Raw genomic sequence first — 115,343 nt, 5'->3', positions numbered from 1 at the left:
TACATCTTGATTATTTCGGAGAAGAGTACGATATGGAATCGATTGCTTATAAAAGAAAACATGAAGATGTGTGGGATGTCTTTTTCAACTTTTCATTTTATGGGATTTCGCCAAGCAAGATGCAAGAAAATGCGTATATGGATGAGTATGCAGGTTATCGCGTTTTTTCCGTACATGCCAATGATTTAAGCTGGGAATTTGGCAGTGCGAAGTTTGAAGAATGGCTTTTGGGGCACGGTATATTGGAAAAAGCTGTACAGAAATAGGATGGTTGATTTTTTTGTTTTGTTATTTATATTTGTAGCGGGTTTTATGATTTTGCAGGTTCTTGTTTATCGATTTGCAAAGAAAAATATTCATAAATATAAAAGAATAAAGCTCGTTTATATGTGGCTGGATATGCATGTGAAGAAGGGGCCTACATTAGATTTTGGTGATTATACACTTATATTGGTTATATGCATTCTATGGGGGATTTGGTAGAGTCTAGCGTGTCGGTTAATACAAAAAAGAGGTTATCCTAAAAGTAGTTTTTTAGGATAACCTCTTTTTTTATATCCACTTTGATTTTTCAGCTACAAGTTACGGCCTCTGAAACAAAAGCGAATTCCCCCTCGTTTTCTCCCTCTGTTTTTATGGCATGAGACAAGCCCGTTTCTATCTATGAGCAGACGCTCTCTTTCACCCTAAAAAGGATTTATGCAGGTTTTTTAATTTGTATATTTGAATTTTTATTTATTTATAAAAGAAAGTTTATGCATGAAACTATTTTATGTAGTTAGATAACATGTTAAAATTCTAATTACTGTGCATGCAATTATAAACAGTGAGAGTGTTTGTAATTTGGTTCTGTAATATTTTGACTAGGTTTATATGTTTTTAGAGGATTGATAGCGCTTTATATTACTGTTGTTATTGACGGAATATTTAGATAAATATAGGGAGGTGACTGTGAATGCCTAAACCATTACAGAAAAATAGTCGCTATATGGTTGGATTGGACAGTCTAAGAGGCCTAGCCATACTAGGTGTTATTTTATATCATATCAATTTTAATTGGATGCCTGGGGGGTTCCTAGGGGTTACTGTATTCTTTGTATTGTCGGGTTATTTAATTACGGATATTCTCGCTATAGAATGGAAGAGAAATAAGAGAATTGACTTGAAGAATTTCTGGTTGCGTAGGGCAAGAAGATTGCTTCCAGGAATGTTTGTCATGCTTGTAGTTGTTTTAGCATGGATTACAATTTTTCATAGCTCTTTGCTAGGAAAGATGCGAGGAGATTCACTAGCAGCTTTATTATACTTCAGTAACTGGTGGTATATTTATCACAAATTATCATACTTTGATAGTTTTAACCAACTGTCCCCGTTGAATCATTTTTGGTCGTTAGCAGTTGAAGAACAGTTCTATGTAGTCTGGCCATTTATTATTAGCCTGGCATTTCGTTACATAAAACAGAAATCACGTATCATTTTATTTATTGTTTTAGGGGCAGCTGCTTCTGCATTAGCGATGGCTATTCTGTATGAACCAGGAGTTGATCCAAGCAGAATTTATTACGGTACTGATACGAGGGCTTTCTCCTTATTAATTGGAGCGGCACTTGCTTTAATTTGGCCAAGCAGTAGACTTGCGAATAAAATTATTCCAAAGGCACGTCTTATTCTTGATGTAGTTGGAGGAATTGCTCTTATCGTCATCCTCGTTATGTTTTGGAAAACGAATCAATATGATCCGTTTTTATATCAAGGAGGAATGGTCCTTTTATCAATCGCTACAGCATTGCTAGTAGCGAACCTTGCTCATCCAGCTAGCCGAATCGCTCTATTTTTAAGGTTTAGACCATTACGCTGGATGGGTGTACGATCGTATGGGATATATCTTTGGCATTATCCGATTATCGCATTGACGACTCCGAAGGTACATGCTGGAGAGTTTTCACTTACAAGAGCAATTCTTCAATTTGTACTTATTATAGTTGTGGCACAAATTTCATGGAAGTTTATTGAAAATCCAATCAGACAAGGGGCGCTCCGGAACATTCGATCTAAGAACTGGAAAATAAGAAATTTAGCATTAAGTGGTAAGTTAGCTATAGTAGGTGCATTATTAATTTCTTCGATAGCTGTTTTTGGATTATCAACAGCTAGTAAAGCAAAGGAGAATTCTCAAAAAGATAAGGTAGAGTCGGTACAAGCGGAACCGGCGAAACACCCAGTTGCAGTTCAGGAAAAATCAGCTGAGGAGCCGCCTCAAAATAAAGAACAACAAGAAGCTAATACGCCGCCTAAAGATCCTCTATCAGTTACAGCTGTAGGTGATTCCATTATGATTGATATCGCTCCGTATTTGAAAAATGCATTTCCTAATATTGTAATTGATGCGAAGGTTGGTCGACAGTTGTCTAAAGCAATTCCTGCTGTCGAACAGCTAAAAAATCAGGGGAATTTAGGAAATCATGTTATCGTTGGATTAGGTACAAATGGAGCGTTTACTAAGGATCAATTAGTATCATTAGTACAATTGATTGGGAATGAACGTAAAATTGTATTAATCAATACGAGGGTACCACGTCCATGGGAATCATTAGTGAATGAGAAATTAAAAGAGGTAGCATCTGAGTATAAAAATGTGACGTTAGTCGATTGGTATACAGCAAGTGCTGGAAATAAGGCATATTTTGAACCAGATGGTGTACATTTAACGAAAGCAGGTGCAGAAGCATATGCTGCGCTTGTAGCAAAAGCGGTGAATCAATAATTTGATTTGCATCACATTTTGACATAACTTCAAAGTGTGATGCAATAGATTGATTGAAAACAAAAGAGAACTTGTAGAGATGCTACAAGTTCTCTTTTGACTTATATTTCATAACGGGGTAATCAGACAAAATAGCTCAAACACAAAGAACCGGGGAGTTCTCTTTACAGTTAACCTGACAAGTTCAGTATATAACACATAATAACGTTTTTAAGTACATATTATTGAAAATTATGTGAATTATCAAATTCGTGAATTAGGTTAAAATTTTCTGCATTATTCGATATTATTTTGGTCAAACACTACTATCATTTATTATAATAAATATTGATAATAATATAGTGAAAGTATATGGGATTTGGGGAAGTGTTAAAGTGAAAGAAAACTTTATCTCATTTCAAGAAGAAAAGAAAAATGCTCGACTCTTTTTATGGGTATTGAATATTGTATGGGGTATATATGAAACAGCTTATTCTGTTATGCTAGGAGATTCTGAACTACTAATAAGATTAAAGGTTCAAGTTCCAACGCTTTTGTATGGAGCTTGCTTAATAGCATACAGTATGTATCTAGTAAACAAGGAACAGTCATATCGTATTAAGTATATATATTTATTAGCTTATATACTTTCGGAGATTTTCAATTTGTACTGGTATGCAACTCACAATAAAGTAGCATTTGATGGTGGGAATATACTTGAATTTGTTTTTATTTTATTTGTGCCAATTTTTATGAGTAAACGGTACTTGAAGTGGTTATTTTTAGTCATTATGGGTAAATATAGTGCGCTTTTGATCCTGGGGAAAAAAACAGCATTTATGCAGTTGGTTATGTATAGTCTCTTATTATTTGTAGCATATCTCCTATTGAATCGATTTTTGCAGTACCTTTCTACTGTAAACAGTGTGATGATAGAAAAACGAGAGTCCGAAAAGCTCGCGGTTATTGGGAAAATGGCAGCGTCTGTTGGACATGAAATTAAAAATCCACTTTCCTCATTAAAAGGATTTACACAATTGCAGAAAGAGAAATATGCGGATGATAAGGTGTATGAACATATGATTGATGAGATTGAACACATAAATAATATGATAAGTGAACTGATGGCGATGGCAACTTGTAAGCCTTCTACATATAGTAGTCATTTAATAGAAGAAATTGTATCAAAAGCGATGAAAGAAATGAGTGCAGAAATAAACAAAAAACAGCTGTATCTCACTTATGATGTTGCACCTGATCAAATAAAAATAGAGTGTGATAATCGTAAATTAAAAGGAGTATTTCTATATATAATAAAGAATGCGATTGAAGCGATGGGACATGGGGGAACACTTTGGATAGATATAAAGAAGCGAAACAAGGATGATGTAATAGTAAGTATTGTAGATAATGGGTGTGGCATAGAGGAGGAAGATTTAAATCGTATAACAGAGGCCTTCTATACAACAAAAAAAGATGGCATAGGTTTAGGGCTTACTGTTGCTTGCAAAATTATTGAAGAACATAATGGGGAAATACATATTACGAGTAAAAGAAATGTAGGAACGAAAGTAGACATTATTTTACCTATATAAGAATAAGTTGGAAAATCGACATATAATCTTTCCAAGGAGAGAAAACGAGTACAGGCCATCTTCTGTTCTTTATAGCAGAGACTTATATGTTGAAAAATCAAAATAGATTTATATAGAAGGAAAGATTTGTGAAGTATGTGTATTGTGAATAGAGGAGTTACTACATGGACAGTATTGATAGATTAACAAGGGAACAGGTTCGAACGTTAAGGCTGTTTTTAAGTTTATTCATTGCTACTTTTTTTATTTATGATGTTGCATCTTATTATATTATGCCGAAGCTAGAAGGCGTAAATGAGGCCCCAATTGTAGAACAAGGTTTAGGGGTATGGTTGTATATTCTTACGACTATATTGGTGCTTGTAGGAATATATGTGATGAGGCGAAAGAATCCATATACTGTGAAATATATTATTTTCATAGGATATAATACATTAGATTTTATTCATAATTTTATCATTTACTATGGAACAGATTTAGATTTTGATGCAGGAAATATAGTGGAAGGATTTTTCTTTCTTTTTGCACCATTCTTTTTGAACAAGCGCTATTTTTGGTTAGTAGCAGGAGGAACAATAGTAAAGTATGCCTTAATGGGAGTGGTTGTACATTCTTTTATTGTTCTCGTTCCTATCGTCCTTTGTAGCTTGTTTTCGATTATAGGATGGGTTATTTTATTGAGATTCCAAGCTTATATACGCACAATTGAAATGACACATAAGGAATTGCAACAGTCGGAGAAGATGGCTGTAATTGGCAGGATGGCAACAGTTATCGGTTTTAAAATGCGTAATCCATTAATGCTTTTGAAAAGTTTTATTAGAGGGCAACACGAAAAGTATCCTGATGATAAAGTATATTGTGATATTATGGAGCAAGAAATTGAAAGAATCGATACAATTGCCACCGAACTTGTGGAGCTTGGGAATTCTAGGCCGATGGAATACAAGAATCATGATATAAAGGATATTCTTTCATACGTGGTAAGAATTATGGGACAGCCTGCTTCGGAACGAGGAATTAAAATACATACCATTTATAAAGGTGAATTGCCAAGTATAATATGTAATGAAAAACGTTTAAAACAGGTGTTTTTAAATGTAATAAAAAATGCGATTGAATCCATGCAAGATGGTGGAATAATTATCATTGAAGTTACATTAAAAGATGCAATGGTAATTCGAATCAAGGATGAGGGATGCGGCATACCGAAAGATAAAATTCCTAAACTGAGCGAAGCTTTTTATACAACGAAAGATGAAGGAACTGGTTTAGGATTAATGGTTACATATAAGATTATTGAAGAACATCAGGGCAAGTTACAGTTTGAGAGTGAAGTGGGAGTTGGAACTACGGTTGAGATTGTGCTTCCAATTTCGCAATAAAATAAAAAGAGAAAATCCGTTCAATAAACGAATTTTCTCTTTTTTGATGTCATAAGTTTTACATATTATTTGGGTTCTAGTAGCCCTTAACTTTTCAAGTTAGCGATTTGCATGAAGAAGGATTACTAACAGATTGCCTTAGGATTATATCATATAAAGATATGAAGGAATGATATGCAATATTTCATATTATAGCTTAGGCTAATATAGCCTATTGATAGGTAGATGTTTACATGAATACTCCCCCACTTAACTTCGTTTGAAGTAGGGGTACTCTTTCAGCAAAATCTGATAGAAAAAGGAAGTGATTATTTTTTTAGAAACCGCCAAGCATGAAGAAAAAAGGATTCTTAGTGGTACCTTTTTATAATTAATCTCGCAGACCGAATCCAATGATTTTCTTCGTTTTCATATCAACAAACGCATCTACATTTCCAAGTTTGTAAGAACGATCAGATGGAAACGAAACACGATAGACCTCTTTTCCAATATAAGAGGAATCTTTGACAGAAGATATTCCAGCTTGCAACGTTTCTGTCGTAACTGTAGCATGCTTCCAGCCAGTGCTTATTTCTTCTTTCGCATGCTCAGATAATTGATTCCATACCGTTTTCTTTAATTCGTCCTTAGGAGTACCTTTACATGAGCTTAATAGAAAACAAGCAAGAACGAGGAGTGCGAAAGAAAGTATTCGACCTCTCATTTAATACCACCATTTCTTCTGCGGGAGTAAAACAATATCCACATTAAAGTTTTCTATAAACCAATCACGCATCAAAGTTTTCTTTATTAAGTATTCAGAAGCTGAATGCGATACGCCGATAAGCGACATATTTGTTTCTTTCACATAATCCATAATTAATGAATATTTGTATTTGCCGTATTCATTATCGATATGACAATGAATTTCCCCTGTAATATACGCCTCGGCGCCTTTTTCTTCTGCTTCTTTGAGAAGATCTACTTTATCACCGCAACCAGCGATAATCGCAATTTTTGTGATAGATTCATGGTGTTTACCTTCAAAGTCTATGTACGGAACGTGGAAGAGTTCTTTTAGACGTTGTTCGAGGTTGCTTGTTGTTGTTTCATGTATTTCGCAAATGAGTCCACAGGGTATATCTTTTCCATCATAAGCAAATCCATCTACTATATTGGCCTCTAGAGCTTTAGCAATCGCAATGCTTGTTCCATATGTTTGATGATGATCCATTGGAACGTGGCATGTATAAATAGAGAGTTCTTTTTCTTTGATAGTTTGTAAATCGTGCATTGGAATAGGTACAAATCCTCGTCCAGATTTTCCGAGTGGATCACCACATTCCATCACAAGAGGGTGATGCATAAAAAGTAAATCACCTGGCTTGGATTGTGAGATGAATTTTTCAAGAACATCATCTGTTGGAAAGACAGCTAAAAAGATTGTGTTTACAGTTTCAGCACCTTTTATCATAAGACCGTTAAAGGTATTTACAAAGTCTGCTTCAAAAAATTGTCGCCAAGGAAATTCGATTGGATCGTATACAGCTGGAATAAATCGACTAAAGGCACTGTCTTTTCCGTATTTTTTGATTTGAAATAAAGAATCTAGTGCATGTTGTACTTCTTTTAAGGCTGGCATAATCTCTCCTCCTTTATCACATTCATTGTATAGTAGTTGTAATTTTCTGTATATAACAAGTGGATAGAATTCACAAAAAGAATGGTACAATATAAGAATTATGTATAGAAGTAGGAGGAAAGAGAAATGAACGTGACTGTAACAGATGCAGCATATAAAAAGATTATGGATACGATTCCAAGTGAAACAAAGTTTATAAAATTATTTTATGATAATGAAGGGTGCGGCTGCGTGATGAGCGGGATTATCGACTTAGTGGCTGTATCAGAAAAAGATGAACGTGATGTCGATATTGAATCAAATAAATTACAATTCATTGCAGATCGAACAAAGCTTGTGTTTATGGATGATAAGCTTATTGTTGATTTACATGAATCAGGCGGGCATTTTCAACTGAAAAGTCCGAGCCAATTTTATAATCCAACTATGAAACTGCATATTCGAGTATAATTTATTAAAAAGGGGCAAATTGCATGCTCCTTTTTCTTATGTAATTTTTCATGTAATGAAATGTACATGTAATTGAATTTTCTGTATAATTCTCTGTGCGGAGGGGATACATATGAGAAGATGGGGGATTGAATTATTACTTTTAAGTGTGGTTATGATTTGGGGTATCAATTATACAATTGGAAAATACGGACTTGTAGAACTTACAGCAATTGAGTTTACTGCGCTCCGGATGATTGCAGCAGCACCGCTATTAGTAGTACTTACATTTTATATTGAAAAGTCATTGTACATGGAATTAAGGGATATACCAAGGCTCATTGTAGTTAGTGTTGTGGGAATCGTGCTGTATCAAACATTATTTATGGAAACTATAAAGTATACATCCGCTACGAATGCTTCTTTACTTATTTCTATTTCACCTATTTTTACAACGGTGTTTGCAATTTTTCTTAGACAAGAGAAGTTTTCTTCGCGAAAATTAGTTGGCTCTATTATAGCTTGCATCGGTGCCTCCCTTGTTTTATTAGTAGGACATTCACTTGCTGGGTCTTTTTATGGAAATGGAATTGGACTCATTACATCGATATGCTGGGGGCTATATCCAGTTTTAGCTGGACCACTTATAAAAAAATATTCGGCACTTCGTGTGACTACATGGTCAGCAGTTGTTGGAGCAATTCCGCTTGTTATACTGAGCGGCCCACATGTTTTTTTGCTGCCATTCCAAATTGAACAAGGGATGTCATGGTTTGCACTACTATATTCTATTTTCTTTGTAACGGTATTTGGTTTAGTCATTTGGTATGTCGGGGTTCAAAAAATTGGTGCTTCACATACGATGGTATATATGTACATTACACCACTTGTTGCGGTTGTATTTGCGGCGGTATGGGCGAAAGAGCATATTTCGTTCCAACAGATGATTGGTGGTTGTATTATCTTTCTCGGCTTATGGTTGGTAAAGTCTGAAAAACTTGATGCACAGCATATCGCATCAGAATATATATCAAAATAGGAAAACAGATCAGTCATGATCTGCTTTCCTATTTTTTTATTTTTGGTAAAAACATAAGGAATAAAATTGAAATTATAAGTGGGATAAAGTTGAGAAAAGGTATGCGGAATAGTGCAATAAGAATAATTCCGGAGAGAAGAACACCGAGGACAGCATAGAAGATACTATGTTCTTTTGTGTACCAATATAATGAGAGTCCTATAAGTGCAGGGATAATGAGGTGAATGAGAGCCATTAAAAAATAAATCATTAGACGCCCCCTTTATTTGTGTACTCATTACATACATATAAATTGAAAAACTGACATAAAACCTTTCTTTATAGGTGGGAGAGAGGATTTGGTCGAGCGGAGAAGTGGTAAGAACTTTTTTTGCCGCATGCCATGTGAGAACAGAAGGAGAAAACGAGCGGAGATCTCTTTTTGTTTCCAAGGCCTTGGTTTATATGTTGGAAAATGAAAGTGGATATATCTACATCATATCCATATTTTTGTAGATTGATATCACTTTTTTGTAAATCTATGAGAAATGTTTGAAAAAAAGTCACAAGTTGCGCCTGCTTCCAAACTAAAAATCTTGTATAATATTATTTCCAAAAAATATTTTAACAACATAAGTGTAGTGTTTATGTTGTTTATTTTCGAATGTAACAGATAAAGTCTGATGATATGTAAATAAGATGATAAAGGAGAACTGCATGATTAGTATGTCATTAAGGTCATTTAAAATCCAAATGTATTATTTGCTAGGTGCAATGCTATTAGGTTGGGCGATGACACCTTTTTCTGCACACTTTTTAGGTGTAGGGATTGGTTTACTCGTTAGTATGTATTGCGTTTGGATTTTAGGAAGACGTATTGAAAAGCTTGGAGATAGTATTGTAAAAAAGAGTAAAGCACCGACACTTGGTATGGTTAATCGTTTTGCAGCAGCGATACTCGGCGCAATTATTATGTATGAAATTGAACATCATATGGTTATGTGGGCATTTGCTGTTGGGATTATGGGTGGTTATTTCTTGATCGTTATTAATTTAGGCTATTACAGCATGAAAGATGCGAAGAAATAGGTAAATACAGAACCTTTTCTTTTTTAGGTAAGAGAGAGGATTCGATGGTGAATAGAAGTGGTCAGAGAATTTTTTTACCCTATGTCATGTGAAAACAAATGGAGAAAATGAGTCGAGAATCTGTATTTGTTTGCCAAGCAACGATTTATATGTTAGAAAATCAAGATATATAGAAAGAAGCTTACGTTTTAGCGTAAGCTTCTTTTTTATTGTAAGTATGTGTAACCTATAAAGTCGCATGGGTTTTGTCGGTGAGTACGCGAACTTTTTAGGCTACACTATACTTATTCATATGAGTAAAGGGGTATTCAAACAGTAAAGGTTAAATTAAGCGATTGGACCGCCTAATTTGATAATGCTTTCGGAAACGTTCTCGAACTTTTTGAAGTTTTCTTTGAACTTATCTGCAAGCTCGATTGCTTTTGCTTTGTAAGCTGCTTTATCAGCCCATGTTTGTTCAGGCATTAATACTTCATCAGGTACACCTGGTACATGAAGTGGCACTTCAAGACCGAAGATGTCATGTTTCGCTGTTTCAGCGTTATCAAGCTCGCCGTTTAATGCTGATTGTACCATTGCACGAGTGTAACCTAAGTTCATACGTTTTCCAACGCCGTATTCGCCACCAGTCCAGCCAGTGTTTACTAAGAATACTTTCGCATCATGTTTCTCGATCTTTTCACCAAGCATTTCAGCATAGCGAGATGCATCAAGTGGCAAGAATGGAGAACCGAAGCAAGTTGAGAACGTTGCTTGCGGAGATGTTACACCGCGCTCAGTTCCAGCTAGTTTACTAGTGTAACCGCTTAAGAAATGGTACATAGCTTGCTCTTTATTTAACTTACTGATTGGAGGCAATACTCCAGATGCATCAGCAGTTAAGAAAATAATTGTATTTGGATGTCCTGCAACACTTGGTACTACGATATTATCAATCGCATCAATTGGGTATGCAGCACGTGTATTTTCTGTTAATGTAGTATCATTATAATCTGCAATACGTGTTTGATTATCAATTACAACGTTCTCAAGCACTGATCCAAATGTAATTGCATCAAAAATTTGTGGCTCTTTTTCATGAGAAAGGTTAATACATTTTGCGTAGCAACCGCCTTCAATATTGAATACGCCGTTATCAGACCAACCGTGCTCATCATCACCAATTAATTTACGGTGTGGGTCAGCAGATAATGTTGTTTTACCTGTTCCAGATAAACCGAAGAATAGAGCAACATCACCTTCTTCACCTACGTTTGCAGAACAATGCATAGATAAAATATCTTGTTCCGGAAGTAAGAAGTTCATAATAGAGAAGATTGATTTTTTCATCTCTCCAGCGTATTCAGTACCACCGATTAATACGATGCGTTTTTCAAACGAAACCATAATGAATGCTTCAGAGTTTGTGCCGTCAATCTCTGGATCTGCTTTAAAGCTTGGTGCAGAAACAATTGTGAACTCAGCTTCATGATTTGCTAATTCGTCTTCAGTTGGACGAATAAATAATTGATGTACGAATAAATTGTGCCATGCATATTCATTAACAACTTGTAATGGAAGGCGATAGTTACGATCAGCGCCAGCGAATCCTTTAAATACGAATAATTCTTCTTTTTCTTTTAAGTATTCTAATACTTTTGTATATAATTTATTAAAATGTTCTTCAGAAATCGGTTGATTTACAGATCCCCAAGCGATCTTATCTGCAACCGATGCTTCTTTCACAATAAATTTATCTTTAGGAGAACGTCCTGTATATTTTCCTGTAGAAGCAGATACAGCGCCAGTAGAAGTCAATTTCCCTTCATTTCTCATTAGAACTTTTTCTACTAATTGTGGAACGCTTAGTTGAACCTGTGCATTGCTTCCGTTCAGTAATTCGTGTAATCCAATTTGGACATTCACAGTACTCATATTTATATACCATCCTTTTCATTTTAATGAAATTTTTCTCGTAATCCCCAACAAGAGTATAACACAATCATATAAATAATGTATACTATTTATTTATTTTTGTTTGTGTGAATGTATTATTTTCCTATTTATATTTCGTTCGACAAATAATCCGAAAAACTTGTGGGAATATGTGAATATTAATTGACAAATGAATATCATTTCTTTAGTATAGGTTGGGACGGATACTCTCTTATCCCGAGCTGGCGGAGGGACAGGCCCGATGAAGCCCGGCAACCTCACTTGTAACGGTAAATACAAGTGAATAGGTGCTAAAACCTGTGCGAGGCGAACGGTCTCGAACGATAAGAGCGAAGGGCAAAAAGCAGTATGCAAGTAGCAAATTAAACCTTTCCTCTATGTTAAGTGGGAAAGGTTTTTCTTTTACTTGTTTGGGAGAATATATGAATGTCGCAGTTTGTGGCAAATTAAGGATGAGTTCCGTACAATATATACAATTACTGTAGGGAGGTTTACCACATGACAAAACAACGTCATCTGTTCACATCTGAGTCTGTAACTGAAGGACATCCAGATAAAATTTGTGACCAAATTTCTGATTCAATTTTAGACGCGATCTTAGCAAAAGACGCAAACGCACGTGTAGCTTGTGAAACAACAGTAACAACTGGTTTAGTATTGGTAGCGGGGGAGATTACAACTTCTACTTATGTAGATATTCCAAAAATCGTTCGTGAAACAATTCAAGGTATCGGTTACACTCGTGCAAAGTATGGATTCGATGCAGAAACTTGTGCAGTTTTAACATCTATTGATGAGCAGTCTGCTGACATCGCTATGGGTGTTGACCAAGCGTTAGAAGCGCGTGAAGGTCAAATGACTGACGCTGAGATTGAGGCAATTGGTGCAGGGGACCAAGGTTTAATGTTTGGTTTTGCATGTAATGAAACAAAAGAATTAATGCCACTTCCAATCTCGCTTGCTCACAAATTAGCTCGTCGTTTAACGGAAGTTCGTAAAGATGAAACATTAGAATATTTACGTCCAGACGGTAAAACGCAAGTTACAGTTGAGTATGATGAAAATGGTAAACCAGTACGCATCGATACAATTGTAATTTCTACACAGCATCACCCGGAAGCTACATGGGAACAAATCGATCGCGACTTAAAAGAGCACGTAATCAAAGCTGTAGTACCAGCAGAATTAATGGATGAAGAAACGAAATTCTTCATTAACCCAACTGGTCGTTTCGTAATCGGTGGACCACAAGGGGATGCTGGTTTAACAGGACGTAAAATTATCGTTGATACTTACGGTGGATACGCTCGTCATGGCGGCGGTGCATTCTCTGGTAAAGATGCAACAAAAGTTGACCGTTCTGCAGCATACGCAGCTCGTTATGTTGCGAAAAACATCGTTGCAGCTGGTCTTGCTGAAAAAGCAGAAGTACAACTTGCATACGCAATTGGTGTAGCACAACCAGTATCAATTTCAGTTGATACATTTGGCACTGGTAAAGTATCTGAAGAAGTACTAGTAGAACTAGTTCGTAACAACTTCGATCTTCGCCCAGCTGGTATCATCAAAATGCTAGACTTACGTCGCCCAATTTACAAACAAACAGCAGCTTACGGCCACTTCGGACGTACTGATGTAGATCTTTCATGGGAACGTACAGACAAAGCAGCAACTTTAAAAGAGCAAGCTAGTCTATAATATAAGAATGAAAAGCTTTGCGCGGAGCGCAAGGCTTTTTTTTATTTGTAATTAGACTGTAGCAAGGCAAACGTTTCAATATCATGCCATTTACCATTTCGGAATACAGCCTCCTTACACGTACCTTCATGCTGAAAACCGAGCTTTTTATAAAGGTGAATCGCTCTGTCATTAAATGAAAAAACACGTAAGGATATACGGTGTAAGTTTAATTCTAAAAAGGCGTAATCCAATAATAAAGTTAATGCTTCTTTTCCGTATCCCTGCCCCCAATAATCTTTCCTTCCGATATCGATAATACATTCTGCATTTCGATTATGTGTATCGATGTTAATTAAAGATGTGATGCCAATGGGGAGGCTACTCTTTTTTTGTTCAATGATATAATTTTTAGAAGTAGGGGAGTGAATGATTTGCCTGCAAAATTGCTCTACTTCCTGAAATGAATACGTATCAAGATTGAGACTGGTAGCGCTCATAACTTCTATATCATTTCGCCAATGGTAATAGGTTGGAATATCACTTTCTGAAAACTTTCGTAAACGAATCCGATTTGTTTCGAACAAGTGAAAAACCTCCTTTACTTTACTGTATTATTTTGGCTCTTACATACTCCAGCACACGAACTGCAATATACTTCTCCATCAAGTTCAATATATTTTTTCATATTCGTCATTCCGCTTGGAGGAAAAGGCATATGAACCCAAGCTTTTTCATATGTTTGAATTTCTTTGTCGCATGATCTGCAAAGTGTAGGTTTTTTGCGAAACAATGGTCATCAACCTTTCTTTTGACGTGCTTTTCCGGCGCAAAATGCACTGCATAGTAAAAAGAGTGTCGCAAATCCCCATCCGCCGATTGCTGAGTATGGGACAGCGTCCTTTAATGCCATTCCAGCACTGATGGAAGCGATAAATAGAAGGATAAATACCGTTGTGAGTTTCTTATAAAGTTCCATGAACGAGCCTCCTAATTATGAAAAATTATTTAGTATTTATCAGATCGTTTCGCACGAATTTAAATGCAATGAAATAAATAGCGAGTAAGAGGGGAATCGCTGTACTTGTTAAGTATGTGCGGTTAGAATCATAGGACCTCTTTTTTATGGTTATATATACCAATATTGTATCATAATGTTTTAGCCGTTCACTAGATAATTATGTAAATGTGATGTACTGCACATTTGAGAGAACTTCTATCAGGTATGATAAAATTATGAGTAGTTCATAAGAAGGAGCGAATAAAAATGAGCGTAATAGAACATAAAAAGCAAGCGCCTAAAAAAGTACGCTGTAAAATTATCACAGTTTCTGATACACGCACAGAAGAAACAGATAAGAGTGGTAAGCTATTAAAAGAATTATTAATGGAAGCAGGACATATGGTAACTGCTTATGAAATTGTAAAAGATGATAAAGAAAGTATTAGACAGGCTGTATTAAGTGGATATCATCAAGAAGATGTTGATGTGGTGTTAACAAATGGAGGAACAGGCATTACAAAGCGTGATGTTACGATTGAGGCAGTTTCGGCATTATTAGATAAAGAAATTGTTGGATTTGGTGAATTGTTTCGGATGATTAGTTATTTAGAAGATATCGGAAGCGCTGCAATGTTAAGTAGAGCAATTGGCGGAACAATCGGAAGAAAAGTTGTCTTTTCAATGCCAGGTTCTAGCGGGGCTGTTCGCCTTGCGATGAACAAATTGATTTTGCCAGAGCTTGGGCACATTACATTTGAGCTACATCGACAATGAAAAAACTCGCCGGAATTGTATTAGCAGGTGGTAGGTCGAGACGTTTTGGGGAGCCGAAAGCGTTGGCGATTTGGCAAGGACATACTTTTATTGAACACATCGTTCAGGTGATACAGACTACTGTGCAAGATGTAGTTGTAATTAGTCATCCTGATATAAAAGAGAAAATTGTTACTTTAGTAGATGTTCCTGTTATAGAAGATATTCCTTCCTATAAAGGAGATGGACCGCTTGCAGGGATTGTATCGGGAATGGAGCATATTGAAGCAGAATGGTATATCATTTTGCCTTGTGATACGCCGAACCTTTCAAATGAGTGGATTACCGCATTAGTAAAACAAATCAGTGAAGGCTATGAGGCAATTGTTCCAGTGATTGATGGCAGAAAACAGCCGTTATTAGCGGCATATCATCAGAGTATGAAAGAGAAAATTTATACGCTATTAGAGGAAGAAAAGCGAAGTATGGGACAACTTTTATCACAGTGTAACGTAAAGTATGTGATGGAAGAAGAATGGAACGCGGTTAAGGAATTGTTTGTGAATGTAAATACGAAAGAGGAATATGTCTGGGTACTCAAGGAGAACAAGACCAAAAAGGTATGACGTTATAGAAGTCATACCTTTTTCCTTTATGAATGGAACTTTCCTATTTAAGCAAGTAGTTCGGCATTATTTTGCTGAAGCACCTCTTCATATTGCATGTATAAGCTGTGAAAAATTTCATTCCAACTTTGTGTGGTGGCATAGGATCGAGCCGCTATACTCATTTGTTTACGCGCTTCTTCGCTATTTAACAATTGATAAATGGATGATAAAAATGAGTTCGTATTTTTGGGCTCGCAAAGAAAACCTGTTTTTCCATCTGCAATAATATTTTTTACTCCGCCAGAATTTGCACCAATCACTGGTGTACCACATGCGAGAGATTCAAGCACGACATTACCAAATGTTTCTGTAGCTGATGGAAATATCATAAGGTCAGAGCAGGCATAAGCTTCTGCTAGGTTTTCTCTTTCCAAATATCCAGTAAAGGTTACGTTATTGGTTGGTGTAGTTTCACGTAAATCTTTAGCAAGAGGACCATTTCCAGCAATAAGCCAATGAATCGCATCTTTTCGTTCTTTTATTGTTGTATGAATAAGCCTACGAAGGGTATCAATATCTTTTTCAGGGGCAATGCGTCCGACGTATGAAAGAATGTATGAAGCAGTAATATTATATTTTTTTCGGAATACGTCTTTATTGTAAGCAGGATGGAAGAGAGAACAATCTACTCCTCGTCCCCATATATATAAATTTCGAAATTTCTTTTGAGTTAATTGCTGCAATGTTTCAGAAGAAGGGACAAAGTTTTTTTGCATATGACTGTGGAACCATTTCAAATAATTCCATAACATATTGGAGAAAAATTCAATTTTATAATATTGTAAATAAGCGTCAAAGTCAGTGTGATAAGAACCGACAAGAGGAATACCTAGTTTTTTCGCATAATACATGCCGCAAAGCCCCATGTTAAAAGGAGTAGCAACATGAATGATATCAGGATTAAATGCAAGAAGTTCCCGTCTAATACGCGGGGTTGGAAATGCAAAGCGGCATTCTGGATATAGTATTTTCAGCGGGATGCTTCTCATCTTATTCACATTGGCGACAAAATTATCTTCTGCTGTATGTTGTGGTGCGAATACAGAATAGGCAATATTTTGTTTTTGAAAATAACGAGTTAAACGATCTAAAGTTTTTGCTACACCATTTACTTGCGGTGTGAATGTATCAGTAAATATGGCGACTCTCATCTAATCTCCCCTTTACATAACAAGTGGAATGAATTGATAAAAAGAGATAATGCCAGAACATGTGCCAAGGCACATACCTACAAATACATCAGATGGATAATGAAGTCCAAGATAGATGCGGGAGATTCCCACAATCATTGCTACTGGAAGTAAAAAAAACATTAAGGTTGGATCATAACAAATAAAGGGAACAGCTACTGAAAAAATAGCTGTTGTATGACCGGATGGAAATGAATGATCTTGTAGTGGATGCAATGGGTATTTTGCATCTTGAATCGTTAAGTAAGGTCGTTTACGTGGGTACCATCTTTTTAATATTTGCACAGGAATATGGCTCATTGTTAATGAAAGAGCTGCTGCAATTGCGGCAGTGTGCAGAAGTCCTTTTGAAAAGATAAGAAGGCATAACGTGAGCGAGATAGAAAAGGTTGCACCACCGATATGTGTAATCGTGCGGAAAAAGATATTTAATGTTTTTTGATCAAAGTAACGGTTAATTCCTTTGAAAATGTAACATTCTATTTTGTATAAGGAGTTGACGGATTTAGCTTTCATGAAACCTCTCTCCCCTCATTTATATATGTATTGAGATGATATCTTTTATTTTAATAAGAATTTATTGAGGGAATAATAAGATTTTGTAAAGAGAACGTTAGAGTTTTAATGAAAAAAAGCTGCCACCTTAATGGCAGCAAGCAGAACTATTTTTGAAGTGACTTATAATATTGCCCTTTTTCAACATACTGTTTGCGAATGCGATCCATATCTTTTCGATCTTCATCTGTTAGTTCGCGAATAACCTTTGCAGGACGACCGAAAGCTAGTGTATGAGGAGGGATCTTCTTTCCTTGTGAAACTAAGCTACCGGCACCGATGAATGCACCTTCGCCAATTTCAGCACCATCTAAAATAATTGATCCCATCCCGATTAAAGCATCTTTTTTTAAAGTGCAGCTATGTAAAATCACTTGATGTCCAACTGTAACATCGTCTTCTAAAATAAGGGGATACTGTGGACTTTGATGAAGCGTACATTGATCTTGTACATTTACTCTATTTCCAATGATTGTTGGCGAAACATCACCGCGAATAACAGTATTAAACCAAATGCTTGATTCTTCGCCGATTGTAACATCACCTGTAATCGTAACGTAGTCAGCGATAAAAGCACTACTCGCAATTTTCGGATTTTTATCTTTATAAGGATATATCATGTAAAGCCTTCCTTTCCTAGAAACTAGTTTTAGTGTATCAAATTACAGAAAAGAGTGAAATGGAGGAGTTTCGTATGTGGAATTATGAAGCAGAAACAGCCAAAGCGGTAATCGTGATTGTGCACGGGGCGATGGAATATCACGGACGTTATGAGGCACTAGCAGAAATGTGGACTCATTTTGGGTATCATGTTGTTATGGGAGATCTTCCGGCTCATGGAACAACTTCAAGAAATAGAGGACATATCGACTCATTTGATGAATACATAGAGGAAGTAAAATTATGGGTGAAAGAAGCAAGGAAATATCGGCTTCCTATTTTTTTATTTGGTCATAGTATGGGTGGACTTATTGTCATTCGTATGATGGAAGAAACGAAGAGAGAAGACATAGATGGAATTATATTAAGCTCGCCATGTCTAGGTGTTTTAGCTGCACCTTCTGCTCCGCTTCGAGCTGCTTCAAAGTTGTTAAATATTCTCACACCGAAACTCCAATTCCCCACAAATCTTACAGTAGAAATGTCAACTAGGAATAAAGAAATTCGCGATGCGATGGAGAATGATTCGTTGTTCTTGCGCAAGGTGTCAGTTCGTTGGTATAGTGAATTGATAAAATCAATTGAGATTGCTCATGAAAAAATTGATGAGTTTCCAGATGTTCCGCTCTTGCTAATGCAGGCGTGTGAGGATAAACTTGTAGATAAAACACGTGTCCGTAAATGGTTTGATAACTTAAAGGTTAATGATAAGACGTATAAAGAATGGTCAAATTGTTACCATGAGCTATTAAATGAATATGAGCGAGATGAAATTTTAAGCTATATCAAAGCATTTACTGAAATACATGTAAATAACATAATAGAAACAAATAAATAATGATTTGGACATTTAATAGAGGAGATGAAGGAAGAAGTGAACGTACCGAGTAATCCCATAACGCTCATGGCGAAAGTATACCGTGATGTGTTTCCGGTTGTACACCATGAGCTAGCGATGTGGAAAGAGCGTGCCTACCATATTCCGAATGATGAGCTTCATAATCAGGCTATTGCAAGTATTGAACATAAAACGTTTCATTGTGAAGGTGGTGGTATTTTAGCACTGCTTGCAAATGAACACCGTGAGGACTGTATTCGTTTTATTGTAGCGTATCAGACAATTAGTGATTACTTAGATAACTTATGTGATCGTAGTACATCGCTTGATCCAAATGATTTTGCTGCACTTCATGAATCAATGCTGGCTGCATTAACACCAGAGAGTGAAGGAAGTAATTACTATCGTTATCGTGATGATCAAGATGATGGTGGTTATTTAGATGAGCTTGTTGCAACATGCCAAGATGTTTTGCTAAAAACAAAACACTATGACAGGATAGCGCCAATCCTTCACGAGCTTGCTTGTTACTATTGTGATTTACAAATTCATAAGCATGTGAAACTAGAAGAGAGAGAACCGCGCTTGCGAACATGGTTTGAAGCTCATAAGGAAAATGTACCACCGATGAGCTGGTTTGAATTTTCCGCATGTGCAGGATCTACTCTTGGAATCTTTTGTCTTGTTGCGTATGCGTTTCATGATGAATTACTTGATGAGGATATTGCAAAGATTAAGCAAGGTTATTTCCCTTATGTACAAGGTCTTCATATTTTACTTGATTATTTCATCGATCAAGAAGAAGATCGTATCGGTGGAGACTTAAATTTCTGTAGTTATTATGAAAATGAACAAGTGATATTAGAGCGAATGAAGCATTTTGTGGAAGAAGCGGAAAGAAATATCGGTGACTTACCACATGCGAAGTTTCATCGTCTTATTAGTCGCGGTCTTCTTGGAATGTATTTATCTGACCAAAAGGTATCAGAGCAAAAGAATATGCAGCAAATGGCAAGGCGCATTGTGAAATACGGGGGGTTCACTTCACGATTCTTCTATTGGAACGGGAAGATGTACCGAAAGAAAATGGCACAGTGATGAAAAGACCACTCTTTTTAGGAGTGGTCTTCTTTACTATGTATATTTAAAAGTTGTGATTTACTTAGGAAAAACATATTCTATAAAATGAAAAGTTCGATTCCCTAATCTTTTACATATCCCTCGAGGAGGTCAAGCATGCTATGAAAACAGAGAGGATGTTTTCGATACTTATTTATTTGTTGAAAAAAGATATCGTTCCTGCTGAAGAGTTGGCTAATACATTTGAAGTCAGCAAAAGAACGATTTATCGAGATATAGATGCTTTATCGGCAATTGGTATTCCTATTATTTCTTATTTAGGAAAGAATGGTGGTTTTACGTTAATTGATAACTATCAACTAGATAAATTTACATTTAGTGAAGAGGAAAAGAAATTTTTACTAGAAGGCTTAACCTTAAAAAATGAACTATTTGATAACAATCAATTATCAATGCTACAAAAAAAATTAGAGTTATTGAAAGAAAATAAAGAGGAATATCATTCCAATATCACAATATCATCATCTACATTACATAGAGAAACGATAGAAGAAGAGACAAAACGAAAGGTCAAAAAAATACTGTCTATAATTGATGAGGGAAATAAAATCCATATTTCTTATGTGTCACAAACAGCAAATATATCTAGTCGAATGATTCAGCCTTTAAAACTAAATTTTATGAACGGTAGTTGGTATTTAGAAGCTTTTTGTGAGTCTAGAAAAGCTTTGAGATTATTTAAATTGACTAGAATAAGAAGTATGGAAATTATACATGACAATACTAGAGCGGCCTATACTGAGAAAAATGAATATGTAACGAATAAGGCAGCTAAAGTAGAGAGGATTGTATTATTATTCTCAAAAAGTGAACTTGGAAAATTATACGATTTCTTTACTGATGATGAAATAGAGTTTCTTGAAGATGGAGAGTTAAAAGTAACTTTTCAATATGATAGCAATAAAAATATATTGCCATTTTTCTTGATGTTTGGGAGGCATGTAAAGATACTAGAACCTTTATGGCTTAAAAATAAATATAGAGGTGAAATTGAATATATTTATAAAAGCTGACAGACTGTTGTCATATTATGAATGCTATACTTTCCATATTAACTAGTGGGGGGAATGATCTATGAATACAGCGATTACTGAAAAACATATTTATGGAAAAAGGGTAAGAACAAATAATCAAAATACAGATGCCATACTTAATCTATGGGAAGAATTTCTTCGTTTAGATTTAAAAGGTGATGTATATGGTGTTTATACGAACTATGAAAGTGATTTTACAGGTGATTATGATTTATATATTGGCACGGAAGAGAAACTTGTTGAGGAAAGTAATGTCATCATTCCCGCTGGTAACTACCATGTTGTAGAAGTAGATCATAATGATCCCAAAGGTGTTTTTAACGCTTGGGTGGATATTTGGAACAGTGATATCAAAAGAGCATATAAAACTGATTTTGAATTTTATTCTAAAGATGGAAGTATAAAAATATTTCTGTCGGTTGAATAGTAAATAATTAACCGGTTCCTATACAAGGAACCGGTTGTTTTGCTGCAATATCGGAAAGAATTCGCAAAAAAATCGCATTCGCCTTTTGAAGTCTGTTTCCCAATGATAACCATAAGCGAGGCGGAGTTTATTAATAAAAATCCCTCGGGTATGTTGGAGTTTTTCATAACATTGTATAGCCCATTTCAAAAGGAATATTTTTTGTTTTCATGAAATCTTCCTTCTATCTTTTTTGATAGGATACATATTTGTTTACAACGGCTTTAGCCAGACAAGTAGATGAATCCACAAAACAAAGGTTATGTAGTTCTGTACCCCATATAACATTCAAATCTGTACAAGCGATAATAACGGCATCTACGGATTCACCCAATTCTGTGCAAAGTGTACGCCATAATTCGCTTGCTTCACTTATGTTTCCAGATTTTATTTTCGATATAATTTGAGTGGCATCTCTTTGCCAGTTGTCTTTATGTATGTAGTCCATACCGCGTTTTGAAATTCCATCTTGATATATGCCAGATTGAACAGTCGCATCAGTAGCTAAAAGAGCTACTTTTTTTACGTGATCGGGTATTTCTTTTATTGTTTCATCAACCATATTTAAAATGGGAACTGAAATAGAATTTTGTAATTGATCAAAATACAGATGAGCTGTATTACATGGCATGGCGATAAAATCCACACCTGTACTTTCCAGTTTTTGTGCACCATGTACAATAGCCTGTTTCATATCCTTATGATTAATAGGCCTATCCATATAAAAAGGTGTTGGACAAGAATAAATCATCATATGTGGGAAGTCCATATCGTACTTTGCGCCGTATATCTTTTGGCATTGTTCAACTACTGTATCAACGAATGGCCCTGTTGATTTTGGTCCCATTCCTGCTAGTATTCCAATCATTGTTGTATCTCTCCCTAATTTCATAATCTAAATTTAGAAATTCTTGTTTTCATCTACATGTTCCTTCTTTTTCGTACAAGAGAAAGAAATAATCCTATTAATACAACTGAATATGCAAGTGCCCATGCAGTAAGCCAAAGCACACGGACAGGTAAAGGATGTTCATGTTGACCAAGCATCATAAAATGATTAATAGGAGGGAAGAACCATAATAATTCTGGCATGTCTTTTTTGAGACGAATGGATGCGATTGTAATCAGTAATACAAATGAAAGGCTAAGCCAAGCTGTACTTGCTTTTTGTATGATATTTCGTGTAAATAAAGTTGTGATAGAAGTACCCAGTATAGATAAAGAAAAGTGGACAAGGAAACCAGTTATAAATAATGATACTGTCATTTTTTCGTTAAACATATGAAAGGCAATTGGGTATATAACAGATATAAGGGATAGAACACTACAAATGAGAAGTACTGTTACATATTTACTAAGGTATAAGGCCTGTATGCTTTTGGTATGAGAAAGAGTAATTTGTTCTTGAACAGGGTCTTCCGTATGAAACAGTGTGATGGTGATCCAAGCTGAAAGTAGGTAGAGCATAAGTGCGGTTTCTAAATATGTTGTAACAATCGGATTTGGCGTATAGGCATAGACAAAGAGCAAACTTATGATGTACATCGCGATTGGTGGAACATACTTGTACGACTTTGTATAATCAAGAAAATTGTAGCGAATGAGTGCAATCATAAAGATCCTTCTTTCGGTTTTGGAATTTAGGTTGTAGCAATGTAACGGACGCATTGTTATGTAATAAATAGTGAAGTATGTCATTTGTATAAGCCTTTTCAATTTGTAATTGAATGAGGCTCTGGTTAGATGCGACATGTATGCAGCCAGATTGTTTTTGTAACTTTGTAATAGAAAATGTATACGGTACAGTTGCTTCTATGTAGATATGCTCTTTCGGGATTGCATCAGATGTTAAAAGTCTATCCTCTGCAATCGTACGATTAGCCAGTGTCACAATTCGGTCAGCAAAATTTTCTAATAGCTGTTTCTCATGGCAGGTGAAGAGAACAGTAAGACCTTGTTGTTTTAATGTAAGCAATATTTGCTCGAGTTCTTGTTGTGATTTTAGATCAAGACCTGAAAGTGGCTCATCTAAAATTAAAAGATCTACGTTGCTAAGGAGTGCTTGGATAATACCAGCCTTGTGCTTCATTCCTTTTGAAAAATTCTTTACAATGGAATGATTGACGTGCTCTAAATGAAAAAGCTCTAGTAGGGGTGGGATTTTATTTTGTAAATGCTCTTGAGATAACCCGTGAATACGACCAAGGTGATACAAATAGTCTTCCAGTGTAAAACGAATATCCTCTGGAAAATGTTCAGGTACATATCCGATTTTCATGTCGGGTTGTTTCTTGATTGTTCCAGTTGTAGGAGTAATAAATCCAGTAACTATTTTGAGGAGTGTACTTTTTCCAGTACCATTCCCACCAATAATGGCAGCTGCTTGTCCTTTTGGAATAGATAAGTGAATGTCTTCTAAGATTAGCTGTTTTCCATATCTCTTTGTTAGCCCTTTCAATTCTATCAACAAAATATTTACCTTCCTTCTTTGTAAGATTTACACATCCATTATATGGTAATGTTTGTCGATAGGACAATAAAAAAGCCGTGCAGTGTATGCACGGCTTATCGCTTTTCAATCGCCACGATAAATGGCGGATTATTTTGTTGGTTAATGAATCCGTAACGAAGCACGTGGGCTTGTGTTTGATCCAGTTCTTCAGCGAATTTCAGTACAGCATCACGTTCTATTTGTCCTTCAGGATGTCCGTGATAAATGACAAGAACGATGATTCCTTCTGGTGCCATGATGTCTAATAATTGTTCGATGGCAGCTATCGTTGAATTTGGTTTTGTAACGATATGTTTGTCACCGCCAGGAAGGTAACCTAAGTTAAAAATGGCTCCAGTCACTTTCCCTCTTGCTTCTTCTGGTAATACGGATAACAAAGTGTCGTGGCTGTCATGAATAAGAACAGTTCGTTCTTCTAGGCCTTTTTCTTTTAGACGAGCAGTCGAGTTTTCAATTGCTTCCTGCTGAATATCAAATCCAAATACTCTCCCGCTCTCTCCAATGATTTCCGCTAGAAAGCAAGTATCATGACCGTTTCCAAGTGTTGCATCTACAGCATAATCGCCTTCTTTAACAGCTGTTTGCAAAAGAGTGCGTGCAAACGGCAAGACACGTTCTAATTTCATACTGGTTTCACCTCGTTTGCATATTTCCCTTGCCAGCTTCCGCGGCGTACAAATTCTGCATCTATGGAATTTAATACCTCCCATTTGTTTAAGCTCCACATTGGACCAATCATTAAGTCAGGTGGACCGTCACCTGTGATACGATGCACAATCATATTTGCTGGAATAATCTCAAGTTGATCGACAACGAGACTTACATAATTCTCGAGAGAAAGAAATTCTAATTGTCCTTTTTCATATTGCTTCACCATTGGCGTTCCTTTTAATAAATGGAGCAAATGAATTTTAATTCCTTGCACATCAAGTTTGGCTACTTCACGCGCCGTTTCCATCATCATGTCGTAGTCTTCAAGTGGGAGACCGTTAATAATATGAGAGCATACTCTAATGCCGTGTTTACGAAGCTTGTTTACACCTTCCACATATGACGGATAGTCATGGGCACGGTTAATAAGATTTGCTGTGCGCTCGTGAACAGTTTGTAGTCCAAGTTCGACCCAAAGATATGTCCGTTTATTTAAATCAGCTAAATATTCCACAACATCGTCAGGTAAGCAGTCAGGGCGAGTAGCAATGGAAAGACCAACAACGTCTTTTTCTGCTAAAAGTGGTTCGAATTTTTCTTTTAACACTTCTAATGGAGCGTGTGTGTTTGTGTATGCTTGGAAATAAGCGATACACTTTCCATCCTTCCATTTTGAATGCATTTTTTCTTTCATTTCATGATACTGCGTTATAACATCATCGCGGCGATCACCAGCAAAGTCACCAGAACCGGCAGCGCTGCAAAATGTGCATCCGCCGTATGCAACTGTGCCATCACGGTTTGGACAATCAAATCCAGCGTCTAATGAAACTTTAAAGATTTTTTCGCCGAACTCTTTTCGTAAGTGATAATTCCACGTATGGTAACGTTTATTGTCATTTGTATATGGAAAAGGGTTTTGAGCCTTCATTACATATCCCTCCTAAAACCTAAAATGAAACAAAATCCATTATAACATACTCATAAGGTCAATATGGAAGGGACACACTAAGGGGGAATTAACGGCAAGGAGGAAAAATGTAATGGCAGAGCGTCAATCACTTGAAGAATATATTACGCAAGCAGAGCAAGCGATCGAATATGCAAAAGAACAATTAGATATTGGAAGTAGACAAGAGCATTACAACACAATGGAGTATTCTGATGCGCAGTTAAAATTGGAACAGGCTTATAACGATTTACAAGTAATGCAGCAACACGCAAATGATGAACAGCGTGAACAGTTAAACCGTGCACGTATGGCGGTTCGTCAATTGCAGCATCAAATGATTATTACACCACACTAATAAGGAGTGAATGAAAGTGGCAAAGCGCTCAGATCAAAACAACCCAGAGCAAAAAACACAAAATGGGCATAACGCAGAATTTTCAAATGAACTTGATCCAGTAGTACAAGCAAAACAGCGGAATCGTAAAAAGGGACAACCGCAAAAATCGAAACAATCAGAGTAAGCCAGGTCGCAGTATGACCTGGTTTTATTTTTTGTAATTTTGAGCACCTACATTATAATTAAGTTTCAAGTAAGAATAGTAACGGAGGAATGAATAATGATTGCACATATCGGTACAGTAGCAGTTTACGTAGAGGATTAAGAAAAGGCACTTGAATTTTGGACGGAACAGGCTGGATTTGAAGTATACCGTAATGACCCAATGGGACCAAATGCAAGCTGGATTGAAGTAGGACCAAAAGGAACACGTTCTCACTTAGTTATTTATCCAAAATCAATGATGCCAAATGCAAATGAATTAAAAGCATCGATCGTATTTGTAACAGAAAATATTACAGAAACGTATGAAACAATGAAGAAGAACGGGGTAGAGTTTACGCAAGAGCCGAATGAAATGGCGTGGGGAACGTTCTCTATTTTTAAAGATAATGAAGGAAATGAGTTTGTTTTAAAGGGTTAGTGCTATGAAAAGTTGAGTTTATACAAACTCAACTTTTTTATCATATTTAGCGAGAAGACCCCTACCTCAAGCGCTTAACGGTAGGTGGGGGGAGTTCAATTATATTACAAAAGTGTAAGGTGAATGTAATGTTAAGCAATGGCAGATATCTTCCAAAAGGCGCAAAATAGGAAATGGAAAAACAAGCGTAGGAGGATATATATGAACAAACCAGTTGTAGACGTTAAAAGTGTTCAAAAAGTGTACGGTAAAAAAGGTGAGAGTCAATCACACGCATTAAAAGGTGTATCATTCTCAATTCAAGAAGGTGAATTTGTTGGCATCATGGGGCCATCTGGTTCGGGGAAAACAACGTTACTAAATGTAATTTCAACATTAGATAAAGCAACAGGCGGTGTTGTTGAAATTGCAGGTACGGATATTACAAAGATGAAGCAAGGTGAACTATCTGATTTCCGTTCTCAAAAATTAGGATTTATTTTCCAAGACTTTAATTTATTAGAGAACTTATCAATCTATGAAAACATCGCTTTACCGTTATCACTTCAAGGTGTTCCCTCACGTAAAATTGGACCAAAAGTAGAGAAGGTAGCGGAAATGCTAGGAATTTCAGCAATACTTCAAAAGTACCCGTCTGAAGTATCTGGTGGACAAAAACAACGCTCAGCAGCAGCGCGTGCACTTGTGCATGAACCAGCAATCATTTTAGGAGATGAACCAACAGGAGCACTTGATTCTAAAAACGCAACAAGTCTTCTAGATGCGATGACAAATTTAAACGAAGAACAAGGCGTTTCTATTATGATGGTTACTCACGATCCATATAGTGCAAGTTACTGTCAGCGTATTTTATTCATTCAAGATGGAGAGCTATACAAAGAAATTCATCGCGGTGGTACGCGTGAAGCGTTCTATAAAGAAATTTTAGATGTACTTGCAGACTTAGGTACACAAAAAGCATAAGAAAGGAGGTTCAGGCATGTTATTTAAGCTTTCTATGTCAGGACTAAAAAGTAAGCTGAAAGACTATATCGTCTTACTTGTTGGTCTTGTTATGTCTATTTCAATTTTTTATATGTTTCAAACGTTAGCACTGAATAAGGCGTTTCTTGAATCAAATTCTATTATTAGGTCGATTGGATTTGTATTCCAAGCTGGTTCATTCTTACTAGCAATTATCACGTTTTTCTACATTTTATACGCGAACTCTTTCTTACTATCACTTCGTCAAAAAGAGTTCGGTATGTATATGATGCTAGGAGCAAAAAAGCATAAGATTACACTACTTATGTTTATGGAAACAATCATTATTGGAGTAGCATCTCTAGTAATTGGGATTACAGTAGGAGTAGGTCTTGCACAAGGAATTGGGCAGCTACTTATGAAGCAGCTTGAGTTTACTGCAGGTGGTTATCAAGCATTTTATGTCCCATCAATGACTGTTACTTGCATTTTCTTCTTTGCACTATTTGTGTTATCTGCAATTATGAACAGTATTAAGCTATCACGTATTTCAGTCTTACAACTTGTACATGCAGATGCACAAACAGAGCGTGTTGCGGTGAAAGGAAAATTGACGGGTGTAGTAGCATTTTTAGCAATTGTTTTATTAGGCATTGGTTATGCTTCCATGGTTTATATGGAGAAGTTAAGAGAAATGGGAATTATTATTGCGTTAATTACAACAACAGCAGGCACTTACATGTTATTTGGATCTGCCCTACCATTTATTATTAAAAAGCTAAAGAGCAATAAGAAGCGTAGTGAAAAGGGTCTTAACGCATTTACGTTTGCGCAATTAAACTTCCGTATTAATAGTTTAACAAAGGTACTTGCAACAGTTGCGATGTTAATTGCACTTGGTGCAGGAGCAATTTCTGGCGGTATGGCTTTTAAAAATAATGTTATGAAGACCGTTGATGGTGTTGAAATATATGATTCAGTGGTTCATAACCCAACAGCAAAAGAAAAGAAAATTTTAGATGGTATTCCATTTAAAGAAAAAAGTGAATATCGTTACAAAACAGATGATAAATATGTTTACTACTTAAAAGAAGATTTAGAGAAAAATCGCCCATTGGTACGCGATGGTGTAGGTAAAGAAAGTTTTGATAAATTTAAGAAGGTTTCTGAAGAGCTTCCCGTAGGTGCTATTTCAAGAAATATGAACGAAAAAGATGCGAATACAAAAAAACTTCCAGAAGAATGGGAGGAAACTTTTAGAACGCTTCAGCCATTTTATTTATTCCCTGATCAAGCAATTAAAATTGTCGATCAAAAAATGTACGATGGTATAAAAGGTAAAGAAGGTATTGTATGTATTGGAAAAACAGATGATTTTGTAGCATATACAAAAGAATGGAAAAAACTTGACGAGTTGCAACTAGATAAATATAAAAATATAAAAGCAGATAATTTACAAACTAAATATGTGATGTATACTGGGTTTCACGGTATGGCAAGTGGAACAGTATTTATGGGCTTCTTCCTCGGAATTGCTTTCTTAGCAATGATGGCAAGTTGTTTAATGTTTAAAATTCTTTCTGGTGCATCAAAAGATATTACACGTTATCAAATGCTTCGTAAAATCGGTGTTCGCCGTGAATTATTAACGAAGTCTATCTATAAAGAGTTATTCTTAGTATTCTTATTCCCAGCGATTGTAGGTATCGCTCACGTATTGGTTGGAATGAACATTTTCGGATTTATTTTACTTGATCCGTATTTCCGTATTTGGCTTCCAATTGTTATTTTCGTAGTCATTTACGCAATTTATTACTTCATTACAGTTCAATTGTATAAAGGAATAGTTCTTCCGAAAGCAGACTAAGATTTAGAAAATACCGAGCAGAGGGTGCTCGGTATTTTTTGATTAAAACGTTTAAGGCGACTGTTTTTTATAAGTATTAAGGAGCTAATTTCAAAAAAACTATTAATAAGAAAAAACAGAAAAAAACTTGCAAGGTTACTTAATTATAGTTTAAACTATAATTAAGTAACATGAAGATAAAGAAAGGAGAGATGAACAAGCATTGTTTAGTAAAACATAAATAAGGGATAAAAATTATGAAACAACGTATTACGAAGCCCATCTTTAGAAGATAGGAGGAAACAATTTTGAATACACAAAATGAATCGTTATTTCGTCTAGTTGGTACCATTTTGAAATCAAAAGATGTTATAGTATTTTCTCTTTTATCTCTTGTGTTTTTTGTTATTTCAACCTATTTTTATAACGTTAAATTCCCCAACCATAAATATCCTGAGTTTTTAGGGATATTAAAATCTATTGCCCCAGTTGTGTAGTGCATAAATAACTTTAATGATAACAGGCAACATACATGGAAATCTTCAGATATGATAAGATAAAATGATACAGAATAAGAGAAATGAAAACAGTGAGTATGTATCATATGATGAGGAGAATACATGTATGGAATGTGTAGAAGCATTAAAGGATATTAAGCAAATTCAAGCGATGAAGAAGTATTTAGAGGAACACTCAAAACGTGATTATTTATTATTTGTTTTAGGGATTAATACAGGCCTTAAAATTACTGAATTATTAATTATAAAAGTTGAAGATGTTTTAGATGAAGGTGGAACAATTAAAGATTTTTACTTGCTTCCTGGAAAAGATGAAAAATATAATCAAGATATTTATTTGAATTCAAAAGTAAAAGATGCTCTTTTAGATTATTTTCAATCCTCTCAAGTAGAGAAGGAGCAATATATATTTCAATCCAATAAAACGAAAAATCCGATTACGCGTCAACAAGCGTATCGCATTATTCATCGGGCAGCTGAAGAAATTGGCATTCCTGGAAAGATTGGAACAAACTCTATGCGAAAAACATTTGGTTACCATGCATATAAACGAGGAGTAGCAATTGCACTTCTTCAAAAACACTTTCATCATGCTACTCCATCTGAAACGTTAAAATATCTTGGGATCTCGAAAGAAGAAAAGTTTAAAACAAAAATTGATGTAGATTTATAAAACAAACAGTATTGCAAATTAAACATACCAAGGAGGAAATATAATGAATATTAGAGAAAGTGAGCTTCCGGGTATCGGTTATAAATTTGAAGTAATTACTAAAAATAACGAAAAAATGGTGATTGTTATTCATGATGATGGACGCAGAGAAATGTACCATTTTGATTCTAGTCATGATGAAAGTATTTCAAGTATCTCTCTTCGTGACTCGGAAGCAAGACAAATCGCTGCCATATTAGGGGGGATGGTATATAAACCACAAGCCTTAGAAACAATTGAAATGGTGTTTGAGGGATTAGCAATTGAGTGGTTTAAAGTTGAAAATAGTGCTTCAGCAATCGGTCAAACAATTGGCGATCTCGGAATAAGAAAAAAATACAATGTAACTGTGATTGCAATCATGAAAAAGAATATGAAGAAGTTATTTAATCCAGGACCAGATTCTGTAATTGACGCAGGTGATATGCTAGTTCTATCTGGAGAAAGGCTAGAGATTAAAAGATTTATTAAGGAATTACTTTCAAATGGGGGGGATTGATAGTCGATGAATACTTTGATTTTAGAAGTTGGAACAGCCTTAGTTTTAGTTGCAATTGGTGCAATACTTGCTGGGAGATTTAAATTTTCCATTATTCCCTTCCTTATCATCCTCGGAATGTTAGTGGGGCCTCATGCTCCTGTAATTGGTGTTATCGATTTCAGATTTATAGAAAGTGCAGAAGTTATTTCTTTTCTTGGGAGAATCGGTGTCCTCTTCCTTCTTTTTTACCTGGGTTTAGAGTTTTCCATGAAAAAACTAATTAAATCCGGTCGCTCTATTGTTACTGGTGGAACAATATATATCCTCATTAATTTTACTTTAGGGTTATTATATGGGTATCTTGCTGGTTTTCCTTTATTAGAAATATTAATTATAGCAGGGATTATTACAATTTCTTCTAGTGCTATTGTGGCAAAAGTAATAGTGGATTTAAGAAGAACCGGTAATAATGAAACAGAACTAATCTTAGGGATTATTATGTTTGAAGATATTTTTCTTGCTGTATATCTATCAGTAGTTTCTGGACTGGTTCTCGGAGATCATGCATCATTTTTAGGTGCAATTACTTCTATAGGTATCGCGTTAGGATATATGCTGCTATTCTTTATAGTGGCAAGAAAAGCTACCCCTATTTTAAATAAGTTATTAGATATTAGTTCAAATGAAATATTTATTATCGTAGTATTTGCAGCTTTATTCTTTATAGCTGGTATTTCAGAAACGATTCATGTTGCGGAAGCGATTGGAGCTCTTCTATTAGGACTCGTTTTTTCTGAAACAGAACATAGTGATCGAATTGAACATCTTGTTGTTCCTTTCCGTGATTTCTTTGGAGCTATCTTCTTTTTCAGTTTCGGTTTAAGTATAGATCCGTTTTCACTTGGTGGGGCTGTATGGTTAACACTAGGAGCAGTTCTATTAACAATCTGCGGAAACTTTGTAGCTGGAATGATTGCTGGACGTAAAGCGGGGTTATCCCATAAGGCTTCTGTGAATATTGGATTAACAATTGTATCAAGAGGAGAATTTTCTATTATTTTAGCGAATATCGGAATGGCAGGTGGCTTAATGGCTACAATTAAACCATTTTCAGCTTTATATGTTTTGATATTGGCATCTATAGGACCTTTACTAGCGAAGGAATCCAATAGGATATATGCTGTATTAGATAAAATATTTAAATGGAGTTCTAAAGAGCGGTCAAAATCAGAAATAGGATGAATCTCCTGTGGGAAATTAAAATATAAAGATTAATCATAAATAGTTCTATTGATGTAATTACAAAACAGCATGCAAGTTATAACAGGAAATCATGTGGGATGGAATGTATGTTTTAGAGATCGATTCCAATATAGAAAGGAGCTGCCCCAAAAGACCACTAAAAGCGGTCTTTTGAGGCAGCTCCTTTTATATATATAAGATTTATGCTTCTGAACAAAATTTCTTAGAGAACAAGGAATTAAAATCGGTTTCAATACACGGTTATAATAAGAATGAACCATTACAAGAAAATATTTTTTATTTTTTGTCACAAATAGCAAATTTGTGGTTTCTTTATAGTGAAAGTGGCTAATAAGGAGGAAGAAACGAGTGGAGGTGAAAGCTTCATTGTTAAATATATATGAACAAGATTCAGTTTCTAATATACAGTTTCAAGATGTATTTAAACAATATTATGCTCACGTTGTGAGACAAATTATGCGAATTGTGCGAGAGCAAGCGATTGCTGAAGATTTAGCGCAGGAAGTATTTTTGCAATTATATCATACAGAATGGAAAGAGATTGAAAGTGTATCGGCATGGCTGGCAAAAGCATCTATTTATGCAGCATATAACTATTTGCGATCTGAAAAAAGGCATCAAGCAAGAATTGAAAAAGAAGCAAATTATAAACAATCAATGAGTAGTCCGTCATCGGAAGAGAAATGTATTCAAAAAGAAGAAATTACTCGTGTACAAAGTACATTAAAAGAAATGGATGAGCGTGAACGTACCCTCTTATTAATGAAGTTTTCGGGATTTCAATATAAAGAAATCGCGAAGGCTACTCATATGGAAGTTTCCTCGGTTGGAACATTGCTAGCACGAGCGAAAGCGAAATTTCGGAAGATGTATAGAGGGATGAAGGAGGAGTGACAAATGAAATGCCAAGATATTGGATTTATTCAGGCGTATTTAGATGGAGAATTAAACCGCGATGAAAGAAAGCAATATATTCAACATCTTGACCATTGTAAAGCATGTCAAAAGGCGTTAGAAGAAGTAAGTAAGCTTAATCAATGGGTAGAAGTTGTATTGGATGATGAATTCACAAACGTTAGTGAAGAGATTGATATCGATGTTGAACAAGCTTGGAAAACCTTTGAACAAAATATACAAAATCATAAAACGGAAGAAACAAACAGTGAAGAAAGTAAAAAGAAGGGAAGATGGCATAATATGAAGAAATCATCTAAACGTTGGATTACTGCAGCAGCAGCGGCAGCAGTTGTATGTGTGTCTTTAACAGTTCCAGAAGTACGGGCAGGAGCAAATAACTTGTTATCGATTTTTCGAGTAAAGGATGTGCAGTTCGTTCAACTTACCGATTCGGACTTACGTGAAATTGAAGGATGGATCTCTAATATGGAAGAAGGAGAGAAGTCCATTAAAGGAATTGGTAAAATAGGAATCAAAGATAATGGAAGCAAAAAAGATGCTCATTTTCAGTCGGAACAGCAAGCAAGAGAAGCTGGGTATGCAGTTCCAAAAGTGCCAAATGGGTATCGGGTAACGAATGTGGATGTGAATTCGTCATTTATTATGCAATTTGAGCTCGATACAGAAAAAGCTAATAAATTATTGAAACAACTACAAAGCAATACTGAGTTTGAAAGTGCTTTGAATGGTAAGCAGTTTTCAATCACAGTTCCGGAATCAGTACGTACTCAAATAGAAGTTGAGGGCAATCGAACATCAGGCGCTTTTTCCTATAATGTAATTGATGCACCAAAAATTTCTGTTCCAGAAGGTGTAAATGTTACGAAATTACAAAAAACAGTTTTAGAGCTTCCGATTATTCCAGGGAATGTGAAAACACAACTTGCAGGTATTCAAGATTGGACACATACATTGCCGATTCCCTATGTAGCAAAAGGTGCAAAAGTATCGGAGACAAAGGTTCAAGGAGTAAAGGCCGTCTTATATAGCGCTGAATATGAAAATGTACTTATTTGGGAGAAAGATGGGAAAATGCACATGGTCGAGCAACATAAAGAGCAAGAGAAAGAATTGAATGCAAACGATCTTATTAAACTTGCAAATGAATTAAAATAATGATTGAACAAGAGCGGCTCCGCGAAATGGGGCGGCTCTGTTCCTGTATAGAGCGGGGGTAAAACATGAAACAAGACTGGATTATTCAAACGAAGAACTTAACAAAACAATATAACGGAAAAGGCGGTATCCACAACATTTCATTAGATGTGCCGCGCGGTACTGTATTCGGATTTATAGGTCCTAACGGTGCAGGGAAAAGTACGTTTGTGCGAACGATGCTTGGATTGATCCATGCGGATTCGGGAACAGCGCAAATGTTAGGACAGCCGATTGGGACAATAGAATCAAAACGGCGTATTGGCTATTTACCTGAGCTGTTTCGCTATCCTGATTGGCTGACCGGATGGCAGTTACTTGAAACACATGCAAAACTATGCGATCTTCCTTCTCGTGAGCGGAAAGCAAAAATGAGTGAGGTTATTGAAAAAGTTGGCTTAAAGGGTAGGGAAAAAGAAAAAATTCGCGGTTATTCAAAAGGAATGCAGCAACGTATCGGACTTGCGTGTGCCCTGCTTTCTGATCCGGAATTGATTTTTTTAGATGAGCCAACATCTGCGCTTGATCCAATCGGGCGGAAAGAAGTGCGTCATTTAATGGAAGAGCTTCGGGACCAAGGGAAGACAGTATTTTTAAACAGCCATCTATTAAATGAAATTGAACATGTATGTGATCACGTGGCGATTATTAATAAGGGAGAGTTAATTGTCCAAGGAGATTGGCGCTCGTTGATGATGATTCAAACGGAAATTGAAGTAACACTTGGTGAAAAGAGCGAATTGTTCTTTAAACAACTGCCTTCGTTTGTTAAAAATGTACGGAAGATAGAAGAACAGCAAAATCGTAAGCGTTGGATTATTACGCTACAACAAGAAGATGACATTCCTAGATTGTTAGAAGCATTTGTAGCACTACATATTCCAGTGTATCAGTTAAATCCGGTTCACCCGCATTTGGAAGATGTGTTTATGTACTGGGTAAATAAGAGAGAGGGGACGCAGCATGTGGACAATCGCCAAGTTATCATTTAAAGAAATTCTGTTAAAGCGTATTTTTACTATTACGTTATGTATGACATTTGTCTTTTTAATATTTTATGGGGTGGCCATTCATTATGCCGTTAGTGAAATTCTTCCAGGAGAATCTAGCGGTATTTCGGCAGCTCAAGACTTTATGGGTAAGAGTTTCTTTTCTACACAGCTTCTTGGAGTGGGGTTGTACTTTTCTTCGTTTATTACGGCGTTGTTAGCTATTTTAAGTAGTGTTGGCAGTATTGCCAATGAAATTGAAAGCCATCAAATTGATACGTGGTTAACGAGGCCAATCTCACGCTTTTCCTTTTTAATGGGAAAATGGATCGGCTTATGCTTGTTACTGATTGCGTACGCAGCCTTTCTATTTATAAGTATCGTGCTTATTCATCAAACAATGGGAGGGAGCGCGTTTCATTTAGATTTCACGGCGACGCAGATTATAAAAGCATTGGCTCTCTTCTTGATCCAGCCCGTTATTTTAATTAGCATCGCGATATTACTAAGCACGCGTATGGCAACATTAAATGCTGGCATTGTGTTAATTATTTTGTACGGAACTGGATTTATTGGCGGATTTGTTGAACAAATCGGTACATTGGCACAAAAAACAGCACTTGTAAACATGGGCATAATCGCAAGCCTTTTATTCCCAATTGATACAATGTATCGTAAAATGACAATCTATTTATTTGATTCAGGAGACAATCCTTTATCAATAGCCTCACAAGGAGTGTTCGGGAGTGTTTCAGCGCCGAGTAATATGATGATTGTTTATGTTGTTTTATATGTGCTAGCAGCTATTTTTATAGCGATTCGTACATTTAAATCACGTGATTTATAAGGGGATGAAATTTCAGTGTATTCTCCCAATGCTGTAAAGCGTGAACGAAAACCCACCTCTTTATGTAGATGTGGGTTTTATATATATTTTAATTTTTTCGACATCTTTGTCTAGCTCTGCCTCCTAGGCCCTCATGTCTAAGAACCTTCCACACGAGAAGGTAAAAAACACCTTCTGCGTGAAAGAACCTTAGCCAACAGGCCTAAACAGTCGGCTCCGCTTTTCTTTATAAGTCACTGCCGTGCAGAATACACCATGATCGCTACTTTTAGACCTTGCATGTCGCAGGAAAAGGCCCTGACGGTTTCTATGCGTGACCAGATGCTCTTGCCTGCCTAAAAAAGAGGGTTTTTATATCGATTTTTTAATTTGTGTTTATATAGTCTACATCTCATTGTCTGAATTTCACCAACTATTAATCAGTTGCCTTCCTATTTAAAAACGACTACAATTTTACTATTATGGATAGAACGAAAAAACAGAATAGGAGGGGAAACTATGCCAAGGAAAGTATGGCTATTAGTAGCTGGGATGATCATTAATGTCACGGGTGCTTCTTTTTTATGGCCTTTTAATACAATTTATTTACACGATCATTTAGGGAAGTCTCTATCTGTGGCCGGAATGGTGTTGATGATTAACTCGTTAACTGGTGTAATCGGTAATTTGCTCGGTGGTGTGTTATTTGATAAATGGGGCGGATATAAATCAATTTTAGTAGGAATTGTTATTACACTTGTGTCGATTTTAGGTCTTGTGTTTTTCCATGGTTGGCCGTTGTATGTTGTTTGGCTAGCGTTAATTGGATTCGGGTCTGGAATGGTCTTTCCATCGATGTACGCAATGGTTGGCACTGTTTGGCCAGAGGGAGGACGAAGAGCATTTAATGCGATGTATGTTGGACAAAATGTTGGAATCGCTGTTGGAACGGCGTGCGGTGGTTTAGTTGCTTCGTATCGTTTTGATTATATTTTCTTAGCGAACTTTATTTTATACTTTATCTTCTTTTTAATTGCCTTTATCGGATTCCGTGGTATGGAGGACAAAAACGAACAAAGTATACAAACAGCGGTCAAAGCGAAAAAAGGTTGGTCACTTACACCAGGATTCAAGGCGCTTCTTATCGTATGTGTAGCATATGCTTTATGTTGGGTTACATATGTACAGTGGCAAGGTGCAATTGCGACGCATATGCAGGAGCTAAATATTAGCCTTCGTCATTATAGTTTATTATGGACGATAAACGGGGCAATGATCGTTTGTGCACAGCCGCTTGTAAGTATGATGATTCGTGCGATGAAGCGTTCTTTAAAACAACAAATTATGATCGGAATCGGTATTTTTGCAGTGTCATTTATCGTACTTAGTCAAGCGCAGCAATTCACGATGTTCCTTGTCGCGATGGTGACATTAACAATTGGTGAATTATTTGTATGGCCAGCTGTTCCAACAATTGCAAATATCCTTGCGCCAAATGATAAGATTGGTTTCTATCAAGGCGTTGTAAATAGTGCGGCGACTGTTGGAAAAATGTTTGGACCTGTTGTCGGCGGAGCGATTGTTGACTTATATAATATTGAAGTATTGTTTATTGCAATCATGGTAATGCTTGTAGTAGCACTTATCGCAACGAGTATGTATGATAAACGAGTAAAAGTAGAAGAAACAGTAGAAGAAAAAATTGCGGTTTAGTTTGACGGAACATGTAACTTGTTTTAGAATATATTTAAATTAACTCATATTGTAATAACAGTGAGAAGGAGTAGTAGTAATAGAAGCTGGTTTAGAGAGTTGACGGTCGGTGCAAGTCAATCCACGTTTCGTTATGAACTCGCCTTTGAGTTGCAGTTGTGAAATGAAGTAGCAATTGCCGTTAATCCACGTTACGGATCTAAGCGAATGTATATATTGATGCTTGTTTAGCGACCTTTACGGGACGTTTTGAACATCTTTTATTACATTAATTTAGGGTGGTACCGCGGGAATCTATAACCTCTCGTCCCTTTCTAGGGATGAGAGGTTTTTTGTATTTTAGGCGGTGAAAATAAATATAACTTGAATGGAGGATATCTCATGAGCTTTAATCATCAAGAAATTGAGAAGAAGTGGCAATCGTATTGGGAAGAGAATAAAACATTCCGTACGCCAGATGAGACAGAAAAACCAAAATTTTATGCACTAGATATGTTCCCATATCCATCAGGTGCAGGCCTACACGTAGGGCATCCAGAAGGATATACAGCAACGGATATTTTATCTCGTATGAAACGTATGCAAGGATATAATGTTCTTCATCCAATGGGATGGGATGCATTCGGTCTTCCAGCAGAGCAATATGCACTTGATACTGGAAACAGTCCAGCAGAATTTACAGAGAAAAACATTAACACGTTCCGCAATCAAATTAAAGCATTAGGTTTCTCTTATGATTGGGACCGTGAAGTAAATACAACAGATCCAAACTACTACAAATGGACACAATGGATTTTCTTACAGCTATTTGAAAAAGGATTAGCTTACGTAGATGAAATTCCTGTAAACTGGTGCCCAGCACTTGGGACAGTACTTGCAAACGAAGAAGTAATCGACGGTAAGAGTGAGCGCGGCGGACATCCTGTTGAGCGTCGTCCGATGAAACAATGGATGTTAAAAATCACTGCTTATGCAGATCGCCTACTTGAAGATCTAGATGAGCTTGATTGGCCAGAAAGCTTAAAAGATATGCAGCGTAACTGGATTGGTCGTTCTGAAGGTGCAGAAGTACACTTCAATATCGATGGTACAGATAAGAAGTTTACAATCTTCACAACGCGTCCTGATACACTATTTGGCGCAACTTACTGCGTACTTGCTCCAGAGCATGCACTTGTTGCAGAAATTACAACTGCAGACCAAAAAGAAGCAGTAGAAGCATACATTGATTCTGTAAAAGCGAAAAGCGATTTAGAGCGTACAGAACTTGCGAAGGAAAAAACAGGCGTATTCACTGGTGCTTATGCGATTAACCCAGTAAACGGTGAGAAATTACCAATTTGGATTGCTGACTATGTTCTTGCAACTTACGGAACAGGTGCTGTAATGGCAGTTCCAGCTCACGATGAGCGTGATTATGAATTTGCGAAAAACTTCGATCTTCCTATGAAAGAAGTTGTAAAAGGCGGAGACATCACAAAAGAAGCACATACAGGTGATGGTGCGCACGTAAACTCGGCATTCTTAGATGGTTTAAATAAAGAAGAAGCAATTGCAAAAATGATTGAATGGCTTGAAGTAACAAGTGCAGGAAATCAAAAAGTAACATACCGTCTTCGTGACTGGTTATTCAGCCGTCAACGTTATTGGGGTGAGCCAATTCCAGTTATCCATTGGGAAGATGGCACAATGACAGCTGTGAAAGAAGAAGAATTACCATTAGTTCTTCCAAAAACAGAAAATATTCGCCCATCTGGTACAGGTGAATCACCACTTGCAAACATTGAAGAGTGGGTGAACGTTGTAGATCCTGAAACTGGTAAAAAAGGTCGTCGTGAAACAAATACAATGCCACAATGGGCTGGTAGCTGCTGGTACTACCTACGTTATATTGATCCAAACAACAGCGAAGCACTTGTAGATCCTGAAAAAGTAAAACAATGGCTTCCAGTTGATATTTATATCGGCGGTGCAGAGCATGCTGTACTTCACTTACTATATGCTCGTTTCTGGCATAAAGTATTATATGATATCGGTGTGGTTCCAACGAAAGAGCCATTCCAACAACTATTTAACCAAGGTATGATCTTAGGTGAAAACAACGAGAAAATGAGTAAATCAAAAGGTAACGTTGTAAATCCTGATGATATCGTAGCAAGTCATGGTGCAGATACACTTCGTCTTTACGAAATGTTCATGGGACCATTAGATGCTTCAATCGCTTGGTCTGAAAATGGTCTTGATGGAGCTCGTCGCTTCTTAGATCGCGTATGGCGTCTATTTGTTCAAGATAACGGTGAACTAAGTGAGAAAATTACTTATGCACCAAATAAGGAACTTGAAAAGGCATACCATCAAACGGTGAAGAAAGTAACAGAAGACTATGCAGAGCTTCGTTTTAACACGGCAATCTCTCAAATGATGATGTTCATTAACGATGCATATAAAGCAGAAGTTCTTCCGAAAGAATATGTAGAAGGTTTTGTGAAAATGATTGCACCAGTCGCACCACACGTTGCTGAAGAACTTTGGAGCAAACTTGGACACAGTGAAACAATCACATATGCAAGCTGGCCAACATTTGATGAGTCAAAACTTGTAGAAGATGAAGTTGAAATCGTTGTTCAAGTTATGGGTAAAGTTCGTGCAAAACTGAAAACGAAAAAAGACGCATCAAAAGAAGAAATGGAACAACTAGCGATTGAGGCAGTTAAAGAACAAATTGAAGGAAAAACAGTTCGTAAAGTAATTGTTGTTCCTGGAAAACTTGTTAATATCGTTGCAAATTAATAGGAAAGAGCAGTCCTTATGAGAGGGCTGCTCTTTTTTTGAGACAACTGAAAAATGAGTGGAATTCCCTTATAGACAAACACCTATTCTTGTATGAGAAATATGATAACAAAGGCAGGTTAAATTGAGAGAAAGAGGTGAAAGAAATGAAAGGGATGGATAATAACGCATCGCACGGCTTTATGATAGGTGAGGATGGCTATGCACAAATGCTAATGGGAGGAGCTGGACAACAAGGATATGGCGGGAACCCAACATGGATGGGCGGATCATCAGAAGGAATTCCTACATCTGTAGCTGGAGCGCAAACCGGAATGCCAACATTCGTGGGAGGAGCGCAGGGTGGAGTTCCTATAGGAGTACCAACTACATTTCCGGCATTTGTAGGAGGAGTGCAAGGTGGAGTTTCTGTAGGAGCGCCAACTACATTTCCGGCATTTGTAGGAGGAGCACAAGGTGGAGTTCCTGTAGGGGCACCAACTACATTTCCAACATTTGTAGGCGGGGCACAATCTGGCTTCCCTGCAGCAGTTGGTCCGCAACCAGGATTTGGTGGTGTTGCTCCTATTCTAGTAGGAGGAGTAGGTCCACAAATGATTCATGGTCATCACGTCCATCACGGTCACCACCAACATCACGGTCACCACCAACATCACGGTTACCACCAACATCATGGTCACCACCAACATCACGGTCACCACCAACATCATGGTCATCACCAGCAACACGGTCATCATCAGCAACAAGTACATCATCATGGTCACCATCAAATTCATCCACAGGCTGTTTTATATCAAACACAACACCATGGTCAGCATCAACACCATGGTCAGTATCAACACCATGGTCAGTATCAACACCATGGTCAGTATCAACACCATGGTCAGTATCAACACCATGGTCAGCATCAACACCATGGTCAGCATCAACACCATGGTCAGCATCAATACTATGGTCAGCATCAACACCATGGCCAGCATCAACACCATGGTCAACAACATCAACAACAGCAAACATGGTATGGCGGAGCGGGAAGTGCAGGAAGTACTGCAGGAACAGCGGGCGCGGCAGGGCATGCTGGACACGGACACTAATAGAGTAAATAAAAAACATAAAAAAATTCTCTTGTGCGCAAGGGGATTTTTTATTTTGGGAATAGTAAGGAGGAGAGGAGGTGCATTACATATGGGAAAAGGTAGAAGTAATAATGCTGGTAAAAAGCAACCGAATTTCGATGATTCATCTAATTTTGCTAAACAAAGTCAACCGACAGAAAAGAAGAAAAAATAAACAAAAAGGAGCTCTCTTCATAAAGAGAGCTCCTTTTTCAGATATATCGGCGTTTCGACACGACATATCGTTCGCTCGAAAAAATAAGACATAAGTGCGGGTCTTAACTTCTCGCGAATAGTAGCCTATTCAATCTTATTTCCCTGCTTTTGCTAATGCTTCTTGACGTTGACGCTCAATTTCAGCACGTAACTGTGGTTCTGGTGCTTGCCAGCCTTCTGGTTTCAAAATTTTTCCGTCGCCTTCACGGAAGCGTGGTTTTCCATCAGGGAATAGTTTTGCCATATTGGCATTGTTTACAATTTCAAATCCTTTATCAGGACGTACTCCCATTTCTGCAAATGTTCCAAACGCGAAATAAATAAGGTCAATTAATGCATCGTATTGATCTTCTACAGTATTAGCTTCTAAAAACTCTTCTAGTTCTTCTTGCATAAAGCTTGCGCGAATTTTTGCACGCTCTTCAGTTAATTTTGTTGGTACATCTGTAACAGGATGTCCAAATACCTCGTGCATTTTTGCGACAAGTTCATATCCTTTATCTAAACCTTTTTCGTTAGTCATGTTGTTTCATCCTTTCTCGTTTTGTGCCGAGTTTCATTGTAACATAAGGAGATTATTTAATAAAAAGAACATCCTATATAAAATAAGATGTTCTCTCTATCGCTACTCTTCTTTTTTTATTAAAAATGATACAGCAAGATCAATCCCAAACATCCCCACAAGTAGCATTGGTACAACAACAAGTAAATAACGTGTAAATGAAACATTTTTTAAGTATGTATGAGCAAATAAAAAGACGCTGAGAAATAGGATACCATATAAAATAGGCTTTACTAACTTTTTAGACATAAGCTCCCCCGTAAATATCTTTTTCTCTATGTAAGTAATTTTGTAAGTAGTATAAAAAACTCCTCTCTCCGTTGTATCATGACCGAAAGAGGAGTTCAATCATTATCTTACATTTTGAGGAAACTATATCTCCTATTATTCGATTACACCTGAATTTGTAATATTAACCTCATACTTTACTGTGATAGGTACGTCTTTGTACATTTTTTTCCATTCTGCTAATTTAAATGGTCTATAGTGTTGTCTAAATTGAGCTCCTAGCCCAAGGGGATCAACATTTAGATATTTAAATTTTTTGATAAGTTTTGCGGCTTTAGCATTTAAGCGTTGTTCAACTTCTCGTGATATTTTTTTTGTGTTTTTTTTATTTTCTAGGTTTATTTGTTTCGAAAGTTCTAGAATGCGTGCATCCATTTTTACTTTAATTAAAAAGGAAGGCTTTCCAGCTTTTACATTTACAGTATACGTTGGCTTGGAGCGTATATTATTGATCATTACATATCCATTATTACTTTTAAATTCGTGTGAATCTAACCGATGTTTTTCCAATAATCCCTTAAATACGAACATATCTTGTTGATCAATTTTTCCGACATACTTATCATTTTTTAAAAGTCCAATGCCAGTGATTTTGATTTTGTCTTTACTCTTTTTTAGGATAGGCATATAAGAATCTTGGCCTTCACGATAATAACGAAATGCACCTAAATGTAAATTATCAGTTGGTAAGGGGCCTGTTTGCATGTTATGCTCTAACATTTTTGTTATATAAATAGCAACATTAGCTGAAGTTGTATATTTTCCTTTAAACAGCTCAGGTCCATTTCCTTCTAATAATCCAACATACAATGAGTTTCCGATGCTGACATCACGAACCAATGTGTCAAAGGAGGTCGACAATCCCTTTTTGGCAATTTTTGTAGTAAACAAAGCAATGCGCATTTGTCCGCTTGCAAATGGTTGAGAAGATTCCAAAGAAGTATCAGCTTTTACTTGTTTAACGGCATTTGCTACTCCTTCGTAGACCTGTACTTTGTTTCCTTTTCGTTGCACCGGACAAACCGATGTCACCTTTATTTTATTGTTTTTTGCTGTATCAAAAACAACCCCTTGAATTAACTGAACATCATCAACAATATTTTTTTGCAAACAGCCTGTTATGGTGAATATACAAATACATGAAAGAAGAATTAGTTTTCTCTTGATTTTTTCCATTTTCTTTTCACCCACACGATAAGAAATAAGATTGGGATGTAAACATACATAAGCCAAAGACTAATTTTGGAAATATAACTAATAAAATCGTTGATATCGTGCCTGTTTGTTAAAAGTTGTGAAACAATAATGGTAATTAGTATGAAAGAAAGTAAAATGTATTTTTGCTTTACATGAAAGATTTCATGCGTTCCTCTTGTAGCGGCCCATAATGGAAGAATAGAACTTGTAAGAATTACAAGTGCATAGCCAGAGATGGCAATGTATTCTAGTCGTTCGATAAAGGGTAATTTAATAACTTGTGTCATGGAAAGTTGAGACCAAATTGTTTTTGATAACTGTTTTTCGCTAAAAAAAGCGAATGCCAAAATTGTGCTAAATAAATATAAAATGTTAGAGAACAATACACCATATTGTGCAAATTTATGAGATTTTTCGGGATTCTTCACAAATGGGTATATCATAAGCAAGATTTCAAAGCCTGTCATACTATAAATTGAAAATTGAGATGCTTTTAAAATATCTCCGAAAGAATGTGAAAAAACAGGAAGTAAATTTTCCCAATGTGCGTATCGCAACATAAAAAAACTAAGAAAAATATAACCTAATGTTCCCACGATTGAAAGTACACAGATACCGGTCATGACGCGAAATCCTGATGAGATGACGTAGTAACTTAATAAACATAAAAAGATTGTGAACATCCAAGTGGACCCGGTAGGAAACATCCATACTTGAACAATTTCAACATACGTTCGAACAACGGATATACTCAAAGCGAAAAAATACAACATGAATACAATACTAATGCCATTACCGAGCCATTTTCCAAAAGTTTGCTGATGAAGATCTATTAGGGTGCCTTTTGTATTGTTTAATAAGTAATACATCACCCAAACGAGAATATGAATGATGATTCCAGTGATAAGAACGCCAATCCAAGCATCATAGCCTGCAACTTTAGCAATAATGCGTGCAAACCCGAGAACTCCAGCACCGAACTGTGCACTATGAATTAAGAAGAAAACAAAGATAGGGGATATTTGATATTTTGTTTTGACTTTACTCATAGGTGCACCTCGTTTCTTATTCATCAAAATCAGATGTATGTTTTATTGAAATTCCTGTTGCTGATTTTTTTAAGTGTTGCGGTCTTGCTTGAATATCCCTTGTATCAATCATAGATAACGGAAATCGGACCCAAGAGTCTTTTATTGATTGCTTCCTTGCTGGATAAAAGAGCGCGAATGGTTTCCGTAAAGAAGAAAGCCTGAATAGATGAGTAAATAAAAAGATAAAACCTAGTGAAATTCCAAATAGTCCACCTAATTCTGCAAATAAAAGGAATGGGAATCGTAGTAAGCGAACTGCGTTCCCCATCTTATAAATCGGTGTGATAAAGGAAGCTAACGCGGATAAGGCGACAATGATTAACAAAATATTACTTGTTAGTCCTGCTTGTACAGATGCTTGTCCGATTACGATACCGCCTACAATACCGAGTGTTTGGCCTACTTTCATTGGCAGTCTAGCTCCGGCCTCTCTAAGTAAATCAATAACCAGTTCTAGAAAGAGTGCTTCTATTAAAGGTGGGAAAGGAACTTGTGCTCTTGATAAAATTAATGTTTCGAGTAAATCGCTTGGAATTAATTCGTAATGATAACTTAAAATGGCAACATATAATGGTGCTGCACAGATGGAAAACAGAACAGCCATGAGTCGTAAAAATCTTGAAAACGTAGCGTAAAGCCAAGATACGTTGTAATCCTCTGGTGAAACGAAAAAATCAAAGTATGAAACAGGAGTGAGTAAGACGCTCGGTGAACCGTCTACAAAAATAGCGATTTTTCCGTCGATTAATGCGGTCGTTACTCGATCTGTACGTTCTGTATTAATATATAGTGGGAAGATTGATTTTTCTCCCATTAATTCTTGAATATAGGAGCTGTCGTTGATTTGATCGTATTCAATTGTACGAAGTGATTCTTCTAAATAATCAACACTGTCTTTTTCAGCAAGATTCTCTAAATACATCATGACAACTTTTGTTTTAGAGAACGTCCCAATGATAACTTCTTTTGTTTGTAGTGCTAACACCGGAAGGCGTTTACGTACTAAGTTAATATTCGTATCAATATCCTCTACAAATCCCTCTTGTGGACCAATAACTGTAGATTCATTTAAGGGAATAGATGGTGCCCGATAATTATCAATTGTGATATTTGCTAAGATACATTTTTGATCTTGTTTATGTAACTGTACGATCGCATGCCCTTTTAAAACCATATCTTCAATTTTTTGAAGGTCGTTTGTAATCGTAATCCCGCTCATCGGAATATGTTCTTTTAATTCTTCTAATGTAGAGTATGTACGCTCTAGTAATGCTGGCATTAAATATTTTTGTAATTTTTCCCCATCAAGTGATGGCCGATAATAAGAAATCCAGTACGGCATTGTTTCATCATCTGACGTATGATAACTTACAAAATCACTAGATGCTTTTAGGTTTTCTAATAAATCCTGAAGAGAGTGAGCCTTTTCTTTCTCAGGTTTACTGAAATCATAAATGCTATTGCTATTATTATTTTGCTGCGTTTGTGTATCTTGTTTCGTATCTTGAGCAGCTTGCTGTTGTTTATTTTGTGTTTGCTTGTCTTGCTGAGCAGCTTGTTGTTGTTTATTTTGTGTTTGCTTGTCTTGCTGAGCAGCATGCTGTTGTTTGTTTTGATCTTGCTTGTCTTGCTGAGCAGCTTGCTGTTGTTTATTTTGTGTTTGCTTGTTTTGCTGAGCAGCTTGCTGTTGTTTGTTTTGTGTTTGCTTGTCTTGCTGAGCAGCTTGCTGCTGTTTGTTTTGTGTTTGCTTGTCTTGCTGAGCAGCTTGCTGTTGTTTGTTTTGATCTTGCTTGTCTTGCTGAGCAGCTTGCTGTTGTTTATTTTGTGTTTGCTTGTCTTGCTGAGCAGCTTGCTGTTGTTTGTTTTGATCTTGCTTGTCTTGCTGAGTAGCTTGAGCTTGCCCTTTTGAATCTGTTTTACTTGATTTTTTTTTCTTGCGAAACCATTTCCATATCATATGTATTCCCTCTTTAATGATGTTAGATAATGTTAGTTTGTGGGTATTTTTGTATATTATGCACTTATTTAAGAGAGTAAGAAGGAATTTCATTTTATATATATAAATTTCCTTTAAGAGAAAGTTTCTCTTTTTATAAGCTGAAAAATATATGAATGAACATGTTGGAAGAAATGTAGCGAAGGAGGGGAAAAATTGCTACATGTGAAAAAAGAAAACTTTTATTTAAAAGAATTCACATTTGAAAACGGCATGAAAATTCCCGTTCAGATTGGATATGAGACATACGGTAAATTAAATCGGGAAAAATCAAATGTGATTTTAGTCTGTCATTATTTTAGTGCAACAAGCCATGCCGCGGGAAAATATACGGAAGAGGATCCATTTCCTGGATGGTGGGATGGACTGATTGGTCCGGGGAAAGCAATTGATACAGATCGCTATTTTGTAATATGTACCGATAATATTTGCAATGTACAAGTGAAGAATCCTTACGTAAGGACAACGGGGCCAAAATCAATCAATCCAATAACAGGATTTGAATATGGGATGGAGTTTCCGGTATTTACGTTTTTAGATGTGGCACGTGTGCAATATGAATTAGTGAAAGCCATGGGAATTACAAGATTGCATGCTGTCATAGGGCCTTCAGCTGGTGGAATGATTGCACAGCAATGGGCTGTTTATTATCCGGATATGGTAGAGCGGATGATTGGTGTAATTACGAACCCGCAAAATCCGGTTGTAACGTCGGTTAATGTTCTGCAAAATGCAATCGAAGCTATTCAGTTAGATCCGAAGTGGAATGATGGAAATTATGGGGAAGAACAGCCAATGAAAGGATTACATGTAGCAAGAAAATTGATGTTTATAAATGCATTTGATGCTCACTATTATGAAACGACATTTCAGCGTAATAGTGCAGAAACAGCACCTTATGAGAATTTCTCGGCATTACTGTCATTTGAACAAAATATAAATGCGTTGACACTTCAAAATATTACTTTTGTTGATGCGAATTCATGGATGTATACAGCAAAGGCCACATTATTACATGATCTTGCCCACGGCTTTTCTTCTTTAGAAGAAGCACTTTTTCAAATCGAGGCAGATGTGCTTATGATTCCATGCAAACAAGATTTGTTGCAACCTTCTCGTTATAATTATCAAATGGTAGACGTGCTTAGGAAGCAAGGGAAGTATGCGGAAGTGTATGAGATTGAAAGTATAAATGGTCATATGGCTGGAGTAATAGATGTTCATTTATTTGAAAAGAAAGTGGATGAGTTTTTAAGGAGAAGAGTGTCTAGCCATGTGTAAAAGAAAAGGTGCAAGTCGTTAAGCAGGCACCTTTTTTTAGATGATTTTTAAACGGAAGAGGTATGTTGCAATGCACAATCCTAAACAAGCAATGCCGATTAATAAATAGAGGAATGATCGTTCTTGAGAAGATTGTGTAGGCTTACTTTTGTTAAATACACCAAGTGAAATGATAGCAAGAGTTAAAAAAATGAGACCTATAATGAAAAGAACAAGTGTCATTTCAAGTGACTCCTTTCGTAAAACAAGTATATTGAGGATACAATGTAAAAGCTATATTTGTAAATAGATTCATTTGCAATTGTGCTGAGAAACAATAAAAAGATAAGAAGTTTCAAGTGTTTGCGTTCGTAATTTTGCATGCTAAAATTGGAGATGAATAGATGAGTAAAGAAAAAGCTGATTACTTAGAGTTACATTGTATATAAGGAGGAATTATGGATATGACGGAAGTAAAAACAATTACAACAGAAGAAGTGCAAGAACGTTTAGAAAATGGAGAAACATTATTTTTAGTAGATGTGCGTGAAGATGAGGAAGTAGCACAAGGGAAAATTCCAGAAGCTGTACATATTAAAATGGGTGATATCCCAAATAAAGTCGACTTCTTTGATAAAGAAAATGAATATATCTTTATTTGTAGATCAGGAATGCGTAGTGAAAATGTATGTCACTATTTAAATGAACAAGGGTTTAAAACGGTAAATATGGTCGGCGGTATGCTGCAATATGAAGGTGAAATTCAATAGTTCGTTCTTAAAACTTGAAACGTGTTTGTTTCAAGTTTTTTTCTTTTGCATACAGTGTACAAAAGAATCCTTTTCTTAGAAGGGAGGTTACTTATGAGTGCATTTCTTCGGAAGATTAAAATTATAAATAATCGAGGAGCGGTAAATGTAGGCGATTGTTTTAGTATCGAACCATTTGCTGTAGCGAAAATATATGCTGGTTCTGGGGCTTCAAGCGTTGCCACCTTTTTAAATGGGAAGCGTATGCCAGCAGAGGTGCCGAGGGGGACTGTATTTATTCCTCCGATAGAAACAAGTGAATTAACATTAGGTTCATAAAAGAAAGGTTGACTGGTAATGCCGGCAAATATTAAAGAATTTATTATTGTTAATAACTATGGAAATCTATTTACGGGAGATAATTTAAGGGATACTTCATTTAGTGCATCAAAGACGTATAGTGGAGCATCTGGGCCAACTTATATTGATGTTGTGACAGTAATTGGAACAACAACAAAGGTTTGTTTACAGCCAGGAGATACAATAACTACAACGTATACGAAAGGAGCACCTGCAGGAGCAAGTGGAAATACAGATTCCGGTATAAGCGCAACTGGCATCTTACAGGCTGCACCGAATACGGATAATTTTGATTCGGCGCCTGGTTTATAGAAAACCCTCCTGCCAAAAGCGGGGGGGTTTCACATACTTATAACATATCATCCGTTTTCGTCTGCTCCGTTTACAAGGGAAACAGGGAGAAGAGCAAGGATAATAACATGAGAGGACACTCGCAATGATTCTTATATATTGCGCAAATTTGTTCTAATGTTAGACAACGAGTGGAGTCTTTTCTGTTGCAAACAGGTTGGCAACAAATCGGTGGAGTGTGGTATAAATCCGGTAACAATGATGCTTGGGATTCAAGTGTTGTAAGATAGTAAAAACAACAAACATAGAATATGAATGTAAAAAACAGCACCTATCCTCCTATTATGAGATAGGTGCTATTTTTATTAAATTTTTGCTTTTTCAGATTCAATAGGCTGTCTTTTACGATAAATCACATAACTGCGTCGTAAATATTTCATAGGAACGCTGAAGACATGTACAAGTCTTGTAAATGGCCATGTTGCAAAGAGCCCCATCGCTGCAATGATATGGATTTTAAACCAAAGAGGTACTTCTGCCATATATTCTGCTTTCGGCTGGAAAACAAAGAGGCTGCGGAACCATGGGCCGATTGTTGTTCGATAATCAAATCCTTTTGCATCAATATTGAAAAATGTAGAGGATAGTCCTGCTAACATTACGATGAATAAGAGGACAAGGGCCACGTAGTCTCCTTTTGTACTTGTTACGATAATGCGTTTTACTGTAAAGCGGCGGTACATTAAAATGACTAATCCGACGATAGAAGCGATTCCAGCAGGAAGACCGAAGCCGATAGCGACCATATGATACGTATGCTCTGAAATACCGAAAGAGCTGTATACGGATTCTGGAATTAATATTCCCATGATATGTCCACCGATTACGAACATAATGCCAAAGTGGAAGAGCAAGCTTCCGATTCGGAGCATTTTCTTTTCTAATAGTTCGCTAGATTTTGATGTCCAGCCAAATTGATCATAGTTGTATCTGAAAATGTGTCCGCCGATAAAGATTCCGAAAATGATATAGGGAAACAGTACCCATAAAAATTGATCCATCATTTTGACGACACTCCTTTCTAATTCGCTTGTACTCCCCAGGCATCGATAGCGAGGAGAATGGCAGCGATAATTGGTTCGTACATACAATTTGCTTCTTGTAGCTGCTTGTGCAATGCTTGTATATTTTTCGTGTATTTACTCATAATCGGTTCGCTATCTTCTTCATTCGCGTTTGCAAGAAACTCAAGTAGAAGTGGTAAATAATCAGGTAGTTCTTTGTCTGTTGCTGCAAAGCCAGCCTTTTGATAGTGCTGTTTTAACTCTAATAATTCAATTCCTCGTTCTCTTTGTTCACCTGTGTTCATGTAAGTAAGGTACATATTTGTTTTCTTTCCGAAGTCGAATGTATATACGTAAGAATCAATAAGTTGATCGTTTGTTTTTTCTAGTGCTTGTTTTATAAATGTTGTAAGTGATACGCGGATTTCTTTGTGTTCAATCGTTTGAATCGCTTCCTGTAATTCTAGTAAAGCTTCTCTCCAACCTAGTTCAGGATAGGAGAGAAGAAAGGAAGAACAAGAAAAAGCGGTTTGTAAACTTTGTTTCATATTTGCCTGCCTCCTTTATTTAAGAGATCGTCATACAAGAACCTGGACCACCTGCGAAGGAAAGACCGCAGCTTCCTTGCTCACTATATAAATCTGCAACTTGTTCGCGGTGAGATGTAGGGATAACGAAGCGATCTTTGTATTTTGCGATAGCAAGAAGGCGATACATATCTTCCACATCTTCTTTCGTTAAGCCTAAGTTTGCTAATACAGCTTCATCTGGTTCTTTATTAATTTGCAGTGCTCTCATATGCGTTCGCATAACAGCCATTTTTTTCAATGTAAGACGAATATGTGATTCATCGCCTGCTGTCAGTAAGTTGGCCAAATATTGAATTGGAATACGCATGTTATCAATAGCAGGGAAAATTTCTTCTGCTTTCCAGTTGCTTCCTTTGCCTTCCACCATATTCATAATTGGACTGAGCGGTGGGATATACCAAACCATGGGCATTGTACGATATTCTGGATGAAGAGGAAGGGCGATTTTCCAATCAATGATCATTTTATAAATAGGTGACTCTTGAGCCGCTTTAATCCATTCTTCAGGAATACCTTGTTTTTTCGCTTCAGCTGCTACTTCTGGATCGTTTGGATCTAGGAAAACAGTAAGCTGAGATTCATATAAATCTTTTTCGTCTTCAACAGAAGCAGCTTCTTTTACTTTGTCAGCGTCATATAACATAACTCCGATATAACGAATACGTCCTACACATGTTTCAGAACAAATTGTTGGCATACCAGCTTCAATACGCGGGAAACACATTGTACATTTCTCTGCTTTATTTGTTTGCCAATTGAAATACACTTTTTTATATGGACAAGAAGATACACAGAATCGCCAAGCACGGCATGCATTTTGGTCGACAAGGACAATCCCATCTTCTTCACGTTTATACATTGCGCCAGATGGACAAGAAGAAACACAAGATGGATTCATACAGTGTTCGCAAATGCGAGGTAAGTACATCATAAAGACGTTCTCAAAATCTGTTTTAATATCTTCTTCCATTTTCTTGACGTTCGGATCTTGTAATCCTGTTATATGTCCACCTGCTAAATCATCTTCCCAGTTTGGTCCCCATTCAATTTTGTCGATAAATTCGCCTGTAATTGCTGACTTCGGACGAGCTACTGGTTGATGTTTTCGCTGCGGGCTGTTTGTTAATGTTTCATAATCATAGTTCCAAGGCTCAAAGTAATCATCGATTGTAGGCTGATCTGGATTATGAAAAATGTTCATAAGACGTTTCATTTTTGAACCAGACTTTAGCTGGATTTCACCGTTTTTTAATTCCCAGCCGCCTTTATATTTTTCTTGATCTTCCCATTGTTTTGGATAACCGATACCTGGTTTTGTTTCCACGTTGTTGAAGTACATATATTCAGCACCTGGACGATTCGTCCAGGTGTTTTTGCATGTTACGCTACAAGTATGGCAGCCGATGCATTTATCTAGGTTCATTACCATTCCGACTTGCGCTTTAATCTTCAAGCCAATCTACCTCCTTCAGTTTGCGGATTACGACGTTTAAGTCACGCTGGTTACCGGTTGGACCATAGTAGTTAAATCCATAGCTTAATTGGCCGTATCCACCAATCATATGTGTTGGTTTGACATGAATGCGGGTTGGACTATTATGCGTTCCTCCGCGGTTGCTTGTTAATTTCGTACCAGGCACGTTAATATGACGATCTTGTGCGTGGTGCATAAAGGCCATTCCTCTTGGTATACGGTGCGTTACGACGGCACGTGCCACAACAACACCGTTACGGTTGAAGCATTCGATCCAGTCATTATCATTAACGCCAGCTTCGGCAGCGTCGTCTTTGTTCATCCAAACAGTTGGACCACCTCTAAATAGCGTTAACATAGGTAATGAATCGAAGTACATACTATGAATTGACCATTTATTATGTGGTGTTAAATAGTTCAGTGTAATTTCTTTCCCTTCTACTTCAGGGCGTGATTTACGGAACGGTTTATGTTGCAAGATTGGTTTAAATGTTGCCATCGTTTCACCAAATTCTTTCATCATATCGTGATCTAAGTAGAAAGATTGTCGCCCTGTTATCGTTCTCCAAGGGATAAGACGCTCGACATTCGTTGTAAATGGTGAGTAACGACGTCCTCCTTTTTCGGAACCAGTAAAAGCAGGGGATGTAATTACCGTTTTTGGCTGCGCTGTAATTTGTTCGAATGTGAAGCATTCTTCTTCGCGTTCTTCAGCTAAATCGCGAAGCTGTAAATCTGTTTGTTTTTCAAGAGCTTCCCAAGCTTTTACGGCCATATGACCATTTGTTGTAGAAGAAAGGGTTAACACTGCTTCGGCAGCATTGATTGCCTCTGTTATGTCAGGGCATCCTTTTGCGATAGAATCAGTACGAACAACACCTAATCTACCCTTTAATTGTTCATATTCTTTTTCTGCTGACCAGGAAATCCCTTTCGTACCAATAGGCTGTTTTCCAGCGTTTGGTCCAAGCGCTGTCATCTTGTCATAAATCGTTTTATAATCTCGTTCTACAACATGAATTTGCGGCATTGTCTTTCCTGGTATTGGTTCACACTCACCTTTGCTCCAGTCATTAATCTTGCCAAGTGGTTGTGCTAATTCTTGCGGTGTATCATGAAGAAGTGGTGTTGCAACAACTTCTTTCATTGGTTCAAGTTCAAGTTCTGTTGCTAAATTAGAGACTGCTTTCGAAAGGGAACAGAAAATATCCCAGTCAGAGCGAGCTTCCCACGGAGAACCGATTGCTGGATTAAATGGATGCACGAACGGATGCATATCTGTACTGCTTAAATCGTGTTTTTCATACCAAGTTGAAGCAGGTAAAACGATATCAGAATAAAGTGCTGTTCCAGCCATACGGAAATCTAAGTTGATTAGTAGATCAAGCTTTCCCTCAGGTGCTTCCTCATGCCATTTTATTTCTTCTGGTCGTAATGAATCGCTATCGTCATTCATTAATCCGTTTGTTGTACCTAATAAATGTTTTAAGAAATATTCGTGTCCTTTACCGGAACTTGAAATTAAGTTTGCGCGCCATACGAATAAGTTGCGCGGGAAGTTATTTTTGTTATCAGGGTCTTCAATGGCAAATTTCAATTCTTTATCTTTTAGCTTCTGCGCAACGTATTTCCCGATTTCTTCCTGTGTTGTTGCGCCACTAGCGACAGCTTCTTTATAAATTTCAATTCCGTTTTTCTCGAACGTTGGATACGAAGGTAGCCAGCCAAGGCGAGCAGCTAACACATTGTAATCACCGTGATGTTGATAGCGTGAGTTACCGACAACTGGCGATGCTAAATGTCCGACTGGTGTATCTTCATAACGCCATTGATCTGTTACGAAATAGAAGAAGGATGTACCGTTTTGTAGTTTCGGCGGACCTTGCCAGTCTTTTGCCATTGCGATGGTTTGCCAACCTTCTGCTGGTCGTAGCTTTTCTTGCCCAACATAATGCGCCCAACCACCGCCGTTTACACCTTGTGCACCAACGAGAAGAACAAGATTTAGAACCGCACGGTAAATCGTATCAGAGTTAAACCAATGGTTAATACCAGCGCCGACAATAATCATCGAGCGACCGTTTGTATCAATGGCATTTTGAGCAAACTCGCGAGCGATTTGAATAATAAGTTCTCGCTTTACTCCAGTCATTTTTTCTTGCCATGCTGGTGTAAATGGAACATCATCATTGAAATCTTTCGGTTCCTGCCCGCCAAGTCCGCGATTAACACCGTAGTTTGCTAACGTTAAGTCGTACACGGTTGTAACGAAAACGTCGCCTTCTTCTGTAGTGATTTTTTTCACTGGAATTGTTCGTTCTAATACTTTGTTTCCATCATCAGAGAAGTATGGGATCTGCACAGTTCTCACTGCATCTTCCATACCAAGTAAGGAAAGACGTGGATCAATTCTTTCGCCTGTTTGTTCATCTTCTAAACGCAAGTTCCATTTCTTTTCATTATCCCAACGTGAACCCATTGTGCCATGAGGTGTTGCGAAATCTTTCGTGTTATCGTTCCAAAGAACAGGTTTCCATTCGCCAAGTTTTGTTTCACGGCCGATATCATTCGCATTTAAGAAACGATCTGCAACGAATTGGTCTCCTTGTTGTTTGAGTGTGACAAAGAATGGGAAATCAGTATATTGTTTTGCGTAATTTGTGAAGTATTCCACTTGTTTATCTACGTAAAACTCTTGTAGGATGACGTGCCCCATTGCCATCGCAAGTGCACCGTCTGTACCTTGTTTTACGCTAATCCAGTCATCAGCAAATTTTGTGGATTCCGCAAAGTCAGGGCTTACGGAAACAACTTTCGTTCCTTTATAGCGCACCTCTGCTAAGAAGTGGGCATCTGGTGTTCTTGTCATTGGTACGTTTGAACCCCAAGTCATAATGTAACCTGAGTTATACCAATCACTACTTTCTGGTACATCGGTTTGATCACCCCAAATTTGCGGGGAAGCTGGTGGCAAATCAGCGTACCAATCGTAGAAGCTAAGCATCGGTCCACCCATAAGCTGCATAAAGCGACTACCAGCAGCATGGCTCAGCATTGACATGGCTGGAATTGGTGAGAAACCAACGTTTCGGTCTGGACCGTACTTGATTACTGTATAAAGTAAAGAAGCAGCAACAAGTTGTAATACTTCATCCCAATTTGCACGGATGAATCCACCTTTACCACGTGCCTGCTTGTAAGTACGTGCTTTTTCAGGGTTTTCTACGATACTTTTCCAAGCGTCTAATGGTGATTTATGATTTTGTAGCTCCTCTTGCCACATATTCCAAAGAACACCGCGTACATATGGATATTTCACGCGAAGCGGACTATAGATGTACCAAGAAAAACTTGCTCCACGCGGACATCCCCTTGGTTCGAAGTCTGGCATATCAGGACCAGTGGATGGGTAGTTAAGTTCTTGACCTTCCCAAGTCACAATTCCATCTTTTACGTAAATATTCCAGCTACAAGAGCCAGTACAGTTAACGCCGTGTGTAGAACGGATTACTTTATCGTGTTGCCATCGTTTTCTATACACATTTTCCCATTCGCGATCTTCGTATGTTTCTTGTGTATGATTATCGTTATAGCGATCTATTGGAGAAAAATATTTTAAACGTTTCATTAATGCTGAAGGTTTCTTTTTCATACTGTTCACTCCTTTATTGCGTCTCTCTTGCTTATTTTCACTATAAGAGAGCGTGCAAAATAGAGATGTGATATCTATCACAGTTCAACAGATTGTCAAAAAATCAGATTCGTAACATTTTATGGGAAAGGTGTGATATTTTACACATCACAAAATGTAGTTTTTTTGTAGAATCAAGGAGAAAGAAAAAAGAGTAGCATCTCAAATAGAGAGGCTACTCAATACTACAAATAGAGGCAGAACAATCTTCACAAGCAATTTCATATTTTAAAAATTGCAAATTATGAATCGTAATCTTTCCCTTATGAATAGAAATAATTCCTTGTTTTTTTAAATCATTTAACATACGGTTTACACTTTCACGTGAGGTTGCACAGAAATTCGCAAGCTCTTGGTTTGTTAAAGGTAGATCGATAAGAATGCCATTCTCTTTTAATATGCCATAACTGTTTGTCATGCGAATAAGTGTGGAGTAAAGAGCTCCTTTTTTTCCATGTAACACTAAATCACGAAATTTTGTTTGCATTCTTCGTAAATGTTCACTAATCCATTTCATAAATTCAAATGCGAGAGCAGGTTTTTGAAGCAATGCCTTTTCTAAAGCATCCCGTTTAATGACGCCAACCTCAACATCCTCGAGGCATTTCGAATTCAATAAATATTTTGCATTCTCCGTGAATAATGTTAATTCTCCAATAATATCGTGTTTCGAACAAATGCGAAGTGTTAACTCTTGGCCATCAGCGCTAATTTTACTAATTTGTACTTTTCCAGAGTGAATAATATAGAGTTCTTTCGCTTCCACGCCTTCTTGGAAAATATAATGTCCTTTATTAATCTGTGCTTTATATTCAACAGATGCAAGGAGTTCTTTTAAATCGTTTGATAATGCCGTACGGTTTGTCACAGCAATCACCTTTCTTTTTAAAGCAGTCTACTTCTTATTGTGGATGTAAACATGGTGAAAATGCAAGAAATTTCTTTTTATTTATAAGTGATAAAGTGATTTTTAGCTGTGAACAAGTTTGCTTTTCATGCGGAAAAAAGAGTGTCTTTTGTAGACACTCTTTTACATTACTTAATCCATTCAACAATCGTATCCATTGATTGACGAGTTTTATCATGTTTCGGTTCTTCTGCGCGATAACCGAAAGCAACTAGAACAGAAACACCGAATGATTCATCTGAAAGAATACCTTCTTCCTTTAAAACAGCTTCTACTTTTTCTTTATTGAACCCTTCAATAGGACAAGAATCAATGCCGATTTGGGCAGCGGCAGTCATCATATTTCCGAGAGCGATATAGGTTTGTCTAGAAGCCCAATCAAACATGGCACGGTCGCTTTCTAGTAATTGAAAATCAGACTCTTGAAATTCTTTATAAAAACCACGTTTCATCGTTATCACTTCTTCAGGGAGGTGTTGAATGTTTTTCATAAAGTTAGAAATATAGGATGAGTTATAAATCATCTCTTCTTTTTTACGAGCTAATATAATGACAAAGTGACTTGCTGTTGGTAATTGTTTTTGTGCACCCCATGCTACAGGGAGTAGTTTGTTGCGCAATTCTTGGTTTTGAGTGACAACAAATCTCCAAGGCTCGAAGCCGAATGAACTTGGAGAAAGACGACCAGTTTCTAAAATAAAATGAAAATCCTCATCAGAGATTTTTTTATTCACATCAAATTCTTTACATGCATGTCTAAATTGATACGCTTTTAAAATTTCTTCTTTTGTAGGTTTCATTTAAACAACCACCTTTTTTAATTTACTTTTTTATAGTAAGTTGATTACAAAATCGATTCTACAATAGTACAATGAATGATGTAAGTACGCACATTTTTAGCATATAGTATCAATTTGTATACTAATGGAGAGTGAAAATATGGAACAGAAACATATAAATCGTTGTTCAGTAGAAGTAACGCTTGATGTAATCGGTGGAAAATGGAAAGGTGTTATTTTGTTTCATTTGATGAATGCTGAAGAGATACGCTTTAATCAATTTTTAAGATTGATGCCTGGTATTACACAACGCATGTTAACAAGGCAGCTTAGAGAGCTCGAGGCTGCAGGTGTCATTCACCGTGAGGTATATAAAGAAGTTCCACCAAAAGTGGAGTATTCTTTAACGAAATTCGGAAAATCTCTTACACCAATTATTACTCTTATGCGTGAGTGGGGAGAAGAATATCGTACACAAATAAAGTAATTGTATCTGAAATGTGAATAAAATTTGAACGAATTTGTGAAGAATTTTTGAATGAAGAAGGCGATGTGAGAAATATCACAACGTACCTTCTTCTTCTTTTCTATGATGGAGGCAACTAAAAAACATAGAAAATGAATAAAGAGCTTAAGCAAAAACATCGCAGTTTAAAAATATATTATAATAGAATGAAGACAGATAGAATTTAGCAGAAAAGGAGGGGTGACGATGCACGAGAAGATTACAGATTCTTTAGGGCGTCCACTTCAAGATTTACGCATCTCTGTCATTGATCGTTGTAATTTTCGTTGTACATATTGTATGCCAGCTGAAGTATTCGGACCTGATTATGCATTTTTGCAAGAAGAATTTTTGCTTACATTTGATGAGATTGAACGATTAGCAAAATTATTTGTAAACCTAGGTGTAAAGAAAATTAGATTAACAGGCGGTGAACCGCTGCTCAGAAAAGATTTACCAAAGCTTATTGAACGGCTTGTGAAGCTTGAAGGTTTAACGGATATTGGACTTACAACAAATGGTATTCATTTAACAAAACAAGCAAAGGCGTTAAAGGAAGCGGGATTACACCGAGTGAATGTTAGTTTAGATGCGATAGAGGACGAGGTATTTCGCAAAATTAACGGCCGGAATATTAGTACAAAACCTGTGCTAAAAGGGATTGCAGCAGCAAAAGAAGCTGGACTTGATGTGAAAGTGAATATGGTTGTGAAAAAAGGAATGAATGATAGTCAAATTCTTCCGATGGCCTCTTATTTTAAAGAGCAGGGAATTCCGCTTCGCTTTATCGAGTTTATGGACGTTGGCAGTACGAACGGATGGAATTTTGAACAGGTCATTACGAAACAAGAATTGATTGAAAAGATTAGCAAGGTATATCCGATTGAACCTGCAGAACCTCATTATTTTGGAGAGGTTGCGAAGCGCTATCGTTATGCCGGAAGTGATGCGGAAGTTGGATTCATTACCTCAGTTTCTGAATCTTTCTGTTCTTCTTGTACAAGAGCACGGATTTCGGCAGAGGGGAAATTTTATACGTGTTTATTTGCAACGAAAGGAAAGGATTTACGGACGCTCCTTCGAACAGGAATTTCTGATTCCGATTTATTAGAGGCAGTGAAAGCTGTATGGGAATACCGGACAGATCGGTATTCTGATGAGCGGACTGAAGAAAGTGCAAATAATCGTCCGAAAATTGAAATGTCTTATATCGGAGGATAAGAAAGGGGGATGCAGCGTGCAGGAGCGTTATTCAAGACAAATATTGTTCTCGGGAATTGGCGGGACAGGACAAAGGAAAATAAGAGAAAAGCATGTACTCATTATTGGTGCCGGTGCACTAGGAGCAGCAAATGCAGAGGCGATTGTGAGGGCGGGAATTGGAAAACTGACGATTGCAGACCGCGATTATGTTGAGTGGAGCAACTTACAAAGGCAACAGTTATATACAGAAGCAGATGCAAAAGAGTATAAGCCAAAAGCAGTTGCAGCGGCTGAACGTTTAAGGCAGATTAATTCTGAAGTAGAAATCGTACCGGTTGTAACGGATGTAGCGGTGCAAGAAATGAAAGAGCTCATTCAGAATGTAGATTTAATATTAGACGCGACTGATAATTTTGAAACACGTCTTCTCATTAATGATATTTCACAAAAATACAATATTCCTTGGATATACGGAGGATGCGTTGGAAGCTACGGCGTCACATATACAATTATTCCGGGGAAAACACCGTGTTTCCGTTGTTTGATGGAGCATCCATCAAGCGGCGTGACATGTGATACGGCTGGAATTATACAGCCAGCTGTACAAATAGTTTCCAGTCATCAAGTGACAGAGGCACTTAAAATATTGGTAGAAGATTTTGGAGCGCTTCGTGAAACGATGCTGTCATTTGATCTTTGGAACAATCAGTATATGGCGTTTAAAGTAAATAGACAGAAAAAAGATACGTGTTTATCTTGTGGAAAACTGCGCACGTATCCAAGTATAGCGTTTGAATCGCAAATGAAAACCGAAGTATTATGTGGACGAAATACGGTGCAAATCCGTCCGGGAGTGCCACAAATTCTTAACCTAGAAGAAATTAAAAAGCGCTTACAAAAAAGTGTGGATGTACAAATGACACCGTACTTATTATCGTTTCTGATTGATGAATATCGTTTTGTGCTATTTACAGATGGTAGAGCGTTTATTCACGGAACGAATGATACGACGGTGGCGAAGGGATTATATGCAAGATATATAGGATGAACCTAAAGGAAAACCTTTAGGTTCAAAGGATTAGGAATGTGGATTTCTCGCGTAGTCTCCACTCTTCCCGCCTGTTTTTTCAAGTAAATATGTCTCGCCGATAATCATACCTTTATCAACAGCTTTACACATATCATACACAGTAAGAGCGGTCGCAGAAGCTGCTGTTAAAGCTTCCATTTCAACGCCAGTACTACCTTCTGTTTTGACCTTTACTTCAATAAGCAGACGATATTGTTCTTTCGCTGTTTCCCAGTCGAAGGAGACATCTACTCCTTTTAGAAGTAAAGGGTGGCACATCGGAATAATATCAGAAGTGCGTTTTGCAGCCATAATACCAGCAATTTGTGCGACGGCTAATACATCGCCTTTACCAATTTCATTACGGGAGATTTTATCATAAATTTCTTTTGTAACTAAGATGCTAGAACGAGCAATTGCTGTTCGCACTGTTACTTTTTTATCGCTAATATCGACCATTTTTGCACGGCCTTGGTCATTAAAGTGAGTGAATGAAGACATGGGATTCCTCCTTGAAGTAATTGCTATTATGATTAGCATTGTACAATATAAAGTGTAATCAAGATGTGATATTTTGCAAATATGGGGTGAAAACAATGTTAGAAAAACGAGTACCAATTCCAGTTGCTGAAGCAGTAGCGAGGGTGATGAGGTATGCTGAGCAAGGTGAAACAGAAAAAGTTTCTATTACCGAAAGCTACGGGAAAATTCTTGGAGAAGATGTTGTAGCAGATCATGATGTCCCTCATTTTGATCGTTCTCCCTATGACGGATTTGCGATTCGAGCAGAAGATACGAAAGAGGCGAGTCAAAATCATTCGATTGAGTTTGAAGTGATAGGAGAAATCGGAGCTGGTTCTGTTTTTACAGATGAAGTAAAGAGCTTCGAGGCAGTTCGGATTATGACCGGGGCAGCGATTCCAAAAGATTGCGACGCAGTTGTTATGTTGGAGCTGACAGAAGGATTTGAAAGAAACGGAAAAACATATATGAAGTTAAAACGTTCTTTTCAAGCTGGTGATAATGTTTCATTTAAAGGTGAAGATGTAAAACAAAATCAAATACTTGTGAAAAAAGGCACGAAGATTAACCCTGGTGTAGCGGCGCTTTTAGCTACATTTGGCTATAGTTCAGTAAACGTGATAAAACAGCCTGTAGTTGGGATTATAACAACTGGAAGTGAATTGTTAGAAGTACATGAACCACTTCAGCCAGGAAAAATTAGAAATAGTAATTCTTATATGATTGCAGCTCAAATTACTAAAGCTGGCGGGAAAGTCAAATATTATGGGCAACTTGCTGACGATTTAGAGGTTTGCTATGAAGCTGTAAAAGCGGCACTGGATGAAGTGGATATATTGATTACAACGGGCGGTGTTTCGGTAGGTGATTATGATTACTTGCCTGAGATTTATGAAAAATTAAATGCCAATGTTCTTTTTAATAAAATTGCGATGCGACCAGGGAGTGTAACGACTGTAGCTGAAGTAACTGGGAAGCTGTTGTTTGGGTTATCCGGTAACCCGGCCGCTTGTTATGTCGGATTTGAATTACTTGTTCATCCGGTTATGCAAACATTCCTTCATGCGAAAGAACCACATGCATATCGTACAGATGCCGTATTACAGAAAGATTTTCCAAAGGCAAATCCGTTTACACGATTTGTAAGGGGAAAGGCAGAGTTTATGAATGGCCAGCTACAAGCTATGCCAGTAGGACTCGACAAATCAAGCGCAATTTCTTCTCTTGCGGAAAGCAACGCTTTAATTGTACTACCAGGAGGAACAAGAGGATTTGAAGCTGGAATGATAGTTTCAGTGTTATTACTAGAATCAAGCCAAGGAAGTGAGTGGCCGTGGGCAGAACCGCTCCAATCTTACAAATAGTCGGCTATCAAAATAGCGGCAAAACGACGCTCACTGAGAAATTGATTGAAGCTTTTTCACATGAAGGTATGAAAGTTGCCACAATTAAGCATCACGGACATGGGGGCTATCCTGAGGTACCGCAAAAGGATAGTGAACGTCATAGGCAAGCGGGTGCGATTGTTAGCAGTGTAGAAGGAGCTGGATTACTATCACTTTCTTCTCTTCGGGATAAGTGGTCTTTGCAGGAAATCATTCGATTATATGAGTTTTTTGAAATAGATCTTATTTTAATTGAAGGATATAAAACAGAAAATTATCCAAAGGTAGTTTTGCTTCGTTCAATTGAGGATATTTCTTTATTAAATCAAGTAGAAAATGTGATGGCGGTTATCACCTGGAATGACGCCATAGAAGGTTTACGAGAAACATATAAAACTTTCCATATAACAGAGGAAGAAACTTATATGAAATGGCTCGTACAAACAGTAAGGGGTGCAAGATGACACATAGGTATTATGAAGTAGTAGATACACCAATTTCAATTGAAGAGGTTACAAATAAAGTCATTCGCCGTGAATGTGGTGCTGTGACAACTTTCACTGGTACTGTAAGAGAATTTACGAAAGGGCGCCGTACGTTATATTTAGAGTACGCAGCCTATAAGACAATGGCTGAAAAAATGCTTGCAAAAATTGGAGATGAAGTGAAAGAGAAGTGGCTTGGGACACACGTTGCGGTTACACATCGCATCGGCACACTTCAAATTTCGGATATCGCCGTTGTTGTTGCTGTATCAACACCGCACCGGAAAGCTGCGTATGAAGCGAATGAATACATCATGGAACGCATTAAACAAATTGTTCCGATTTGGAAAAAAGAGTTTTGGGAAGATGGCGATTCATGGATTGGTGATCAATTAGAAAAAACGCCTTATCCAAATGGAGAACCTGGAAAGGAGATGAGAAAATGATTCAAGTATTATTATTTGCGCATTTACAAGAAGAAGCCGGAACAAACGAGCTAAAAATGGACTGTGAAAATATTACCGTTGCAGAATTAAAGGATATGATTGCAAAAGAACATCATATCGCAGTTTCAGAGCAAATTATGGTTGCTATCAATGAGGAATATGCAAATGAAGATGACAAAATACAATCTGGTGATGTTGTCGCATTGATTCCGCCAGTGAGCGGTGGTTGATTTTTTCCAGTCTAATCACGGAAGTACGTGATTAGACTGGAGGGAATTAACACATATTGTGAAATATTGAACAATATAGGAGGCGGAAAGGATGAAAAGTCCGAATTTTCAGTTAGGTTTACAAACTTCTAATCTTATTATTGGCTTTATGGTATGGGTGATTTTATCTTCGCTAATGCCATTTATTAAAGCAGACATTGCGTTAACAGCAGGACAAATTTCCCTTGTTACAGCAGTACCCGTTATTTTAGGATCGGTGCTTCGAATACCAATTGGTTATTGGACCAATCGTTACGGAGCGAGAAAATTATTCTTTATAAGCTTTATTATTTTACTATTCCCTGTCTTTTATATTAGTATTGCGAATTCGATGATGGATTTAATTATTGGCGGTTTATTTGCAGGGATTGGCGGAGCTGTATTCTCTGTAGGGGTAACGTCCTTGCCGAAGTATTATCCAAAAGAGCGTCACGGTTTTGTAAATGGTATTTACGGTGTAGGAAATGCAGGGACAGCAGTTACATCTTTCTTAGCACCTGTTATTGCGACTTCATTTGGATGGAGAGGAACTGTCCAATCCTTTTTAATCTTACTTGCTATTTTCGCACTTCTGAATTTTTTACTAGGTGATCGTAATGAGAGAAAAGTGAACACACCATTAATGGAACAGTTAAAAGGTGTATACAAAAATGAAAAACTTTGGTTCTTATGTATTTTCTATTTCTTAACTTTTGGCTCATTCGTTGCATTTACAGTATACTTACCGAATTTCCTAGTATCTCATTTCGGACTTGAAAAAGTAGATGCAGGTATGCGGACAGCTGGATTCATCGTATTGGCAACGATTATGCGCCCAATTGGTGGTTGGCTCGGTGATAAATTTAATCCATTTAAAATTTTAATCTTCGTATTTATTGGTCTCACATTATCTGGAATTATTTTATCGTTTATGCCAAGTATGAACGTATATACATTTGGTTGCTTACTAGTCGCATTCTGCGCTGGAATTGGAAATGGAACAATCTTCAAACTAGTACCAATGTACTTTTCTGAGCAAGCAGGGGTTGTAAATGGACTTGTCGCAGCTTTAGGGGGTTTAGGAGGATTTTTCCCGCCATTAATATTAACGTTACTATTCCAACTAACAGGTCATTATGCAATTGGATTTATGGCACTGTCAGAAGTGGCGCTTGCATGTTTAATTATTACAGTGTGGATGTACAGTCAAGAGAAGTTGTTAGTGATGTTAAATGGTAAATAATACAAGAAAAAGATGTCTGTAAGTAGACATCTTTTTCTTGTTTAGGCAAAAAAAAATAGCCGAATGCTATTTTAAATTTGTATATTAATGATTGATTGTATCTTGAAGGAAATCAGTTGCTTGATTTTCTGAAAGATCTTGCACAAGTGCAACTTCACTAACTAAAATTCTGCGCGCGTTGTCTAACATTTGCTTCTCACTTGCATTTAACGCTCTTTCTTTATTGCGGTGAATTAAATCACGAACAACTTCAGCGCCGTCTAGGAGATTCCCGTTTTTCATCTTCTCCATGTTTATATTGTATCTTTGTTTCCATGAGAGTGAGTGGTCAGGTTCGCCATTATGAACATCAACTAATACATCGTTTAATGTATCTTTGTCAACAACAAAACGTATACCTGAACTTTTAACTTTATCCACAGGAATCATCACTTGCATATCACTAATAACCATGTGTATTACACAGTACTGACGTGTTTGTCCTAACACTTCTTTATCCTCAATTGCTTCGACTATTCCTGCTCCATGCATAGGGTAAACAATCTTATCACCAATTTGAAACAAATCATCCACCTCCATATGTGGTAACTACTCTTAATGATAACACATATGTATAAATATGTCAAATTTTATATAATATCATAAAAATGACATTCGAGTCAATAAGTTTTGTGGCGATTTTCAGGGTGTTTTTTGTAAAAGATAATTGTTCGTAAAAATAAGAGGCATATCCACTCATTTTTAATCATAAAATGCAAAATCGTTAATACAATATACCTAAATCCGTTCTTTTTAAAGGAGGGAGAGAAGGTGGGGCGCACAATTAAAATTGATATTACGAATAGGGTAGTAGCAAGATTTAAATCAAATTATTTAGAATTATATACAAGTAAATTTATGATAGGTAAGTTTTATGTCTATACTGAAGATAAGCAATATGTATTAGAAGACGGATATATATATGAAGATGGTAAGTTTTATCGCATCATAGATACGCACCGTGGCAATAATCGAGCGGCGGAGAGCTGTGATCTAGGATGGTGTTAACATGATCCGCGTTAAGGTGTTTGATGAAAGTCATGAAAAGGACTTAGAAGATTCCGTAAATGTGTTTTTGAAGAAGCTGGATGATGAACAGTTTGTAGATATTAAATATCAAGTTGGTGTATCGATTAATGACGATGAAAATCAAATTTATTGTTTCTCGGCGATGGTAGTCTATAAAACATAAAAAGAGCTGGGGATCCAGCTCTTTTTTATGTTTTAAGTAGACATTATATGGATTGGTAAAGTGTTCATAATGGATTGTAGGGCCAGTTTTTCTTTTCTAGCTGGAACTTGTTTCACTGGTGTTTGTCCTGTTGAAAAAATGTTGAGAATTTCTCAACAGGCAAATGGAGATCTCTTGACGTGAAACTAAAAGGTGTTATATTATAAAGCGAAACCAAAAGGTGTTACATTGTAACAGCCTATATAAAGGAGAAATAGTATGGATCAGCAAAATACATTACAAGATATTAAACAAACAGTTATTTTTGAAGCGCCTATTCAAAAAGTATGGAATGTAGTATCAACTTCAGAAGGGATTACGTCTTGGTTTATGCCAAATGACTTTGAGCCGAAGGTAGGACATGAGTTTCATGTACAATCACCTTTTGGACCATCTCCATGCAAGGTGTTAGAAATTGATGAGCCTTATCGTTTATCTTTTTCATGGGATACAGATGGTTGGATCGTTTCATTTATTTTGAAAGATTTAGGGGATAAAACGGAGTTTACTCTTATTCATGGTGGATGGAAGCAGCCTGATACAATTCTTCCGAAAGCAAACGAGAAAAGTTCTGTTATTCAGGGTAGAATGGCAGGCGGCTGGGTAGCGATTGTAAATGAAAAACTGAAAAGGGTTGTTGAAGGATAAGTGTCCTCATCAGCAGCGAAATATGATGTCTTTCAAGCAATTGCTGATCCAACCCGTAGAGAAGTACTCCGGTTATTAACAGAAAAAGAATTACCAATTTCTAAAATAACAGATCACTTTCCAATGAGTCGTACAGCTGTAGCGAAACACCTTCACATTCTTTCAGAAGCGAAATTAGTAAGCGGAAGAAAAGTTGGGAGAGAAAAGATATATAGGTTGCAACCTGAGCCGTTAGCTGAATTACAAGAATGGCTTTCCTATTATGAACAGTTTTGGAACAATAAATTGTCCATGCTGAAATATGTGGTGGAAAATGAGGAATAAGTGTTGTGAAATATGAACGCTTGATAAATAGAAAAGGATGATCGTTATATGCGATCATCCTTTTTTTTAATGTTCAGCCGTCTGACTGCTAGGCTTTAATAGAAGCCAACCGATAAATAGTGTAAGAAGTGCGAGCGCAAATGTACTCATATAAATAACATGGACACTAGAAGCTAATGCTTCTTGTGATTTTGTTACGACATTTGCTGTGCCGTGCCCGCCTGAGATAAGGTCCACGTTTTGTATTCCTTGTTTATGAATCATCGTATTAAAGATTGTTCCGAAGATAGCGGCACCTAATGTTTGGCTAAATGTATTAATAAATGTGTTTAAGCCGACTGCTGTACCGCGTGTATGTGCAGGAACAGCTGCTTGTATGGTTACCATATAAATTGGTGTAATAAGCCCCATTCCTAGGCCGAATAGTCCAACAGCAACATAAATTAGAAATGCTGGTGAATGAATTGATAATGTGAATAATAAGAAGGTAGCGACTGATAAAATGCTAGCTCCAAGTAAAATGATTTGTTTCGTTTGTAACTTACCAACTAAATTCCCAGAGAAAATTGCACCGAATGTCCACATAACAGGAATTGGCATAAGAATAAGTCCTGCTTCTGTTGCATTTTTTCCTAATACACCTTGGCTCCAAATTGGAAGGTACATTGTAATACTAATAATCATGGCGCCAGCAATCAATGTTAGGATGTTTACAGTTGATAACGTACGATTAGAGAAAAGTGTTAACGGAATTAATGGTTCCGGGGATTTTCTCTCAACGAATAAGAAAATAAGGAATGAAACAGCCGCAAAGATTAAAAGACCTATAATTGTAATGTCGCCCCAGTTTTGCTTACTGCTTCCTGTTAAGAGTGCATAGAGTAACGCGATTGTACTTAGTGAGAAGATGATTGCACCAGGATAATCGATATGGTGTTTTGCTGGTTTGATTGACTCTTTGTAAGAAATTGCAATCATCGCACAAGCAAGAATTCCAAATGGAACGTTTAAGAAAAAGATGTAGCGCCAAGAAAGAGAATCAACTAAAAATCCACCTACTAGCGGTCCAACAACACCTGAAACGCCCCAAACAGCACTCATCCAGCCTTGTGCTTTTGCACGGTCTTTCGCTTCACTATATAAGTCTCCGATAATCGTCATTGTAATTGGCATAACAGCGCCGGCACCTATACCTTGAAGAGCGCGAAAGAAGATTAATTGTTCCATCGATGTCACGATTCCGCATAGTGCAGAACCGATTAAAAAGATGGCTGCGCCGATGAGCAGTACTTTTTTACGTCCGAATAAATCGGCTAGTTTTCCGTAGATTGGAGTCGAGACTGCAGTTGCGAGCATATAAATCGCATATACCCAGCTAACAAGTTCAACGCCTGATAAATCACTCGTTATACGAGGGATTGCTGTACTAACAATCGTTCCTTCCACAGCGGAAAGAAACGTCATTAACATTAAAGATATCATGACTTTTTTTCTCATATGTTTTCCCCTTTATAATATTCAACAATATAAAATATAAAGCTACTAAGCTACATAAGGCAACAAAAAAGAAACAGGAGTGGAAAAAATCCCCTCTTGTCTCTTTTTTAGTACTGCACGTTTGCATTCTGCCCAGCAGTTGTTCCGGCAATCCGGCCTGTCACAAGAGCGGAAGTAATATTATAGCCGCCTGTATAGCCATGAATATCAAGAACTTCTCCGCAGAAGTATAAGCCATTCATTAATTTAGAAGCCATTTCTTTCGGGTAAATTTCTTTAACAGAAACGCCGCCGCCTGTTACGAAAGCTTTTTCAAGTGGCTGTGTACCGTTTACTGTTACTTTGAATTCTTTAAAGTCTTTCACAAGTGCGCGAATCTTTTCGTGAGAAACTTGCCCAGCTTGTTCGCTACCGTCAATTCCGTTTCTTTCTAATAAGAATAGGAAATAACGTTCAGGAACATATCCTTTTAACACATTTTTGATTCCTTTTTTCGGTTCTTCTTTCATTTGTTTCATCATGCGCTGGAAGAGCTGTTCACTACTTTCTTCTGGTAGTGCATCGATGCTCATTTCGACCGCACGCATTTTAAATTTTTTCATCGTTTTTACAACGAATTGGCTACAGCGAAGAGCAGCTGGACCAGAAATGCCAAAGTGGGTAAAGAGCATGTCCATTTTATGAGAAATGACAACTTTGCCTTTGGGATTTAATACGCTTAAGTTTACAGCGCGTAAAGCAAGACCCTGCAGTGTACGGTCACGGATAAATGGTTCATTTGAAGTAATTGGTACCTCTGTTGGGAAAAGCTCAGTAATTGTATGCCCAGCTTTTTCAGCCCAAGCGTAACCATCTCCAGTTGAGCCAGTATGAGGAACAGATTTCCCGCCAACAGCAACTACCACATGATTTGTTTCAAGCACTTCACCTGTTTGGAGTACAACGGCTTTCGTTTGTCCGTTTTCATATTCAACAGTTTCAACGGGTGTATTTGTACGCACCTTAACACCGAGTTCTTTTAGACGTATTAATAACGCATCAACAACAGATTGCGCTTTATTAGATACAGGGAACATGCGGCCATGGTCTTCTTCTTTTAGCTTTACGCCAAGCTTTTCGAAGAATGTAATAATATCTTCATTATTAAAAATAGAGAAAGCGCTGTATAAAAAGCGACCGTTTCCTGGTATATGTTTTACAATTTCATCAAGTGGTAAACGGTTTGTGACATTACAGCGCCCGCCGCCAGAAATTGCAAGTTTACGTCCTAATTTATTTCCTTTATCAAGAAGCAAGACACGCGCGCCTTCTTCCGCAGCACCGATTGCGGCCATTAATCCTGAAGGGCCGCCCCCGATGACAATCACATCATAATGCATAGTATATCGACCTCATTTTCTACATTTCCTGCCTAAAAGAATAGCATGTTTTCGTAGAAAAGAAAAATTCAGTGAGGTACTGTTTCTCTGAAAAATTGTGGTACAATACAAAGGTTAGAGTTCAGCGTTATATATGTAGGAGGATCATCTATGTCCGATTCAAAATTTCTGCGCGGAACGCTTATTGTGACGTTAGGAACTTTTTTAGTTAAGTTCTTAGGCATGATTTACGTCTTTCCATTTCATGCATTAGTTGGCACAGAAGGCGGAACGCTCTATACGTATGGATACATTCCATATACAATCTTTTTAAGTATTGCAACGGCGGGAGTGCCGCTTGCTGTTTCAAAGTTTGTTTCCAAATATAATGCACTTGGAGATTATAAAACGAGTCGGAGAATGTTCCGTTCGGGAATGGTTATGATGATTGCAACAGGGATTCTTTCTTTCCTAGTGCTTTACATGACTGCGCCATTATTTGCACACGCAATGCTCGGGAAACAAAGTGTACACAATAATATAGAAGACGTTACAATGATTATTCGTCTCGTAAGTTTTGCGCTTATTGTTGTACCTGCAGCAAGTTTAATTCGTGGTTTCTTCCAAGGTCATCAATCAATGGGACCGACGACAGTTTCACAAATTATTGAACAAATTATCCGCATTGTCTTTTTACTAGCGGGTAGTTTTATTGTTATTAAAGTGATAGGTGGCTCGGTAGCAACCGCTGTTGGAGTGGCAACTTTTGCAGCATTTGTTTCAGCTGTGGGAGCGCTGGGTGTGTTGATTTGGTACTGGTTAAAACGTAAAAAACATCTCGATCAATATTTAATTGAACAAACTGTACCAGAATCAACAGTAAGTACACTTCAATTATTTAAAGAATTATTTGCATATGCAATTCCTTATGTTGTCATTGGATTAACAATTCCTTTATATCAACAAATTGATACATTAACATTTAACTCTATTATGCAAGCGATTGGACAAGGGGATATTGCAGAGAGAGCACTTGGTATTTTTACGATGTGGACGCATAAGTTAATTATGATTCCTGTGTCGCTTGCAACGGCGTTTAGTTTAACGCTTGTTCCAGCAATCACAAAATCATTTACAGAAAAACAATTTCGTTATTTAAAATTACAAATTACGCAAACATTCCAGGCAAATATGTTTTTAACATTACCAGCGGTAGTTGGTATTTCTACGCTTGCGTATCCAATTTATACAGCGTTTTATGAAAAGGATCCATTAGGTGGACAAATCCTTATGTGGTATGCACCAGTTGCGTTATTATTTGCTTTATTTACAGTGACTGCGGCAATCTTACAAGGGATTAACCAACAAAAACATGCGATTATTGCGCTTGGCATGGGCGTTGTTTTGAAGTTTTTATGTAATGTGATTTTAATCCGTTACTTCGGTACAATTGGAGCTGTTTTAGCAACAGGTATTGGATTCTTAGCTTCTATTTTATATACGAATAAACAAATTCGAAAACATGCACACTATTCATTCGGTGTTGTATATAAACGAACATTCCAAATTGCAATATTAACAATTGTGATGGTCGTTGTCGTAAAACTATCACAAGGACTTCTATCCTTTGTGATTTCACCTGAGACCCGATTTGGTGCACTTATTACCGTTGCAGTTTGTGCAGGGATTGGTGGCCTTACTTACGGACTTTTAGCAATCCGCACAGGAGTACTAGAAAGAGTATTTGGCGGGGAAGCTTTAGAAAAGATACAGCGTAAACTTGGTCGTAGATTGAAATTAAAGATGAAGTCAAAAGGGGCGTAATACACGTCCCCTTTTCTATGATAAATAAAGAAGGTGAAAGAATTGAGATTAGATAAATTGTTAGCAAACATGGGATACGGAAGTAGAAAAGAAGTAAAGAAATTATTAAAGGATGGCGTTGTAAAAATTGATGGAACGCCAGTAAAAGATGCGAAGTTTCATGTGAATGTAGAGGAGCAAGAAGTTACAATTCATGGAGAAGTTGTTGAATACAAAGAATTTGTATATTTAATGATGCATAAACCACAAGGCGTTATTTCTGCAACAGAAGATGACAATCATGAAACAGTTGTTGATTTATTAGAACTTGAAGATGCGATTTTTGAGCCGTTTCCAGTTGGAAGACTTGATATTGATACAGAAGGTTTTCTACTATTAACAAATGACGGTAAATTAGCGCATCAGTTATTATCTCCGAAAAAGCATGTGCCGAAAAAATATTATGCACACGTAGCTGGAGTTGTAACAGAGAAAGATATAGAAGAATTTGCAAAAGGTGTTATTTTAGATGATGGCTATGAAACAAAGCCGGGCGATCTTACCATTTTGAAAAGTGACGATGTTTCTGAAATCGAGCTTGTGATTACAGAAGGGAAATTCCATCAAGTGAAGCGTATGTTTGAAGCGGTTGGGAAAAAAGTTGTCTACTTAAAGAGAACAGAGATGGGACCTTTAGTATTAGATGAAGAATTAGAGCTTGGTCAATACCGTGAATTAACAGATGAAGAAGTAGAAATGTTAAAAACGTATCAAATTCAAACAGAGAGTCAAGAGTGAGACCGATTCCAAAAATAGAAAGAACCCCTTTCTGATTTCACAGAAAGGGGTATGTATTATATTTTAGATACAATTGTTTTCGTTATGAGGTCATTCTCACTTTCTTTCCTGTTGTTGTCCACTTACCGCGGCAAGGGCTATACACGAGTTCATTAAATTGCAACACATTCAGATCACGTTGTATCGTTCGCGGTGTGATCCCGAACTCATCTACAAGGTCTTTCGTCGTTACCGTACCATTCTCATTGATGTACATATAAATTGATTTAATGCGTGTTAGCATACGAGTAGTCGTAGGTTTCAAGAGAAAACCACTCCTCTACTAGTTTTTTTGACCCCATTCAGGAAAGAAGGTCTTTACTTCCATTGTACTCCACTAGACAAATTTCATGCTTAAACCTAGTTAAATTTTACAAAAGTTTAACAAATATGAAAATAGAAAAATATTGGTAGTTGACATTCTATGTCTCTTCTATCAACTATCACATAAATTTCTACGTAAACCGCCAAATTCCTGCAAATTTTTTTAAAAAATAAAAGAAAAATTAATGTGAAATATCTGAAATATTGTAATTGTTCGTCATTTATTCTTCTCTTATTGGCATATCTGATTTTCGTTTGCTATGATGAAGGGGAGAATATAGAAGAAGGTGAATACGTGATGACAGCAATTAATTGGACAGAAGAAGTTGAAAAAAGAAAAAATGAATTAATTCATGACGCACAACAATTTTTGCAAATTAAAAGTGTATGGGAAGAAGAAACAGCAAAAGAAGGTGCACCGTTTGGAGAAGGTGTAGCGAAAGCACTATCCTTCATGTTACAGAAAGGGGAAGTAGAAGGATTTACTTCTAAAAATTTAGAAGGGTATGCAGGGCATCTTGAAATGGGACAAGGAGAAGAATTGGTTGGTATTCTTTGTCATGTTGATGTTGTTCCAGAAGGAGATGGATGGACAACACCTGCATATAGCGCTGATATTCGTGATGGAAAGATTTTTGCACGTGGTGCAATTGATGATAAAGGGCCAACAATGTCTGCTTACTATGCAATGAAAATTGTAAAAGAATTAGGCTTGCCGCTTTCAAAACGCGTACGCATGATTTTAGGAACGGATGAAGAAAGCAACTGGAAATGTGTCGATCATTATTTTAAAAATGAAGAAATGCCAACGCTTGGGTTTGCACCAGATGCTGATTTTCCTATTATTAATGCGGAAAAAGGGATTTCTGATATACAAGTTGTGCAAAAGAATAGTGAAACACAAGGCGGGGAATATGAACTTGTTTCATTTTCTTCAGGGCGTCGTTTAAATATGGTTCCTGATTTTGCAGAAGCAGTGATTACGACTGAAAAGGTAACGGAACTTCGCGCTGCTTACGAACAATACTTACAAACTGTTAAGAAAACAGGAAAAGCAAATGTAGAAGGAAATACTGTGAAGTTACAAGTAGAAGGGATTTCAGCTCACGGTTCTACTCCTGAAAAAGGTGAAAATGCAGGTCTCTTATTAGCGAACTTTTTAACAACGCTTGCTCTTGACGGTAAAGGTGCTCCATTTGCGGCATTTGTTACAGAAACATTTACGAATGATACGCTTGGAGAAAAAGCAGGAATCGCTTATAAAGACGAAATTAGCGGACCGTTAACGATCAATGTAGGTCGCCTTTCTTATACAAAAGAAGAAGGTGGAAACTTAGGTTTAAATGTACGCTATCCAGTAACAACTAATTTTGAAGAGACAGTGCAGAAATTAAAAGACTATGTCGGTCAGAAAGGCTTCCAAGTAGCTGATTACTCTAACTCACGTCCACATCACGTTGATAAAGATCACGTTTTAATTCGTACATTGCAACGTGTATATGAAGAACAAACAGGAGAGAAAGCAGAGCTATTAGCAATTGGTGGCGGTACATATGCTCGTTCATTAAAAGCTGGTGTTGCATTCGGTCCACTATTCCCTGGAAAAGAAGAACTTGCGCATCAAAAAGATGAGTATATTGAAATTGAAGATCTATTAAAAGCAACAGCAATTTATGCGCAAGCAATTTATGAATTAGCGAAATAGGCTGATTGTATATTGAGATATGACCGCTCTCCATTCGGAGGGCGGATTCTTTTTGAATGAGATACAAAAGAAAAGCAACAATAACAAGAAAGGAGAAGATATAAATGGTTCCACATTATTTTTTAGCAGTTACCTTACCGGATCATATAAAAGAAATACTTGCAAATTATAAAGAGGAAGTGAAGGACAAGTTACCATTTCGCTCGTGGGTACATAAGGAAGACTACCATATTACACTTGCTTTTTTAGGGAGTGCGGCGCAGGAACAATTGCAAGGAATAGAGAAAGGGTTACAAATCCTTGTGAATACAGCAGAATTAGATCTGACGCTACAAAATTTTTCTACATTCGGTCTAGTGGAGAGTCCACGTATATTTTGGGCTGGATTAAAAGAAAATCGAGCATTATTTGATTTGCAAAAACAGGTGCATGCTATTTGTGAGAGAAATGGTTTTTCACTTGAAACACGTCCTTATCATCCGCACATTACTGTTGCTCGTAAGTGGGGTGGAGAAGAAAATTTTAATCTTAAAGATCTGAAGCAACTGGATGCAGTGTTGTTTCAGGCGGATACCATTACATTGTACGAGTCTCACGTCCATCAAATTCCAAAGTATAAGCCAATTTATGAAATAAAGTTACAGAAACTTAAAGTATAAAAACGTTTCTTACGAATGTGAATATACTATAGAAAATAGTAAGCTTGTGTGTACATGAATACGAATTGAAAGACCAACATAAAACTATTCCTTATAGGTGGGAGAGAGGATCTGCTTAAGGATAGAAGCGGACAGTGCCTTTTTTAGCCCCCCTGCCATGTGAAAACAGAAGTAGAAAATGAGTGGAAATCTCTTTCTGTTCGACATAGCCGCAATTTATCCCCTTTATACGCGAGCGGAAGACCTCTACCTCAAGATTCAGAGAGAAATAAGAAAGATAGGTGGGGGATGAATTCTCCCATCCCCGCTTATGGAAGTTTCATTTTAATTTCGAGAATGATGGTGATTTTTTATGCTGAAAGTAAAGCGTCCATTTGAAGCCTATTTAGATGAAATGAATAAAATTACAATTTTGCTCCCGCATGCGTACGGAACCAGCCGAACATTTTTTATGCAGGAAGGAAATCATGTATGGGAGCTTAAAGTTTCTCAAATCATTTCTCTTCCAGATGCAACGAAGTATGAATGCTGTGTAGAATATCCACTTGATGTGGGAAAGTATTACACAGTGAGAGATGAGCGAAATGAAGAAACAGACTTACAAATTGGAGCGGTTATTCGAACGGCTGTATTTGATGAAAAATACTATTATGCTGGTGGAGACTTAGGAGCTTGTTATAGGAAAGAAGAAACAGCTTTTAAAATGTGGGCACCCACTGCAAGACTTGCGAAGGTAAGGATTTATAAAAATGATAAAGAGTATGCGGATTATGAGATGCAAAGAGGAGAAAATGGTGTTTGGTCTTATATTTTACAAGGAGACTTGGAGCTCGCTAGATACACATTTCTCGTTTGTATTAATTTAATTTGGAATGAAGCTGTAGATCCATATGCAAAATCCGTATCAGTCAATGGTAAGTATGGAATTGTGATTGATCCTCTAAAGACATATATAAAAGAACAAACTGCATTACCTAAACTGGAATCTTTCGCTGATGCAATCCTTTATGAATTGCATATTCGTGATGCCACTATGCATCCAAATAGTGGCGTAGCAAAAAAGGGGACATATGCAGGGTTAACAGAAGAGAATACGAAAGGAAAACTTGGGACAAAAACGGCCTTCTCCTATATAAAAGAATTAGGAGTTACACATGTTGAAATTTTACCTCTTCATCATTTTGCTGGAGTAGATGAAAAACGGCCGTTTGCGGCGTATAACTGGGGCTATAATCCACTATATTTCAACGTACCAACGGGAGTATATGCAAGCGATCCTATCGATCCTTATAATCGAATCAAAGATTGTAAAAAACTTATTGAAAAATTTCATGAACATGGAATCCGTGTGGTTTTGGACGTTGTATATAATCATGTATATGAACGAGAAACATCATCTTTTGAAAAGCTTGTACCAGGATACTATTTTAGACATGATGAAAATGGCATGCCATCAAATGGAACAGGAGTTGGGAATGATCTAGCATCTGAGCGGAAAATGATGCAGAAGTTTATAATAGACTCTGTTTTATATTGGCTTACTGAATATAATGTTGATGGGTTTCGATTTGATTTAATGGGAATTTTAGATGTAGAAACGATGAATGAAGTAGAAAAGGAAGTAAGAAACATAAAAAAGGATGCGCTGTTATTAGGGGAAGGCTGGGAGCTACAAACACCGCTTCCGGCAGAAGAGAAGGCTACGCTTAACAATGCGAATAAAATGCCACAAATCGCGCAGTTCAATGATCAATTTCGTGATGCGATAAAAGGCAGCACGTTTGATGTAAGTAAACGTGGCTTTGCATTTGGAGGAAGCGTAGACCCTGTGCATTTGCAATATGTGTTAATGGGAAGTCTGGCAAATGAAAAAGGAGATGGGTTATTTTTAGAACCGATTCAAAGTATTAACTATGTGGAATGTCACGACAATATGACGATGTGGGATAAACTCGTGCGCAGCAATCAGGAAACGGAAGAAGTGCAAAAAAGGCGCCATCGTTTAGCCACCGCGATGACATTACTCTCACAAGGAATTCCGTTTTTACATGCAGGACAAGAGTTTTATCGTTCTAAGAAAGGAAATGAAAATAGTTATAATGCGCTTGACGAAATTAATCAACTCGATTGGGATCAAAAAGAGAAAGAAATAGAAACAATTGCTTATATACAAGGGTTAATTGCAATTCGTAAGACACATGGAGCGTTACGCTTACAGTCAGCGAATCTTATAAAGAAGCATATGACATTTTTACAAACATCTCCTACTGTTGTTGCTTATCATTTACAAAATGTAGGGGAGTTTGGTCCTTGGAAGGAAATTGTGGTGTTGTTTCATAGTGGTATGCAAATAGAAACGATTTTACTGCCGAAACATGAAATGTGGTGCGTATTAGCAGACAGTGCAAAAGCAAAAGTACAGCCGATTTCTTCATTTCAAGGAAATGAACTTCAAATGGCTCCGATTAGCTCGTATATATTGGCGATAATGTGACAAATCGCTACTTGACGATGCGAATATAATAAATGTAGAATTGACAAAGGTGACGATTTTGATAAGTTGTCATTGTATTATTGGTTTTGTAAAATATAAAAGAATAGACGGTTAGTTTGTCTTGATTTCTTGGCCCATACCAAGTTTTCTTTTATCAAAAAAAGCAGGAAAACTCCATCCTTAAGGAATATGCGTAGTATAGTTTTGGTGGATGAAGATGAATTGCTAGTAACTGTCTTTATATAAAATATTAAAAAAGTAGTTCCAGGGGGCATTTGCCAGTGGAATAGAGGGGTTGTGCCATCAGGCAATTAACTCCACTTGTGTTAACCATCTGTTAGTGTAGGTGCACGAGAAATCATCGCTTCAAGATTCAAAGGATCTAGGTCGCGGGAGTTTTCATATGAATCCACAACATGTTCAAAAGGTGTTGCGGTTTTTCATTTTATGACTATAAAAGATAAGGATTTGTTAACGGGTAATGAATATGGAATGGTTGGAACAATTATTAGGAGAAGAGTGGAGTCTTATACCCGCTGGTGGGGCAACGGGCGATGCATATATTGCGCAAAATGGACAACAAAAGCTATTTTTAAAGCGGAATACATCGCCTTTTTTAGCGGTATTGTCGGCAGAAGGAATTGTTCCAAAATTACTTTGGACAAGAAGAGTGACGAACGGTGATGTGATTTCAGCTCAAAAATGGCTTCCAGGACAAAAGCTAGAGCCAGAGGATATGAAACTGGAGCGTGTTGCGAAGCTTTTAAAAAAAATACATTCGTCTAAAGCACTTGTGCAGATGATACAAAGGCTTGGAAAACAGCCCCTGCATGCGCAGGAGTTATTCGAGCAATTGTATTTTGTTTTAAGAGGAGACTTAAGAACGGATGAAACGATTCAGACAGGACTTCGATATTTAAAAGCTACATTGAAAGATGTTGAATATGATGAGTTTGTTGTGTGCCACTGTGACGTCAATCATAACAATTGGTTATTATCGGACGAAGATGAATTATTTTTAATTGATTGGGATGGAGCGCTTATTGCGGATCCTGCTCTGGATCTTGGCATGTTATTATATTGGTATGTTCCGCGTCACGAATGGGACGAATGGTTAGCGTATTATGGAATTGAAATGAATGAATCATTGGTTCATCGTATGAAGTGGTATGTAGTGGCACAAACTATTTTATCTGTTCAATGGCATACAACAAAAAAGCAGCAAGCAGAAGCTGAATATTGGCATCAATATTTACAGCAACTACTTGCTTCAGAGTAAATACTTTAAGAAAAATTGTCCATTCCAGAAATCCATTGCGTAAGTTGTTCTTGATTACTAGAAATATGGTTGTCTAAATCAGGAGAATATTTACCCGATTGACTATAGTAATATACATCATTTAGCATCGCTTTTACGTCGCTGTTCACATTATCGTTTGCAAGCAATGATTGAATGAGCCGTTCTAATTGTTCGCATTCAGAAACCGTTCCACAGCAATCACTTTGGTGATTGACTAGAATATCTTTTAAAATTTCTAATTGATGTTGTTGATTAATCGGCACGATTGGATCATCCTTTCGATTGTTGTTCAATTTGAACAAGTAAGAGAAATTTTCTATTTCGCCAAGGAGTAGCTAATCATTGGCTAACGAAACGTTTCAGCAGGAAAGTTTCGTTCTATGCTCTTGGTAGTTTGTATCAAAATGGAACACCTTATACTTGAAAGAAACGGACCGAGTGCTCGTACGTACTTGGTTTTTTGTTTGATAGAATAATTAAAAAAGAAAGAAGGAAGGAACCTTCTACAAATAGTCTAGTAAAGAGAGGAAGACATCTATGCGTTTAAGACATAAACCATATGCAATGGATCAAATTAATGAGTATTCACAGTTTGTAATTGGAAACCCAGAGGAGCGTTGTGGCAATTGGAAAGAGGTATTTGGAAATGACCATCCAATCCATATTGAAGTAGGAACAGGTCGCGGTCGTTTCGTTTATGAGATGGCAAAAGCAAATCCACATATTAACTATATTGGAATTGAAAAATTCACAAGTGTTATCGTAGATGCGCTTGATAAGTTAATTGAAGAAGAAGTACCAAATTTAAAATTAATTAATAAAGATGCTGAAGATTTAACAATTTTCTTTGCAGAAGGCGAAATTGACCGTGTATATTTAAACTTCTCAGATCCATGGCCAAAAAATCGTCACGAGAAGCGTCGTTTAACGTATAAAACGTTTTTACGTAATTATGAAGAAGTGCTAGTAACGGGCGGGGAAATTCATTTTAAAACAGATAACCAAGGTTTATTTGAATACTCGCTTATGAGCATGGCCGAGTATGGTATGTTGTTAACGTTCTTGAGCCTGAACCTTCATAATAGTGACTTTGAAGGAAATATTATGACCGAATATGAAGAGAAATTTTCTAATAAAGGACATCGTATTTATCGTGTTGAAGCGAAATATCGTACGGAACCTGTGCAATAATGCACAGGTTTTTTGTTGCGGAAAACATTCTGAATTTTGTGTTAAAATTAAAAGGGAAAAAAGGGGGAATAGAAATGGAATGTTTACAAATTGGAGAAATCAAAGTGACATGGCTAAGTGGTGGGAATACTCACTTAGACGGAGGTGCAATGTTTGGTGTTGTACCAAAAGTCTTATGGTCACGTAAATATAAATATGATGATACAAATCATATTTATTTAAGAACAGATCCGTTGCTTGTACAAACGAAGGAAGGAAATATGCTCATTGATTCAGGAATTGGAAATAATAAAATGACTGAAAAAATGAAGCGGAATCAAGGTGTAACAGAAGAATCGTCAGTTGAACATTCTCTAGCGGAGCTCGGTCTAACAGCCGAAGATATTCATTACGTATTAATGACACATCTTCACTTTGATCATGCATCAGGATTAACAAAATGGGAAAGTGATGAGCTTGTTCCGACGTTTCCAAATGCAAAAGTGTATGTGTCAGAGACAGAATGGAATGAAATGAGAAATCCTAATATTCGCTCTCGTAATACATATTGGAAAGAAAATTGGGAGCCGATTGTAGAGCAAGTTGTTACTTTTAAAGAGGAAACGCAAATTACAGATGAAGTAAGCATGGTGCACACAGGTGGGCATAGTGATGGACATGCTGTTATTGTTCTCGAAAGTCAGGGAGAAACAATGCTTCATTTAGCTGATCTACTGCCAACACATGCTCATCAAAACGTATTATGGGTGATGGCATATGATGATTATCCAATGACTTCAATTGAACATAAGCAAAAATGGATGAAGTATGGCGCAGAAAAGAAAGCGTGGTTCACCTTTTATCATGATGCATATTATCGCGCTGTGAAGTGGGATGAGGAAGGGATTATGATTGAGAAGGTAGAACGAATAGAGGAAAAAGTATCAAGTGAAGTGTAAGTGACTGCCTTTCTACTAAAAAATTGAAACTGCTTATGTTCTCTTTCAATTACAAAATACTTTGTTGTAAGAATTTGTCCTGCTATTCAAGAGAAGTAAGACCCTTATCTCAACATTCAGCTAGAGCAAAAAAGATAGATAGGGCGGGCTAATAATCAGTGGGAGATGAAAAAAACCACTGATTAAAGTTCCGCGTTATCGAAATAATTACTTTTAAAATATTCTGAAAATTGATATAATATCTCCGAGTTACTACATTGCTACATGCTCTATATGAGAAGCGTTTTATTTGAAAGGGGGAAATATATTGTATATAACGATTGGAAAATTACTTGAACTGACTACTGGAAAGTATCCGAATCAAGAAGCAATTGTTGAACCGCAAAAAAATATTCGCTGGACGTATACAGAATGGAATGAACAGGTAAATAAGCTAGCTCATGCACTCCAAAAAAGTGGTATACAAAAAGGTGACCGCGTTTCGACATTTCTCTTTAATAGTAGCGAACTAGCAACCACATGTTTCGCTTGTGCGAAAATTGGAGCCGTATTTAACCCAATTAATTTTAGACTAAAACCACAGGAACTCATTTATATATTAGAAGATGCTTCTCCAAAGATCGTAATTTTTGAAAAACAATTATCCTCTCACGTACAAAGTATTCATAAGCAATTCCCTCATATTCAGTTCTGGTACATTGATCAAAATCGTCCATCGTTTTCTATTTCCTATGAAGAGGAACTATCCAATGCGTTACCGAAATTTGAAGCAGTAGAAGTAAAAGAAGATGATATTTGTTCTATTATGTATACAAGTGGAACAACCGGTTATCCGAAGGGTGTACTTCACCGTCATCGAGAAATTATTGACCACAGTTTGATGGGAATTGCGTATTTACATTACAACGAGAATAGTCGTGGTCTTGTAACAGCACCGATGTTTCATTGTGCGGAGCTGCATTGTTGTTTCGTGCCAAGGGTGCATAGCGGTGGTACAAATATTATTCTGCACCATTTCGATGCCAAGAATGTTCTTGAAACGATTGAAAAAGAAAAGATTACTGTTATGTTTGCAGCACCTACAATGTGGAATATGATGTTGCAGGAAGACTTAATACAGTATGATCTATCATCTCTTCGGTACGGTTTATATGGAGCAGCTTCAATGGCACCGGCACTTGTAAAAGCATGTGATGAAAAATTGAATGTTTCATTAGTACAAGCTTATGGTATGACAGAAATGGGGCCTGCAATTACTTTTTTACGAGAAAATGAGCAGATTACTAAAGTAGGTTCTGCAGGAAAAGCTGCCTATAATCATGAAATTCGTGTTGTTCGTCCAAATGAAGAAGGGCCATCTGAGCCAGATGATATATTACCACCGTATGAAATTGGAGAAATTATTGTGCGAGGTTCCTGTTTGATGAAAGGGTATTACAACAATGAAGAGGCGACAGCAAAAGCGCTCTATAAAGGATGGTACCATTCAGGTGATTTAGGTTATGTAGATACAGATGGTTATTTGTATGTTGCAGATCGTGTTGACGATATGGTTGTTAGTGGCGGAGAAAATATTTATCCGCGTGAAGTCGAGGACTTTTTGTATACGCATGAAAGCATTTTAGATGTTGCAGTGCTTGGCGAGAAAGATGAGCTTTGGGGAGAAAGTGTTCTAGCATACATCGTTTCAAAAGATCAGTCTCTTACCGAAGAGATATTAGATGAGTACTGTAAATCAAGTGATAAGCTTGCTGATTATAAACGTCCACGTCGCTATATATTTGTTGAACAACTGCCCAGAAATGCGAGCGGTAAAATTCAAAAATTTATTTTACGTAGCCAAGTGACAGAAGTGGAATCCAAGGAGAGGATATGATGAAGCATAAGTATTTACAGGAAGAGCATCACATTTTTCGTGATGCTTTTCATAAATTTTTAAAAAAGGAAGCATATCCATACTATAACGAATGGGAAGAAGAGGGGATAATTCCTCGTTCTTTCTGGACGAGTATGGGGAGTAAAGGTTTTCTTTGTCCAATGGTAGATGAGCGGTATGGTGGAGCTGGTGCTGATTTTGGGTATTCGGTTATCGTCAACGAGGAACTTGAAAAGGTTGGATCGAGTCTAATCGGAATTGGTTTACACAATGACATTGTCGTTCCATATTTCATGCAGTATGGAACGGAAGAACAGAAGAAGCGCTGGTTACCAAAATGCGTAAGCGGTGAATATATAACTGCAATTGCAATGACGGAGCCAGGAGCAGGTTCGGACTTGGCGAGTATTCGAACAACGGCAAGGAAAGAAGGGGATTATTATGTCGTAAATGGTGAAAAAACATTTATTACAAATGGTATTCATGCAGATTTAGTTATCGTTGTTTGTAAGACAGATATCAACGCTGCTCATAAAGGCATGAGTTTACTCGTTTTAGAAAGAGGAATGGAGGGATTTAAGAGAGGGAAACAGCTTAAAAAGGTTGGCTTACATAGTCAAGATACAGCAGAACTTATTTTTGAAGATGTAAAAGTCCCTGTTTTGAATTTGTTAGGGGAAGAAGGAAAAGGTTTTTATTATCTTATGGAAAAGTTGCAACAAGAACGTCTCATCGTTGCAATCGCCGCGAAAACAGCAGCGGAAGTAATGTTACATATAACGAAAAAATATGTCCAAGAGCGAAAAGCGTTTGGGAAAAGTATAAGTGATTTTCAAGCGGTACAATTTCGATTAGCAGAAATGTATACGGAAATTGAAATTGGTAGAACATTTGTAGATGACTGTATTATAGGTCATATGAATGGTGAGGACATCGTAACGAAAGTATCGATGGCAAAGTGGTGGTTAACAGATCTCGCAAAAAAAGTGTCAGCAGAGTGCATACAACTACACGGTGGATACGGATATATGGAAGAATACGAGATTGCGCGGCGTTATCGTGATATTCCAGTCAGCGCGATTTATGCTGGAACGAATGAGATTATGAAAAATATAATTGCGAAAGGTATGGGCTTATGATGTTGAAAGGAATAACAGGTGCTGATTCTTCTCACTACTTACCAAGCCTATATGCATTGTTTGCTAATATTCAACACTATTTCAAAACATATTGTCTTGTTGTTGGAATGTATGCTGTGGAAACAAAAAGAAAATGATTAAAGGGGGAAAATAATGATTCAAAATATCGCGGTAATTGGTGTAGGAATTATGGGAAGTGGAATTACCCAAGCGTTAGCAATGGGCGGTAAAGATGTGAAAATGTATGATGTATCAGAAGAAAATTTACAAAAGGCTTATGAAACGATCAACAAAAGCCTGAGTCGTTTCGTGCATGCAGGGCGTATGACTGAGGAAAAGAAAAAACACATTCTAAATCATATTACTCCTACAGTTATATTGGAAGAAGCTTGCCAGAATGTAGAACTTGTTATTGAAGCAGTACCAGAAATATTACAGTTAAAGAAGGAGATTTTTCAAAAACTAGATTCGTATACATCACAATCTACTATTTTAGCAACGAATACATCTGAGTTAAGTGTAACTGCGATTGCAAGTGTGACAAGTCGTCCAGAGAAAGTAATAGGGATGCATTGGTTTAATCCCGCTCCTGTTATGAAGCTCATTGAAATTGTACGAGGAGTAGTTACGGCGGAAAGTACGATACAAGCAGTAAGAGCAATCTCAGAAGAAATAGGGAAAGAAACAGTTGTTGTAAAAGATACGCAAGGATTTGTGACCACGCGGGCAATTGCTATTCATATGTTAGAGTGCATGCGTATGTATGAAGAGGGAATTACAAGTAAAGAAGACATTGATAAGGCGATTAAGCTTGGTTTGAACTATCCAATGGGGCCATTTGAATTAGCGGATTATATAGGACTCGATACGCTGTTATTTGCGAGCGAAGGGCTAATAGAAGCATTTGGTGAGAGGTTTAGAGCGCCACAAATACTTGTGAAACTTGTAGAGGCGGGGCATCTTGGAAGGAAGACTGGGAAAGGTTTTTATGATTATTCAAAAGGGAAAGTGGGGGAGAAAATATGAAGCGAGACGTTGTTATTGTTGAAGCTGTACGTACGCCAGTTGGGAAAAGAAATGGTGCGTTTCGTGAGTTACACCCAGTACAGCTTGCGGCAGTTGCGCTGGATGCAGTAACAAAACGGGGGAATATAGAAAAAGGTCTCATAGAAGATATTGTTATGGGGTGTGTAACGTCAATTCACGAGCAAGCATTTAATATTGGAAGACTTTCAGCACTTGAAGCAGGTTTTCCTATAACAGTTCCAGCGGTAACGATTAATCGACTTTGTGGTTCTGGACAACAGGCTATTCACTTTGCGGCGCAAGAAATTAAATCAGGCGATATGGACATTACGATTGCAGCTGGTGTTGAACATATGACAAAAGTTCCTATTTTAACTGATGGAAATGAGCGAACCATCCCAAGTAGTCTTCATGAAAAATATCAAATTGTACATCAAGGTGTATCTGCTGAGATGATTGCCGAAAAATATGGAATTACCCGTGAACAGTTAGATACTTACGCGCTAGAAAGTCATAGACGAGCAATTCAAGCGATTGAATCTAGACGCTTTCAGCGAGAAATCGTACCACTGAGTGGTGTAGATAAAGAAGGCAACGAAATATTAGTTGAAAGTGATGGAGGACCAAGAAGAGATACTTCGTATGAAGCATTAGCAAATTTAAAAACAGTGTTTAAAGAAAATGGAGTGATTACAGCAGGGAATGCAAGCCAAATTAGCGATGGTGCTGCAGCAATTTTGCTGATGGATAGTGAAAAGGCGAAAGAACTAGGTTGTAAAGCACGTGCTCGTATTGTGAATCAAGTAGTTGTTGGTTCTGATCCAACGACAATGCTTGACGGCGTTATCCCTGCAACGAAAAAAGTACTGCAAAAATCCAATTTAACAATTCAGGATATAGATGTTATAGAGATTAATGAAGCATTTGCATCGGTTGTTTTAGCATGGCAAAAGGAGATGGAAGCAGATTTACAAAAGGTAAATGTTAATGGTGGTGCGATTGCACTAGGTCATCCACTTGGGGCAACGGGTGCAAAATTAATGACTTCTCTTCTTCATGAATTGGAGCGGAGGCAGGGAAGGTACGGTCTGCTGACAATTTGCATTGGACATGGGATGTCAACAGCGACGATAATTGAAAGAATATGAAAAGGCGTGCAGAAATTCATCTGCACGCTGTTATCCTTCTACTGTCTGTAAATACCCCGATGGGTGAGGCGTACTAATCATCAAATGATATGGAAAACCACTACTAATCAAAGTTTCGCTTTATTTAATACTGTCTCTTCGGATTAGCCGAGTTCCTTTACGCCGCCGTTACTTCTAAAACAGTACCTGTTTTTGCATCTACTAAAAATTCAAATCGTTCTTGTATATCATTTAAAATTGTTGTAAGACCGCCGCGATATACTTCGTATGCGACATCATATTTTTCAAACGTCTCTGGAACCATATGTACCCAAGAGCCAGTAATTTCGCCTTTATGACTGAGTGCTTGTTTCACCATTTTCAATGCTTTTTCTGAAGAAATATGGGATTGTTCTTGAACTTTGTTTGCAACAAGATAACCAGCCGCAAAACCAATGCCAACCCCAGCTAGTAAACCTTTCCAGTTCATATATTCACCTCAATTCTATAAAATAGTGTATCGATGATAATTATAATGCAATTTTAACTAAAAAAGAAGAAACTAGAAACATTTCGAAAATTTCGTTACAATAAAAGAGGAATTCTACTAAGGTTTGAAAGAAGGGAACTTCGTGAATAAAGAGACATTAGAATTATTTCGTACGTTAACAGAACTACAAGGTACATCAGGATTTGAACATGATGTACGCCGTTTTATGAAACAAGAACTAAGTAAATATGCAGATGAAATTGTTCAAGATGGTTTAGGTAGCGTGTTCGGTCTTAAAAAAGGGGATGAAAATGGCCCGCGCGTACTTGTAGCTGGTCATATGGATGAAGTCGGCTTTATGGTTACGCAAATTACGAAAAACGGAATGATTCGTTTTCAAACGCTAGGCGGTTGGTGGAGTCAGGTACTATTAGCACAGCGTGTACAAATTATGACGAAGAATGGCCCGGTTATTGGGGTTGTTGGATCTATCCCCCCTCATTTATTAAGTGATGCGCAACGTGCAAAACCGATGGATATAAAAAATATGTTAATTGATATTGGTGCAGATAGTTACGAGCAAGCACTTGAAATTGGTGTGAAACCAGGACAACAAATCGTTCCAATTTGCCCATTTACACCAATGGCAAATGAAAAGAAAATTATGGCGAAAGCTTGGGACAACCGTTACGGCTGTGGCCTTGCGATTGAATTATTAAAAGAATTAAAAGATGAAACTCTGCCGAATACATTATATTCTGGTGCAACTGTACAAGAAGAAGTTGGTCTTCGCGGGGCACAAACGGCTGCAAACATGATTCAGCCAGATATTTTCTATGCGCTTGATGCAAGTCCAGCAAATGATGCATCTGGAGATAAAACGCAGTTCGGTCAATTAGGAAAAGGGGCGCTTCTTCGTATTTATGATCGTACAATGGTAACACATAGAGGAATGCGTGAATTTATTTTAGATACAGCAGAAACACATAACATCCCGTACCAATATTTTGTTTCACAAGGTGGTACAGATGCGGGCCGGGTACATACGAGTAACTCTGGTATTCCGTCAGCAGTAATTGGTGTTTGCGCTCGTTATATTCATACACATGCTTCTATTTTACATGTTGATGATTATGCTGCAGCGAAAGAATTGATTACGAAACTCGTGAAAGCAACGGATAAAACAACATTAGAAACAATTAAAAATAACGCTTAAAAGAAAGGGCCAGTTTTGGCCTTTTCTTTTCGTATAAATATAAAACCCCTTTTTTTAGGTGGAAGAGAGTGTCCGTTCATGCATAGTAGCGGTTTAGTCTCAGGGCATGTGAATCTAAAAAGAGGAAACGAGATGGGATTTCTTTTGTTTTCATAGTCGCAAATTATATGTTGTGAAAACGAAGAGGATATATCATGAAGAGCGGAGATAAAGTCATCCTTTTTCCTCATACAGAGTTAAAATCAAAGAAAGAACAAGAATGTTAATTACCCTTTGTTCTTTGTAGCGCTGATTTATATAGAGGTGAAGAATATGAAAGTAGTAGTTGGATCGAAAAACCAAACAAAAGTAGGTGCCGTAAAAGAAGTATGGAAAGAGGCGAACATTACAGCCATTTCTGCTTCTTCAGGAGTAGCGGCACAACCATTTTCTGATGAAGAAACGATGCAAGGGGCAATCAATAGAGCCAAGCGAGCACTGGAGAAAGAACAAGCTGACATCGGTATCGGTCTAGAGGGCGGCGTCATGAAAACAGAGCATGGCTTGTTTATGTGTAACTGGGGCGCTTTAGCAACAAGTACAGGTAAAGTATTTGTAGCGGGCGGGGCACGTATTAAGTTGCCAGATGATTTTGTTGCTCCTCTTGAAAGTGGGAAAGAGCTAAGTGAAGTTATGGAGGAATTTGTAAACCGAAAAGACATCCGTAGTCATGAAGGTGCAATTGGAATCTTCACAGATCATTATGTGGATCGTACAGGATTATTTGTCCATGTTGTAAAGTTGTTAGTCGGGCAATATAAGTATGACGAAAAACAAGCATAAATCTTGCAGCATACGTGATGTATGGTAGTATAAAAGAAAGATTACATATGAAAAGATACACTTCGTTAGAGGAGGAAATATAGATGAAATCATTAGAAAGCATGGAGCAATTCCAAGAACTAAAAAATGAAGGGAACGTTATTTTTATGTTCTCAGCAGAATGGTGTCCAGATTGCCGTTTTGTTGACCCATTTATGCCAGAAGTAGAAGAGAAATATAGCGATTTCTCATTCTACTATGTAGATCGTGATGAATTTATTGATCTATGTGTAAAATTAGACGTATTTGGCATTCCGAGCTTTGTAGCGTACAATAAAGGAGAAGAAACTGGGCGCTATGTAAACAAAGATCGTAAAACACAAGAACAAATCGAAGCGTTTATTGAAGGTTTAAAATAAGGCGATCAGCCAATTAAATTGTAAAAACAACCTCTACCTTCGCGGGGGAGGTTGTTTTTTTGGAAGGGAGGCAAACGAGATGAAAATGACAAGCAAAAAAATGAAAGAAGCACTAATGAACAGGCTAGCTCGTCCAGAATGGGACTTTCATTATGATAGCGAAAAAGATGTGCTTCGTATTGAACAAAAGGATACGAAGAAGGGAATTAATGTATCGCTTCCAGGAGTTGTAGCAAAATGGGAAGTCAAAAAAGAAGTAGCGATTGAAGATGTCGTCTATTACGTACAAGAGGCATTAGTTGCGATGCATAAAGAAGAAAGTAGCACAGCAAAAATTCTGCCGGTAATTCGCTCTACATCTTTCCAGAAACAAGCGGAAGAAGGCAATCCCTTTATCATGACAGATCATACAGCAGAAACGCGCATTTATTATGCATTAGACTCTAATAAAACATATCGATTAATTGATGAGCGTTTATTACAAAAGCTAGGACTTACTGAGCAGCAAGTACGTGAAATGGCATTGTTTAATGTCCGCTCATTAAGCTATACATTTAAACAAGATGAAGTGGCTGGGAATACATTTTATTTTTTAAACACAAATGATGGCTATGATGCGAGTCGTATTTTAAATGAATCGCTATTACAATCGATGCGCGAGAAGATTTCAGGTGACATGGTGGTGGCTGTTCCGCATCAAGATGTATTAATTGTTGCTGATATCGTCAACGAAATCGGTTATGATATTATTGCACAAATGACAATGAAGTTTTTTGCCGAAGGTCATGTTCCGATCACATCACTTTCATTCGTATATGAAGATGGCAACTTTGAACCAATCTTTATTTTAGCGAAGAATCGGAAGAAGACAAATGGAAAAGAGAAAGGATGAACATAGTGAACGTTTTTTATAACCTTGAAGGAATTGGCGACACATTAATCGTTGCCTTACAAGATATTACATTAGAAAACCGTACATTTGACCGCAAAGGAGATGTTGCTCGCGTTTATGATCGTGAAAGCAACGTAACAGGAGGATTTAACATCTTTAATGCTTCTTCTTATGTAGAAGTAAAAGAAACTGGGAACATTACTTTAACAACTGAGCTTGTAGAAAAAATCAATGACATTTTAGTGAAAAACGGCTTTGAAGAAAAAGTAGAAGCAGACCTTACGCCAAAATTTGTTGTTGGCTATGTAGCTGAAAAAGAAAAACATCCAAATGCAGATAAATTAAACATTTGTAAGGTAGAAATCGGTACAGATACATTACAAATCGTATGTGGTGCACCAAACGTTGATGCGGGACAAAAAGTTGTTGTTGCAAAAATCGGCGCTGTAATGCCAAGTGGTATGTTAATTAAACCAGCCGAGCTTCGCGGTGTTCCATCTTCTGGAATGATTTGCTCTGCACGTGAATTAGAGCTTCCAGATGCTCCTCAGGAAAAAGGGATTCTTGTACTAGAAGATAGCTATGAAGTTGGACAAGAGTTTAAATTTTAATTGATATAGAAAAAGTGGCCTCATTATAAAATGAGGCTATTTTTTTTGGCTTAAATATTCTTATATTGTAACGCTTTTCCTAAAAATCCATGTTGTATTTCAAAAACAAATTAGTTAAAATTTAGAAAAAATAGAAGGTAAGAATATATGAAACAACATCCAAAAGTGAAAGAACTTCTGGGGCTTTATGTTGAAAAATTTGTAGAGTATGCACAAAATAGATGGGAGAGAAACGATGAAATATATAAAAATGATGTGTGCAGTTATATTACTTGGAATATATATGAGCGCATGCTCGAAGGAACAAGAACAGAAAACATCATCTCCTGTACAAGAAGAGAATAAAAAAGTTGTAGAACAAAAGAAAGAAGCACCAATAGAGAAGCAACCTGAGGAAAAAGAGAAGAAAGCAGAAACAGAATTACCGGTGGGACAAAATGGAGACCAAGAGAAAAAAGTTGAACAAGAGGCACCTGTGGAGCAAAGTAAAGAACAATTGCCGCCAGCTGAACAAACTGAAGCAAAAACAGATGCTGAGAAAAAACAAGGAAAGTTTCTTATTGTGATTGATCCAGGGCATCAAGAGAAAGCAAATTTAAATTTAGAACCAATTGGTCCAGGTGCAACTGAGAAAAAATATAAAGTGACTGATGGAACGACAGGTGTTGTGACGAAAAAGAGAGAATCCGCTCTTACACTTGAAGCTGCTTTTATATTAAAAGAGAAGCTTGAAGCAAAAGGCATGCAAGTACTTATGACAAGGACAACACATGATGTTGATATAAGTAACAAAGAGCGAGCTACATTCGCGAATGAGCATCAAGCAAATGTATTTTTACGCCTTCATGCAGATGGATCTGAAAACCAGGCACAAAAGGGTTTTGCTGTGTTGACGCCAGCCGAAGGAAATCAATATACAAAAGATATTTATGCAGAAAGCTTACAAGTTTCTCAGATTATCGTGGAGAAAATGAAAGAAAATAGTCAGGTGAAAGTAAATGGGATTAAGTTTCGTGATGATCTTTCTGGTTTCAACTGGTCAAAGGTTCCAGGAGTTTTACTTGAGCTAGGGTTTATGTCGAATCCTGAAGAAGATCAAAAACTATCAGATAAGCAATATTTAGAAGCTTTACTGCAAAGTGTAACGGAGAGTATAGAAGAATATCGGAAGAGTAAAGTTTAGGTATATATTAAGCAGTTCAGATAACATAGAGAAACTGTATAAAATAAAGAGTTAAATTGTTTTTTGAATTCTACGGTGAGGATATGGAAGAAGAGTATTTGGAGATAGTATTGCTACGATTAGAAGGGGTATGTAAATACATGAAAAGAAAAGCAAAAGAAGACGATATAAATTTTCAAAAGATGATAGATGAAGGGCACCTTGAACATTATTAAAATGATATTAAATTCATTCGTGAACATGGAAAAGAGTGGATTTAATGAAATAAGTCGTATACAAAAGTAAAGCTCAGAGTCATATAGGGACTTTGAGCTTTTTTTGCGTGTTATTTACTACGCCAATTAACCCGTGAATGAATATGTTATGTAGCTCGTTATTTTAGATTCTCTCCACAATAACTGAACTACTTATATATAAATATAGATGAAAACATTTCTTTTTGTTTAGAAGAGGTTAGTACCTTGTTTTGCTCCATGCCGAGTGAAACCAAAAGGAGAAAACAAGTGTAGGTCTTCTTTTATCCTGCATTAAAGAGCAGCAAGACCTCTGCTTCAGGATTCAAAGAGAAACAAGGAGGATAGGTCTGGGATGAAGAAAATCCTCACTGATTAAAGTATCACTTTATATTGTACTTACTGAAAACTGGAATATGATGGACAAAAGGCAAGGGCGTAATTTTACCTGCACTTTTTGCTGAATGCTGATACAATAAAGGATGTTACTATTTAGTAGAAAGAGTGGTAAGCATGTTAGATTGGATGAAAAAGCTGTTTAAAAAAGAGGAACATCAAGAAGAAAAAACAGCGGTGAATAAAGAAGTACCGAAGAACACTGAAAGTAAGTCGAAACGTCCTCGTGTAAACCACTACACTGAAGCAAGAGAAGCGCAAATGGCTAGTCGGAATTCAGGTGTGAAATGTCGATTTCCGTTAGTGCCTGATGATGGATTTGATGAGGAGAATGTGGAAGAATCAACACATGTTGAAGAATCAGCATATGTTGAAGAGCAGCCACTGCCGAGAGTAATAAACGTGGAGAGGCGCGGGCCGAGATATGTAGAAGAACCAATCCATACATTTGCCCCTCAACAAGTTGAACAAGAAATTGAGCCAAAGCCTTTCATACCAAAAAAATCTGTGCCAACACAAGAAAGCAATCGAAGACCATTTCGCCCAACAGAGATGATTTCACCGATCTTTGGATATAAACGTCCGTCTATGGAGAAAGAAGAGGTGAAGACGGAAGAAAAAAGGCAGGAAGATCTTGAAATATCGGTTGAAGGAAAATCGGTCGTCGATGCATGGCTAGAGAAAAAAGGATACTCACTGGCGAATTTATCAGACGAATCTTTTATTCCTTCAAAGGAACGAGAGCAAAGCTTTGATGATGATCGACAACAAGAAAGTAAAAAAGAAGAAAAATCCGTTGTTGATCAGTGGCTAGAGAAAAATGGTTATGATTCTGAACGTTCATTTATTGCGGTAGAGGAGAAAGAAAAGACCGATGTTTCTCCAGACTCTCGTCCATTTGCAACGGATGGCTCGTTACATAAAGCAGTTGGACAGGATAACAAGAAGGAAGAACATGCTCTTCATAACGGACAGGTAGTTGGACAAGAGCCAGATGTAGTGGTGTTATCACAAGATGATATCGGAGAAAATGAAGAATCTCTACAAAATCAATTACAAGACTCTATTGTCAAGAACATCGATACAACGTCAATGGAAGAGATTGAATATAAGAAAGAAACAGAAGAACAGCTAGTAGAGAACACTGTTTTAACAGAATGTGTTATTGAAGAAGCAGAACCAGCGGCTGAAGTAGAAGAAGAGGAAGAAGCAGAACCAGCGGTTGAAGTAGAAGAAGAGGAAGAAGTTGAACCAGCACTGGAAGTTAAAGCGGAGGAAGAAGCTGACATAGTAGAAGCAACTGCTCAAGTAGTAGTTGAAGAACCAGCAGAACCACAGAAGGTTGTTTCTAAAGTAGAAAATGATATTTGTGAAACATCTTTAGCAGCAGACGAGCACACGAAGGAAGCTGTTCAAAGTTTTGCAAATGTATTAATTGAAGAAGCAGAAGAAAAGCAAGAAGTGACTGTAGAAAAGCCCGTTGAGAAAACTGTAGAACCAAAACGTGAGAAAAAGCGTCATGTGCCGTTTAATGTTGTGATGTTAAAACAAGATAGAAGAAAGTTGATGGAGAGACAGGTGGCAGGAATGAAAACGCCGCAGACTCCTGTACAACAAGTAGAAGAAGTATCACAAAGAAAAGAACAACTAATGCAGCAAGTTGTAGCGGAACCGCAAATGGAAGAGAGACCAACGCAGCAAGTTGTAGCGGAACCGCAAATGGAAGAGAGAGCAATGCAGCAGGTTGTAGCGGGATCGCAAATGGAAGAGAGACCAACGCAGCAAGTTGTAGTGGAACCGCAAATGGAAGAGAGACCAACGCAGCAAGTTGTAGCGGAACCGCAAATGGAAGAGAGACCAACGCAGCAAGTTGTAGTGGAACCGGAAGTAGAAGAGAGACCAACGCAGCAAGTTGTAGTGGAACCGCAAGCGGAAGAGAGAGCAATGCAGCAGGTTGTAGCGGGAACACAAGTAACAGAGAAGCCAGTTCAGCAACCGGAAGTGAAGGTACCTGTTGCAAATGCAGGAGTACAAGAAAAAGCATATGTTGTAGCTAAAAGAGAAAATGATATGCGTAATGTACTGCAAACACCGCCTGAATATACAATGCCACCATTAACCTTGTTGACGATTCCAACTCAAGCAACATTGGATAATACAGAATGGTTAGACGAACAGAAAGAATTATTGGATACGACGTTTAATAATTTCCATGTTGGGGCTCAGGTTATCAATGTTTCACAAGGACCGGCTGTAACTCGCTTTGAAGTACAACCAGACCCAGGTGTGAAAGTAAATAAAATTACAAACTTAAGCGATGATATTAAGTTAAGTTTAGCAGCAAAAGATATTCGAATTGAAGCGCCGATTCCAGGGAAAAGTGCAATTGGAATTGAGGTTCCAAATAAAGAGAGTAAGCCAGTATTTCTAAGAGAAATCTTGAGAAGTCCTGTGTTCACGAAGAGTGAATCACCGCTTACAGTTGCACTTGGACTTGATATTTCTGGAGCGCCGATTGTAACGGATATTAGGAAGATGCCACATGGACTGATTGCTGGTGCGACTGGTTCAGGAAAAAGTGTGTGCATTAACGCGATTTTAACAAGTATTTTATATAAAGCGAAACCGCATGAAGTGAAATTGATGTTGATTGATCCGAAAATGGTTGAGCTTGCGCCATATAATTCTGTTCCACATCTTGTGGCACCTGTTATTACAGATGTAAAAGCAGCTACAGGGGCGTTAAAATGGGCTGTAGAAGAAATGGAGCGCCGTTATGAATTGTTTGCCCATGCTGGTGCACGTGATTTAACTCGTTATAATACAATTGTGAGTGAGCGAGAAGTTCCAGGGGAGACATTGCCATATATCGTCATTGTAATTGATGAGTTAGCGGATTTAATGATGGTTGCACCTGGTGATGTTGAGGAAGCGATTTGTCGTATCGCTCAAAAAGCGCGTGCTTGTGGTATTCACTTATTAGTTGCAACGCAGCGTCCGTCTGTGGATGTTATTACAGGGTTAATTAAATCAAACATTCCAACGCGTATTGCGTTTACAGTATCATCTCAAGTAGATTCCCGTACAATTATTGATATTGGGGGCGCGGAAAAATTACTTGGCCGCGGTGATATGTTATTTTTAGGAAACGGTACGTCTAAACCAGTTCGTGTGCAAGGGGTATACGTATCGGATGATGAAATTGAAAAAACGGTTGACCATGTGAAAAAGCAAATGAAGCCGAACTATTTATTTAAGCAAGAAGATTTATTGGCGAAAACAGAGCAACATGAGGCTGAAGATGAACTGTTTTTTGATGCATGTCAGTTTGTTGTAGAACAAGGGGGAGCGTCCACATCTTCTGTACAGAGAAAATTCCGCATCGGTTATAATCGCGCGGCACGTCTTATTGAAGAGATGGAAGCACAAGGAATTATTTCCGAAGCAAGGGGAACAAAACCGAGAGATGTCCTTATTTCAGAGGATGAGTTTGCTGCGATGCAGGAAACAAATGTATAGGAAGTGGTTTTGCTGTATACTAAGAGAAAATGTTGGATAGTAAAGTAGGGAGTAAACGAAATGAAAGAAATTGAATTAAAATTAAAAGGTGAAATCAATCGACTAACAAATAAAACATTTAAATTTGATGAACGAGTTGGAGAAGGCTGGTTTTCTGCCGTTTACTTTTTAAAAACTCGTGATATTATTCAAGAATTTCGCCCAAAAAGTATTGTAACAATGCAATTTTTCCAGAAAGAGCATGCGGTACTTTGCGGAACAGATGAAGTAATCGCATTGTTACAAACGTTTGCTACACATCCTGAAGAACTTGAAATTCATTCTTTAAAGGATGGTGACAATATTAATCCATTTGAAACAGTTTTAACAATTACAGGGCCTTATGAATATTTCGGGTTTTTAGAAGGTGTAATTGATGGGATTTTAGCTCGTCGTACATCTGTTGCAACAAATGTGTATAATGTTGTACAGGCTGCTCGCAGCGGTGAAAAAGAAAAACCTGTTATTTTCATGGGAGACCGTGATGATCATTATACACAGCAAGCTGGTGATGGGTATGCTGCGTATATTGGTGGTATGAGCGCACAAGCAACGCATGCAATGAATGAATGGTGGGGCAAAAGTGGAATGGGGACAATGCCTCACGCGTTAATTCAAATGTTTAATGGAGACGTTGTAGAAGCTGCAAAGGCGTATCATAAAAAGTTTCCAGAGGATGATTTAGTTGTACTGATTGACTACAACAATGATGTTATTACAGATGGGCTTCGCGTTGCACGCGAATTTGGTTCAGAATTAAAAGGTGTACGCATCGATACATCACGTACAATGATTGATCAATATTTCATTCGTCATCCAGAAGTGCTTGGAACATTTGACCCACGTGGTGTCAATCCATCACTTGTTTTCGCTCTTCGTAAAGCGCTCGATGAGGAAGGATTCCAGCATGTAGATATTGTTGTAACTGGTGGATTTGATGAAAAGCGTATTCGTGAATTTGAAGCGCAAAATGTTCCTGTGGATCTATACGGAGTAGGGAGCAGTTTATTAAAAATGAACATTGGTTTTACAGGTGATAATGTAGAATTAAATGGAAAACCAGAAGCAAAAGCTGGACGCAAATATCGTCCAAACCCACGTTTAGAACGTGTTCAATTAGAAAAAAGAGAAGATATGTAAGAAACAGAAAAACTGATAGGTGATTGACCCTATCAGTTTTTCTGTTATCATAGTATAACGGATTGTTTTTTGCTATAATAAGTTTGTTGTGGACATCTAAGAAGTACGTACGTGTTTATCCTGATTGGCGAGAGCTGATGAAAGTTCCGCTGTATCAAAAATGTATGATGATTACCAAAATAAGAAAAGATTCATATACTGTCTTATAGATAGGCCGTTGTATTAGTTCGAAATGTTGGAGGTTCTTTAAGATGACAGTTTACCATTTTGTAGGAATTAAAGGAACAGGAATGAGTTCATTAGCACAAATTCTTCATGATATGAAGCATACTGTTCAGGGTTCTGATTTTGAAAAACGTTTCTTTACACAAGTTGCTTTGGAAAAGCGTGGTATCTCCATCCTTCCTTTTGATAATAATAATGTAAAAGAAGGACAAGTGATTATCGCAGGAAACGCGTTCCCTGATACGCATGAAGAGATTGTAGCAGCGAAAGAATTAAATATTCCAGTACATCGTTACCATCACTTTTTAGGGGATCTTATGAGTAAGTATACAAGTGTTGCTGTAACAGGTGCACATGGAAAAACATCAACAACTGGTTTGTTAGCCCATGTAATGCAAGGTGCACACCCGACGTCTTACCTTATTGGAGATGGAACAGGGCATGGGGTAGAAAATAGTAAGTATTTTGTGTTTGAGGCATGTGAATATCGTCGCCATTTCTTGTCGTACTATCCAGACTATGCAATTATGACAAATATTGATTTTGACCATCCAGACTACTTTACAGACATCAATGATGTATTTAGTGCATTCCAAGAGATGGCACTTCAAGTGAAAAAAGGAATTATTGCATGTGGTGATGATGAAGAACTTCAAAAAATTCAAGCGAAAGTACCTGTTATTTTCTATGGATTTGGTGAAGATAATGATTTCCAAGCTCGTAACATTCAAAAGAGAACAGATGGCACTGTATTTGATGTGTTTGTTCGTAATACGTATTATGAAACATTCAAAATTACAGGATACGGCAATCACAGCGTATTAAATGCATTAGCAGTTATTGCGCTTTGTCATTATGAAAATGTTGATGTAGAAGCAGTGAAACATCAATTAACAACCTTTGAAGGTGTAAAACGTCGCTTTAATGAAAAGCCGATGGGAGAACAAGTCATCATTGATGATTATGCGCACCATCCAACAGAAATTAACGCAACGATTGAAGCGGCTCGTCAAAAACATCCAGAGCGTGAAATTGTCGCTGTATTCCAGCCGCACACATTCTCACGTACAGAAAAGTTCTTAGATGAGTTCGCAGAAAGTCTAAGCAAGGCTGATCAAGTATACTTATGTGATATTTTCGGATCAGCACGTGAAAACAAAGGTGAATTAACGATTCAAGACCTGCAACAACGCATTGATGGTGCAGAATTGATTACAGATACAACAACGGATGTATTAAAGAAACATAAAAACGGCGTTCTTATTTTCATGGGCGCAGGCGACATCCAAAAATTCGAAGCAGCTTACGTGAAAGAAGTGCAAGTTGCAGAGAAGTAATAAGGAGGAGACGTGCAGCGGTGGTTGCACGTCTTTTTTTGTTTCTATAGCGAATGTGGGTTAACAGATTCTTCGGAAAAATGTTAGAATAATAAGAAAATAAAAAAGGGGATGGAGAAATGTTCACACTTCGAGTCGATGATGAAATTGAACTTCAATTACTAGAAAAACATCATAAAGAGGAACTATATCAATTAATTGATGAAAACCGTAATCATTTAAGAAGGTGGCTTCCATGGGTGGATGGGACAAAATCTGCTGATGCGTATGATGAAATTTTTCCAATGTGGCTAAAGAAATTTGCAGAGGGAGACGGTTTTGAGAGCGGTATACGTTATAAAGGAAAGCTTGTTGGGATGGTAGGTATTCATCCAGTGACCTGGAGCAAGAAAGCGACGAGCATTGGATATTACCTTGCAGAAGATGCAGGAGGAAAAGGGATTATGACGCGAAGTGTAAAGGCTGTACTTCGCTATGCATTTGAAGAATTAAAATTGAATAAAATAGAAATACGTTGTGGGGTAGAGAATCAAAAAAGTCGTGCGATTCCAGAACGTCTTGCTTTTCAATTAGACGGCATTCTGCGTGAGGAAGAATGGCTGTATGACCATTTTCATGACATTGCTGTATACAGTGTACTAGCTTCAGAATGGGAGAAAATCCGATGAACGATTCGATTTGTATTACTCCGTATGAGAGTAAGTTTCAAAGTGAAGTAGTGGATCTCATTGTTCACATTCAGCAAAAAGAGTACAATGTGCCAATTACGAAAGAAGAGCAACCTGATTTATTAGAAATAGAAAAGTTTTATCAAAGGGATAATGGGGATTTTTGGGTAGCGACGTATAACGGGAAAGTTGTGGGAACAATAGCTTTATTAGATATTGGAAACAATCAAGTAGCTTTAAGAAAAATGTTTGTGAAGAAAGAATTTCGCGGGAAGATGTGGAAGACAGCAAGTTTGTTATTACAAACAGCAATTTCTTGGGCAAAGGAAAAGAACTTAGAAACTATCTATTTAGGAACAACAGTCCAGTTTTTAGCGGCGCATCGCTTCTACGAAAAAAATGGATTCCAAAGTGTGAGTGTGGAAGAGTTACCGAGGAATTTCCCAATACTTGAAGTGGATAAAATATTTTACAAATATCCCCTTTAATTAATAGGATAATTAGGAAAGGGGTGATGATATGAGCTTTCCTATCCAAAGAAGCAAGCCTATAATGATTTTTGTAAGTGTGATGTTGATTCTTATGGTTGCTTTGCCAGTTGGAATGCTCATTGTAAACAAAGAAAACTGTGGATCAGCACGAATTGGGATGGCCTTTGCATTTGTCGATAGCAGTAGGCATTTTAGCAGTTGTACTTTTGTTTTATTACCATTTTCGTCAAATTTGAAGCAAAGGGTAGGAAGTAGAGAAATAATATCGCTTTTTTTAATATATCGACCGTCTCTCGCAATATATCGATAACATGGACTATTCGACAAAACAAGTGAAAAAAGCTCTCCCGTCAAAGGAAGAGCTCTTTTTCACTTATTTTAAGTTCTCAGGATTTAAAGCTTCTAATTCAGATACAACGAAGCGTCCGTCTTTACGGATTAATACATCGTCGAAGTAAATTTCACCGCCGCCGTATTCAGGGCGTTGGATACATACTAAATCCCAGTGGATGTTAGAGTTGTTGCCGTTCCATGCATCGTCGTAAGCTTGTCCAGGAGTGAAGTGGAAGCTACCATCAATTTTTTCATCGAATAGGATGTCGCCCATTGGATGTAAGATGTATGGGTTTACGCCGATTGCAAATTCACCAACGTAGCGTGCGCCTTCATCTGTATCGAAAATTTTGTTAATGCGTTCTGTATCGTTTGCAGTTGCTTCAACGATCTGTCCATTTTTAAATGTAAGTTGTACGTTTTCAAATGTATAGCCGTTATATGGTGACGGTGTGTTGTAAGAAACTGTACCGTTAACAGAATCGCGAACTGGTGCAGAGTATACTTCACCGTCTGGAATATTTAAATGACCAGAGCATTTAATAGCTGGAATGTCTTTAATAGAGAATGTTAAGTCAGTTCCAGGACCAACAAGGTGAACTTTATCTGTTTTGTTCATAAGTTCAACAAGGTTATCCATTGCTTTGTCCATTTTACCGTAATCTAAGTTACATACTTCAAAGTAGAAGTCTTCGAATGCTTCTGTGCTCATTTTTGCAAGCTGTGCCATAGATGCATTTGGATAGCGAAGAACGACCCAGCGAGTTTTCGAAACGCGAATGTCTCTATGAACTTTTTTGCCAACTGTTTGACCGTGGATTTTCATGCGTTCACTTGGAACGTCAGCTTGTTCATTAATGTTATCACCAGAGCGAAGGCCGATGTAAGCGTCCATATCTTTCATTACGCTTGCTTCATAGGCAGCGATTTGCTCGAAGTGTTCTTCAGTAGCACCCATTAATAAAGAGCGATCAACTTGATGGTCTTTCAATGAAACGAATGGGAAACCACCAGCTGCATATGCTTCTTTCACAAGTGCAGTTACAAGTTCTTTTTGCAAGCCAAAGTTTTCAATCAATACTTTTTCGCCTTTTTGTAGGCGAATGGAGTAGTTAATTAAATTATACGCTAACTTTTCAATACGTGGGTCTTTCATATGTAAAAGCCTCCCTACTAATTATGTATCCTTTCTTATTGTAACCTACTTAGTGGAATTTGTTGAATAATTTATGTTACAGTTAACAAACAAGTATGAAAATTCTAATGAAAATGTAAGGGTTAGAACGAAACGGAAAATGATTGTATAATAGGAGAAAGTATGAAAAATATAAAGGAAGTGATGAAATGCAAGTTCTTTTATATGTAAGTGCAGCTATTATCGCAGTTGCTTTTGCTATATTAGTGGTATATGTATGTAGAACACTACTATCAGTTCAGAAGACATTAGAAAACGTTGCAGGTACACTAGAAGGCTTAGAAAAGCAAATGCAAGGAATAAGCGTAGAGACGGAGCAATTATTACATAAGACGAACGCGTTAGCTGATGATATTCAGCAGAAATCTCAGTCGTTAAATAAAGTAGTAGAAGGCGTAGATGGAATTGGAACGACAATTCATTCTTTAAATACGAAACTTCGCAATGTATCAGATTCTGTAACAAATGAAATTGAGAATAATGCAGACAAAGTTGCGCAAGTTGTACAATGGAGTAGCGCAGCGATTGAAGTGTATAATCATTTTCGAGCTACTAGACAAGAAAAAAAACTAGAAAAAGCAGAGAAGAAGTTAGAGAAGGTAGAGAAAAAAGAGAAGCGCTCTAGACTTCCAATTCGGATGAGAGGTGAATAACATGGACATGACAAAAATCGAAACAATGGAAGAGTTTGAAGCATTAGTAGAAACAGCGGAACCATATATTCTGTTTAAACATAGTATAACGTGTCCAATTAGCCAAGGAGCGTATGCTGAATTTGAGGCATATTGTCATGATGAAAAAGAAACGCCTGCTTACTATTTATACGTGCAAGATGCAAGAGATGTTTCGAATCGTATCGCAGAGCATTTTGGTGTTAAACATGAGTCACCACAAGTATTATACATAAAAGATGGTATGGCGGTATGGCATACATCCCATTGGAATATTAAGAAGCAAACTTTAGAAGAGAATGTGAAGTAGGAAGAAGCAAGCGTAGATGCTTGTTTCTTTTTTTAGGATTTATAATTAGCAATCATAAACTTGATGTATCTAACGATAAATTCGACTTTAGGAATCAATAATGAAGTTATATAAAAGCCATATAAAAAAGTTGTGGAGCATATTTTCTTTAAGTGAAAGAGAACGATTTTACCTGTAGTGTATATCATGTGACAACCTAACATCTATCGGATATAATAAATTATCTTAACTACGATAATAAGGTAATTTCATATATATACAACTTTGAAAGAGGTGGCTATCTTATGGCATCACAAGAATTAGATCTTTTACGTTCTCAAATTGATCAAATGAACCTACAAATTTTAGAATTACTAAATGAGAGAGGTCGTCTTGTTCAAGAGGTCGGTAAATTAAAAGAAGTGCAAGGTGTGAAACGATTTGACCCTGTACGTGAGCGTAATATGCTTGATTTAATCGCTGAGAAGAATGATGGGCCGTTTGAAACATCGACTCTTCAACATATTTTCAAACAAATTTTTCAAACAGGTTTAGAATTACAAGAAGATGATCACCGTAAAGCGCTTCTTGTTTCACGTAAGAAAAAATCAGAAGATACAATTGTTGATATAAAAGGTGAAAAAATTGGTGATGGCAATCCGCATTTTATTATGGGACCATGTGCGGTGGAAAGTTACGAGCAAGTGCGCTTAGTTGCTGAAGCAATGAAGGAGCACGGATTAAAGCTAATGCGCGGCGGTGCATTCAAGCCTCGTACATCTCCTTATGATTTCCAAGGTCTTGGCTTAGAGGGCTTGAAGATTTTACGTCAAGTGGCGGATGAATATGATTTAGCGGTTATTAGTGAAATTTTAAATCCAAAGGATATTGAAATGGCATTAGATTATGTTGATGTGATTCAAATTGGAGCTCGTAATATGCAAAACTTTGAATTACTTAAAGCGGCAGGATCGGTGAACAAACCAGTATTATTAAAGCGTGGTTTATCAGCAACGATTGAAGAGTTTATGTATGCAGCAGAATATATTATCGCACAAGGTAACGGAGAGATTATTTTATGTGAGCGCGGCATCCGAACTTATGAAAAGGCAACACGTAATACGCTAGATATTTCCGCTGTGCCTATTTTGAAGAAAGAAACACATTTACCTGTCGTAGTGGATGTAACACACTCTACAGGGCGACGTGACCTCTTATTACCAACTGCAAAAGCAGCGATGGCAATTGGTGCTGATGCGGTTATGGCTGAAGTACACCCAGACCCAGCTGTTGCATTATCAGATTCAGCGCAGCAAATGGATATTCCAGAATTCAATGAGTTTATGAAAGAGCTAAAAGCATTTCGGGCTAGATAATCAGAGGTGCTTATAAGGTCTATGCGATACTTGTTGCATAGACTTTTTTGCGGGAAATATCCTTTTTTACATGAAAAATACGAAAATAGGAGAAAAGAAGCGAATTTTTTCGAAACTTTTGCGGGAAAATATTGTATGAGCCTGTATTTTTATCGTATCATTAGTAAAAGGACTCGGGAGTGACATCTTCAAATAGAGTTGATGTCTTTTTTTCATTTAAGTGAACCGATACATAAGGATAGATAATATATATAGAAGGAGTGTGTGAAGAGATGAACGTAACAATCTATGATGTAGCGCGCGAAGCAAACGTTTCGATGGCAACCGTATCACGTGTTGTAAACGGTAATCCGAATGTAAAGCCTACAACAAGAAAGAAAGTATTAGAAGCAATTGATCGTTTAGGGTATCGCCCAAATGCAGTAGCACGTGGACTAGCAAGTAAAAAGACAACAACAGTAGGTGTTATTATTCCAGATATCTCTAATACGTTTTATGCAGAACTTGCACGTGGAATCGAAGATATCGCAACAATGTACAAATATAACATCATTTTAAGTAACTCTGACCAAAATAGAGAAAAAGAATTTCATTTATTAAATACAATGCTTGGTAAACAAGTGGATGGTATTGTATTCATGGGTGAAGATATTACAGATACGCATGTAGAAGAATTTAAAAAGTCTCCAGTACCAATCGTCTTAGCAGCATCATTTGATGAGGAAAATGAAACATCATCAGTAAATATTGATTATACACAAGCTGCTTATGATGCAATGAAGCATTTCCTAGAACAAGGCCATAAGCGTATCGGTTTCGTATCAGGTCCTTACATTGATAAAGCGGGAAGTGCAAAGAAATTACAAGGTTACAAAAAAGCTTTAGAAGAAGTAGGTATCGCTTATGATGAAAATCTTGTAATTGATGGAGATTACACATACGATTCAGGTCTAGAAGCATTTGAAAAGCTTTGGGAACTTGATGAAAAACCAACAGCAATCTTTGTATCTTCAGATGAAATGGCACTAGGTGTAATTCATGCAGCACAAGACGGTGGTTTAAACGTCCCAGAAGATGTAGAAGTACTTGGTTTTGACAACACACGTCTTGCGTTAATGGTACGCCCGCAACTTTCAACAGTTGTACAACCAATGTATGACATCGGTGCAGTAGCAATGCGTCTGTTAACAAAATATATGAATAAAGAAAAAGTAGAAGATCATACAGTTATCTTACCTCATCGTATTCAATTTAGAGATTCAACGAAGTAAGAATAGGAAAACTCACAGCGTGGTGCTGTGAGTTTTTTTATTATCCATGCTTCCTTTTATAAATGATACTAGCTTACGATGGAAGTCGATATGTAATCGATGAGACCATTGATAATGGAGATATGTTGGAATTCTGCGTAGGACATGTTTTCATACATTTCAGGTTGAAAAACATTCATTTTGTTCTTTTAACGTTTTATTGTATTAGATTGGATTGGGGTCACAAGTGAAAAGTATATTACAACAATGATTAGTAAAATCCATGCCTTTTGGAACGATTCTCTCACGGGTGAAATGATATCTTAATATAATACTGAAAAGAAAACTTGGAAATAAAAATGCTATCGTATCTATTTTTTGTAAGGTTTTTATTAGAATATTTTAGTTTACACGTGCTTTGTCAATATTTGTTCTATTGAGAAAAGTCGTATTTTCCATTTTTAGAAAAAAATCACAAATTTTGAAATTATGTTATATTGAGTGCGGGGAAAAGGGACAATAAATATAGGGGTGGATACGATGAAAAAAATGAATCGAGTTATCATTGCGTTTTTAACAATCATTACGTTTGCAATCCCGGTAGGAATTGTTTCGGCAGCATCAGTAGCGAATGGGGAGTTAATTTATAAAGGCGGACAAACAGATTCAAAAGTATACTCTGATATTAGAGATGCGATACCTACTAATAATAATAAATATATGGTATGGGCAGCTGTAAAAGTTTGTGGCAACACATATTCATCTGGATGGAAAGCAGATCAAGCCTATAAAGATGCGGACAGAAAATGGTATTGTGATGAAACTTCACATTACGATTATTATAAAAGATAATATTTAAAAATTTTTGCCCTTTTCCCTTCCTAACAATACTTTCGGATTGAATATGATGTGCAGGAGGATAGTATGAAAAAATTATTGTTTATCTTTCTAATTGGGCAGCTATTTCTGCTATCTTATATATTTAATAAATCTGTTTATGATATATATGAGTTGAATAATTTAGGAGATTCATCTCTTGATGGTTACATTGTAGAAGATGTTTCAGGGCATAAATTGAACGAGTTATATGAGAAAATGAATTCGGCATGCTTGTCGAATAATACGTGTCAATTACAACTCGTTAAAACACCTGTATCTAAGCATAATGAGTTTATTTATGATATATATCATAGTCAAGAAAAAGATATAAATAAGCCGAAATCAATTTCATCTGATACAGTTTTAAATTATCACCCATTAACAAAAGAAGATTTTGTTGATAGTAATGGCGTGTTTTATACGAATTTATCATTGGATCGATTAAATGATTTATCAAAGGCAATAGGAATTACTATTAACCCGTATCATAATGATATTGCTTATAGTCAAATTGTTACATACAATGTTTTAAACTTTGTCATTCTCTTTATACTGACACAATTGGTTTTAGTGATTTACACATTTACAAGAATCAAAGTAAATGCGATTAAAAAGATGCTCGGTTATTCGAAATTTAAAATGGTACAAGCGTCATTAAAAGATTTTATAGTGATGGAAAGCGTGATACTTGTTATTACGTTAGGTGTTCATTTTCTATATTATGTATTCGTTGGTAACGTTGTATCACGTTATTTTTATTTATTGTTAGTGTTTTTAGTACTAGTGATCGTAATAAATGTTGTCATGTTACTATTTACGCAAATTAGTTTAAGATTTATCGATATAAATTTGATGATAAAGAACAAAGTATATTCGAACAGATTAAATTATATTTTATATGTAATTAAAATCCTGCTAATATTATCTATCACAGTTTCGGTTTCCTCGTTTATCTCGAATTACAGAGAATATAAAGCTAAGTCGAGAGATTTAGAGCGCTATACGAAATTAGAGGGGTATTTTACATCGAATGGCTTTAACTCTAATGAGGATGAAAAAGCACGCAAAAATCCGAAAATAATCGCAGAATATGGTGATGCTGTTCAGAAAATGTATCGTCATTTTGATGAACAAGAAAAGTTATACGTGAGTGATGCTTACATTCTCGAATTATTAAAACCAACATATTTAGAAATGAACGGATTAACAAAAGAGGATTTATATACTTCTATAAAAGATAATTACATAGTAGTTAATGAAAGATATATAAATGATTTTATGAAAATTAAGAATGAAACAGGAGCGAAAATAACAAATTTCCATGTAACAAAACCTACTATCCTGGTGCCAACTAAGTATAAGTCCGAGGAATCAAAAATTAAAAAGATGTATATTGAACAATACAATCAGTTGCTGAACTATAATGAAAATTTTGGAATTCCTAAATCCGACTCGAAGAACATTGATAATGTAGAAGTTATCTACATTGCTAATAATCAAGAACATGAATTGTTAGGTAAAAATATGTCTGAAGATGATTCTGATATGAAACTTAAAGATACAATTATTATGATCGATCAAGGAAACTTTGGTAGCTTATATTATTATGATCAGTTAAGTTCGGGTAACGTTTATTTTCATTTAAACCAAAGAGATGAATTTAACCAAATACTTGCGAAGCATCATTTGAATAAACTCGTAAATGTTGGCACGCTGTTAACGCCTTATATGGATAAAGTGCATTTTGTAGAATTTATTATGTACAATTCTTTAGTCTTTACGTCACTATTCTTATTCACATTAATCTTTGTAATTTGTATTTCAAATTATGTGGATATCATATCGAATAGTAAAAGGTACGCAATTCAATATATGTATGGCTATAGTATAATGAAAACATTTAAATTACATTTGATCGTATATGCGATGTTGCTAAGTATGATCGTTATGAATATATTTATAGAATTTAACGTTCCTTTCTATATTTGCATACTCGTAATAGATTTTATTGTTTTATTATATTTATACAAAAAGATTATTAAAAACGATATTCACAAAATCGTTAAAGGTGGATAAAGATGGAGATTATAAAACTCGTGAACGTGTCTAAAACATATGAGAAAGAAGAAGTACTCTCAAATGTTAATTTAACGGTAGAGAATGGTGAAATGATTGCAATTACTGGAGAAAGTGGAAAAGGAAAAACGACACTCTTAAATATTATTGGCTTAATTACGAAAAAAGACAAAGGGGATTTATTGTTATTTGATACAAAAAATCCGTCGATTCATTCGAAAGAAGCGATGATGTTCAGAAGAGAAAAGATAGGTTATTTATTTCAAAATTATGGGTTAGTGGATGATGAAACGGTAAAATGGAATTTAAATTTAGCCCTAGAATACAAGAAGTTAGGCAAAAAGGAGAAAATCGAAAAAATCGATGTGCTTTTGAATGAATTTAAACTATCTCATTTGAAAGAAAAAATGGTCTATCAATTAAGTGGTGGAGAGCAGCAACGAATTGCACTCATACGATTAATCCTACAAGAAAGCGATTTAATACTAGCAGACGAACCAACTGCTAGCTTAGATGCCGAAAATGAAAAAGTAATATTGCAGTATTTGGAACAATTAAATAAAAAAGGAAAAACAATCGTGGTTGTGACACATAATCAAGATATCTTACCTTATTTTTCGCGTGTCATTCGTTTACATGAATTGTCTTAAAGGAAGAAAAAAGTGCAGAGTTATGAGTGGAAACCTCCAAAACTCTGCACTTTTCTATTGCCCAACATAACTGGTTCTTTTATTTGTGTAAATAAAAATAAAGTCTTAATTATTTTCAATAAATGCCCATAGTTCATCCGTATTACACAGATTATTATCCCCTGTATTGTACATGATCCAAAATCAAATTTCCCTATAATTACGCAATGTCATGTATAATAGAAAGAAAAGGCTTGTGGGGGGGAAGAGATGATTATTCTTTGGATAATTACGCTTTGTATGACCGCTTTTTTTGCATATATGACGTTAAAACAAAATGGCCTAAAGCGCTTTGTTCCAGGAAGTATTCTTGCAGGAATTGCCCTTATCACGTATGTAGCTTCTATTTTTATTGAAAGTATTTCAGTCAATGTAAGCACGGGCCTCGTATTTGTTGCGATTACATTATTTGCAGGTTCGATTATGGTACTCGTGGTTGCTGGTATTATTTTATTCATTCATATGAATTCGGAAACGTTATAAAATATAAAGAAAGGCATGTCCCACGAGGGGCATGCCTTTTGTCCGTTCAATTATGCGTTGTCTTTTGAAGCATTTTGTTGTTTCAATAAGTCGCGAATTTCGCCAAGAAGTACTTCTTCTTTTGTTGGTTCTGGAATTTTTTCTACTTTTTCTTCTTCTTTTTTGAATGCTAGTTTATTAAATAGCTTAATGAATAAGAAGATAGAGAATGCGATGATTAAGAAATCAACAACCGTTTGAATAAACGCACCATATTTTACAACAGCGCCTCCAAATTTAAAGGAAAGCCCTGTGAAGTTTATTCCTCCAAGTAGTAATCCAACTAATGGCATGATAACATCTGCTACTAATGAAGAAACAATTTTACCAAATGCACCACCAATTACAACCCCGACAGCTAAATCCATAACATTCCCTTTTAAAGCGAACTTTTTGAATTCGTTCAACATGTGCAATACCCATCCTTTCCACGATTCAGTATAAAATTTATAATTCCTATCAACATATTCTATAGAAGTTTTTGTTAGAAATAAAGAGAAAATGGGAATGAAAGTAAATTCTGAAAAATGTATCCGTTTTATTTTATACCTTAAAATATAAATATTAATTTTTCATAAACTGCTGCTAAAATAACTATAAAATCGCTTGAGTATTCGGAAATATCTTCTTATGCTTATGAGTAACATAGGAAAGTTTATAAAGTGAGGAATTGAGTCGTGTCTATTAAAACAAGGTTTCTGTTGTCTTATATTGCAGTTATTTTTGTTTCAATTACTCTGTTGTTAGTTATGGGTTTTTTGATTATTTTTTCTATAACAGGGAATTTGGAGTCAGTGAAAAATTTCTATAAGAGTTCGTATATTCAAAGGCCACTGACACCAGAGGAAGAAAATGCTTTTCTTGAATTGAAATCAGCAGCTAAGCAGAATCAATCACAACTATTAGATGAAGCCATGATGCCGTCATTAGAGAAAGAAGATGTGAAAATAGTTGTAAGAAAAGGAGACGCAATTTCATATGCGTCAAAAGCAATTGGAAGTTCTAATTTAAAAGAAGCTCTTCCGAAATTTGAAGCAACGAATATTAATAGTCGTGGTACGGTTGAATTAAATGACACATTTTATCGCTACGTAAAGTTTGATTTTTATTTTCCTCATAATGAAGAAGGAAGTATATTTGTATTGAATAAGCAAAGTTCGTATGTGGAACTAACCGAAAAGCTATTTCCCATATTGTTTATATCGTTATTACTGTTGGCTATTTTCATCATTGGATTATTAAGTTATTTCGTTTCAAGAAGTGTAATAAAGCCTATTCTTATATTGAAGGATGCAACTGGAAGAATTAAAGAAGGGGATTTACATTTCCAAATTCCAGTTACGTCTCATGATGAAATTGGTCAATTAAACCAAGCATTTGAAGAAATGAGGCAGAAACTAAAAGAATCAATTGAAGTGCAAGCACAATATGAAGAGAATCGAAAAGAACTTATTTCGAATATTTCCCATGATTTAAAAACACCCATTACATCTATTATTGGATATGTAGAAGGAATAAAAGATGGAGTTGCAAATACACCCGAGAAGATGAACAAATACTTAACAACAATTTATACAAAAGCAACACATATGGATACACTTATTGATGAACTCTTTTTATTTTCAAAATTAGATTTGAATCGTGTGCCATTTCAATTTGAAACGATAGAACTGTATACGTTTATGGAAGATTTAATAGAGGAAATGCGAATGGACTTGAGTAAGTATGGAATTAACTTGCACTTACAATCACTTAAAGCTTCGCAATTCTATGTAATAGCTGATCGTGAGAAAGTAAAACGAGTTATATCCAACTTAATTCATAATAGTGTGAAGTACATGGATAAACCGCAGAAAGAAATTACGGTTACATTATTAGATGAAGAGAATGCGGTAATTGTGAGAGTTACAGATAATGGATTGGGTATAGAATCTGATAAACTTCCATATATTTTTGAACGTTTTTATCGTGCAGAACAATCCCGTAATTCTAGTACAGGTGGAAGTGGACTTGGTTTAGCCATTGCAAAGCAAATTGTTGAAGAACACGGCGGAAAGATTTGGGCGGAAAGTAAATTAGGAGAAAGCACAAGTATTTTCTTCTCATTGAAAAAAGTACAGGAATGTGGTGAGTAGAGTGAAGAGGATTTTACTAATTGAAGATGAGGTAAGTATTGCAGAATTACAGCGAGATTATTTAGAGATTCATGATTTTCACGTGGATGTACAACATTCAGGTGAAACAGGATTGCAATGCGCTTTACAGGAACAATATGATCTAATTATTTTAGATATCATGCTTCCAAAAATGAATGGATTTGAAATTTGTAAACAAATACGTGCTGTGAAAGATATTCCTATTTTGCTTGTTTCAGCTAAAAAAGAAGACATCGATAAAATCCGTGGGCTTGGACTAGGGGCTGATGATTATATTACAAAGCCGTTCAGTCCAAGTGAATTAGTTGCAAGAGTAAAAGCACATATTGCCCGTTATGAAAGATTGTCTGGAAATATGATCAAGCAGAGAGATATGTTACACATACATGGGATTTCTATTGATCAACGAGCGAGAAAAGTATTCATAAACAATGAAGAAGTTGCTTTTACAACAAAAGAATTTGATTTACTTACATTTTTTGTGCTGAACCCGAATCAAGTGTTAAATAAGGAACAGTTATTTGAACGTATTTGGGGATTAGATTCAGCAGGAGATTTAGCTACAGTTGTTGTTCATGTGCGGAAGTTACGTGAAAAAATTGAAAGAGATCCTGCTAATCCGCAATATATTGAAACGTTGTGGGGAGCTGGATATCGCTTTAACGTATAGTGAACCTGTCAAAGTATTGACAGGTTTTTTTATGTTTAAGGGAAGTAAGGTCAACAGAATTAAAAATATATTACCTTTATTTAATCTTTTTTTAAGAATTTATTTATTGGAAATTTATACTTGCCATCTAATATAGGTATCACAGGAACAAAGTGAACAGATAAGAAGATATGAGGAAACAGGTATCTGTTATATGTGCACGAGGTGGTTGAATAGGAAATGAAAATAATCATTTGGAGGTTTGATGAGGATGAAAACAATAAAATTTTTAGTACCAGCTATGATTGGCTTTACAGTAATGGTAACAGGATGTGCGCAAGGGGAAACAAAAGCAGAAGCAAAACAGGAGACAAAACAAGAAGCGAAAAAAGAAAAAAAGAAGCAAAAAGCGCAGATTACAAAATTACAGCCATTAAACGCGATGACATTGCAACTGACATTTTCTAAACCTTTATCAGAAGAAGGGGTGAAATTAGAAAATTTAGAGGCAATTAAGAAAAATTTTGTTTTTGATAATGGTTTAGAAATTGTGAATGTACCACGATTAAAAACAGGTGCCACAAGTACATATATTGTACCTGTTACAGTTCAAAAACCCGGTACAGCATATAAGGTGAGTTATAAAGGTGGAAAAAAAGAGAAATTCGAGGCGAGTACTGAAAAAATTAATGTTCACCAAGCGAAACAAGTGACAAATGATACGTTTGAAATTGAATCATTTTTAGAAGATGGCGTGACAGATTATGCAAACATTATTGAGGCATACAAAGCTGGAAGAGGAGATCAAGCGTTTCAATTAGATGAAGAAAATAAAGATAAAGAAGGAAAACAATATCAAATTATTTCTTCACTACGTGATCGAAAACTAACCATTACATCAAGTGTAGGAGAACAAATTGTAGTAGGGTATGTTCCGTTTACACAAGCCGCAGATGGCAGACAAGCACCTAAGTTTCGTCTACCTGCTGGCCAAACGTTACAACCAGGTGTGACGTATACAATAACATCGGATTGGGCGACGATTAAGAATCCGACTTTTACTGCGGAAACTATTGAGCCACTTGCGATTCAAAGCGCTGAAGCGATAGATAATAAGTCGATCCAAATTACATTAGGGAAAGATCCAAGTATGGAACTGTTTGCTGGGCGAAAAGTAGAATTACAAGGTGAAGATGGAAATCGAGTAGAAGCACAATATCGTTTTTCTTCTCGAAAAGGAGCAGTAGGAATCTTTGATTTACAAAATGGTGCAACGTTGCAGCCAGGTAAGAAATATACAGTTGTACCGATGAATGACTGGGCAACTGCAAATCAGGTGGCGTTTGTAGCGAAATAAAGAAAAATTTTAAACCAGCAGCAAGTGATTTAGTACTTGCTGCTTTCGTGCTGTAATGATTTATAGAAGGTTTTAATGATAGATGCAAAACGATTGCTTTCTTCTAAAAAAGGATAATGGTTACTATACTCAAATGGAATAAATATAGAATTTGGTATACTTTCGTGCATCTCTATTGAATATTGCAAGGGGCACTGAACATCGTGTTTCCCGCAAATAATTAATGTGTTTACTATGATAGATGAAAGCTGATCTTTCAAATCAAAGTGTAGATATTCTTTAGCAAAAGCATTCATTCGACTTACTGCCATTATTTTATAAATAGGTTTTGAAAAATATATTTTGTAGTGTTCGGGTTCATATAAAGATAACTTTGTTCGCTTGGTTGATAATGCACTTCGCTCTTCTTGTGTAAGATGAGAGAGTTTCAGTTCTTCGATAATGTCTTGCATATATTGAAATTGTGGATGGTCTGGATGATAAATACAATCTGGTGTTTTTGTGTAGTTACTAGCAGCGGCACCGACAACAACTAAGGATTGCAAGGAGTCTGGGAAAGTAATAGCGTATAGCAGTCCAAGCATCCCTCCTGTAGAATGACCAGCGAAATGCCATGATGAAAATTGTAATGTTTCTTTTATAGCCTCTAAGTCTTTAATTGTCTCACTCATGCTTAATTCATTTTCCCTTGTAGCTTTCGTAGAACGACCAGCATCTCGCAAGTTGATAAGAAAAACACGGTGAGTAAGAGTAAAGCTCTCCGCAAAATAATCACCGGTTTCGTTAAATTGTGAGTAATGATGAGTAATACAAAGTGGTTCTCCGCTGCCTTTTATAAAGATTTCAAAAGTACCGCGTTTCGTATGTATGAGTTGTCCTTTC

The 115,343-nt window shown here is 36.8% G+C and carries 119 protein-coding genes, 2 pseudogenes, 1 riboswitch and 1 other annotated feature (2 of these 123 running past the window's edge); of the genes and pseudogenes, 84 read left to right on the top strand and 37 right to left on the bottom strand.

The window, feature by feature from the left end; translation table 11 throughout:
- The 5 genes from BLV40_RS06265 to BLV40_RS06245 all read left to right on the top strand — a co-directional run.
- Positions 1-266: the 3' portion of a DUF3986 family protein gene (locus BLV40_RS06265; protein WP_026593814.1), read on the top strand. 31 nt of this gene lie to the left of the window's left edge; 266 of the gene's 297 nt are visible here — the last part of the coding sequence; its start codon lies off the left edge, out of view; it ends in the stop codon at positions 264-266.
- Position 267: 1 nt separating this feature from the next.
- The gene (locus BLV40_RS06260) at positions 268-483 is read left to right on the top strand and encodes a hypothetical protein (RefSeq protein WP_090688112.1); all 216 of its coding nucleotides are present in this window, start codon (positions 268-270) and stop codon (positions 481-483) included.
- A 472-nt stretch (positions 484-955) separates the two neighbouring features.
- On the top strand, positions 956-2,764 hold the full coding sequence (locus BLV40_RS06255; protein WP_090688109.1) for an acyltransferase family protein: 1,809 nt from the start codon (positions 956-958) through the stop codon (positions 2,762-2,764).
- A 374-nt stretch (positions 2,765-3,138) separates the two neighbouring features.
- Complete coding sequence (locus BLV40_RS06250) at positions 3,139-4,338, top strand: ATP-binding protein (protein ID WP_090688107.1); 1,200 nt, start codon at positions 3,139-3,141, stop codon at positions 4,336-4,338.
- Positions 4,339-4,502: 164 nt separating this feature from the next.
- Positions 4,503-5,723 (top strand): ATP-binding protein, encoded by a 1,221-nt coding sequence (locus BLV40_RS06245; RefSeq protein WP_090688104.1) that lies wholly within the window; start codon positions 4,503-4,505, stop codon positions 5,721-5,723.
- A 370-nt stretch (positions 5,724-6,093) separates the two neighbouring features.
- On the opposite strand, the gene BLV40_RS06240 is transcribed toward BLV40_RS06245, so the two are convergent.
- A complete protein-coding gene (locus tag BLV40_RS06240; RefSeq protein WP_026593809.1) occupies positions 6,094-6,426 on the bottom strand; it encodes an outer membrane protein assembly factor BamD in 333 nt (110 codons plus the stop codon).
- On the bottom strand, positions 6,427-7,344 hold the full coding sequence (locus BLV40_RS06235; RefSeq protein WP_090688102.1) for a Nif3-like dinuclear metal center hexameric protein: 918 nt from the start codon (positions 7,342-7,344) through the stop codon (positions 6,427-6,429).
- A gap of 126 nt (positions 7,345-7,470) precedes the next feature.
- Here BLV40_RS06235 and BLV40_RS06230 point away from each other — a divergent pair, with 126 nt between their 5' ends.
- Positions 7,471-7,794 carry an iron-sulfur cluster biosynthesis family protein gene (locus BLV40_RS06230; RefSeq protein ID WP_026593807.1) on the top strand — a complete coding sequence of 108 codons (324 nt, stop codon included), beginning with the start codon at positions 7,471-7,473 and terminating at the stop codon, positions 7,792-7,794.
- Positions 7,795-7,906: 112 nt separating this feature from the next.
- On the top strand, positions 7,907-8,812 hold the full coding sequence (locus tag BLV40_RS06225; RefSeq protein WP_090688101.1) for a DMT family transporter: 906 nt from the start codon (positions 7,907-7,909) through the stop codon (positions 8,810-8,812).
- Positions 8,813-8,840: 28 nt separating this feature from the next.
- Here BLV40_RS06225 and BLV40_RS06220 read toward each other — a convergent pair whose 3' ends face one another.
- Positions 8,841-9,062, bottom strand: coding sequence for a hypothetical protein (locus tag BLV40_RS06220; RefSeq protein ID WP_026593805.1), 222 nt, complete (start codon positions 9,060-9,062; stop codon positions 8,841-8,843).
- A 446-nt stretch (positions 9,063-9,508) separates the two neighbouring features.
- Here BLV40_RS06220 and BLV40_RS06215 point away from each other — a divergent pair, with 446 nt between their 5' ends.
- A complete protein-coding gene (locus BLV40_RS06215) occupies positions 9,509-9,880 on the top strand; it encodes an ATP synthase subunit I (RefSeq protein ID WP_026593803.1) in 372 nt (123 codons plus the stop codon).
- 327 nt (positions 9,881-10,207) lie between these two features.
- Here BLV40_RS06215 and pckA read toward each other — a convergent pair whose 3' ends face one another.
- Complete coding sequence (gene pckA / locus BLV40_RS06210; protein ID WP_026593802.1) at positions 10,208-11,794, bottom strand: phosphoenolpyruvate carboxykinase (ATP); 1,587 nt, start codon at positions 11,792-11,794, stop codon at positions 10,208-10,210.
- A 229-nt stretch (positions 11,795-12,023) separates the two neighbouring features.
- A riboswitch (SAM riboswitch) is annotated at positions 12,024-12,145 on the top strand.
- Positions 12,146-12,313: 168 nt separating this feature from the next.
- Here pckA and metK point away from each other — a divergent pair.
- Positions 12,314-13,513 (top strand): methionine adenosyltransferase, encoded by a 1,200-nt coding sequence (gene metK, locus BLV40_RS06200; protein WP_026593801.1) that lies wholly within the window; start codon positions 12,314-12,316, stop codon positions 13,511-13,513.
- A 41-nt stretch (positions 13,514-13,554) separates the two neighbouring features.
- On the opposite strand, the gene BLV40_RS06195 is transcribed toward metK, so the two are convergent.
- The 3 genes from BLV40_RS06195 to BLV40_RS06185 are packed head-to-tail and all read right to left on the bottom strand — an operon-like array spanning position 13,555 to position 14,471.
- Positions 13,555-14,079: a GNAT family N-acetyltransferase gene (locus tag BLV40_RS06195; protein WP_090688098.1), complete on the bottom strand. Its 525-nt coding sequence runs from the start codon at positions 14,077-14,079 to the stop codon at positions 13,555-13,557.
- 14 nt (positions 14,080-14,093) lie between these two features.
- A complete protein-coding gene (locus BLV40_RS06190) occupies positions 14,094-14,285 on the bottom strand; it encodes a hypothetical protein (RefSeq protein WP_090688097.1) in 192 nt (63 codons plus the stop codon).
- Positions 14,286-14,291: 6 nt separating this feature from the next.
- The gene (locus tag BLV40_RS06185) at positions 14,292-14,471 is read right to left on the bottom strand and encodes a hypothetical protein (protein ID WP_026593798.1); all 180 of its coding nucleotides are present in this window, start codon (positions 14,469-14,471) and stop codon (positions 14,292-14,294) included.
- A 288-nt stretch (positions 14,472-14,759) separates the two neighbouring features.
- On the opposite strand from BLV40_RS06185, the gene BLV40_RS06180 reads away from it, so the two are divergent.
- Both BLV40_RS06180 and BLV40_RS06175 read left to right on the top strand, forming a co-directional pair.
- Positions 14,760-15,269: a MogA/MoaB family molybdenum cofactor biosynthesis protein gene (locus BLV40_RS06180; RefSeq protein ID WP_090688094.1), complete on the top strand. Its 510-nt coding sequence runs from the start codon at positions 14,760-14,762 to the stop codon at positions 15,267-15,269.
- Complete coding sequence (locus tag BLV40_RS06175; RefSeq protein WP_090688092.1) at positions 15,266-15,874, top strand: molybdenum cofactor guanylyltransferase; 609 nt, start codon at positions 15,266-15,268, stop codon at positions 15,872-15,874. Before BLV40_RS06180 ends, BLV40_RS06175 begins: the two co-directional genes overlap by 4 nt.
- A gap of 47 nt (positions 15,875-15,921) precedes the next feature.
- On the opposite strand, the gene BLV40_RS06170 is transcribed toward BLV40_RS06175, so the two are convergent.
- The 3 genes from BLV40_RS06170 to BLV40_RS06160 form a co-directional block, all read right to left on the bottom strand.
- Positions 15,922-17,067 (bottom strand): glycosyltransferase family 4 protein, encoded by a 1,146-nt coding sequence (locus BLV40_RS06170; RefSeq protein WP_090688090.1) that lies wholly within the window; start codon positions 17,065-17,067, stop codon positions 15,922-15,924.
- 12 nt (positions 17,068-17,079) lie between these two features.
- The gene (locus BLV40_RS06165) at positions 17,080-17,622 is read right to left on the bottom strand and encodes a phosphatase PAP2 family protein (RefSeq protein ID WP_090688087.1); all 543 of its coding nucleotides are present in this window, start codon (positions 17,620-17,622) and stop codon (positions 17,080-17,082) included.
- A gap of 146 nt (positions 17,623-17,768) precedes the next feature.
- Complete coding sequence (locus BLV40_RS06160; protein ID WP_090688084.1) at positions 17,769-18,281, bottom strand: gamma carbonic anhydrase; 513 nt, start codon at positions 18,279-18,281, stop codon at positions 17,769-17,771.
- A gap of 74 nt (positions 18,282-18,355) precedes the next feature.
- Here BLV40_RS06160 and BLV40_RS06155 point away from each other — a divergent pair, with 74 nt between their 5' ends.
- From BLV40_RS06155 to BLV40_RS06140, 4 genes are all read left to right on the top strand, one after another.
- On the top strand, positions 18,356-19,159 hold the full coding sequence (locus BLV40_RS06155; RefSeq protein WP_090688083.1) for an alpha/beta hydrolase: 804 nt from the start codon (positions 18,356-18,358) through the stop codon (positions 19,157-19,159).
- Positions 19,160-19,195: 36 nt separating this feature from the next.
- The gene (locus tag BLV40_RS06150) at positions 19,196-20,257 is read left to right on the top strand and encodes a tetraprenyl-beta-curcumene synthase family protein (protein WP_026593791.1); all 1,062 of its coding nucleotides are present in this window, start codon (positions 19,196-19,198) and stop codon (positions 20,255-20,257) included.
- Between the two features lie 107 nt (positions 20,258-20,364).
- The gene (locus BLV40_RS06145; RefSeq protein WP_348519725.1) at positions 20,365-21,312 is read left to right on the top strand and encodes a helix-turn-helix transcriptional regulator; all 948 of its coding nucleotides are present in this window, start codon (positions 20,365-20,367) and stop codon (positions 21,310-21,312) included.
- 61 nt (positions 21,313-21,373) lie between these two features.
- A complete protein-coding gene (locus BLV40_RS06140; protein WP_090688076.1) occupies positions 21,374-21,760 on the top strand; it encodes a GyrI-like domain-containing protein in 387 nt (128 codons plus the stop codon).
- A 223-nt stretch (positions 21,761-21,983) separates the two neighbouring features.
- Here the strand turns inward: BLV40_RS06140 and BLV40_RS06135 are convergent, their stop codons facing one another.
- The 5 genes from BLV40_RS06135 to BLV40_RS06115 form a co-directional block, all read right to left on the bottom strand.
- A complete protein-coding gene (locus BLV40_RS06135; RefSeq protein WP_026593788.1) occupies positions 21,984-22,667 on the bottom strand; it encodes an aspartate/glutamate racemase family protein in 684 nt (227 codons plus the stop codon).
- Positions 22,668-22,720: 53 nt separating this feature from the next.
- On the bottom strand, positions 22,721-23,413 hold the full coding sequence (locus BLV40_RS06130; protein WP_090688074.1) for an ABC transporter permease: 693 nt from the start codon (positions 23,411-23,413) through the stop codon (positions 22,721-22,723).
- Positions 23,382-24,269 (bottom strand): ABC transporter ATP-binding protein, encoded by an 888-nt coding sequence (locus tag BLV40_RS06125; protein WP_090688071.1) that lies wholly within the window; start codon positions 24,267-24,269, stop codon positions 23,382-23,384. The genes BLV40_RS06130 and BLV40_RS06125 overlap by 32 nt, the downstream gene beginning before the upstream one ends.
- A gap of 95 nt (positions 24,270-24,364) precedes the next feature.
- Positions 24,365-24,937, bottom strand: a complete 573-nt coding sequence (locus BLV40_RS06120; RefSeq protein WP_026593785.1) for a tRNA 5-(aminomethyl)-2-thiouridylate-methyltransferase MnmM — start codon at positions 24,935-24,937, stop codon at positions 24,365-24,367.
- Positions 24,934-25,893 carry a tRNA modification radical SAM protein MnmL/YtqA gene (locus tag BLV40_RS06115; protein WP_026593784.1) on the bottom strand — a complete coding sequence of 320 codons (960 nt, stop codon included), beginning with the start codon at positions 25,891-25,893 and terminating at the stop codon, positions 24,934-24,936. The genes BLV40_RS06120 and BLV40_RS06115 overlap by 4 nt, the downstream gene beginning before the upstream one ends.
- Before the next feature lie 112 nt (positions 25,894-26,005).
- Between BLV40_RS06115 and BLV40_RS06110 the strand changes: the two genes are divergently transcribed.
- The 16 genes and pseudogenes from BLV40_RS06110 to BLV40_RS06035 all read left to right on the top strand — a co-directional run bounded on the left by BLV40_RS06110 (position 26,006) and on the right by BLV40_RS06035 (position 42,201).
- Complete coding sequence (locus BLV40_RS06110; RefSeq protein WP_026593783.1) at positions 26,006-26,269, top strand: YtzC family protein; 264 nt, start codon at positions 26,006-26,008, stop codon at positions 26,267-26,269.
- 16 nt (positions 26,270-26,285) lie between these two features.
- Entirely contained in the window at positions 26,286-26,435 is a 150-nt protein-coding gene (locus BLV40_RS06105) for a hypothetical protein (protein ID WP_003208774.1), read from the top strand.
- Positions 26,436-26,531: 96 nt separating this feature from the next.
- Positions 26,532-26,894 (top strand): annotated as a pseudogene (locus BLV40_RS06100) (VOC family protein).
- Between the two features lie 201 nt (positions 26,895-27,095).
- A complete protein-coding gene (locus tag BLV40_RS06095; protein ID WP_026593780.1) occupies positions 27,096-27,857 on the top strand; it encodes an ABC transporter ATP-binding protein in 762 nt (253 codons plus the stop codon).
- Between the two features lie 16 nt (positions 27,858-27,873).
- Entirely contained in the window at positions 27,874-29,724 is a 1,851-nt protein-coding gene (locus BLV40_RS06090) for an FtsX-like permease family protein (RefSeq protein WP_090688068.1), read from the top strand.
- A 287-nt stretch (positions 29,725-30,011) separates the two neighbouring features.
- Positions 30,012-30,200: a hypothetical protein gene (locus BLV40_RS06085; protein WP_026593778.1), complete on the top strand. Its 189-nt coding sequence runs from the start codon at positions 30,012-30,014 to the stop codon at positions 30,198-30,200.
- A 127-nt stretch (positions 30,201-30,327) separates the two neighbouring features.
- A complete protein-coding gene (locus tag BLV40_RS06080) occupies positions 30,328-30,894 on the top strand; it encodes a tyrosine-type recombinase/integrase (RefSeq protein WP_090688065.1) in 567 nt (188 codons plus the stop codon).
- A gap of 43 nt (positions 30,895-30,937) precedes the next feature.
- Positions 30,938-31,432, top strand: a complete 495-nt coding sequence (locus tag BLV40_RS06075; RefSeq protein ID WP_026593776.1) for a cation:proton antiporter regulatory subunit — start codon at positions 30,938-30,940, stop codon at positions 31,430-31,432.
- Between the two features lie 6 nt (positions 31,433-31,438).
- Complete coding sequence (locus BLV40_RS06070; RefSeq protein WP_090688062.1) at positions 31,439-32,656, top strand: cation:proton antiporter; 1,218 nt, start codon at positions 31,439-31,441, stop codon at positions 32,654-32,656.
- A 369-nt stretch (positions 32,657-33,025) separates the two neighbouring features.
- Positions 33,026-33,571: an RNA polymerase sigma factor SigX gene (locus BLV40_RS06065; protein ID WP_090688059.1), complete on the top strand. Its 546-nt coding sequence runs from the start codon at positions 33,026-33,028 to the stop codon at positions 33,569-33,571.
- 3 nt (positions 33,572-33,574) lie between these two features.
- Positions 33,575-34,750: an anti-sigma factor family protein gene (locus tag BLV40_RS06060; RefSeq protein WP_090688056.1), complete on the top strand. Its 1,176-nt coding sequence runs from the start codon at positions 33,575-33,577 to the stop codon at positions 34,748-34,750.
- A 65-nt stretch (positions 34,751-34,815) separates the two neighbouring features.
- Positions 34,816-35,781, top strand: a complete 966-nt coding sequence (locus BLV40_RS06055; RefSeq protein ID WP_090688055.1) for an ABC transporter ATP-binding protein — start codon at positions 34,816-34,818, stop codon at positions 35,779-35,781.
- On the top strand, positions 35,753-36,625 hold the full coding sequence (locus BLV40_RS06050) for an ABC transporter permease subunit (protein WP_090688052.1): 873 nt from the start codon (positions 35,753-35,755) through the stop codon (positions 36,623-36,625). The genes BLV40_RS06055 and BLV40_RS06050 overlap by 29 nt, the downstream gene beginning before the upstream one ends.
- Positions 36,626-37,123: 498 nt before the next feature.
- Complete coding sequence (locus BLV40_RS06045; protein WP_090688049.1) at positions 37,124-38,317, top strand: MDR family MFS transporter; 1,194 nt, start codon at positions 37,124-37,126, stop codon at positions 38,315-38,317.
- Between the two features lie 51 nt (positions 38,318-38,368).
- Positions 38,369-38,632: a binding site (T-box leader), on the top strand.
- 66 nt (positions 38,633-38,698) lie between these two features.
- Positions 38,699-41,107: a leucine--tRNA ligase gene (leuS, locus tag BLV40_RS06040; protein ID WP_026593769.1), complete on the top strand. Its 2,409-nt coding sequence runs from the start codon at positions 38,699-38,701 to the stop codon at positions 41,105-41,107.
- A 146-nt stretch (positions 41,108-41,253) separates the two neighbouring features.
- On the top strand, positions 41,254-42,201 hold the full coding sequence (locus tag BLV40_RS06035) for a hypothetical protein (RefSeq protein WP_090688046.1): 948 nt from the start codon (positions 41,254-41,256) through the stop codon (positions 42,199-42,201).
- Between the two features lie 331 nt (positions 42,202-42,532).
- Here BLV40_RS06035 and BLV40_RS06025 read toward each other — a convergent pair whose 3' ends face one another.
- From BLV40_RS06025 to BLV40_RS06005, 5 genes are all read right to left on the bottom strand, one after another.
- Positions 42,533-42,961, bottom strand: coding sequence for a pyrophosphohydrolase domain-containing protein (locus BLV40_RS06025; protein ID WP_026593768.1), 429 nt, complete (start codon positions 42,959-42,961; stop codon positions 42,533-42,535).
- A gap of 102 nt (positions 42,962-43,063) precedes the next feature.
- Positions 43,064-43,249 (bottom strand): hypothetical protein, encoded by a 186-nt coding sequence (locus BLV40_RS06020; protein WP_026593767.1) that lies wholly within the window; start codon positions 43,247-43,249, stop codon positions 43,064-43,066.
- A 135-nt stretch (positions 43,250-43,384) separates the two neighbouring features.
- A complete protein-coding gene (locus BLV40_RS06015; protein WP_090688043.1) occupies positions 43,385-44,464 on the bottom strand; it encodes a Ger(x)C family spore germination protein in 1,080 nt (359 codons plus the stop codon).
- A complete protein-coding gene (locus BLV40_RS06010) occupies positions 44,440-45,534 on the bottom strand; it encodes a spore germination protein (RefSeq protein WP_090688041.1) in 1,095 nt (364 codons plus the stop codon). The genes BLV40_RS06015 and BLV40_RS06010 overlap by 25 nt, the downstream gene beginning before the upstream one ends.
- Positions 45,535-45,550: 16 nt before the next feature.
- The gene (locus tag BLV40_RS06005; RefSeq protein ID WP_090688038.1) at positions 45,551-47,533 is read right to left on the bottom strand and encodes a spore germination protein; all 1,983 of its coding nucleotides are present in this window, start codon (positions 47,531-47,533) and stop codon (positions 45,551-45,553) included.
- A 195-nt stretch (positions 47,534-47,728) separates the two neighbouring features.
- On the opposite strand from BLV40_RS06005, the gene BLV40_RS06000 reads away from it, so the two are divergent.
- On the top strand, positions 47,729-48,853 hold the full coding sequence (locus BLV40_RS06000) for a homoserine O-acetyltransferase family protein (RefSeq protein WP_090688036.1): 1,125 nt from the start codon (positions 47,729-47,731) through the stop codon (positions 48,851-48,853).
- 36 nt (positions 48,854-48,889) lie between these two features.
- Here the strand turns inward: BLV40_RS06000 and BLV40_RS05995 are convergent, their stop codons facing one another.
- Entirely contained in the window at positions 48,890-49,075 is a 186-nt protein-coding gene (locus BLV40_RS05995; RefSeq protein ID WP_026593762.1) for a hypothetical protein, read from the bottom strand.
- Positions 49,076-49,296: 221 nt separating this feature from the next.
- Between BLV40_RS05995 and BLV40_RS05990 the strand changes: the two genes are divergently transcribed.
- The 3 genes from BLV40_RS05990 to BLV40_RS05980 all read left to right on the top strand — a co-directional run bounded on the left by BLV40_RS05990 (position 49,297) and on the right by BLV40_RS05980 (position 50,253).
- Complete coding sequence (locus BLV40_RS05990) at positions 49,297-49,602, top strand: rhodanese-like domain-containing protein (RefSeq protein ID WP_000141217.1); 306 nt, start codon at positions 49,297-49,299, stop codon at positions 49,600-49,602.
- Between the two features lie 93 nt (positions 49,603-49,695).
- Positions 49,696-49,920, top strand: a complete 225-nt coding sequence (locus BLV40_RS05985; protein WP_090688033.1) for a spore germination protein — start codon at positions 49,696-49,698, stop codon at positions 49,918-49,920.
- Positions 49,921-49,938: 18 nt separating this feature from the next.
- A complete protein-coding gene (locus tag BLV40_RS05980) occupies positions 49,939-50,253 on the top strand; it encodes a hypothetical protein (protein WP_026593759.1) in 315 nt (104 codons plus the stop codon).
- 344 nt (positions 50,254-50,597) lie between these two features.
- On the opposite strand, the gene narI is transcribed toward BLV40_RS05980, so the two are convergent.
- From narI to BLV40_RS05950, 6 genes are all read right to left on the bottom strand, one after another.
- Complete coding sequence (gene narI / locus BLV40_RS05975) at positions 50,598-51,296, bottom strand: respiratory nitrate reductase subunit gamma (RefSeq protein ID WP_090688032.1); 699 nt, start codon at positions 51,294-51,296, stop codon at positions 50,598-50,600.
- A gap of 17 nt (positions 51,297-51,313) precedes the next feature.
- Complete coding sequence (gene narJ, locus BLV40_RS05970) at positions 51,314-51,844, bottom strand: nitrate reductase molybdenum cofactor assembly chaperone (RefSeq protein ID WP_090688030.1); 531 nt, start codon at positions 51,842-51,844, stop codon at positions 51,314-51,316.
- Positions 51,845-51,863: 19 nt separating this feature from the next.
- Positions 51,864-53,339: a nitrate reductase subunit beta gene (narH, locus tag BLV40_RS05965; protein WP_026593756.1), complete on the bottom strand. Its 1,476-nt coding sequence runs from the start codon at positions 53,337-53,339 to the stop codon at positions 51,864-51,866.
- Positions 53,329-57,012: a nitrate reductase subunit alpha gene (locus tag BLV40_RS05960; RefSeq protein WP_090688029.1), complete on the bottom strand. Its 3,684-nt coding sequence runs from the start codon at positions 57,010-57,012 to the stop codon at positions 53,329-53,331. Before BLV40_RS05960 ends, narH begins: the two co-directional genes overlap by 11 nt.
- 214 nt (positions 57,013-57,226) lie before the next feature.
- Entirely contained in the window at positions 57,227-57,919 is a 693-nt protein-coding gene (locus BLV40_RS05955; RefSeq protein ID WP_090688027.1) for a Crp/Fnr family transcriptional regulator, read from the bottom strand.
- A 167-nt stretch (positions 57,920-58,086) separates the two neighbouring features.
- A complete protein-coding gene (locus tag BLV40_RS05950; protein ID WP_090688025.1) occupies positions 58,087-58,758 on the bottom strand; it encodes an NAD(P)H-dependent oxidoreductase in 672 nt (223 codons plus the stop codon).
- A 139-nt stretch (positions 58,759-58,897) separates the two neighbouring features.
- On the opposite strand from BLV40_RS05950, the gene BLV40_RS05945 reads away from it, so the two are divergent.
- The 3 genes from BLV40_RS05945 to BLV40_RS05935 all read left to right on the top strand — a co-directional run bounded on the left by BLV40_RS05945 (position 58,898) and on the right by BLV40_RS05935 (position 61,493).
- On the top strand, positions 58,898-59,224 hold the full coding sequence (locus BLV40_RS05945; protein WP_026593752.1) for a winged helix-turn-helix transcriptional regulator: 327 nt from the start codon (positions 58,898-58,900) through the stop codon (positions 59,222-59,224).
- A gap of 225 nt (positions 59,225-59,449) precedes the next feature.
- The gene (moaA, locus tag BLV40_RS05940) at positions 59,450-60,463 is read left to right on the top strand and encodes a GTP 3',8-cyclase MoaA (RefSeq protein WP_090688022.1); all 1,014 of its coding nucleotides are present in this window, start codon (positions 59,450-59,452) and stop codon (positions 60,461-60,463) included.
- A gap of 16 nt (positions 60,464-60,479) precedes the next feature.
- Positions 60,480-61,493, top strand: a complete 1,014-nt coding sequence (locus tag BLV40_RS05935; RefSeq protein ID WP_090688019.1) for a molybdopterin-synthase adenylyltransferase MoeB — start codon at positions 60,480-60,482, stop codon at positions 61,491-61,493.
- Between the two features lie 30 nt (positions 61,494-61,523).
- On the opposite strand, the gene moaC is transcribed toward BLV40_RS05935, so the two are convergent.
- Positions 61,524-62,015 (bottom strand): cyclic pyranopterin monophosphate synthase MoaC, encoded by a 492-nt coding sequence (gene moaC / locus BLV40_RS05930; protein WP_026593749.1) that lies wholly within the window; start codon positions 62,013-62,015, stop codon positions 61,524-61,526.
- Between the two features lie 95 nt (positions 62,016-62,110).
- Between moaC and glp the strand changes: the two genes are divergently transcribed.
- From glp to BLV40_RS05905, 5 genes are all read left to right on the top strand, one after another.
- Positions 62,111-63,400: a molybdopterin molybdotransferase MoeA gene (glp, locus tag BLV40_RS05925; RefSeq protein ID WP_026593748.1), complete on the top strand. Its 1,290-nt coding sequence runs from the start codon at positions 62,111-62,113 to the stop codon at positions 63,398-63,400.
- On the top strand, positions 63,364-63,885 hold the full coding sequence (gene mobB / locus BLV40_RS05920; protein WP_026593747.1) for a molybdopterin-guanine dinucleotide biosynthesis protein B: 522 nt from the start codon (positions 63,364-63,366) through the stop codon (positions 63,883-63,885). Before glp ends, mobB begins: the two co-directional genes overlap by 37 nt.
- Positions 63,882-64,352 (top strand): molybdenum cofactor biosynthesis protein MoaE, encoded by a 471-nt coding sequence (locus tag BLV40_RS05915; RefSeq protein WP_026593746.1) that lies wholly within the window; start codon positions 63,882-63,884, stop codon positions 64,350-64,352. The genes mobB and BLV40_RS05915 overlap by 4 nt, the downstream gene beginning before the upstream one ends.
- Positions 64,349-64,582 carry a molybdopterin converting factor subunit 1 gene (moaD, locus tag BLV40_RS05910; RefSeq protein WP_026593745.1) on the top strand — a complete coding sequence of 78 codons (234 nt, stop codon included), beginning with the start codon at positions 64,349-64,351 and terminating at the stop codon, positions 64,580-64,582. The genes BLV40_RS05915 and moaD overlap by 4 nt, the downstream gene beginning before the upstream one ends.
- 91 nt (positions 64,583-64,673) lie before the next feature.
- A complete protein-coding gene (locus BLV40_RS05905) occupies positions 64,674-65,843 on the top strand; it encodes a nitrate/nitrite transporter (RefSeq protein WP_090688018.1) in 1,170 nt (389 codons plus the stop codon).
- Positions 65,844-65,927: 84 nt separating this feature from the next.
- On the opposite strand, the gene BLV40_RS05900 is transcribed toward BLV40_RS05905, so the two are convergent.
- A complete protein-coding gene (locus BLV40_RS05900; RefSeq protein ID WP_170833606.1) occupies positions 65,928-66,422 on the bottom strand; it encodes a CarD family transcriptional regulator in 495 nt (164 codons plus the stop codon).
- A gap of 231 nt (positions 66,423-66,653) precedes the next feature.
- Between BLV40_RS05900 and BLV40_RS05895 the strand changes: the two genes are divergently transcribed.
- The 4 genes from BLV40_RS05895 (at position 66,654) to BLV40_RS05880 (ending at position 68,085) form a co-directional block, all read left to right on the top strand.
- Positions 66,654-66,890, top strand: coding sequence for a DUF2553 family protein (locus tag BLV40_RS05895; protein WP_090688015.1), 237 nt, complete (start codon positions 66,654-66,656; stop codon positions 66,888-66,890).
- 1 nt (position 66,891) lies between these two features.
- The gene (locus tag BLV40_RS05890; RefSeq protein WP_026593741.1) at positions 66,892-67,074 is read left to right on the top strand and encodes a sporulation protein Cse60; all 183 of its coding nucleotides are present in this window, start codon (positions 66,892-66,894) and stop codon (positions 67,072-67,074) included.
- Positions 67,075-67,332: 258 nt separating this feature from the next.
- The gene (locus BLV40_RS05885) at positions 67,333-67,761 is read left to right on the top strand and encodes an SRPBCC family protein (protein ID WP_090688013.1); all 429 of its coding nucleotides are present in this window, start codon (positions 67,333-67,335) and stop codon (positions 67,759-67,761) included.
- The gene (locus BLV40_RS05880; protein ID WP_090688010.1) at positions 67,762-68,085 is read left to right on the top strand and encodes an ArsR/SmtB family transcription factor; all 324 of its coding nucleotides are present in this window, start codon (positions 67,762-67,764) and stop codon (positions 68,083-68,085) included.
- Positions 68,086-68,151: 66 nt separating this feature from the next.
- Here the strand turns inward: BLV40_RS05880 and BLV40_RS05875 are convergent, their stop codons facing one another.
- The gene (locus tag BLV40_RS05875) at positions 68,152-69,582 is read right to left on the bottom strand and encodes an MDR family MFS transporter (RefSeq protein ID WP_090688007.1); all 1,431 of its coding nucleotides are present in this window, start codon (positions 69,580-69,582) and stop codon (positions 68,152-68,154) included.
- Positions 69,583-69,689: 107 nt separating this feature from the next.
- Positions 69,690-70,961 (bottom strand): BaiN/RdsA family NAD(P)/FAD-dependent oxidoreductase, encoded by a 1,272-nt coding sequence (locus tag BLV40_RS05870; protein WP_090688004.1) that lies wholly within the window; start codon positions 70,959-70,961, stop codon positions 69,690-69,692.
- Positions 70,962-71,111: 150 nt separating this feature from the next.
- On the opposite strand from BLV40_RS05870, the gene BLV40_RS05865 reads away from it, so the two are divergent.
- On the top strand, positions 71,112-72,764 hold the full coding sequence (locus BLV40_RS05865; protein ID WP_090688001.1) for a putative polysaccharide biosynthesis protein: 1,653 nt from the start codon (positions 71,112-71,114) through the stop codon (positions 72,762-72,764).
- 42 nt (positions 72,765-72,806) lie between these two features.
- A complete protein-coding gene (locus tag BLV40_RS05860; RefSeq protein ID WP_090688000.1) occupies positions 72,807-73,541 on the top strand; it encodes a pseudouridine synthase in 735 nt (244 codons plus the stop codon).
- Positions 73,542-73,623: 82 nt separating this feature from the next.
- On the opposite strand, the gene BLV40_RS05855 is transcribed toward BLV40_RS05860, so the two are convergent.
- Positions 73,624-73,845 (bottom strand): DeoR family transcriptional regulator, encoded by a 222-nt coding sequence (locus BLV40_RS05855; RefSeq protein WP_000805512.1) that lies wholly within the window; start codon positions 73,843-73,845, stop codon positions 73,624-73,626.
- Positions 73,846-74,202: 357 nt separating this feature from the next.
- On the opposite strand from BLV40_RS05855, the gene pepV reads away from it, so the two are divergent.
- The 4 genes from pepV to BLV40_RS05835 all read left to right on the top strand — a co-directional run bounded on the left by pepV (position 74,203) and on the right by BLV40_RS05835 (position 80,041).
- Positions 74,203-75,609, top strand: a complete 1,407-nt coding sequence (gene pepV, locus BLV40_RS05850) for a dipeptidase PepV (protein WP_090687997.1) — start codon at positions 74,203-74,205, stop codon at positions 75,607-75,609.
- 104 nt (positions 75,610-75,713) lie between these two features.
- Positions 75,714-76,268, top strand: a complete 555-nt coding sequence (gene thpR, locus BLV40_RS05845) for an RNA 2',3'-cyclic phosphodiesterase (RefSeq protein WP_026593733.1) — start codon at positions 75,714-75,716, stop codon at positions 76,266-76,268.
- Between the two features lie 352 nt (positions 76,269-76,620).
- Complete coding sequence (pulA, locus tag BLV40_RS05840; protein ID WP_090687994.1) at positions 76,621-78,762, top strand: type I pullulanase; 2,142 nt, start codon at positions 76,621-76,623, stop codon at positions 78,760-78,762.
- 481 nt (positions 78,763-79,243) lie between these two features.
- On the top strand, positions 79,244-80,041 hold the full coding sequence (locus BLV40_RS05835) for a phosphotransferase family protein (protein ID WP_026593731.1): 798 nt from the start codon (positions 79,244-79,246) through the stop codon (positions 80,039-80,041).
- A gap of 5 nt (positions 80,042-80,046) precedes the next feature.
- Here BLV40_RS05835 and BLV40_RS05830 read toward each other — a convergent pair whose 3' ends face one another.
- Positions 80,047-80,325, bottom strand: coding sequence for a YtzH-like family protein (locus tag BLV40_RS05830; protein ID WP_026593730.1), 279 nt, complete (start codon positions 80,323-80,325; stop codon positions 80,047-80,049).
- 274 nt (positions 80,326-80,599) lie between these two features.
- Between BLV40_RS05830 and trmB the strand changes: the two genes are divergently transcribed.
- The 7 genes from trmB to BLV40_RS05800 all read left to right on the top strand — a co-directional run bounded on the left by trmB (position 80,600) and on the right by BLV40_RS05800 (position 87,380).
- Positions 80,600-81,253, top strand: coding sequence for a tRNA (guanosine(46)-N7)-methyltransferase TrmB (gene trmB, locus BLV40_RS05825; protein WP_090687993.1), 654 nt, complete (start codon positions 80,600-80,602; stop codon positions 81,251-81,253).
- Between the two features lie 38 nt (positions 81,254-81,291).
- Positions 81,292-82,191 carry a YtnP family quorum-quenching lactonase gene (locus BLV40_RS05820; RefSeq protein ID WP_139265497.1) on the top strand — a complete coding sequence of 300 codons (900 nt, stop codon included), beginning with the start codon at positions 81,292-81,294 and terminating at the stop codon, positions 82,189-82,191.
- A 307-nt stretch (positions 82,192-82,498) separates the two neighbouring features.
- Positions 82,499-84,067, top strand: coding sequence for a fatty acid--CoA ligase (locus BLV40_RS05815; RefSeq protein ID WP_090687988.1), 1,569 nt, complete (start codon positions 82,499-82,501; stop codon positions 84,065-84,067).
- Positions 84,067-85,206, top strand: a complete 1,140-nt coding sequence (locus BLV40_RS05810; RefSeq protein WP_090687984.1) for an acyl-CoA dehydrogenase family protein — start codon at positions 84,067-84,069, stop codon at positions 85,204-85,206. The genes BLV40_RS05815 and BLV40_RS05810 overlap by 1 nt, the downstream gene beginning before the upstream one ends.
- Complete coding sequence (locus BLV40_RS28420; RefSeq protein ID WP_170833605.1) at positions 85,203-85,343, top strand: hypothetical protein; 141 nt, start codon at positions 85,203-85,205, stop codon at positions 85,341-85,343. The genes BLV40_RS05810 and BLV40_RS28420 overlap by 4 nt, the downstream gene beginning before the upstream one ends.
- Positions 85,344-85,359: 16 nt before the next feature.
- Entirely contained in the window at positions 85,360-86,232 is an 873-nt protein-coding gene (locus BLV40_RS05805) for a 3-hydroxyacyl-CoA dehydrogenase family protein (RefSeq protein WP_090687983.1), read from the top strand.
- Positions 86,229-87,380, top strand: a complete 1,152-nt coding sequence (locus BLV40_RS05800; RefSeq protein ID WP_090687978.1) for a thiolase family protein — start codon at positions 86,229-86,231, stop codon at positions 87,378-87,380. The genes BLV40_RS05805 and BLV40_RS05800 overlap by 4 nt, the downstream gene beginning before the upstream one ends.
- Positions 87,381-87,537: 157 nt before the next feature.
- Here the strand turns inward: BLV40_RS05800 and BLV40_RS05795 are convergent, their stop codons facing one another.
- Positions 87,538-87,849 (bottom strand): PepSY domain-containing protein, encoded by a 312-nt coding sequence (locus BLV40_RS05795; RefSeq protein ID WP_026593723.1) that lies wholly within the window; start codon positions 87,847-87,849, stop codon positions 87,538-87,540.
- 142 nt (positions 87,850-87,991) lie between these two features.
- Here BLV40_RS05795 and BLV40_RS05790 point away from each other — a divergent pair, with 142 nt between their 5' ends.
- From BLV40_RS05790 to BLV40_RS27840, 13 genes and pseudogenes are all read left to right on the top strand, one after another.
- Positions 87,992-89,065, top strand: a complete 1,074-nt coding sequence (locus tag BLV40_RS05790) for a M42 family metallopeptidase (protein WP_090688324.1) — start codon at positions 87,992-87,994, stop codon at positions 89,063-89,065.
- A gap of 312 nt (positions 89,066-89,377) precedes the next feature.
- Positions 89,378-89,887, top strand: a complete 510-nt coding sequence (locus BLV40_RS05785; RefSeq protein WP_090687976.1) for a DUF84 family protein — start codon at positions 89,378-89,380, stop codon at positions 89,885-89,887.
- Between the two features lie 83 nt (positions 89,888-89,970).
- Positions 89,971-90,285: a thioredoxin family protein gene (locus BLV40_RS05780; RefSeq protein WP_026593720.1), complete on the top strand. Its 315-nt coding sequence runs from the start codon at positions 89,971-89,973 to the stop codon at positions 90,283-90,285.
- A gap of 79 nt (positions 90,286-90,364) precedes the next feature.
- The gene (locus tag BLV40_RS05775; protein ID WP_090687973.1) at positions 90,365-91,177 is read left to right on the top strand and encodes a DUF1444 domain-containing protein; all 813 of its coding nucleotides are present in this window, start codon (positions 90,365-90,367) and stop codon (positions 91,175-91,177) included.
- Positions 91,174-91,788 carry a YtpR family tRNA-binding protein gene (gene ytpR / locus BLV40_RS05770; RefSeq protein WP_090687970.1) on the top strand — a complete coding sequence of 205 codons (615 nt, stop codon included), beginning with the start codon at positions 91,174-91,176 and terminating at the stop codon, positions 91,786-91,788. The genes BLV40_RS05775 and ytpR overlap by 4 nt, the downstream gene beginning before the upstream one ends.
- A gap of 235 nt (positions 91,789-92,023) precedes the next feature.
- The gene (locus tag BLV40_RS05765; RefSeq protein WP_090687967.1) at positions 92,024-92,971 is read left to right on the top strand and encodes an N-acetylmuramoyl-L-alanine amidase; all 948 of its coding nucleotides are present in this window, start codon (positions 92,024-92,026) and stop codon (positions 92,969-92,971) included.
- 38 nt (positions 92,972-93,009) lie between these two features.
- Positions 93,010-93,186, top strand: a pseudogene (locus BLV40_RS05760) (aminoglycoside phosphotransferase); the annotation flags it as partial.
- Between the two features lie 531 nt (positions 93,187-93,717).
- Complete coding sequence (locus BLV40_RS05755; RefSeq protein ID WP_090687964.1) at positions 93,718-97,119, top strand: DNA translocase FtsK; 3,402 nt, start codon at positions 93,718-93,720, stop codon at positions 97,117-97,119.
- A gap of 60 nt (positions 97,120-97,179) precedes the next feature.
- Positions 97,180-98,298 carry a nicotinate phosphoribosyltransferase gene (locus tag BLV40_RS05750; protein ID WP_026593715.1) on the top strand — a complete coding sequence of 373 codons (1,119 nt, stop codon included), beginning with the start codon at positions 97,180-97,182 and terminating at the stop codon, positions 98,296-98,298.
- Positions 98,299-98,549: 251 nt separating this feature from the next.
- Positions 98,550-99,860 (top strand): UDP-N-acetylmuramate--L-alanine ligase, encoded by a 1,311-nt coding sequence (gene murC, locus BLV40_RS05745; protein WP_026593714.1) that lies wholly within the window; start codon positions 98,550-98,552, stop codon positions 99,858-99,860.
- Between the two features lie 119 nt (positions 99,861-99,979).
- Positions 99,980-100,528, top strand: a complete 549-nt coding sequence (locus BLV40_RS05740; protein ID WP_090687961.1) for a GNAT family N-acetyltransferase — start codon at positions 99,980-99,982, stop codon at positions 100,526-100,528.
- A complete protein-coding gene (locus tag BLV40_RS05735; RefSeq protein WP_090687959.1) occupies positions 100,525-101,016 on the top strand; it encodes a GNAT family N-acetyltransferase in 492 nt (163 codons plus the stop codon). The genes BLV40_RS05740 and BLV40_RS05735 overlap by 4 nt, the downstream gene beginning before the upstream one ends.
- 31 nt (positions 101,017-101,047) lie before the next feature.
- The gene (locus BLV40_RS27840; RefSeq protein WP_139265475.1) at positions 101,048-101,329 is read left to right on the top strand and encodes a hypothetical protein; all 282 of its coding nucleotides are present in this window, start codon (positions 101,048-101,050) and stop codon (positions 101,327-101,329) included.
- A gap of 63 nt (positions 101,330-101,392) precedes the next feature.
- On the opposite strand, the gene BLV40_RS05725 is transcribed toward BLV40_RS27840, so the two are convergent.
- Positions 101,393-102,508, bottom strand: coding sequence for an aminopeptidase (locus BLV40_RS05725; RefSeq protein ID WP_090687957.1), 1,116 nt, complete (start codon positions 102,506-102,508; stop codon positions 101,393-101,395).
- 143 nt (positions 102,509-102,651) lie between these two features.
- On the opposite strand from BLV40_RS05725, the gene BLV40_RS05720 reads away from it, so the two are divergent.
- The 8 genes from BLV40_RS05720 to BLV40_RS05680 all read left to right on the top strand — a co-directional run bounded on the left by BLV40_RS05720 (position 102,652) and on the right by BLV40_RS05680 (position 110,260).
- Complete coding sequence (locus BLV40_RS05720; protein WP_035415657.1) at positions 102,652-103,200, top strand: DUF948 domain-containing protein; 549 nt, start codon at positions 102,652-102,654, stop codon at positions 103,198-103,200.
- A gap of 1 nt (position 103,201) precedes the next feature.
- Positions 103,202-103,528 carry a bacillithiol system redox-active protein YtxJ gene (gene ytxJ / locus BLV40_RS05715; RefSeq protein WP_026593709.1) on the top strand — a complete coding sequence of 109 codons (327 nt, stop codon included), beginning with the start codon at positions 103,202-103,204 and terminating at the stop codon, positions 103,526-103,528.
- 284 nt (positions 103,529-103,812) lie between these two features.
- Positions 103,813-104,883 (top strand): bifunctional 3-deoxy-7-phosphoheptulonate synthase/chorismate mutase, encoded by a 1,071-nt coding sequence (locus tag BLV40_RS05710; RefSeq protein ID WP_090687954.1) that lies wholly within the window; start codon positions 103,813-103,815, stop codon positions 104,881-104,883.
- Between the two features lie 272 nt (positions 104,884-105,155).
- Positions 105,156-106,154, top strand: a complete 999-nt coding sequence (gene ccpA / locus BLV40_RS05700; RefSeq protein ID WP_090687950.1) for a catabolite control protein A — start codon at positions 105,156-105,158, stop codon at positions 106,152-106,154.
- 519 nt (positions 106,155-106,673) lie between these two features.
- Positions 106,674-106,985: a hypothetical protein gene (locus tag BLV40_RS05695; protein WP_026593706.1), complete on the top strand. Its 312-nt coding sequence runs from the start codon at positions 106,674-106,676 to the stop codon at positions 106,983-106,985.
- Positions 106,986-107,057: 72 nt separating this feature from the next.
- Positions 107,058-109,088, top strand: coding sequence for a hypothetical protein (locus BLV40_RS05690; protein WP_090687948.1), 2,031 nt, complete (start codon positions 107,058-107,060; stop codon positions 109,086-109,088).
- Positions 109,089-109,090: 2 nt separating this feature from the next.
- Entirely contained in the window at positions 109,091-109,738 is a 648-nt protein-coding gene (locus BLV40_RS05685) for a putative bacteriocin export ABC transporter (protein WP_026593704.1), read from the top strand.
- Positions 109,739-109,987: 249 nt separating this feature from the next.
- The gene (locus BLV40_RS05680) at positions 109,988-110,260 is read left to right on the top strand and encodes a DUF3917 domain-containing protein (RefSeq protein ID WP_026593703.1); all 273 of its coding nucleotides are present in this window, start codon (positions 109,988-109,990) and stop codon (positions 110,258-110,260) included.
- A 50-nt stretch (positions 110,261-110,310) separates the two neighbouring features.
- On the opposite strand, the gene mscL is transcribed toward BLV40_RS05680, so the two are convergent.
- A complete protein-coding gene (mscL, locus tag BLV40_RS05675; protein ID WP_026593702.1) occupies positions 110,311-110,709 on the bottom strand; it encodes a large conductance mechanosensitive channel protein MscL in 399 nt (132 codons plus the stop codon).
- Between the two features lie 267 nt (positions 110,710-110,976).
- On the opposite strand from mscL, the gene BLV40_RS05670 reads away from it, so the two are divergent.
- The 3 genes from BLV40_RS05670 (at position 110,977) to BLV40_RS05660 (ending at position 114,461) form a co-directional block, all read left to right on the top strand.
- The gene (locus BLV40_RS05670) at positions 110,977-112,434 is read left to right on the top strand and encodes a sensor histidine kinase (protein ID WP_090687945.1); all 1,458 of its coding nucleotides are present in this window, start codon (positions 110,977-110,979) and stop codon (positions 112,432-112,434) included.
- A gap of 1 nt (position 112,435) precedes the next feature.
- Complete coding sequence (locus BLV40_RS05665; protein WP_139265473.1) at positions 112,436-113,125, top strand: response regulator transcription factor; 690 nt, start codon at positions 112,436-112,438, stop codon at positions 113,123-113,125.
- Between the two features lie 250 nt (positions 113,126-113,375).
- Positions 113,376-114,461 carry a hypothetical protein gene (locus tag BLV40_RS05660; RefSeq protein WP_090687940.1) on the top strand — a complete coding sequence of 362 codons (1,086 nt, stop codon included), beginning with the start codon at positions 113,376-113,378 and terminating at the stop codon, positions 114,459-114,461.
- Positions 114,462-114,490: 29 nt separating this feature from the next.
- Here BLV40_RS05660 and BLV40_RS05655 read toward each other — a convergent pair whose 3' ends face one another.
- Positions 114,491-115,343 carry the 3' portion of an alpha/beta fold hydrolase gene (locus tag BLV40_RS05655; protein ID WP_026593698.1) on the bottom strand. 5 nt of this gene lie beyond the right edge of the window, so the window shows 853 of its 858 coding nt (coding positions 6-858); its start codon lies beyond the right edge, outside the window; the stop codon is at positions 114,491-114,493.

The organism is Bacillus sp. 166amftsu, from assembly GCF_900107445.1.
Taxonomy (GTDB): domain Bacteria; phylum Bacillota; class Bacilli; order Bacillales; family Bacillaceae_G; genus Bacillus_A; species Bacillus_A arachidis.
The sequence above is the reverse complement of the archived record's forward strand: the minus strand, read 5'-3'. Positions and strand labels throughout refer to the sequence as shown.

What these genes read in the sequence shown, in the direction of transcription:
- BLV40_RS06090 (WP_090688068.1), top strand. Translation starts at nt 27,874, where the DNA reads ATGTTATTTAAGCTTTCTATGTCAGGACTAAAAAGTAAGCTGAAAGAC.
- pckA (WP_026593802.1), bottom strand. Translation starts at nt 11,794, where the DNA reads ATGAGTACTGTGAATGTCCAAATTGGATTACACGAATTACTGAACGGA.
- BLV40_RS06160 (WP_090688084.1), bottom strand. Translation starts at nt 18,281, where the DNA reads ATGATATATCCTTATAAAGATAAAAATCCGAAAATTGCGAGTAGTGCT.
- BLV40_RS06140 (WP_090688076.1), top strand. Translation starts at nt 21,374, where the DNA reads ATGAATACAGCGATTACTGAAAAACATATTTATGGAAAAAGGGTAAGA.
- BLV40_RS05685 (WP_026593704.1), top strand. Translation starts at nt 109,091, where the DNA reads ATGGAGATTATAAAACTCGTGAACGTGTCTAAAACATATGAGAAAGAA.
- BLV40_RS05990 (WP_000141217.1), top strand. Translation starts at nt 49,297, where the DNA reads ATGACGGAAGTAAAAACAATTACAACAGAAGAAGTGCAAGAACGTTTA.
- pepV (WP_090687997.1), top strand. Translation starts at nt 74,203, where the DNA reads ATGACAGCAATTAATTGGACAGAAGAAGTTGAAAAAAGAAAAAATGAA.
- BLV40_RS06035 (WP_090688046.1), top strand. Translation starts at nt 41,254, where the DNA reads ATGAAAGGGATGGATAATAACGCATCGCACGGCTTTATGATAGGTGAG.
- BLV40_RS06075 (WP_026593776.1), top strand. Translation starts at nt 30,938, where the DNA reads ATGAATATTAGAGAAAGTGAGCTTCCGGGTATCGGTTATAAATTTGAA.
- BLV40_RS06110 (WP_026593783.1), top strand. Translation starts at nt 26,006, where the DNA reads ATGGCAGAGCGTCAATCACTTGAAGAATATATTACGCAAGCAGAGCAA.
- BLV40_RS05800 (WP_090687978.1), top strand. Translation starts at nt 86,229, where the DNA reads ATGAAGCGAGACGTTGTTATTGTTGAAGCTGTACGTACGCCAGTTGGG.
- moaC (WP_026593749.1), bottom strand. Translation starts at nt 62,015, where the DNA reads ATGTCTTCATTCACTCACTTTAATGACCAAGGCCGTGCAAAAATGGTC.
- BLV40_RS27840 (WP_139265475.1), top strand. Translation starts at nt 101,048, where the DNA reads ATGAGCTTTCCTATCCAAAGAAGCAAGCCTATAATGATTTTTGTAAGT.
- moaD (WP_026593745.1), top strand. Translation starts at nt 64,349, where the DNA reads ATGATTCAAGTATTATTATTTGCGCATTTACAAGAAGAAGCCGGAACA.
- thpR (WP_026593733.1), top strand. Translation starts at nt 75,714, where the DNA reads ATGGTTCCACATTATTTTTTAGCAGTTACCTTACCGGATCATATAAAA.
- BLV40_RS05905 (WP_090688018.1), top strand. Translation starts at nt 64,674, where the DNA reads ATGAAAAGTCCGAATTTTCAGTTAGGTTTACAAACTTCTAATCTTATT.
- murC (WP_026593714.1), top strand. Translation starts at nt 98,550, where the DNA reads ATGACAGTTTACCATTTTGTAGGAATTAAAGGAACAGGAATGAGTTCA.
- glp (WP_026593748.1), top strand. Translation starts at nt 62,111, where the DNA reads ATGTTAGAAAAACGAGTACCAATTCCAGTTGCTGAAGCAGTAGCGAGG.
- BLV40_RS06185 (WP_026593798.1), bottom strand. Translation starts at nt 14,471, where the DNA reads ATGGAACTTTATAAGAAACTCACAACGGTATTTATCCTTCTATTTATC.
- BLV40_RS06050 (WP_090688052.1), top strand. Translation starts at nt 35,753, where the DNA reads ATGTGGACAATCGCCAAGTTATCATTTAAAGAAATTCTGTTAAAGCGT.
- BLV40_RS05900 (WP_170833606.1), bottom strand. Translation starts at nt 66,422, where the DNA reads ATGGAGGTGGATGATTTGTTTCAAATTGGTGATAAGATTGTTTACCCT.
- BLV40_RS05915 (WP_026593746.1), top strand. Translation starts at nt 63,882, where the DNA reads ATGACACATAGGTATTATGAAGTAGTAGATACACCAATTTCAATTGAA.
- trmB (WP_090687993.1), top strand. Translation starts at nt 80,600, where the DNA reads ATGCGTTTAAGACATAAACCATATGCAATGGATCAAATTAATGAGTAT.
- BLV40_RS05805 (WP_090687983.1), top strand. Translation starts at nt 85,360, where the DNA reads ATGATTCAAAATATCGCGGTAATTGGTGTAGGAATTATGGGAAGTGGA.
- BLV40_RS06245 (WP_090688104.1), top strand. Translation starts at nt 4,503, where the DNA reads ATGGACAGTATTGATAGATTAACAAGGGAACAGGTTCGAACGTTAAGG.
- BLV40_RS06015 (WP_090688043.1), bottom strand. Translation starts at nt 44,464, where the DNA reads ATGGAAAAAATCAAGAGAAAACTAATTCTTCTTTCATGTATTTGTATA.
- narI (WP_090688032.1), bottom strand. Translation starts at nt 51,296, where the DNA reads ATGATGGATCAATTTTTATGGGTACTGTTTCCCTATATCATTTTCGGA.
- BLV40_RS06045 (WP_090688049.1), top strand. Translation starts at nt 37,124, where the DNA reads ATGCCAAGGAAAGTATGGCTATTAGTAGCTGGGATGATCATTAATGTC.
- BLV40_RS06155 (WP_090688083.1), top strand. Translation starts at nt 18,356, where the DNA reads ATGTGGAATTATGAAGCAGAAACAGCCAAAGCGGTAATCGTGATTGTG.
- pulA (WP_090687994.1), top strand. Translation starts at nt 76,621, where the DNA reads ATGCTGAAAGTAAAGCGTCCATTTGAAGCCTATTTAGATGAAATGAAT.
- BLV40_RS06165 (WP_090688087.1), bottom strand. Translation starts at nt 17,622, where the DNA reads ATGAAAGCTAAATCCGTCAACTCCTTATACAAAATAGAATGTTACATT.
- BLV40_RS28420 (WP_170833605.1), top strand. Translation starts at nt 85,203, where the DNA reads ATGATGTTGAAAGGAATAACAGGTGCTGATTCTTCTCACTACTTACCA.
- BLV40_RS05960 (WP_090688029.1), bottom strand. Translation starts at nt 57,012, where the DNA reads ATGAAAAAGAAACCTTCAGCATTAATGAAACGTTTAAAATATTTTTCT.
- BLV40_RS06235 (WP_090688102.1), bottom strand. Translation starts at nt 7,344, where the DNA reads ATGCCAGCCTTAAAAGAAGTACAACATGCACTAGATTCTTTATTTCAA.
- BLV40_RS05755 (WP_090687964.1), top strand. Translation starts at nt 93,718, where the DNA reads ATGTTAGATTGGATGAAAAAGCTGTTTAAAAAAGAGGAACATCAAGAA.
- mscL (WP_026593702.1), bottom strand. Translation starts at nt 110,709, where the DNA reads ATGTTGAACGAATTCAAAAAGTTCGCTTTAAAAGGGAATGTTATGGAT.
- BLV40_RS06115 (WP_026593784.1), bottom strand. Translation starts at nt 25,893, where the DNA reads ATGAAGGCTCAAAACCCTTTTCCATATACAAATGACAATAAACGTTAC.
- BLV40_RS06255 (WP_090688109.1), top strand. Translation starts at nt 956, where the DNA reads ATGCCTAAACCATTACAGAAAAATAGTCGCTATATGGTTGGATTGGAC.
- ytpR (WP_090687970.1), top strand. Translation starts at nt 91,174, where the DNA reads ATGAACATAGTGAACGTTTTTTATAACCTTGAAGGAATTGGCGACACA.
- moaA (WP_090688022.1), top strand. Translation starts at nt 59,450, where the DNA reads ATGCACGAGAAGATTACAGATTCTTTAGGGCGTCCACTTCAAGATTTA.
- BLV40_RS06225 (WP_090688101.1), top strand. Translation starts at nt 7,907, where the DNA reads ATGAGAAGATGGGGGATTGAATTATTACTTTTAAGTGTGGTTATGATT.
- BLV40_RS05780 (WP_026593720.1), top strand. Translation starts at nt 89,971, where the DNA reads ATGAAATCATTAGAAAGCATGGAGCAATTCCAAGAACTAAAAAATGAA.
- BLV40_RS05865 (WP_090688001.1), top strand. Translation starts at nt 71,112, where the DNA reads ATGTCCGATTCAAAATTTCTGCGCGGAACGCTTATTGTGACGTTAGGA.
- BLV40_RS05725 (WP_090687957.1), bottom strand. Translation starts at nt 102,508, where the DNA reads ATGAAAGACCCACGTATTGAAAAGTTAGCGTATAATTTAATTAACTAC.
- BLV40_RS06080 (WP_090688065.1), top strand. Translation starts at nt 30,328, where the DNA reads ATGGAATGTGTAGAAGCATTAAAGGATATTAAGCAAATTCAAGCGATG.
- BLV40_RS05660 (WP_090687940.1), top strand. Translation starts at nt 113,376, where the DNA reads ATGAAAACAATAAAATTTTTAGTACCAGCTATGATTGGCTTTACAGTA.
- BLV40_RS06070 (WP_090688062.1), top strand. Translation starts at nt 31,439, where the DNA reads ATGAATACTTTGATTTTAGAAGTTGGAACAGCCTTAGTTTTAGTTGCA.
- BLV40_RS06240 (WP_026593809.1), bottom strand. Translation starts at nt 6,426, where the DNA reads ATGAGAGGTCGAATACTTTCTTTCGCACTCCTCGTTCTTGCTTGTTTT.
- BLV40_RS05810 (WP_090687984.1), top strand. Translation starts at nt 84,067, where the DNA reads ATGAAGCATAAGTATTTACAGGAAGAGCATCACATTTTTCGTGATGCT.
- BLV40_RS05695 (WP_026593706.1), top strand. Translation starts at nt 106,674, where the DNA reads ATGAAAAAAATGAATCGAGTTATCATTGCGTTTTTAACAATCATTACG.
- BLV40_RS05835 (WP_026593731.1), top strand. Translation starts at nt 79,244, where the DNA reads ATGAATATGGAATGGTTGGAACAATTATTAGGAGAAGAGTGGAGTCTT.
- metK (WP_026593801.1), top strand. Translation starts at nt 12,314, where the DNA reads ATGACAAAACAACGTCATCTGTTCACATCTGAGTCTGTAACTGAAGGA.
- BLV40_RS06135 (WP_026593788.1), bottom strand. Translation starts at nt 22,667, where the DNA reads ATGATTGGAATACTAGCAGGAATGGGACCAAAATCAACAGGGCCATTC.
- BLV40_RS05680 (WP_026593703.1), top strand. Translation starts at nt 109,988, where the DNA reads ATGATTATTCTTTGGATAATTACGCTTTGTATGACCGCTTTTTTTGCA.
- BLV40_RS05945 (WP_026593752.1), top strand. Translation starts at nt 58,898, where the DNA reads ATGGAACAGAAACATATAAATCGTTGTTCAGTAGAAGTAACGCTTGAT.
- BLV40_RS06025 (WP_026593768.1), bottom strand. Translation starts at nt 42,961, where the DNA reads ATGACTAACGAAAAAGGTTTAGATAAAGGATATGAACTTGTCGCAAAA.
- BLV40_RS06055 (WP_090688055.1), top strand. Translation starts at nt 34,816, where the DNA reads ATGAAACAAGACTGGATTATTCAAACGAAGAACTTAACAAAACAATAT.
- BLV40_RS06130 (WP_090688074.1), bottom strand. Translation starts at nt 23,413, where the DNA reads ATGATTGCACTCATTCGCTACAATTTTCTTGATTATACAAAGTCGTAC.
- BLV40_RS06230 (WP_026593807.1), top strand. Translation starts at nt 7,471, where the DNA reads ATGAACGTGACTGTAACAGATGCAGCATATAAAAAGATTATGGATACG.
- BLV40_RS05885 (WP_090688013.1), top strand. Translation starts at nt 67,333, where the DNA reads ATGGATCAGCAAAATACATTACAAGATATTAAACAAACAGTTATTTTT.
- BLV40_RS05890 (WP_026593741.1), top strand. Translation starts at nt 66,892, where the DNA reads ATGATCCGCGTTAAGGTGTTTGATGAAAGTCATGAAAAGGACTTAGAA.
- ccpA (WP_090687950.1), top strand. Translation starts at nt 105,156, where the DNA reads ATGAACGTAACAATCTATGATGTAGCGCGCGAAGCAAACGTTTCGATG.
- BLV40_RS06005 (WP_090688038.1), bottom strand. Translation starts at nt 47,533, where the DNA reads ATGATATGGAAATGGTTTCGCAAGAAAAAAAAATCAAGTAAAACAGAT.
- BLV40_RS06215 (WP_026593803.1), top strand. Translation starts at nt 9,509, where the DNA reads ATGATTAGTATGTCATTAAGGTCATTTAAAATCCAAATGTATTATTTG.
- BLV40_RS05750 (WP_026593715.1), top strand. Translation starts at nt 97,180, where the DNA reads ATGAAAGAAATTGAATTAAAATTAAAAGGTGAAATCAATCGACTAACA.
- BLV40_RS05795 (WP_026593723.1), bottom strand. Translation starts at nt 87,849, where the DNA reads ATGAACTGGAAAGGTTTACTAGCTGGGGTTGGCATTGGTTTTGCGGCT.
- BLV40_RS06260 (WP_090688112.1), top strand. Translation starts at nt 268, where the DNA reads ATGGTTGATTTTTTTGTTTTGTTATTTATATTTGTAGCGGGTTTTATG.
- BLV40_RS05765 (WP_090687967.1), top strand. Translation starts at nt 92,024, where the DNA reads ATGAAATATATAAAAATGATGTGTGCAGTTATATTACTTGGAATATAT.
- BLV40_RS06220 (WP_026593805.1), bottom strand. Translation starts at nt 9,062, where the DNA reads ATGATTTATTTTTTAATGGCTCTCATTCACCTCATTATCCCTGCACTT.
- BLV40_RS05740 (WP_090687961.1), top strand. Translation starts at nt 99,980, where the DNA reads ATGTTCACACTTCGAGTCGATGATGAAATTGAACTTCAATTACTAGAA.
- BLV40_RS06060 (WP_090688056.1), top strand. Translation starts at nt 33,575, where the DNA reads ATGAAATGCCAAGATATTGGATTTATTCAGGCGTATTTAGATGGAGAA.
- BLV40_RS06170 (WP_090688090.1), bottom strand. Translation starts at nt 17,067, where the DNA reads ATGAGAGTCGCCATATTTACTGATACATTCACACCGCAAGTAAATGGT.
- BLV40_RS05980 (WP_026593759.1), top strand. Translation starts at nt 49,939, where the DNA reads ATGCCGGCAAATATTAAAGAATTTATTATTGTTAATAACTATGGAAAT.
- BLV40_RS05710 (WP_090687954.1), top strand. Translation starts at nt 103,813, where the DNA reads ATGGCATCACAAGAATTAGATCTTTTACGTTCTCAAATTGATCAAATG.
- BLV40_RS05870 (WP_090688004.1), bottom strand. Translation starts at nt 70,961, where the DNA reads ATGCATTATGATGTGATTGTCATCGGGGGCGGCCCTTCAGGATTAATG.
- BLV40_RS05875 (WP_090688007.1), bottom strand. Translation starts at nt 69,582, where the DNA reads ATGAGAAAAAAAGTCATGATATCTTTAATGTTAATGACGTTTCTTTCC.
- BLV40_RS05690 (WP_090687948.1), top strand. Translation starts at nt 107,058, where the DNA reads ATGAAAAAATTATTGTTTATCTTTCTAATTGGGCAGCTATTTCTGCTA.
- BLV40_RS05735 (WP_090687959.1), top strand. Translation starts at nt 100,525, where the DNA reads ATGAACGATTCGATTTGTATTACTCCGTATGAGAGTAAGTTTCAAAGT.
- BLV40_RS06010 (WP_090688041.1), bottom strand. Translation starts at nt 45,534, where the DNA reads ATGAGTAAAGTCAAAACAAAATATCAAATATCCCCTATCTTTGTTTTC.
- BLV40_RS06120 (WP_026593785.1), bottom strand. Translation starts at nt 24,937, where the DNA reads ATGAAATTAGAACGTGTCTTGCCGTTTGCACGCACTCTTTTGCAAACA.
- ytxJ (WP_026593709.1), top strand. Translation starts at nt 103,202, where the DNA reads ATGGACATGACAAAAATCGAAACAATGGAAGAGTTTGAAGCATTAGTA.
- BLV40_RS06095 (WP_026593780.1), top strand. Translation starts at nt 27,096, where the DNA reads ATGAACAAACCAGTTGTAGACGTTAAAAGTGTTCAAAAAGTGTACGGT.
- BLV40_RS05985 (WP_090688033.1), top strand. Translation starts at nt 49,696, where the DNA reads ATGAGTGCATTTCTTCGGAAGATTAAAATTATAAATAATCGAGGAGCG.
- BLV40_RS05785 (WP_090687976.1), top strand. Translation starts at nt 89,378, where the DNA reads ATGAAAGTAGTAGTTGGATCGAAAAACCAAACAAAAGTAGGTGCCGTA.
- BLV40_RS05775 (WP_090687973.1), top strand. Translation starts at nt 90,365, where the DNA reads ATGAAAATGACAAGCAAAAAAATGAAAGAAGCACTAATGAACAGGCTA.
- BLV40_RS06020 (WP_026593767.1), bottom strand. Translation starts at nt 43,249, where the DNA reads ATGTCTAAAAAGTTAGTAAAGCCTATTTTATATGGTATCCTATTTCTC.
- leuS (WP_026593769.1), top strand. Translation starts at nt 38,699, where the DNA reads ATGAGCTTTAATCATCAAGAAATTGAGAAGAAGTGGCAATCGTATTGG.
- BLV40_RS05995 (WP_026593762.1), bottom strand. Translation starts at nt 49,075, where the DNA reads ATGACACTTGTTCTTTTCATTATAGGTCTCATTTTTTTAACTCTTGCT.
- BLV40_RS05950 (WP_090688025.1), bottom strand. Translation starts at nt 58,758, where the DNA reads ATGAAACCTACAAAAGAAGAAATTTTAAAAGCGTATCAATTTAGACAT.
- BLV40_RS06175 (WP_090688092.1), top strand. Translation starts at nt 15,266, where the DNA reads ATGAAAAAACTCGCCGGAATTGTATTAGCAGGTGGTAGGTCGAGACGT.
- BLV40_RS06180 (WP_090688094.1), top strand. Translation starts at nt 14,760, where the DNA reads ATGAGCGTAATAGAACATAAAAAGCAAGCGCCTAAAAAAGTACGCTGT.
- narJ (WP_090688030.1), bottom strand. Translation starts at nt 51,844, where the DNA reads ATGAAACAAAGTTTACAAACCGCTTTTTCTTGTTCTTCCTTTCTTCTC.